Raw genomic sequence first — 114806 nt, 5'->3', positions numbered from 1 at the left:
CATTGATCGTCAACGCATTCGATGTGTTCGGCGGCGCTGCGCGAATGGCATCGGCGCGGGCGGAACTGGTCGTGCGCTTCGGCCTCGCACCGGTCATGCCGGTGCTGCACGCGTACCTTGAAACGCACGCCGACGTGCCCACGATCAAGATCGCGCCTTGCCGTGTGGCGCACGACTATCTGCACGCGGCGCTGGATCCGCGTGACGTGCTGGTCGCACCTTCTCCCGCGATGCTGCATGGGATTGCCACGGCATTGGGCGAAGCCATGCGTGGACAGACGCATGCCAATGCCAGCCCCAACGCCTCCACGCAACCTCCTGCGCCCGTCGCTTTTTCCTGGCGCGATCGCTGGGCAAGCGTCGCCGGCTATGGCGCGCGCGAGCGACGCTCTTGCGTCGCAGCGCTCGCCTGGGGCGAGGTGTCTGCCGTTCATCGCGTGCTGGCGGCGCCGGGCTTCGGCTTCGTCCATCTCGGCAATTCCATGTCGATGCGTCACGCCGATATCGGCTACGACGTACGCGCCGCGCGCCAGGACATCTACGTGAATCGCGGCGTGAGCGGGATCGACGGCACGATGGCGACGTTCCTCGGCGAAGCGCTCGTGCGCCGCGATGCGGGTCTGTTGCTGCTCGGCGATCAGGCGCTGATCCACGATCTTTCATCGTTAGCGAGCGCGCAACGCGTGAGCACGCCGGCCTGCATCTGCGTAGTCGACAACGGCGGCGGTGCGATCTTCGATTTTTTGCCGATTGCACGTGCGCCGGCCTATCGGCGCACGATCCGCAATCCGTACCAGCTCGATGTCGCCGCACTGGCGCAAGCATTCGGGCTGGCGCATCGCCGTGTCGAGGCGCGTGATGCGTTGGACCAGGCGCTCGCCGAGGCGCGCGATCACGCTGGCGTGACGATCGTCGAAGTGGCGGTCGAGCCGTATTCCGGCGCGCTGCAAATGCAACAACTCGCGCAAGCGTTGGGAGCGGCGTGATGGATTGGGATATCGCCGAGAGTCCGTTGCAGCGCTCGCTCGCCGCGTTGAATCGATATGCGGGGGCACCCGCACCAGATGAGGTCTTTCTCGACGACATGCAGCAACGCATCAACGCGGCGCGGCGCATGCCCGTCCGCAGCGATCCCGGCGCCGATCATGACGCGCCGCGCGTGCTGCTGCTCGGCTACAGCGGCGCAGGCAACACCGGCGCGGACCTGCGCACGATCGAAACGATTGCCCAGTTGCGCTGTCTGCTCGCGCCGCGCGAGCCCCGCATCACGCTGTTCGCGCTCGGCGATTGCTTCGATCATCCGCTGCTGGCCGGCACGCCGCGGCTCACGCCTTCGCTGCCTTACCTGCCCGACGCGCTCGACGCCGCCGTGCGCGATGCCGATCTCGTGCTGAACGTAGAAGGCTCGACGTACACGTCGAAGTTTTCCGATTCGCTGGCCGGCGTGCTGATCGGCGGGATTGCGCTCGCGCATGCGCATGGGCGGCCGGCGATTGCGTATGGCGTCGATAGCGGCACGATGAGCGTGGCGCTCACGCGCTTTGTCGAACGCAATACTGAGGCCGGCGAAATCATTTGCCGCAACGAAGCGGCGCGTGCGCAACTCGCGTCGCTCGGCGTGCTCGCGCAAGTGGGTGCCGATACCGCGTGGACATATCGGGCGCTGGCCGATGCACGCAACGAGGCGTCTGCTCCGCGACGCGTCGCGCTATGTCCGAACAATCCGTTCTGGTGGCCGGTGCGCGCCGATGCCGCGCGGGCGCGCGAACTCGACGCCCGCGGCGAGTCATCGCCGATGCGCTATGGGCAGTTGCATTTTCACAGTTGGGACGCGGCGCGCGCCGAGGCCTGTCACGCCTATCTCGATCGCTTCGCGCAGATCGCGGTTGGCTTGAAGGCGCAAGGTTACGCGCCGACGCTGGTGGGGATGGAGCAACTCGACCGCAGCGCGTGTGTCGATCTCGCGGCCCGCGTGCCATTCCCAATCGACATCGTCGCGCGCGGCCCGCATACGCTCGACGAAGTGGCCGCCACCGTTGCGCATGCCGCGTGTGTGGTGACGACGCGCTATCACGCGGCCGTGCTCGCGATCTCGCATGGCGTGCCGGTGTTCGGGCTGTCGATGGACGCGCGCATCGAGCGTCTGCTGAGCGAAGCGGGTTGCGCGTCATGGAGCGCGGCCTGCGATGACGACAACGGTGCCCAAGCCGCGCTCGCGGCCATCGCCTCGCTGCAGGATCAAAGTGTGCGCAACGCCTTGATTGCCGCATACGACGACTACGCGCGCTTGCAACGAGCCCGATTCGATGCGATCGGCGAGCGGGTGCGCGCCGCGCTCGAAGGCTAGGCGCGCTCAACTCAAACCCGCGTCTCCAACAAACTGAGTTCCCGCTGCGCACTGACCTGCTTGACTGCTTGCGCCGTGCCGACATACGAGAGCCCCGACGTGCGCGACGCCGAATTCGACTCGTAACTGTACAGCGCATGATTCGTCCAGCTTGTCGGTGCCTCGAGCAGGCTTGCGATCTCGCCGCGAATCCGCAGCATTTCCTTCTGCTCGTCCTGGGTCGGCGTGCGTCCGCCTTGCTCGAACATCCGCAGCGTGCCGCGATACGCGTTGATTTCGGCGGCGGCTTGCGGCACGATGCGCTGCCGCTCGCCATAGTACTGATTGCCGCGCGTCGCGTTGAGCTTGACCTTGCTCTGATACGTGTCCAATGCCGCCTGGTCGTCGTTCATCGAATGCGCCCATGCAGCATTGCGGCTGTCGATGTATTGCAGGTAATTGCCGACGGAGGTGAACTCGGTGTCGCGATAGGTGCGCTCGGGCACGATGTCGCCGTTCTCTTCGTAGAGCCGCAGCGTCGAGCCGGTGCCGGTCTGCATCAAGGTCGTGCCGATGCCGACCATGGGCGCGCTCGAAAACGACAGCGAGTTGAACGGACCGAAGTTGCCGGTCGGCACGGGCGGCGCGCTCGCCACCAGCGTGGCGCTGCCGTTGAGCGCCGCGCGATGGCTGCTGCTCGATTTGTCGACATTGCGCGCGCCGCTCTGATCGGTCGCGTGGGCCTTGCTTTTGCTGAAGACGCCTTCGACTGTCACAAGCGGCCCGAACTTGACGTTGGCCGGGGTCACATAACGCGCGCCGCCTGTCGCCGCGAGCGCGCCATAGTTCGAACTGCTCTTGTTGTCGACCCAGCCGATCGACACGTCCGGATCGGCAAAGAACCTGTCCGCCATGCCGTTCCACATTTCGTCCTTCGTGCGCGGCAGTTGTCCGCCCGTACCGGAGCTGCCGAGCGTACGCACCACGTCGGTCATCTTGCCGCGCCAGGCCTCGGGGTCGTTGTTGCCGGTCTGAGCGAACGGCGTGCGGATCACCACGCCGCGCGGATTGCTGGTGTCGCGCCCGCCGATCAGGGACCCGTAGCCGCTCGCCATCGCCTTGCCGCCCGCGAGCGACCAGCCGATGAAGCCGCCCACACCGATGTGCGCGGACTTGCGGTTGTCGGTGCCGATGAACATTTCTCCGTGATGCGAGGTGGAACCGACTTCGAGCACCGCGTGACGGCCTTTCAGGTAGCGCACGTCCGGTGCCACCGACGCGCCTGGCGCGCCGACGAGGCCGAGCGCGGTCGCGATGTTCTCGGAGATGTTCGCGTCGAGCCCATAGACGCCGCCGCTCGACATCTGCACGCTCCATGTTTTCGGCACGTTTTCGACCAGATGGCACAGCGAATCGATGTTGCCTTGCGGCGTGGCCGGCGTCGCCACCGGATCCTGGCGGATCGCCTGCATGCGGTCGAGATTTTCGCGGAGCGTGCGGCCAGTCGAGCCGATCGGCGTGTTCATCGTCGCGCCCGCGTCGGTTGCCCAGTTACGCAGCGTCTCGGCGTTCATCTTCGGTAGATCGCGGAACGCCGGGCTGTTGCGCACCGCATCCTTGTCGATGCGCAGCGCGGTCGCCACGTCGCCGGCAATCTGGTTGCGTTGCAGGCGACCGAATTTCGTATCGTCGCGCAGCCAGCCCTTGGTGCCGATGCCCGCCTTCCACTGGCGCAGCGCGGCGGCGCGCACGGCGGCGGTCATCGTCGCGTTGTCCGGCGCTTCGCCGACCCGCCGGTGCGGCGCGCTCACCACCTGCGTATTCAGCACGTCGACCACCGCGTCGATGGATTGCAGCGTGCTGAAGTCCTTGTTCGGATGATCCATCAGACCGCCAGCAGTGCCCATGCCGAGCGCCGAGATGGGGTCCTTGTCGTGGCCGAAGCTTTGCTTGACGCCGCTGCGAAAACGCTGCGCCGTGCGGTTCATCCACGAACCGGTGCGCGCTGACGTCGCGTTGCGTTGCGCGTGCTTGACCAGCGAGTACATGCGGTTCTGCACCTGGCCGACATCGGCTTCGGCGATCCCGTTGCGATGTGCCAGGTACGCCGAACGAAAGCGCGTTTCCGGCTGGGCGCGCGGACTGCCGAGCAACGCGTTGCCGCACAGCATCGCCTTGGCGGTCTGCGCATGCGGCGCCAGTGCCAGGCTGATCGCGGCCTGCTGCTGGCTTTGCGCGACTTGTGTATTGGGATCGCGTTCGGCGGGCGGCAGCATGGCGTTGGCCGCTTCGCTGAGTTCGCGCAGCGAGCCGGGTTTTTCCATGCCGGCCGGCCACGCCGACAACAACGTGCTGGCGGCGCGCAACGTTTGCCAGTCGGCTTCCGCGTGGACCTTGCGGTCGCGGTCGGTGGGCCCGTGGATAGCGCCGCCCATCTGCGGGGCCGTCTCGACGTCGCGCAGCGCGCGGAACGAGGCTCGCGAGCGCGCCATCGCGCAGCGCGTCGCGAACGCATCGCGCTCCTGCTGCGCATTGGGGTGCGGGATCGTGCCTTGCAGCACGCCGAGCACGTCGCTCGCGCGTTGCACGTTGCCGCCCGTCGCTTCGGCGAGCGCGTGACCGAGAAAGCGCGCCTTCGCGAGCGGCGGGTTGCCGCGCTGAGCTTGCGGAATCGCTTCGCGAATGTCGTTCAACAGCGCGTCACGATCGGTTGCGAACTGGGTGCCCGTTTCGGCCGGAAAGCTCGCGCGGAGATGCTCGTCGGCATCGGCCACGTTGCGCAACTCGGCGTGCGCTTGCGGCTCGGCGCGCTCGTTCTCGCCGACCGACGTCTTCACGTTGGCCCTGTGCTGCGAGTTGACGCCAAGCGGCGTGCTTGCGTTGGCCTTCGGCGTGCGAGTCTGCCCGGGGCCAAGCGCGATTTCTGGCGCGGGCCGCGACGCGCGCACGGTGGTCCGCGCGTGGAACGGCGTGTAGGCGCGATTCGCGCCGCCGCCGGTCAGGTCGTTGAGGGGCGAGCCTTGCGGCATCGGCCTATTCTGCGCCTGCCCCTGCGCGCCCTGCGCACCTTGCGCCGGCACCGACGCGCCCGGCAGATGGTGACGCAGGGCGCGCAGCTTGTCGAGCGGGCCGCCAACCACACGCGTGTCGGGCAGCGGCGCGTCGGTCGGCGGCTGATTCGCCTGCGGGCCGGCAGGCTGCTGTTGCTGAACTGGCGGCGCACCGCGTGAGAAAGGGTTGCGAATCCCGAATGGCACGAGCGGTCTCCCATGTGAGGACGGTCGCATCGGCTGATCACCGACGATGACGAATTTTCATCGCCACGTCACATTGCGGTGCTTGAAGTCCGAAGTAAGGGCCGAGGATGCGAACGTAACAGCTGCGAACGCCGTTCGCACGAACGCTTGCCATGCGCGCTGAATGCGTTCACCACGCCAGGGTGGATTCCCATTGCGGGCGTGGTGCCGGCGCTGGCTGTGTGCCCGCCGCAGCCGCTTCGCCGGCGAAGGCGGGCATCACGTCGCGTGCGAACCGGCGCATCGACGCCATCGCCATCTCATGCGGCATCGAGCCGAACCAGAAGCTCGCACTGAAGTAGTCACAACCGAGCCCGCTTCGAATGCGGCGCAACTGGTGAATGCATTCGTCGGCGGTGCCGATCACGAGGAAGTCGTGGCGCAATGCGTCGTCGGACGGTTCGTCGGGGAGCGGCTCTGCCGGCACCCTGCCGTCCACCACGTCGCCCATATCGTGACGCAGGCGCAACGTGGCGCGTCCGTTCCAACGCGCGTGCTCGACGGCTTCGCGGGCCTGCGCTTCGTTTTGCGCGACGAACACGGGGCGCTGCGTGCCGATGCGTGAGGTCGCGAGCGCGCTGGCGAGGTCCGGGTATTGGCGCCGCACATCAGTCAGCTTCGAAATCGGTTCGAGCACGCCGGTGAAGAGATTCGCGCGCCGCCGCACCGCCTGTTCGACCGACGCTTGCCGGCTCGAATTGACGACGAGCCACACCGGCATCGCGCGTTGCAGCGGCTGCGGCACGAGGCCGGTGCGGGGGATGTCGAAGTACTCGCCGTGGTGCGAGAACAGGGGTTCGCGTAGCGCTTGCAACAGCACGTCGATCGCTTCGTCGTCGCGGGCCGAGGTGGCGCCTTTGACGAGCTGGAAGCGCTCGTACTGATAGCGTTGATAGCCGCTGCCGAGGCCGGCTTCGACACGGCCGCCGCTCAGCACGTCGAGCGTGGCGAGTTCCTCCGCGATCACCAACGGATGATGCAGCGGCACCGGCACGATGGCCGAGCCGAGGCGCAAATGGCGGGTGCGCGCGGCGATGTGCGAAAGCAGCATCAGCGGCCGTGACGAGTGCGAGTAGTTCGTGAAGTGATGTTCGGCTAGCCACAAGTGGCTGAAGCCGAGCGTATCGGCGGCCTCGGCCATGGCGATCGCGCGCTGATAAAGCTCGGCTGCGGGCGTGGGTGCCGGGGCCGGCAAGGTCATGAACAAACCGAATTGCATCGTCGACTCCCTGCGAGGCTGGCGTTATTGCGGGGTCCGGTTCGCCGACAGCGCGACCGGGGCGCGGCCTTTGGCGCGGTAGAACATATAGGTCGCGCCGTACGGCACGAGCAGATGCGCGCCTTCGAGCTCGCACGAAGATTGCGGCGGCAAACCGCCCGAAGTGTCGATGCGCTGGATCGAACTGATTTCGGCGAAACGGCCCTCGCCCGGGCGCGGGGCCGCGACGAAACGGGCCGTGTAGCGTACCCAGGTCAGTGCATTCGCGCCGACCTGGCTTTCGGCGGCGACGTTGCCGATCACGTAGCTGCCGTCGTAGGAGAGAAAGTAGCGGCCTGGCGCGACGGTGCCGGCGCTTTGGCCGGCGGCGTCGACGAGGATTGCTTCGGAACCCAAAGTATCCCAGGTGAGTTGCGTACCGTCGCGGGCGACGCCTGGGAGGGTATCCGGTTGCCCGGTGGCTCCGCTGGCGGGCGGGCGGGCCTTGACGCGCCGGCATACGTAGGTTTCGTCGCCGTGGGTGGTCATGACTTCCTGGAGCACCTCGTCCTGGCTGGCGCGCAAGGCCACGGGCAAGGATTCGTCGGCGGTCGGCGGTGGCGTTTTGGGAGTGGTCGCGCAGCCGGCGAGCGTGAGCAGGGCGCCTGCTACGAGGCAGATCGTCGATGGACGCGGTAACGGCGCAGAGCGGGGCGGGAAACCAGTCATTAGCGAAAGGGGCGTGCGGGCGATGCTGCCATCACACCTGATCCGGCGCGCGGCTGTGTTGCTCGACACGAAAGACTGCATTGAAAACCGCACACGGCGAAGCGGGCGAAGGGAAGTGGGCGCACATTCTGGTGCGTCAAGGCGCAAGGCATCGACACATCGGCGTAACGCGCGCCTGTGGTTCGCATGAGCATGCATTCATTCGCGATTCAGCCAGACTAGGGCTCGCATCGGCCGATACTGGTTCGGGCTTGCTGCCGCGCTCAACCTTGCTCGCGGCAGTTTTCCGCACGAAGCGCTTTCAATAACGGCCCGAGCGCCTACCCGAACCCGCGATGGAATTGAATCTTCCGAATCCTTCGAGTCTCCCTTTCGCTTCTTTGTCCGACTCCGTCCCCGAGCGGCAACCCTTCATGCTCCCCGCCGCCGATGACGAGCGCGCCTATGCCTATCTGGCCATGATCCGCCGCTACATAAGCGGCGGCGCCGATACGGACGACCTCGCGCAATCCGCCGTGGCCCCTAGCGTGTTGATCACCGCCGACGATTGCGCCGAACGGCTCGCCGACGCGGACCGCGTGTTCGCCGAATGGCTCGCGCCGCTGCACCGCCCGGCCGCCGACGTCGCCGGCATCGAACCGTCGCGCATGGCAGACGCGCTCAACCACATGCACCACGAGTCGCGCCGTCTGACGATGTGCGACGACGTGCTGCTCGATAACGTCGTCGAGTTGGCGCGCGCGGTCATCGACGAACGCGTGCCCGGCGACTTCATCGAAACCGGCGTATGGCGCGGCGGCGTGACGATTCTGATGCGCGCCGCGCTGACCGCGTTCGGCGGCTCCGGACGCAACGTCTGGGTGGCCGATTCGTTCGAGGGCCTGCCCGCGCCGGACCCGGCCACGGATTTGCGCGATGCAATCTGGCATCACCTGATGCGCGCGGTCGGCCTGCTGCGCAGCGATCTGGCGGCCGTGCGCGACGCCTTCGCGCGCGCCGGTCTGCTCGATCGGCGCGTGCGTTTCCTGCCGGGCTGGTTCGCCGAGACGCTGCCGGGCGCGCCGATCGCGCGCCTCGCGTTGATGCGGCTCGACGGCGACTGGTACGAGTCGACCCGCGTGGCGCTCGACGCCCTGTATCCGCGTCTGTCGCCAGGCGGCTTCGTGATCGTCGACGACTACGGCCTGCCGACCGGCTGCGCGCGCGCCGTCGATGAATACCGCGCCATGCATCGCATCGACGCACCGCTGACGCGTGTCAACGGACAGGCGGTCTACTGGCGCAAGCCATGGTGAGCGTGATGGCGCATGCCGAACTCATCGCACTTCTGGAGGTGCGGCTCGGCGAGCATTACGTGGCGCCGCCGCAAGCGGTGGCCGTCGATCTGATCGTCAGCGATTGCGCGGATGCCAGCCACCGTTTCACGCTCGGTCCGATGATCGTGTCCACACCGATTCCTTCCGACGGCGCGAACTACGCCGTGGCTCGCATTACGTTGAGCCGCGCTGTGTTGAGCGCGATGCTCGACGACCCCACGGGCTTCGATCCGCGCAGTGCGGCGGCGATGGCGCTCGGCGGCGTGCGTGTCGACGGCGCCGAGCGTCTCGCGGCTTACTGGCTGCAATTGCTCAAGCGGCCCTCGGCCGCGGCGCGTATGGCCCTGGCGCGGGCCCGGCGGCGCGCACCCGCCGTGCTGGCGACAGTGCCGGCCATGCAGGCTAGCGGCGGCAATGACGAGCATCTACCCGAGCACCTGCACGCGGCACTCGCGGATACGCTCGATGCCTCGATCCCGCTGGCGTTGCGCGGCATGGTGGACTGGCCCGAAGTCGCCTGGACACTCGACGATTGGCACACGCACGAGGGCACGACGGTGCTGCGTACGGATCCGTCGAGCGGGCTCCCTCAAACCGTTGCGGACTTTATCGATGGTTTCACCACGCAGCGCTTCGCCGACGCAGGCGCCGCCACGTACACGGAAGGTTGCCTGCTGCCGCCCGCATGGGAAGCGCGCTTTTCCTGGCCGACGCTGCCGACGCACCTGTTCGGCGCGGGGCAACTCTGGTTCGGGCGAGCCAGCGGGGTCTCATTGGTCACGCGCTTGCACTGCGATCTGGCGAATTCGTTTCTCGCGCAGATTCACGGCCGCAAGCGCGTACGGCTCTATGCGCCCGCTCAGGAAAACGCCGTCTACGCCCTCGATGCATTCAACACTTACCGGCCCTGCCGCGTCGACGTAGCCGCCCCCGATCTGACGCGTTTTCCACGTTTTGCCGAGGCGAAAGGCGTGGACGTCGTGCTCGATCCGGGTGATCTGCTGGTGATTCCAACCGGCTGGTTTCATTGCGTCTGGGCGCTGGATCATGTGCTGTCGATCAGCCGCTTTGCCGACGACGAAACGGCGGCGACGATGCTGGCCGCCAGAACGCTTTCACCATCGAGTGCATTGAACACATTGAACACAACGAGGACCGGATGATCGACGTAACCCGAAGCGACCCACGTCGCGTGCGCTTTCTGCCCATCGTACGAGGCGTTGCCGTGACCGCGCTGCTTGTGTCGGCCGTGACGCTGAGCCCATTGTCCGCACAGGCGCAGCCTTCGTCGGCGATGACCCAGGTCTGCACGATGGGCGCGAACAACGCGAAGCTGATCGCGCAGGACCGCGATGCGGGCGTCAGCAAGGAAGACGAGTTGCGCAAGGCGCAGCGTGTGGCGGCCGCGATGCCGATCGAACGGCAGCTATACGCGCAGGCGGAATTGACGACCTTTATCGACCGTCTGTACGGCCAGTACGCCAAAATGCCGCCGCAGCAGGCCTATGACAAGTACCTGGCCTACTGCGAAGCGCAGGCCGCGCGCGGCGCCGCACAAGTCCAGTGAGGCGCCGCGCTGCGTGTCGCTGTATGTCGGCTACATGCGGCGATACGCAGCGCCCTCGCGCGAATATGACTTCGCATTTTCAGCCCGCTGTTCGCGCGGGCGGAAACCGGCCTGGTTTGCCCAATTAGCATTAGACGACCCCGGACCGCCGCTGTGTTCCGTTTCACGCCCGCTTGAGCGATGGCGGTCTGTCTTTCCTTGCAGAGGACCCCATGACCGCTATCACCAACGACCCCGTCTCCAGTTTCTCCACGCCCAGCCTCGACTCTTCGTTCTCGTCGGAAGACCAGTCCATCCAGCAACTGGAGCAGCAAATCGATACGATGATCCAGCAGGCGCTGCAACAAAGTTCGTCTTCGATGGGGCAGAACGCGATGGCGCAGAACGCGTCGGGCACGCTCGCGAGCTATATGAATCAGAACGGCATCAAGTCGCTCGATCCGGATCAGCTTTATCAACTGGCGAACAATCCGCCCGCCGGTACGCCGCCGGACGTGTCGGCCGCGGCGTCGTACATGCTGCAGAATCCGGACGTCTATAAGCAGATCGAGACGCACGACGTGTCCGGCGCGGATGGCATTTCCGGCGTGGGTAACTTCCAGTGGGCCGCGCAAGGCGGTCTCGACAGCGAGCCGTCGCCGAGCACTACCGATACGATGAATTCGACCACGACGCAAGGCGCCATGATGGACGCGCAAAGCGCGTCCGGCGCGTTGTCGAGCTATATGAGCCAGAACGGCATCTCGTCGCTCGATCCGGATCAGCTCTACCAGTTGGCGAACAATCCGCCCGCCGGTACGCCGCCGGACGTGTCGGCCGCGGCCTCGTACATGCTGCAGAATCCGGACGTCTATAAGCAGATCGAGACGCACGACGTGTCCGGTGCGGACGGCATTTCCGGCGTGGGCAACTTCCAGTGGGCCGCGCAAGGCGGCCTCGACCAGATGAATTCCGGTAGCGGTTCGTCCAGTTTGCTTAACCTGAACCCGGATTTATCGGTGAACATGCCCGATCTGAACCTTCAGCAGCCGCTGTCCGTGTAGTCGCGGAAGGATCTGGCGAGCCGCTTCACAGCGATTCGTCTGGTCAGAAAGGGGGGCGACCACGATCCGCCCCTAAACCGCACAGGGCATTTTTAACCAAGACGACCTCCCGTAAGACTGAGTATGCTAGACGTAATCAGTCATTTCATGCGAGGAAATCAAGGTGCCGCACTATCTTTGCCATGAGCAGCCGGACCTACTCGAGTTCGAAACGAGCGTGATCGCCTCGCGGCCCGGCGCCGTCGTGCTGGGCCGCTCGGCCTTGCACCCGGGCGGCGGCGGGCAGGTGTCGGACGCGGGAACGCTGACGCATGCGCACGGCACCGTCCGCATTACCGGCATTGCACCGGAAGACGGCATGCTCTGGCATCTGCTCGACGAGCCCCTCGAACTGAGCGGCAACGTACACGTGGCCGTCGACGCGGCCCGGCGCGCCGCCGTCGCCCAGCTTCATACAGGCACGCATATTCTCAACGCGCTCGTGTATCAGCGTTTCGCCGGTGCGCTCGTGACCGGCGCGCAGATCAATGCCGACGGCACCGCCCGCATGGACTTCGATCTGCCGGAGGCGGATAACGACGCGCTTCGCCTGCTGGAGGAGTCCACCAACGAGGTAATCCGCAGCGCTATGGAGGTGCGGACCTACTACGTCAGCGAAGCGGAAGCGAAGTCGACGCAGGGCCTGATCCGCAGCCTCTCGGTGGCGCCACCGCCGACCTCCGACGGCACGGTGCGGATCGTCGAAATCGGCGACCTGGACCGGCAGGCCTGCGGTGGCACGCATCTGACCAATACGGCGCAATCGAGACCGATCCGCATCGTGAAGATCGAGAACAAAGGGCGCCGCAATCGCCGGGTGAGAATAGAGCTGGTTTAAGGGGCATCCCGGAGAGCGACCCATGGACACATCGGATAAAAGCGAGCCGGAAATAGTGTGCTGGCGGGATAGCGCGCTCGACGGCGCCTGTCTCGCGAGCGCGCGTTACGGCGAGCACAAATTCGACCGGCATCTCCACGACGAACTCGTCATTGTCATGACGCAAACCGGCGCGGGCCAATGTCATACGCGCATTGGCAGCGAGGTCGCGGGACCAGGCAGCGTGCTCGTGTTCGGACCGGGCGAATATCACAGCGGCGAGGTGTGGGAAGGCCGCGAATGGATCTACCGCGCCATCTATCTCGACATGGAAGGCCTGGGTGCGTTGGGCGCGGTGTTTTCGCCCGACTCGCGCGCCGATAAACCGCTTCTGATTCCGCCGGGGCTCTATCAGGATCCGCACCTTGCCGGTCTGCTGGTCAAGGCGCATGCGAGTCTCGACGAACACGGCGCGGTCTCGCTGATGGAGCGGCAAGCGAATTGGTGGGCGGCGATGGGAATGCTGGTCGGACGATATGGGCAATCGCAGCAGGAGCTCGGTGAAGGTCGGCGCGAAGCGCGCAAGATGGCGCAAGTGCGCGAGTACGTCGCCGCCAACTACGCGCGCGATATTCCGGTCGACGAACTGGCGGAACTGGTGGGGCTGAGCCGCTATTACCTCACGCGGGCCTTCTGTAAAGAGTTCGGACTGCCGCCACACGCCTACGCGACCCAGGTGCGGCTACTCGCGGCCAAACGCATGCTCGCGGCGGGAAAGAGCGCGGCAGCCGCCGCCGCGGCCGTGGGCTTTTACGATCAAAGCCATCTCAACCGGCTTTTCAAACGCGCCTATGGGATCACGCCAGGGACGTATGCGGCGTTGAAGCCTGGACATTAGGCACGTTTCAACGCAGCGCTGCGCGTGCCTTCAGTTGTTCATCATCCGGTCGCGATGCGGCACGACCCACGAACGGTCGAAACACCCATTGGCGATCGACTTCAACGCCGCCGTTTCTTTCGCATGCTGCCGACGTGCGCCTTCGATCACCGCTTCGACGTCGGCCGGCGAGATCGCGAGCAAACCGTCTTCATCGCCAACAATGATGTCCCCGGGATGAACCACCATCCCGCCTACCGTGACCGGCACATTGATCTCACCCGGCCCGTTCTTGTAGGGGCCGCGATGCGTCACGCCACGCGCGTACACCGGGAAATCGCGCTGACGCAAAGCGCCGACATCGCGGATCGCTCCATCGATCACGAGGCCCTGCACGCCCAGGCTCTCAGCGAAGCTGGCCATGATGTCGCCCATTAGCGCTTGCGTCAGGTCGCCGACGCCGTCGATCACGAGAACATCGCCAGGCCGGCAAAAATCGAACGCGCGATGAATCGCGAGGTTGTCGCCGGGGCGGGTGTGGACCGTGACCGCGGTGCCGGCCATCGGCTTGGGCTGGTGATACGGCCGCAGGCCGACCATGCCGCTCGCGCGCGCCATGTTGTCGCTGAGCAGCGAAACCGCCAGTTCACGCAATGCGTCGAGCGTTGCCGGGCTGGCCTGTGGCGCGGATTCGTGTTCGCGCCAGCCGATGGGATTCATAGTGAGATTCATACCGTTGCCCCCTGTGTGGCGAATTGCTGTTCGAGTTGACGGGACAGCCGCGGGTACACCGCGCGGGCGTTGTCTTCGTAGATACGCTGACGGTCCGCGGCGCTGAGCCATTCGATCGCGTCGATGTAGCGCCGCGTGTCGTCGTAGTAGTGGCCGGTTTCCGGATCGATACCCTGAACCGCGCCGATGGTTTCCGACGCGAACAGGATGTTCTCGACCGGAATCACCTTGGCGAGCAGTTCGGCGCCGGGCTGGTGGTACACGCAGGTATCGAAAAACACGTTCTTCATCAGATACTCGCTGAGCAGCGGCCGCTTCATGTCCTGCGCAAGTCCGCGATAGCGACCCCAGTGATAGGGCACCGCGCCGCCGCCGTGCGGAATGATGAAGCGCAGGGTGGGGAAGTCGGCGAACAGATCGCCCTGCAGCAACTGCATGAACGCGGACGTGTCGCCGTTGATATAGTGCGCGCCAGTCGCATGAAAATTCGGATTGCACGAGGACGACACGTGAATCATCGCCGGCACGTCGAGTTCCACCATCGCCTCATAGAGCGGATACCACGAGCGGTCCGTGAGCGGCAGCCCCGACCAGTGGCCGCCGGACGGATCCGGATTCAGATTGCAGCCGATGAAACCGAGTTCTTCCACGCAACGCCGCAATTCGTCGATGCAATTGCCAGGCGCCACACCCGGCGCCTGGGGCAACTGGCACACGCCGACGAAGTTGCGCGGAAACAGCGACACCACGCGATGGACGAGGTCGTTGGATTCGCTCGACCAGACCGCGTTGGCTTCGGCCGTGGCGAGGTGATGCCCCATGCCGGCGGCGCGCGGCGAAAGAATCGTGAGGTCGGTGCCGCGTTCGCGTTGAATGCGAATCTGGCCGGTCTCGATGCTCTCGCGGATTTCGTCGTCGGTAATGACGGGGCGCGGTGGCGGCGAGCCGCCGTTTTTCAGCGCGGCAATCTGCTGCGCACGCCAAGCCTCGTGTTGTGGCGGCGAAGTGGTGTAGTGACCGTGGCAATCGATGATCATGGCGTAAACAATCCGTTTGGTTTCCTGAGTAATGTGTGTGCTTATCTGTCCGCGTTGTCCATGCGCTACTTCGCCGGTCGGTACTTTCAGGTGCGCGGAGCGGGGTCGCCGCTCGCAAGCGAGGTCGTTTCTTCTTCGGCTGGCGTGACGCGCATCACCAGCGCAATGATCGTCGCCACCACCAGAAACGCTGCGATCGTCAGCAAGGCCAGCTTGAAGTTGCCGGTCGCATTGCGCACCAGCCCGATGCTCCAGGGGCCGACCAGACCGCCGAACTGCGCAATGGTGTTGATCAACGCGATCGTCGCGGCACCCGCGGTGCCGGTTCTGAACGACGACGCGAGGCTCCAGAACAGCGGATTGCCCGCATAGATGAACAAACCGGTCAGGCACAGCAGCGCGTAGGCGATCACGGGGTTCGGCGCATACGCACTGCCGGCAATCGCCAGTGCGCTCATGCCGTACACGAAGGCGAGGTGCTTCTTGCGGTCGCCTGTGCGGTCGGAACTGCGGCTGGTCAGGAAGGTGCCCAACACGCCAAGCAGCGGCGGCGCGGCGGACAGAAAGCCGACCTCGATATTGTTCAGATGACCGAAGCTCTTGACGATCTGCGGCAACCACAGGAACAGGCCATAAATGCCGACCAGCGCGCAGCCGAACAGACAGGCGAGACTCCATACGCGGATGTCGCTCGCCACGCGCAGTAGCGGAAAATGGGTATTGCCGCCAACGCTCTCGCGTTCCGCGGCGAGCGTCGATTCGAGCCAGCGCTTTTCGTCGTCGGAAAGCCAGGTGGCGTCGGCCGGACGTTCGGTCATGACGCGCAGCGTCAGGAGACCGAGCGCCATGGCCGGGAGTCCTTCGAGAATGAACATCCATTGCCATCCCTGCAAACCGAGCACGCCGTTGGCGTAGGTCATCAGCGTCGTGGAGATCGGACCGCCCAGCACCGCAGAAAACGAACCCGCAATGATGTAGCCGCCCACCGCGCGCGCCCGGTAACGCACCGGAAACCATTTGGTCAGATAAACCGCGACGCCTGGCAGAAAGCCTGCTTCCATCACACCCAGCAGAAAGCGCAAAACATAGAAACTCGAATCGTTGAAAACGAAGGCTGTGGCCGCCGCGACCGCGCCCCACGTCAGCAGAATGCGCGCGATCCAACGGCGCGCGCCGACCCGGTGCAGCAACAGATTGCTCGGCACTTCCAGCAGCATGTAGCCGACAAAGAAGATACTGCCCGCGAAACCGAACACGGCCGGACTGAAACCCAGTTGCTTGTTCATGTCCAGCGCGGCGAAACCGATATTGATCCGGTCCAGATAGTTGAAGAACATCATCGCGAAGAGCAGGGGCATTAATCGCCCGTACACTTTTCGCATGGTTGCGGCTTCGTTAAATGAGGTCATGCTGTCTCCTACCTTGCTGCGACGGCTAAAGCCGTGGCGGCGTTCTTATGGTCGGCCTGCCGGATCGAGCGCCGGCAGTGTCCCACTGGCCGCGCAGTTGACGGCCGCGCTTCAGGGGCCACCGCTCATGTCCGCAAGTGCTGATGCGCTCGTGAACGGGCGGTGGCTGAAGCATGGAGTCAATGATAAGAACGCCCGGACGCGGCGTCCAAGACCGCTTCCTTATGCTTGTATAGGCTTTTACTTATAGTGCGGCGTCAGCAAGCGGAGCGGGGAGGCAGGTGAGGAACGCACGCAGGTGAGGTGACGCGTCGTCGGTGCGAAAGGTGGCCGCGAGCGTCGATCGGTACGACGAACCGGGACCGGAGAGGTGGCGGAACACGACGTCGGTGCGCCCATGCCGTGCCACCGATTCGCCGATGAACGTGACGCCAAGGCCCGCCGCCACGAGCGCGATCGCGGTCTGAATTTCATAGGCCTGGTGAGCGACGACCGGGGTCACGCCCGCATCGCGATAGAGCGTTTGCACTGAGCGTTTGAACTGGGCGTTCTGGTGCTTCGGATACAGGATCAACGGCGTATCGGCGAGATCGGCAATCCGCACGGTTTTGTGCGCGGCGAGCGGGTGACCCGGTTCAAGCGCGACCATGACGCGCTCGCGCAGCAGCGGATAGGACGTGCAGCCATCGATCGCGAGCGGCTGCCGCCCGATGCCGACGTGAATACGCATGTCGCGCAACGCGTCGGTTTGCTCCTCGGTGAGCATCTCGAAGAGCTTGAGTTCGACTTGCGGGAATGCGTGGTGAAACGCCTTGAGCGCGGGCGGCAGGATGCTGTACATAGCCGAGCGCGTGAACCCGATGCTGAGCCAGCCGCGCCGGCCGAGGGCGATTTCCTGCGTCGCAAGGCTCGCCTGTTCCAGCGAACCCAGTATCTGACGCGCCTCCGTGCAGAGATAGTGGCCGGCTTCGGTCAGACTCAGCGGGCGTCTTGCCCGATCGACCAACTGCGTGCCGAGCCGCTCTTCAAGCGAGCGGATCTGCTGGCTGAGCGCGGGCTGCGCGATATGCAAACGCTCGGCGGCGCGGCTGAAATTGAGCTCCTCCGCCAGGATCACGAAGCACTGTAAAGCCCTGAGGTTCACATCCGTCTCGTCTCTGCGCCGGCCGGCGGCTGATGGAACATGGTGTAAATCACATCGAGCAGCCATACAATGCCCGCGTCCGCCGAGAATTGCGAGTGCGAATGGACCTGAATCTCGATGGGCGGCAGCGAGAACGGCAACGGCAGAATGCGAAAAGCCTTGTTGCGGTTAAAGCGCTGCGCAATGCTCCTTGGGAAAATCACCGCGAGATCGGTATGTTGAACGATCTCGGGCGCCACCACGAAATGCGGCAGGCGCAACACGATATCCCTGCGCAGATTCAGTTCTTCCAGCCATTGCTCGACCATCCTGTGCCCGGTTGCGTTGGTGCTTGCGTAGACGTAGCGCAAGCCCGCGAGGTCTTCCTTGGTCGGTTTCTGTTTGCGTAGCGGGTGGCCGGCCCGCACCACGCAAACATGTTCGTCGACGAAGAGGGTTTGGCTCACGCAACCCGCATCGAGGCCCGGCACGTAGCCCAGTGCCAGATCGATCTTGCCGCTGCGCATGGCGGTGCTGACCGCGTCGACCGGGACGTTCGCGATCTCGATGTGGATGCCGCGCGCGTCCCGGTCGAGCATGGCGAGAAGCGGCGGCAGAAAATAGAACTCCGACATGTCCGACATGGAAACGTGAAACACACGTTGCGCGGTGGCGGGGTCGAATTTCGCGAGTTGCTGGACCGCCACGTTGATGATCCCGAACGCTTGGGTAAGGGGCGCGTGCAGACGCAAAGCGGCGTCGGTCGGGACCATGCCGGTGGGCGTTCGAACGAAGAGCGGGTCGTCAAACAGAACGCGCAAACGGCGCAGCGCATGGCTGACCGCCGGTTGCGTCAGACCGAGTCGCTCGCCCGCGGCAGTCAGGCTGCGCAGATCGGAGATGGCCAGAAACACGCGCAGCAGATTTAAATCCGTAATGCCGGGGTGCGACTTTGTCATGACGTTCGGATCGCGGCAATGAAAGACGTTTATGTCGGTTTCAGATTACCGTAAATGCTGCGCATAGGGAAATGGGGGCTGGGTCCGATGTACGGCGGAAACGCGGTGAAATCCTGCTTCATGTGCGCGCGGATCGGCGAGCTCAGCGCCGCGGCGAGCGCCTCGGGATCGTCGAAGACGACCTTGTTGCGCTGCATGGCGGTGGCGCGCGGAATAGTCAGGCCGGACCGGAAATCGAGCCGCGTGTAGATTTCCAGCTCGCGAATGCCGGGCAGTTGCGCCATCAGCGGTGGATGATGGGCGAGGTAGTGCGTCAGCCAGGCGTTGAAATCTTCCGCTTCGCCTTCGTAGCTGACGAGGTAGGTGCAGCGTTCGGTACGATGCCTGGCGTCGTTCGGATTCGGCGTGGCGAATGGCCTGACTGCCATTGCTTGCTGTGCGAAGGTGAGGTTGGCTTCGGTAGCGTTGGCTATGCGATTCACGATTGCTTGCATGGCGCCGCCGGGTTGCAGCGCCGTTTCGAGCAAGCCGAGGTCGTCGAAATACCATTGCAGCGCGCAGCAAGGGATCGAAGTTTGGGGCTTCGAAAGAGGATCGCTATCGGGCAATTGCGCGGGCAGATGGACCACGAAACGCGTTAGCCCTTGTACTTCACGCGATGCCGCTTCGAGCAACGACGGGTCGATAGGCGGCCGCGCTGGACTCTCGTCGTCGCAGTGGACGAATAGAAATAAACAGACCTCCACATTTACCTCGCGGTAGGCGCGTGAACGGACGATGTTGCCGCCACCGGCCGCGTCAGGCGATGAAACTGCCGCCCGAAATAGATGAGCCCGTCACCATCGGATCGCAGCGCAATGTGCCGGATCTGCGCGAACATGACGGAGTGCGAACCGACCGTCTTGATGTCGACGATTTCGCCTTCCAGACTCGCAATGGCATCCGCTAGAACGGGCACGGAAGTTTGCCCGTTGGCCCATGCATGGCGTCCGAACCTTTCCTCCATCGAACACGCTGTCATGCCGGCAAAATCGCGCGCGAGATCCTGGTACTCGGCGGCGAGCACGTTGATGCACACGTTGCGGTTGCGATGAAGCACGTCGTGGGCGTAGCTCGCCTGATTGATACAGACGAGCATCGTGGGCGGCGCGTCCGTCACTGAGCACACCGCGCTCGCCGTGATGCCGCAGCGGCCGCCTGGCCCGTCTGTGGTGATGACGTTGACAGCGGCGGGCAGGCACGCCATGGCGTCGCGGAAACGCTTTCTGGTGTCGTCGATCGTCATGTTGTTTGCCTCGTGGTGGTGGAGTGCGGGGTCGTCTGTGGCATCAGGGATAAGGCGTAACCGGTGGCACGCCCGCGAACAGCGCGCCGGATGCGTCATACGTCCCTTCGCCGAGAAACGCGTGCTGCGTCACGACGATCGAATCCCGCACCAGACGCTGGAGCCGGTTCTCCCGATAGATCGCGGCAACGCCTGCCATCTGGTAAGCCTGCATCACAACCTCGGCGCAGACTTGCGCGGCGTGCGTTGCGCTCAGGCGCAGCAGGTTGGCCTGTTCCTGCGTGACGGGGTCGCCGGCGACGATCGTTTGCCACGCGGCCTCGGCGGATTCGTAGAAAAACGCGCGAGCACTGCGCCAGTTGGCTTCCGCTTTCGCAAGACCCGAGCGGTAGTAGCCGCGGTCCGCGAGACGCGGCGCGCCGGTGGTGGTCTTGGTCGAGTCGGACATGCCCGTGAGCAGATCGAGCGCCGCGCGCGCGAGGCCGATGTTGACGACGGCGTGCACCTGCGCCTGGTAGGCGACAGCGGGATAGCGGTAGAGCGGTTCATCGATCAACGGCTGGCCGCCGCGCACAAAAGTCCATTGCGCATCGACGAATTTGTCGTGCAATCGCAAGTCGTGGCTACCAGTGCCCTGCATACCGACCACGTTCCAGTTCTCGACGATCTCGACTTCATGGGCGGGAAATACCGCCGTGAACGGTTTGCCTGCGCCCGCATTGCCCGAATCGGCCGGTGTGCCGCCGATCCCGACGCCGATCCAGTCAGCGCCCTTGCAGCCGCTCGCAAAGCGCCATTGGCCGCTGACCGTGAAGCCGCCGGACACCTTTGTAGCCGGTTGCAGCGGATAGAGTCCGCCCGCGAAGACCTGGTCCGGGCCAGTGGTGTAAATGTGCTGTTGCGTTTCGATCGGCAGCGCGGCGAGATAGGTGTTCGCCGAGCCGAACGCGGCGACCCAGGCGGTCGAGCCGTCTGCGATGGCAATGCGTTCGAGGATGTGCAGGAATTGCGGCGGCGGCAGCGCGTCGCCGCCGAAACGCTGCGGCGTACTGGCGCGGAAAATCCCCGCGCGTTTCATCTTCGCCACCATGTCGCGCGAAACGTGAGACACCTGATCGAATTCGTCGCGGCGGCGCTCGATCTCGGCGATCAGCGCGTCGAGCGTAAGCGGACCTGCGTACTCAGGATAAGAATCGGCGTGACCGATTGCGTGAGGTTCGTAGGCGTATGTCGAAAGACTGCTTCTCTGAAGGCTTTGCATGATGACAACGTATGGAAATGAATGAGGGGTTTGGGCTGACGTGGCGTCGGCTGGACGTCAGGCGTTGTCCTGCTCTTTGCGTTGCGCCTGAAGTCGCAGCGCTTTGGGGAAGGTTTCGGGCGCGAGGCACGTCGCGAGCACGGTGATCAAGCCGAGCACGACGAGGTAAATGGCAACCGGCGCGGCGCTGCGGTAATGGGCGAGCAACGCGGTCGCCACCATTGGTGAGAGCCCGCCGCCGAGTACCGACGAAATTTCGCGGCCGATACCCAGACCCGAGAAACGCAGATGAACCGGCAGCAATTCGCTGATGAAGGCGGGCTGTGCGCCTTCGAGAATGCCGAGCGTAATGCTGTTGGCGAGCACGAACGCCGCGATGACTTTCCACAGCACGCCGGAGCCGAGCAACGTGAAGTACGGATACGCGACCAGCACCATGGCGATCGCGCCGGCGAGATAGACGGGTTTGCGGCCGATCTTGTCGGTTAGGCGTCCAATCAATAGCGAAACGGGGATCATCAACAGCATCGACAAGGTCAGGGCGCCCAGCACCCAACTTGATTTGATGCCGACGAACTGGCTATAGGCGATCGAGAACGCGAAGAAGATGTAGGATGCGGCGCCTTCGCCGAAACGCAGTCCGAACACCGTCAATACTTCGCGCGGGCATTGGCGAAGCACTTCGATAATCGGCATGCGGCTGTCGCGGTGTGTGGCCTTCACTTCGGCGAATTCCGCGCTTTCGTCGACGGAGCGGCGCATCCATAGGCCGAGCACCACCAGCACGGCGCTGCAGAGGAACGGTACGCGCCAGCCCCAGCTATGGAAGTCGGAAGGTGAGAGCGTCTGCACGAGCAGGAAGGCAGCGGTCGAGAGCACGAAGCCGAATGCCGCGCCGCTCGGACTCCATGCGGCCAGCGCACCGCGCTTCGATGCCGGCGCGCTCTCGTGAATCATCAGAATGCTGCCGCTCCATTCCCCGCCCGCCGCCAGGCCCTGCAAGATGCGCAACAGAACCAGCATGACGGGTGCCGCGATGCCGATCTGCTGGTAAGTCGGCAGCAGACCCATGCAAACGGTGGCGGTGCCCATTACCAGCAGCGTCAGCATCATGACGGTCTTGCGACCGTAGCGGTCGCCGATATGGCCGCACAGCACGCCACCGATCGGCCGCGCGATAAAGCCCACCGTGAACCCGCCGAACGCCGCGATCGTGCCCGTCAGCGGATCGCTGCCGACCGGAAAGAACAGCTTGCCGAACACCAGTGCGGCGGCGGTTCCGTAGAGAAAGAAGTCATACCATTCGAGGATCTGGCCGAGCACCGCGGTCGTCACCGCGCGACGAACCTTGCTGGATGGCCGTAGGGCGGATAGGGGAGTGAGAGCGGCGGTCGCGTCAGAGTTCATGGCATGGGGAAAGTCACGAGGTTGAGGGGTCCGCGTCCCGGCCATGCTGATCGGCGAGAGCGGCGCTACGAATCCGGCAGGCATGGCCGAACCATAGGGCCGCGAGAAAACCCGGTCAAATTAGGGACAAAAATGCGCGTCATGAATCGCGTGCATGACGATGGAGGGGGGGGCGGCGTACAGCGGAAATTGAAGTCAGCAGCGGAATGCTGACTTGACGCTCACGCCTCCAATCAGGCGAGGTGTGAGCGTCGGGAGGCAGATCGGGGACAGTGCGGGAGCGTGTTAATCCAGGCCGCCCTGGCAGAGATACTTGATGGACATGTAGTCGTCGAGACCGTATTTCGAGCCCTCGCGGCCGTAGCCCGATTCCTTCACGCCACCGAACGGCGCGGCCTCGCTCGACACGGCGCCTTCGTTGATCCCGATTACACCCGCCTCGAGCTGACCGGCCACGCGATTGATGCGCCGCACGTCCTGCGTGTAGAAGTAGGCGGCGAGGCCGAAGGGCGTGTCGTTAGCGAGGCGGATCACTTCGGCTTCCTCATCAAAGCGGAACAGCGGCGCCACCGGGCCAAAGGTTTCCTCGCAACAGAGCAGCATGCCGTCCCGCACGTCGGTCAGCACGGTCGGTGCATAGTAATTCGGGCCGAATTCGGTCAGGCGCTTGCCACCTGTCAGCACTTTTGCACCGTGTTCTACGGCGTTTTCTACGTGGCGTGCAATTTTATCGATCGCGCGTTCGTTGATCATCGGGCCGATCTGTGCACCCGGATCGGTTGCGGGCGCAACCTTCAGCGCGGCGACGCGCTTCGCGAGCAGATCGGCAAAACGCACGTACACGCCGGCTTGCACATAGACGCGGTTCGGGCACACGCAAGTCTGGCCGCCGTTGCGGAACTTGGAGGCCATCAGACCGGTGACGGCGGCGTCGAGATCGGCGTCGTCGAATACGATGAAGGGCGCGTTGCCGCCCAATTCGAGTGAGAGCTTCTTGAGCGTACCCGCCGATTCGCGGGCGAGATGCTTGCCGACCGGCGTCGAACCGGTGAACGTGATCTTGCGCACGCGCGCGTCCGCGAGCCAGTCGGCGACCGCCGCAATGCCTTGCTCACGCGAAGCCGACAGCATATTCAGCACACCGTCCGGCAGACCGGCTTCCTGGGCGAGCGCTGCCAGCGCGAGTGCGGTGAGCGGTGTGTCTTCCGCGGGTTTGGCCACGACCGTGCACCCGGCGGCGAGCGCGGGCGCGATCTTGCGTGCAATCATCGCCAGCGGGAAATTCCATGGGGTGATCGCTGCGATCACGCCGACCGGTTCCTTCACCGCGCTCATGCGTTTGCCGCGCTGTTGCTGGGGGATCAGATCGCCGTAGATGCGTGTTGCCTCGTCGGCGAACCACGCGACGTATGAGGCGCCGTAGGCGACTTCGCCACGGCTTTCCGCTAGCGGCTTGCCTTGTTCCGTCGACATCAGCTTCGCGAGGTCTTCGATATTGGCGACGATCAGCGCGTGCCAGCGGCGCAGAATCTCAGCGCGTTCGCGCGGCAGCTTGTCGCGCCATGCTGGGAACGCGCGGGCCGCGGCGTCGGTGGCGGCGCGCGCGTCCGAAGCGCCACTGTTCGCGACTTCGACGATCAGTTCGCCGGTGGCCGGATTGGTGACGGGAAAGCGCGCGTGGTCGGCGGCGTCGGTCCACTTGCCGTCGATCAGATTGTGCGGGCGAATCAGTTCATTGCGGGTCAAGGCGAGAGACATCGGGTTGCTCCTTCAGATTTCAAATCAGGCCGATCGATGCTTCGATGCTACTCGCGCGTGACGGTCGATGAAATCGCGAATCGAGGCTTTCACAGCGCGTGGAGCGTTTTTTTCAGGCCCACGCAGCATTTTCTGCTGAATATGAGGTGACGCCAGCCTTGCGGGAACAGAGGGCGGCTGGCGACTGCCATGTTGCGCGACCTCGACCCGTTGTACGCCCAAACCCGCGCCTCAACTCATGCGCCGTGGCCCCGTGGACGCCCGCACAATGAGTTGCGGCGGCGGCGCAAGCTCCATCGAGGGCTGCTGTTCAGGCGCCTGAATCAAACGGATCAGGCTTTCGATCGACAACTCCGCGACAGCCGCCGTTTGAATGGCGACGGTAGTCAGCGCGGGGTGTACCTGGTGCGCCAGTTGAATGTCCGTGATGCCGATGACCGACACGTCGTTCGGCACCGATCGGCCGAGCGTGATCAACGCCTGTGCCGCACCGATCGCCAGCAGATCGTTGGTCGCGAAAATCGCGGTGAGGTGAGGGCGGTTCGCCATCAACTGCATGCAGGCGGCGTAGCCGGCGTCGATCGAGTCGCGGATCTGCAGCACCGCGGCGGCGTCCGCTTCGATCCCTGCCTCGCGCATCACCGCCCGAAATCCATTGGAGCGCGCATCCTGCAAACCGCCGCAACCGTCGCCGATCAGGAGGCCGATCTCGCGGTGGCCGAGTTCCAGCAGATGCCTCGCGGCGAGCGCGCCCGCGTGCGCAAAATCCACGGCGATGCAAGGCAGCGCGGGCGGTGCCTCCGGGTGTTCCCACATCGCCAGCAAGATCGGCGCGCTGTGCGTGGCGGACGCGCACAATTCGTTAAACTTGATGTCCGTGTTCATCACGAGGACACCGTCCGCGAGCGTGCCGGCAATCTGGTTCAGATACGCACGGCCGACCTCCGCGTCATCGTCAGTATTGCAAACCATCAGGAAGTATCCCGCTTTGCGTGCCGCGCGCTCGGCGGCCAACACGAACTCGGGGTAGAACGGGTTCGAGATGTTCGACAGCATCAAGGCCAGGGTCGACGAGCGGCCCTCCGCCAGCGCGCGCGCGTTCAGGTTGGGCCGGTAGCCGAGATCGGCGATGGCCTTCAGTACGCGTTCGGCCGTCTCCGCGCGGACCTTCTCGCGATTGCGCAGGACATTGGAAACGGTGGCGGCGGTAACGTGCGCGCGCTTTGCTACTTCGGAAAGGGTGACCATGTTCTGTTTATCCCATATTCAGGGAGTGCGATTCAAATGTTGCAAGCGACCGGCGACGTTGATAACTTGCTGGAAAACATAGGAGACAACACCACCATGACTTTTTCCATCGAACTCGAATTTAAGCGATTAAATGCCTGCTGCACAAGAGCTGGCCGTTTATTTTTCATAGAAATTTAAGCGATTAAATCCGGGAGGCGGAAGCATGGCTACGATTCGTCTTACGAACGTGCAGAAGTCGTACGGTGACCATCCGCCGGTGATCCGGCGCGCGAATCTCGAGATCGCGCAGCACGAGTTCTGCATGTTTCTGGGGCCCTCGGGTTGCGGCAAGTCGACCCTGCTGAGAATGATCGCCGGTCTCGAAGACCTGAGCGATGGCGAGTTGCACATTGGTGGGCGCCTCGTCAACGATGTGCCCGCTGCCGGGCGCGGCGTCGCGATGGTGTTCCAGAGCTACGCGTTGTTTCCGCACATGACCGTGTTCGACAACATGGCGTTCGCCTTGAAACTCGCGAAACAACCCAGGGACGTGATCGACCGGAAAGTGCGCGAAGCCGCGCGCATCCTGCAACTGGACGCGTTCCTCGATCGCTATCCGAAAGCGCTTTCGGGCGGCCAGCGGCAGCGTGTCGCGATCGGCCGGGCGATCGTGCGCGAACCGGGCGTGTTCCTGTTCGACGAACCGCTGTCGAATCTCGACGCCGCATTACGCGGCCAGACGCGTGTTGAAATCGCTCGCCTGCACCAGCGCTTCGCGAACGCGAGCGTGGTCTATGTGACCCACGATCAGGTCGAGGCGATGACGATGGCCGACAGAATCGTGTTGCTGTACGCAGGCGCGGACGCGGAACGCTTCGGCAGCATCGCGCAGACCGGCGCGCCGCTCGAGTTGTATCACCATCCGAAGTCGTGTTTTGTGGCGGGTTTCATCGGTTCGCCGCGAATGAATTTCATCGATGCGGTGGTCGATTCGATCGAAGCGGGCAGGGTAGCGGTCACGCTAACAAAAAGCGGCGAACGGTTGATCGCGAATGTCGACGGCCGGCGTCTTCAGCGCGGCCAACCCGTCACGCTCAGCGTGCGCCCGGAACACTTGCGTCTGGATGGAGACGAACAGTTCATTCAGTGCGTCACGGTGCTGTCCGAGCGGCTCGGCGAGCACAGCTATATTCACGCGGATCACGAGGCGGGCACGCTCATCGCCAAGGCCGCCGGCGATACGCCGATCGGTTCGGGCGAGCGCGTTTGCATTCACGTCCCGCCTTCCGCGTGTCATCTGTTCGATGCCGAGGGTGTTGCATTGCGACGCAGCTCGTTCTGGCCTGAGAGAGTCGCCGCTTGAGGCGTAAAAAATAATCAGGAAATCTAAGGTTCTGAGGGTTCAAGGGCGCCACCGGATTCACCCAACCCTATTCCGCCACAGAGCGGGTACATCGTCTGGCAGCGATCCGCTGTCAGCCAACAAGGTAGTCAAGGAGACAAAAGATGAATTCTCTTCGCCTTCGCCGTCTGGCTCACGCGTCGATTGCCGCCGCTCTGGTCGCAGGCGCGCTCTGTTGCGCCGCGGCCGACGCGGTCGACGCGGCCACGCTGAGCGTCAATGTATCGGCGCGCGGCAATCAGCGCTCGACCTGGCAGGATGCATTCGACAAGTTCAAGAAAGCCAATCCCGACGTCGATCTCAAGGTGACCTACATCACCGAGGAAGCGTACAAGGTGCAGATGGGCGGCTGGCTCGCCACCGATCCGCCGGATGTCGTGTCGTGGCACGACGGCGAGCGGATGGCGTATTACGCGCAACGCGGCCTGCTCGAAGACCTGTCGTCCGACTGGAGCAAGAACGGCTGGTCGCAGCAATATGCGTCGGTGAAGGAAGCATCGACGTATAAGGGCAAGCAGTATGCCGCGCCGCTCGGTTACGACGCTTATGGCTTCTTCTATCGCAAGGATCTGTTCGAGAAGGCCGGTATCAACGGCGAACCGAAAACGTGGGATGAATTTCTCGACGCCTGCAAGAAGCTCAAGGCAAGCGGTGTTGCACCGATCGCGGTCGCCGCGCGCGATAGCTGGACGCTTGCCGCGTGGTTCGACTATCTCGACCTGCGCATCAACGGCAACGCCTTCCACCAGCAATTGATGGCCGGCGAAATTCCATACACCGATGCGCGCGTTAAAAAGGTCTACACCGCGTGGAAGACGTTGATCGACGATCACTACTTCATCGACAACGTGCTCTCCTACGACCTCGATTCGATTGCGCCGTTTCTCGTGAGCGGCAAGGCATCGATGATGCTGATGGGCACGTTCTTCTCGGCGAGCATTCCGGCATCGGTCAAACCGCAAACTGGCTTCTTCCGCTTCCCGGTAGTCGACGCGAACGTGCCGATGGCCGAGGACGGTCCGGTCAACGTGCTGCTGATTCCGGCGAAAGCGAAAAACAAGGCCGATGCCCGCAGACTGCTTGCCTTCATGGAACAGCCGCAGATCAACGCCGATCTCGCAAAGGGCTGGGGAACGCTGCCGTCGAACAGTCTGGCGGCCGAACCTGACGATCCGATTTCGAAGGTCGGCTTCCAGACTCTGGCCAACACGAAGGGCGGCATCGCGCAGTTTTACGATCGCGACATGCAGAAGGAAATGGCCGACGAAGGCATGAAGGCGATGCAGCAGTTCTACAGCGATCCATCGCAACTCGACGCCGTGCTCGTGCACCTCGAAGCGACGCGCAAGCGCATCTACAAGAAGTAAGTCTCCGGAGCGCCAGACAGGTAACAACCGCTGGCGCTCGCCTTCGATCTCCGACGAGGCCCGATCATGTCTCAATCCGTAGCGCGCCGCTTGCCGGCGGCTCAGCACCGGCACGTCTCGACAACGCGCCGTCATCAGCACCGCGCCGCGCTTTTCTTTCTGTTGCCGGGTTGTGCGTTGTTTTGCCTGTGCGTGATCTACCCGGTCATCAGCAGCATTTCGCTCAGCTTTTATAACTGGGACGGCATGACGCCGAAGACGTTCGCGGGCTTCGACAACTACATCGAACTGTTTCATGCCGACACGTTCTATACGGCGCTCAAGAACAACCTGATCTGGCTCGCGCTGTTCCTGCTGGCGCCGCCGCTCGGGCTGCTGTTCGCGTTATATCTGAACCAGCATATCCGTGGCATGCGGGTCGTGAAGTCGCTGTTTTTCGCGCCATTCGTGCTATCGGGCGTGGTGGTCGGCCTCGTGTTCAGCTGGTTTTACGATCCCGGCTTCGGCTTGCTGAAACTGATCGTCGGTCATGGCATTCCTGTGCTCGGCGATCCGCACACGGTGACCTTCGGCATCATCTTCGCCGCGCTGTGGCCGCAAACGCCGTTCTGCATGGTGCTCTATCTCACCGGGCTGACCGGTATCAATCCGGAAGTGGTCGAGGCGGCGCGCATGGAGGGCGCTAAAGGCGTGCGTCTGCTATGGCACGTGATTCTTCCGCAACTACGGCCTGCTACGTTCATGGCCGTGGTGCTGACCGTGATCGGCGCGCTGCGCAGCTTCGACCTGATCGCGGTGATGAGCGGCGGCGGTCCCTTCGATAGCTCAACCGTGCTTGCCTATTTCATGTACGACCAGGCGATCAAGTACTACCGCGAAGGTTATTCCGCCGCGATTGCCGTCGTGCTGTTCGCCATCATGCTCGTCTACATCGTGTTCCATCTGCGCCGCATGCTGCGCGAAGAACACTGATTTCCAGGAGTTACGTGCCATGTATCCACTTCCCGTCGAACGCTGGAAACCGCTCAATCGCGCGCTGTACAAAGCGTCTTTGCCGCTCGCGCTGCTGGTATGGCTGCTGCCGATGCTGGCCGTGCTGGTCACATCGATCCGCTCTTCGGACGAGTTGTCGCAAGGCGACTACTGGGGCTGGCCCAGGCATTTCGCGTTAATCGAAAACTACGGCACGGCGCTCACGCAAACGCCGATGCTCCATTACTTCGGCAACAGTGTGTTGATCACGGTGCCGTCCGTGATTGGCGCGATCGTGCTGGCGTCGATGGCGGGCTTTGCCTTGGCGACCTACCGGTTCCCGGGCAATACCGCTGTGCTGTTCGCATTTGTCGCGGGCAACTTCGTGCCGATCCAGATTCTGATGATCCCGGTACGCGACATGGCGCTGAAAGTAGGTCTCTTCAATAGCGTGTGGGCGCTGGTGATTTTTCATGTGTCGTTTCAGACCGGGTTTTGCACGCTGTTTCTGCGCAACTTCATCAAGCAGTTGCCGTTCGAGATGATCGAGGCGGCGCGCGTGGAAGGGGCGAGCGAATGGACGATCTACCTGCGCATCGTGTTGCCGCTGATCCGACCCGCGCTTGCCGCGCTCGGCATCCTCGTATTCACGTTTGTCTGGAACGACTACTTCTGGGCGCTGTGTCTCACGCAGGGCGACGAAGCCGCACCGATCACGGTGGGTGTCGCCGCGCTCAAGGGCCAATGGACGACGGCGTGGAATCTCGTCGCCGCAGGCTCGGTGCTCGCCGCCTTGCCCTCCGTGCTGATGTTCTTCCTGATGCAGAAACATTTCGTCGCCGGCCTGACTTTCGGTGCAAGCAAGGGCTGATCGCCCGGATTCCGTCATCTAACAAAGAGACTTTCTCATGCAACTTGGTGTTTGCTACTACCCCGAACAATGGCCGCGCTCGATGTGGGCCGACGACGCAAAACGTATGGTCGAACTCGGCATCACCCATGTGCGGATCGCGGAATTCGCGTGGAGCCGGATGGAGCCGCGCGCCGGCGAGTTCGCCTGGGGCTGGCTCGATGAAGCCGTCGAGACGCTGGCCGCCGCGGGACTGAAGCTGGTTCTGGGCACGCCGACTGCGTCGCCGCCGAAGTGGTTGATCGAGGCGTATCCTGACGTGTTGCCGGTGCGCGCGGACGGCGTGCGTTGGAATTTCGGCTCGCGTCGCCACTACGATATTTCCAGCGAATCCTATCGACGTGAGTGCGTACGCATTGTCACCGCGATGGCGGAGCGCTATGGGCGGCATCCCTCTATTGTTGCGTGGCAGACCGATAACGAGCTCGGCTGCCACGACACTGTGCCGAGCTATTCGAGCGCTGCGCAGGCGCGCTTTCAGGCGTGGCTGCGGCATCGCCATGAAAGCGTCGATGCGTTGAACGAAGCATGGGGCAACGTGTTCTGGAGCATGGAGTATCCCTCGTTCGAGGCAATCGGCCTGCCTAACCTCACACCCACCGATGCCAATCCGATCCATCTGCTCGACTTCCGCCGCTTCATGTCGGACGAGGTGGCGAGCTTTCATCGCGAGCAGATCGATGTGCTGCGCCGGTACGCCCCCGAGGCGGATCTGCTGCATAACTTCATGGGTTTCTTCACGACCTTCGACCACTACCGTTTCGCCGAAGACAACGCGCTCGACGTGGCGGCATGGGACAGCTATCCAATCGCTCGCACCGAATCGATCGCACTGCCTGACGAGCAGAAGGCGCGTTACGCGCGCACCGCGCATCCTGACGTTTCCGCTTTCGATCATGACCGCTATCGCGCGATCGGCGCCGGCCGCTTCTGGGTGATGGAGCAACAGGCAGGTCCGGTGAACTGGGCGTCGTGGAATCCGGTACCCGCGAAGGGCATGGTCCGGCTGTGGGCTTACGAAGCGTTCGCGCATGGCGCGGAACTGGTGTCGTATTTCCGCTGGCGTCAGTGTCCGTATGCGCAGGAACAGATGCATTCCGGGCTCAATCTGCCGAACAACGAACTGTCGCCGGGTGGCCTCGAAGTGCAGCAGGCGGCGCGCGAAATTGCCTCGTCCGCGGCACTGTCGGGACTCGGTGCGCCGGCGCGTGCGACCACCGCGCTCGTGTTCGACTACGAGACGCAATGGATGTTCGAGATTCAGCGTCACGGCAAAACCTTCGACTATCAGACGCTGGCATTCGACTACTACGAGGCGCTGCGTGAACTCGGTCTCGACGTCGATATCGTGTCGAGCAAGGCCGATCTGTCGCAGTACCGGTTGGTCGTGGTGCCGAGCATTGCCGTGATCGATGGCACGCTCGTCGACCAGATCGAGCGGAGTTCCGCGCAATGGGTGTTCGGCCCAAGGAGCGGTTCGAAGACGGCGACCTTTGCCATTCCGTCGAGCTTGCCGCCCGGGGCGTTGCAACACGTGCTGCCGATGCAGGTGCTCGAAGTCGAAACGCTGCGCCCAACGCTTAAGCCGGCGCTTTCGATTGGCGACACGCAAGGTGTCGCGATGCATTGGCGCGAGCATGTTCGGGCCAATGGCGAGACGACCGTCGAGGCGCAATTCGACGACACGTGGCCGGCGATCCTCGCGCACGGAAGGGTTCGCTATGTGGCGGGGTGGCTGTCGCACGCGTTGCATTGCACGGTTTTGCAGCAGGCGGCGAAGCAGGCGGGCATCGAGACGCAATTGCTGGCTGAGGGTCTGCGCATTCGCCGCCGCGGCGATCTGACCTTCGCGTTCAACTTCGGCCCGGAGCAGGTACAGGCGCCCGCACCGGTCAATGCGACGTTTGTGCTGGGGCAGTCACTGTTGAAAGCCGGCGATGTCTGCGCGTGGAGGAATGCGGCGAACTAGCCGTGCGGACAACAGGCACTACTGCGCGGGTGCCTGCGGTTTCTGCTGCTTCGCGCAGTCCGAGGTGAACGCCATGCTGGCCTGATCGGGCGTCATGTGAGGGGCGTTCGGGCTGTAGATCTTTTCGATGATGGCGCCGACCGCCTGCCGGTCGGATTCGCCCTTGTAGTACCTGGCCGCCTGAGCTAGCGCCTGCTCTTTGGTTTTCTGATGAGCACGCCACGAAGCCACCTGGCCGGCGATATCGCCGATCGCAAAACATTGATCGCTGACAGTTTGTGCAACGGCTTCAATGGCCGGCTGCGCGAGGCACACCGCGAGCACTGCCGATACAACTACGCGTTTCATGACTAGAATCCCGGCGTTGAAGGGTTAACGGTGCAGCCGCGGCGGTACTCCATCGCGGCAACCGAACGAATCAAATAGCCGGGTAGTTTAGCGGGAAGCGAGGCCAGACGTTTTCTGCCCGTGCTCGCTAACCCGCTCGTGGCGGATAGCCGGTTCAATGTCCAAACGACTCCGCTTTCGCGCCAGCCTGTGGCGCCACATGCGGCCGTGCCGCCTGCTTGATCAGCAAGGCTACGCACGAGATCAAACCCGCCGCCGCGACCGTCGCGAAGATGCCGCCGAACGTGAAGTGGCGGCGCGTCAGCTCGGCCACGAGGAACGAGCCCGCGATCCCTCCGAAGCGGCCGATCCCCAGCATCCACGCCACGCCCGTGCCGCGGCCTTGAGTCGGGTAAAACGCGGCGGCAAGCGCCGGCAGCGACGATTGCGCGGTATTCATCAGCACGCCCGCCACGAACACGATGAACACCAGCGCGCCGACATTGCCGACGGCCTGGCCGATAAAGTACACGCTCACCGCGGTCAGCGCGTAGCAGGCCGCAATGATACGGTTGGCGTTGAAGCGGTCCATCAGCACGCCGCACAGCACGGCGCCCACGCCTCCGAGCGGGAACAGCGCGGAAATCAGCGTCGCGCGTTGCGGCGTGAGTCCGGCGTCCTTCAGCAGAATCGGCATCCAGTTGATCGACGCGTAGAAGATCACGAGGCCCATGAAGTAAGCAATCCACAGCATGACCGAACCGACGATGTACGAACGCGAGAGCACCACGCTCGCGCCCTTGCCGCCAGTTTGCGGCGCGGTTTCCGTCATGACGAAGCTGCCGGCCTGCGCCGCTTCGCTCGAAATGCGCGCGAGTGCCGCACGGATCCGTTCGACCGGTTTGTTGTTAGCCACCATATAGCGGACCGATTCCGGCATCTTCAGCACCAGCACGACCAGCAGCACCAGCGGCGTAATACCGCCGAGCAGCAGCACGCTGCGCCAGCCGAAGTGCGGAATCATCCACGCAGCGAGAAAACCGCCGAAGGCCGCGCCCAAAGGAAAGCCGCAGAACATCAGATTGATCACGGTCGCACGGCGGCGATCCGGGCAGTATTCGCCCATCATGGTCACGGCGTTCGGCATGGCCGCGCCGAGGCCGACGCCGGTGATGAAGCGCAATATCGTCAGGTGTTCGATGCTGTCCGAGAACGCCGAGGCGAAGCAGGCCACGCTGAACAGCAGCACCGAGCCGAGCAGCATCGAGCGCCGGCCGAGCCGGTCGGATAGCGGCCCCGAACCGAGCGCGCCGCACGCGAGGCCAAACAGCGCCGCGCTGAGCACCGGCGCGAGCGCTGGCCGGGTAATGCCCCATTCGGCGATCAGCGAAGGGGCAATGAAGCCGATCGCGGCCGTGTCAAAACCGTCCAGCAGGACGATGGTGAAACACATGCAAAAAATGAGCCACTGGAACGGCGAGAAGGGATGGTCGTTGATAAACGTTTGAACGTTCACAGCGGTGCTGCGGTTCATGGTGGTCTCCTGACTGCATGCAGAACATGGGAAGGTTCGTCGTAACGAGCCTTCCTTTCTTTTACGATCGTACGCTGGTTAGAAGCGGTGCACGATGCCTACGCCGGCCGCGAACTGGCTGCGCAATGACGACGGCATACTCTGCAAGCCGTCACCGAAAGTCGCCGTGGCTGTGATGAGGCGGCCCGAACCCGCCATGCCGAGCGTGTTGTTGCGGGTGCGCTGAAACACTTGCAGCGCCTATCCGTTTTGTTCGTATATAGAACTACGATTCTTTATGCGAACGATCTAGGATCGTAAGTAGTTTGACAACGAGGGGCAACGCGGGATTACCCGACTATGTTGCGGTTGCCTATCAAGTTGGACGGAGCAAAGGAACGGCGGGGGGCGGTACGAGATGCCGCGACGCGGGGTGCGCCGGGAATACGGCTTGGGGCAGGGCGAGATGTGGGGGCGAGCGCCGGGAAGCGACGCTCGGAGTAGTGCGGAGGGCAACGCTCAAAAGATCACATAAACCTTTCGCATGGTTTCCTCGACTTCCCAAAGTCCTTCTGTATTGGCTTCGAAAAAGAGCGTGTCGCCGCTTTCAAAATGGACGGTTTCTTCGTTGTCGGGCGTGAAGCGGCCGCGCCCCGCGAGGAAATGCATCACCTCGGCCTGCTTGACCGAGCGGCGATACGTGCCCGCCGTGCATTCGAAAATGCCGGTGTCGATGGATTCGCTGCCCTTGATCACGCGCTGCACGCCCGACACCTGAAGCGGCGTTGTGCCGGGCAGCCCCGCAGTGCCCCAGTCCTCCAGATTCTGCAGACTCACGCTTTGCTTGATGCTTTGAACCTTCATGGTCACGTTACCTTTTGAATGTGTGGGAGCCGATTCATCGGCCGGCCGCATTGAAACTCGTGTTTGCGTTCGTGACGGTTTGTTCGATCTTGCCCAGCCGCACGACGGTGACGCCCGGGCGCAACTGCCGCAGCGACGGCATCACGAGCATGCAGTTGTCGTACGGCGTGACCACCGCTTCGCCGTTCGACCAGCCGATCACCGCGCCGGCATCCGGAAAGATCTCCAGGCCGGTGTACGGCGCCGCGAAACGAAAATCCATGCTGGTCGCGACCACCGGTTGCGTCACGCGAACAATGTGTTGAGCGGGCGGCAGCGGCGCCAGCCAGCCGTCCGGCAGATCGGTTTCGTCGATCACGCTGGCGAGCAGCAGAAAGCGCGCGGTCGTGTCGCGCGCCACGGCGACCGCGCTCTGTTCCCAGTGTTGTCCGCATTCAATCAGCAGCGCGTTTTTCGCGCTGTCCGCCGAGCCGAAGCCTTCGTAATCGCGCATGCGGCGGCCCTCGGGATGACCTGCGTCGCAGATCACCGTGGCGGGCGTGCCGAGACACACCGCAAGGTCGATGCCTTTCTGCAGCGGTCCGGCCACGATCAGCGGCTTGCTCTTCTCATGCATCGAATGCAGATCGAGCAGCATGTCCACCGTGTCGATCACCGGGCGTATTTCGCGTGCGCGGGCCAATTCGCTCGACGTGCGCGACGTATCGTCGAGCATTGCGGCGGTCCACACGCGATTGAAGTCCTGATCGACGAAGCGGGCCGCATCGGGCTTCGCAGGATCGAAGCGCCGATAGGCCGCGACGTTCGCAAAGCCGAGCGTGAGGCATCCGCGACGCGGTCTAAAGCCACGGCGCAGCAGTTCGTCGACGACGATCGCCCCGCACACTTCGTTGCCGTGCGTGAGCGCGTTGATCATCACATGCGGTCCCGGCACGCCCGAGTCGAACGTATGAACGTAGGCAATTCCGGACGACGATTGTTCGTGCACCGAAATATCGGGAAATTCGACTTCAATGGGATAGGCTTCCATGCTCATTCGAAAGTGTCCTCGCGAGTAGGTTGGGATCAACAGGCTCAGGCGAGTTTTGCCGCGATCGCCTGACCGACTTCGGTGGTGTTCGCCTTGCCGCCGAGGTCGCCGGTATGCGGGCCTTCGATCAGCGTCGCTTCGATCGCCGCGAGAATCGCGTCATGCGCCTCGCGTTCCTTGCCTTCGTGATTGCCGAGGAAGTCGAGCATCATCGCGGCCGACCAGATCATCGCGATCGGATTGGCGATGTTCTTGCCGGCGATATCCGGCGCCGAACCGTGCACCGGCTCGAACAGCGACGGAAACTTGCGATCCGGATTCAGATTGCCCGACGGCGCGAGGCCGATCGTGCCCGTGCAAGCAGGACCGAGATCGGAGAGGATGTCGCCGAACAGATTGGTGGCGACCACCACGTCGAAGCGGTCCGGATTCAGCACGAAGCGCGCGCAGAGAATGTCGATGTGCTGCTTGTCCCACGTCACATCCGGATACTGCGCCGCGATACCGGCCGCGCATTTGTCCCACCACGGCATGCTGATCGCAATGCCGTTACTCTTCGTGGCCACGGTGATCTTCTTGCGTTCGCGCCGTTGCGCGAGATCGAACGCGAACTTCAGCACGCGCTCGCTACCGTGCCGCGTGAATACGGATTCCTGTAGCACGAACTCGCGCTCGGTGCCTTCGAACATCACGCCGCCTACCGACGAATATTCCCCCTCGGTGTTCTCGCGCACGATCCAGAAATCGATGTCGCCCGCCTTGCGGCCCGCGAGCGGCGAAGGCACACCGGCGAAGAGGCGCGCAGGGCGCAAGTTGATGTACTGATCGAATTCGCGCCGGAATTTCAGCAGCGAGCCCCACAGCGAGATATGGTCGGGCACGGTGTCGGGCCAGCCGACCGCGCCGAACAGAATCGCGTCGGCCGATTGCAGTTGGGCTTTCCAGTCGTCCGGCATCATCTTGCCGTGCTGGGCGTAGTAATCGCAGCTCGCCCATTCAATGTGCTGATATTCCAGTTCGATGCCGAAGCGCTTTTTCACCGTGTCCAGCACGCGAATGGCTTCCGGCATCACTTCGACACCGATGCCGTCGCCGGGTATGACCGCAATCCGATAGGTCTTCGACATGTTCCTGCTCCTCCATTAGGGCGTTCAACGTTTCAACGTTTCGATTGCGGTTATTTTATTCCTGCTGTTTGAGCTTAAAATAGTCGCTTCAGTTAAGCCACTGTGCACGATTCGTGTATAAACGGAAAACCTATGAATGCCGTCCCGTCACCCGATCTCGGCGATTTGCGCGTGTTTTGTGAAGTGGCGCGCAAATCGAGTTTCAGCGCGGCGGCGGAGGCGCTGTCGGTGTCCGCGGCTTACGTCAGCAAACGCATCAATGTGCTCGAGACTACGCTTGGCACGCGGTTATTGCATCGTTCCACACGGCGCGTCGCGATTACGGAGGCCGGCGAGCGCGTCTACACATGGGCCGAAAAGATTCTCGACGACGTCGACCAGCTGGTGGAAGACGTCTCCACCACGCGCCGCATTCCCGGCGGCAAACTGCGTATCTCCAGCAGCTTCGGTTTCGGCCGCCGTTTCCTGGCGCCCGCGCTGGCCCGCTTCTCCGATCGGTATCCGCAATTGAGCGTGAGGCTCGATCTGTTCGACCGTCTCGTGGACGTGGGCGGTGAAGGCTTCGACCTCGATATCCGGATCGGCGACGAGATCGCCCCGCACCTGATCGCGAAGCGGCTCGCGTCGAATCATCGCGTGTTGTGCGCGTCGCCCGGTTATCTCGCGCGGCATGGCACGCCGCGGCAACTTGCCGATCTGTCCGCGCATGCATGTCTCGCGATCAAGGAGCGCGACCATCCGTTCGGTTTGTGGCGCTTGAATGTGCGTGGCGAAACGGTGTCGATCAAGGTCACCGGGCCGCTTTCCACCAATCACGGCGAAGTGGCCGTGCAATGGGCGTTGGCCGGACGCGGGATCGTGCTGCGCTCAATGTGGGACGTGCGGCCGTTGCTCGACAGTGGTCAGTTGCAGCAAATTCTTCCCGAGGTCACGCAACCCGCGAACCTGTGGGCGGTATACCCGGCGCGGCTTGCGCAATCGGCGAAGGTGCGGGTGTGCGTCGACTTTCTGAGCGAGGAATTCGCGCAATGGAGCCCGCCGTCGGAGACGGCGGCGGGTGAGGTGAGCTGAGTTCGAACGTGGCTAGCGTCGGTTGAAGACCTCAGGGCGCGACCCGCCGTATCGATCAGATCTCCAGACGGTAGCCCACCCCGTACACGGAAGCGATCGGCTCGCTGTCCGGCCGTGCGCCTTGCAACTTGCGGCGCAGGTTCTTGATATGGCTGTCGATGGTGCGGTCGGTGACCACGCGATGATCCGCGTAGAGATGACTCAGCAGGTAGTCGCGGGAAAAAATGCGTCCCGGCGATTTCATCAGCAGTGCGAGAAGGCGCAACTCAAGCGGCGTGAGTTTGAGTTCCTTGCCGTCGAGTAAAGCCAGATGAAACTGCTCGTCGACTTCGAGACCCTGTGGCGCTGGTGGCGAACCGTCCGCAGCCGCAGTTGCAGCCGCGGCGGCAGGCGTTGCGCGACGCAGGATCGCCTTCACGCGCGCCACGACTTCGCGCGGGCTGAACGGTTTGCAGACGTAATCGTCGGCACCGATCTCGAGACCCAGCAGACGGTCGATTTCGTCGATGCGCGCGGTCAGAATAATGACGGGCAAGGCCGAAAACTGCCGTAGCTCGCGGCAGATATCCATGCCGCTGCGCCCGGGCAGCATGAGGTCGAGCAGCAGCGCCGGTGGCGTCGAGCGAACGAATGGCATGACCTGATGGCCGTCGTCGAGGATCGTGGTGGCGAAACCCTCGAGCTGCAAATACGCTTCGAGCACGGCGGCGAGCTTGGGTTCATCCTCGACGATCAGGATGTGCGAAGGGCGCCCTTCGGTCATGAAGTCAGTCTCCTTCCGGCGGAAAACAGGCAGTGATCCAGACGCCGCCAAGCGGCGAGGCCTTGGCGTCGATCGTACCGCCATGCGCCGTCACAATCGCATGGCACAGCGAGAGGCCGAGGCCCGCGCCACCGTTCTGACGGCTGCGCGATTCGTCCACCCGATAGAAGCGGTCGAACAGATGGTCGAGCGCGGCCCCGGGCACGCCGGGCAACGAGTCCTGCACGTCAAGTTGCCAACCGTTGCCGCTCTGCGAAAGCGACACATGTACGCGGCCGTCCGGATCGGTATAGCGCAACGAATTTTGCAGCAGGTTTTTCAGAAGTTGTACGAAACGAGCGGGGTCGACCGCGAAAGTTGTCTCGGCAATTTCCGGCGTGCAGGTCAGGTCGAGCTCGATTCGCTTCGCCTTGAACGACTCCCGCATGGCCTCGATCGAAGCCCGCGCCAGTTGCCCGACGTGAGTCGGCGTCTTGCGATAGCTGAGTGCGCCGACATCGCTCAGCGAAAGCTCGTAGAGATCTTCGATGAGCTTGTTGAGCATGTTCACTCCGGTTTGCAGCGAGGTGAGCGAATCGCGGTTGAACACATGCACGCCGTCTTCGATGGCTTCCAGTTCGCCACGGAGTACGGCGAGCGGCGTGCACAGCTCGTGGGAGATATCCGCAATGAAATCGCGCCGGGAGCGTTCAGCCTTTTGCAGCGGATCGGCCAATACGTTGAAGTCGCCCGCCAGCCGGCCAAGCTCGTCGCGTCTTCCGGCCGGCACCCGTGTCGTGTAGTCGCCGCCGGCGAGGCGATGCGTTGCGTTCATCAAGCGCTTGATCGGCGCGAGAACGATACGCGCGAGGATCAGCGCGACTAGCGCCGCGAGCACGACGGCCACGCCCGCGATTTCCCGGGTCGAGCGCTTCTGCTGCGCCTGGAATGCGATGTCCGCAGCGTCCGAAAGAGTGTCGGGCCCGTTCACGGAAAGCCAGCCCACGACCTTGCCGCTGTAGACAACCGGTCGCATCGTGCTGCCGGGCGGCGGAGGCTGACCGGTGTTCGCCACGAGTTCGTGACTGGCGTCGTAGAGCGTGACGGGCGGCCCCTCGGGCGGCGTGTCGCGAACCATGCTGTCACGCGACGGCGAAGCGGGAGAAGACGCCAAAGAGGCAGGTGGAGGCGGCCGGTCATAGCGACTGTCGCTGCTCGCGACACCGCTCGCCGACACACGGTCACGATCCATCGCCATGTCCTGGTTGGGTGGCGGTGCGGGCGGAAGGCGCATGCCCCAGTGCGGTCCTTCCGACGCGCCCGAGAGCGGGCCGAGCAGTTGTTGAACGCTGCCGCTCCCCGGGAAGGTTCGCCAGCCTGGCAACTTGCCTAACTGCGCGGTGGCGAGTTCTTCGCGCAGGGCGTCGTGGGCGGCGCCGTCCAGCAGCGCGAGCCATGCGTCGGGATGCTCCCGCGGGAAATTCCAGTTGCCGTGAGCGGCGTATTCGCTCGTAACCTTCGCCATGACGGCTTTGATGCGCCCGGCGTTGCGTTCCCGAACATAGTGCAGGAAACCGTTTTCGAAGCTCACGCGCAAGGCGTATCCCATAGTTAGGGAAATCGCGAGGCATGCGATTAACACCGCGAGGAACATTTTCCAGGTAATGCCAAAGCGCATCGTCATTCGGTGCTGCAGCCGCACGCGCGAGAGGAGGGTCCAGAAAGGGCGGCTTGGACGAATTCGGATCGTTTCACTTTGCATGGCTGAATTCTGGATGAATGCTGTGTCAATCCACAGTTGCCGGCGAATCTCCACAACTTCTCCATCCTTTCTTCGTTGTATCTGCGCGTTGTCTGGATATGATGGTATGGCACTTTTGCGGTGGCCTGACAAAGAGGCCGTGTCCAGTGGTGAGTTCAGTCAGTGGAGCAATCTCATGCAAGTTTCTTCACCTGTGAGCCGTGCTGAATCGCGCGGTTTCCAGCCCGGCCGAAAAACAGCCGCCGCTGCCGGCGCCCGCCGCGAGGCTCAAAACGGTGTTAGCGCACCACGGGTTTCCGACGTCGTGAAGATACGCGGCTGCCGCGTTTCCGCACCACTCATGCAACCGTGGGGCGAGTGCTGCCGGATCGTCGAGTGGATCAATCGCAACGGCGAGTACTCTTGCATTGCCGTGCGCGGCGCCGCGACCGTGGCCGAGATCAGGGAACGCGTGCGTCTGCATCGTAACGGTCAGCGTCACGCCCTGACGGACGACCCCGCTACGCCTGCGGCCCGCGCGCGTCTGCGGCGCGGCTGAGCGCTGCTCAACATCGTTACCGAAAGCAGGTCGCCCGGTCCAGCAGAAAGAGAGTGTAATTTAGCCAAAAAAACTTCGGTGTCCTATGGCTGTCTGATTCACAAGATCAACTTTGAGTATTTCCGTTATGCGCGTTCTCATACTCGTCATGGCCGCGGCAGCGATCTGTTGCCCAGCGATCCGCCATGGTTTGCGCCTGGAGAGCATCAATGCTTTCTCCCGCAGCGACGGCAACCGCAACGGCAGCGCGCCCGCAGGCGCTGCGGATGATCTGGGTGCGTGCACGTCGCGCGCCCACTATGCCTCGGGATTCAGGCCAATTGTTCCGGCGGACTTCAACTACGGAATCGGCGGCCTGCTGGCAGCGACCGGCGACCTGTATGCCGATTATTTCGGCGATATGGACATTGTTGACGTGATCGACGCCGCGTTGACGTTGCCTATCACGCAGCTGGCAGTGGCGGAAGGCCGGAAATAGCGCATGCGCTCCTGCATGCACGTAAGCCGCTTTACGATCCCGCTCGCGGAATTCTCTCAGTCCCCTCAATCGTGCAACGTCAGCGCACTTTCGCGCGCTTCATGCGAGGGTGACGACTCTGGCGATGGTACGAACATATAGCCTCGTCCGCGCAAGGTTTGAATGAACCTGGGGGCGGATGGATCGGCTTCTATCACGCCGCGCAAGCGGCAGACCGCAACATCCAGACTGGCCTTCTGGCTCTCCGCTCTGCCTAGCTGGCTGTTGACCATCGCGCGCGTCAGGATTCGCATCGGGTTGCTGGCGAATAGCTTGAGTAAGGCAAACTCGCCGGATCGCAGCGGGATTTCACAACCGTCTTTCACCAGGCGTCGCGTCGCGAAGTCTATCTGGTAACTGCCGAACGAAACCTTCTCGCGAATTTCCGGCGCGTCGCAAAGCGAGCGGTTGCAGCGTTGCACGGCGCGCTTGATCCTGGCGGTCAATTCGTGCGGATCGACCGGGTCGACGATATAGTCGTCCGCGCCCAATTCGAAAGCGACGATTTTGTCGACGATCTCATCGGAGGTGCTCTGTACGAAGATGGGCATGTCGTAGCCCGCTAACCGAAGTTGCCGCAGCGCCTCTCGCGCTTCGATCATCGGCGACTCGGCGCGCAAGAGAATCGCTGACGGACACTCCAGTTCCGCCCGGCTGGCAAGCTGAACCGCGCTATACAGTACCGAGAGCGCGATCTGGTTCTTTTGACAGTGAGAGCGCAACTGATCCCGGACTGATTGATCCGGTTCGACTACAAGCAGGCTGATAGTCATAAATCTGCGTTACCTCCCAACCGGAATCGAAGATTGCCGTCTGTGCGATGTTCACGTTCAGCAATTCGCTATTTTTTTGGAGCAACATAGCGGGCTAAGAAAGCGGGCTCCGAAAGCAGAGCGTACGCGGTCGCACTGATGATGAGCGAATGATAGAGACCAATGTCGGAGCAACTATGGCGAAATTGAGGAGACTTTGTGAAGTCGGAGCAGGAGGGAGAATGCGCGGCGCTGTGAACGGACCGGGAGCCGGTTCAGGCGGGGTAAGACGTCAGGAGGAGTTGAAAACGCGGCTGAATGATGCGTGTAATGCCCGCGGTCCTTATGCAAAGACCGCGAGCGGTATTCCCGGTCAGAACGATGTGCCGATCTGAAACTGGAACACCTGGTACTTGTCGGTGGAGTGTCTGACCAGGGGGAAGCCAACAGACAGCTTGAGCGGGCCGATCGGCGAAATCCATTCAAGACCCGCGCCGTAGCTGTACCGCAATCCGTTGGCACCCGTGCTGTTACCTTCGTCGCCCCAGACGTTGCCCGCGTCCACAAAGGTGAAGACGCGCAGCGTCCGGTCCCAGCCGGTGCCCGGCAGCGGGAACGTCATTTCGACATTGGCCACGACCATGCGCGAACCGCCGATCGGGTCGCCCGTCGTCTTGTCGGTCGGGCCGAGCGAACCCGCCTCGTAGCCGCGTACGGAGCCGATGCCGCCCGCGTAGTAGTTCTTGAAGATGGGATACGCCTTTCCGGCAAAACCGTTGCCGTAGCCGCCTTGAAGATTCAGGCCGAGAATATAGCCGCGCGCGAATGAATAGTAATACTGCGCTTGAACGTCCGCCTTGTAGTACTCGGTGCCACCAGCCGGTGTGCCTACTTCTCCATTGCCTTGCAGGAAATAACCGCGGCTCGGGATTAGTGCGCTGTCACGATCGTCCCGGGCCCAGCCTACCGTGACCGGTACGTTGTTCACGACGTCGCCGAATTCAGCTACGTAGTCCTTGTAACTTTGAGGCGTCGACGAATCGATAGTCAGCCGGTTCTGTTCGAGCCCGACGCCGAAGTAAGCGGTGTCGGCTTCGGAGAACGGAATACCGAATTTCAGGTCCGCGCCGACCGTGATGATCCGGAAACTCGTGTCGGTGTAGTTGTAAAGGGGATAGGTGGTGCGATAGTAGACGTCGATGATCCGCTTGATGCCGTCCACCGTGAAATACGGATCGGTTTGCGTCACCGTCAGCGTGCGGTAGGTCTTCGCGGTGTTCATGTTCAAAGCGAGGCTGGTGCCTGAGCCGAACACGTTGTCCTGCGACACACCGGCTGACAATACCACCTTGTCCGTCGACGAATAGCCCGCGCCCAGCGTAATCGCGCCGGTCGGCTTTTCGCTCACCTTCACGTCCACGTCGACCTGATCGGTCGAACCTTCTACCGGCACGGTGGTTACGTCGACATCGGTAAAGTAGCCGAGACGGTTGACGCGGTCTTTCGACAGCGCGAGATGGTTCGAATCGAACCACGAGCTTTCGAGCTGGCGCATTTCGCGGCGCACCACTTCATCGCGTGTGCGTGTGTTGCCGACTACGTTGATATGACGCACGTACACACGGCGGCTCGGGTCCACTTGCAGCGTGATGTCGACCTTGTGGTGTTCCTGATCGATCTGCGGTTGCGCGTTGACGGTGGCGAACGCATAGCCGTATTCGCCGAGTTTGTCGACGATCGTCTTGGTGGTGGCCTGCAGCTTTTCAGCCGAGAAGCGCTCGCCCGGTTTGATCGCGATGAGCCTGGTCAGCTCCGCGTCGCGATCGAGCAGGTTGCCCGCCAGCTTGATCGACGAAATCGTGTACGGTTCGCCCTCATGCAGCGTGACCGTCAGGTACATCTCCTTCTTGTCCGGCGTAAGCGATACCTGGGTCGACTCGAAGCTGAACTCCAGATAGCTGCGATTCAGGTAGTACGAACGAATGTGCTCCAGGTCGCCGGTCAGCTTGTCTTTCGCGTACAGGTCGTTCTTCGTGTACCACGAGAACCAGTTCGGTGTGGACATCTGCATTTCGTCGCGCAGCGTGTCCGTGCTGAATACCGTGTTGCCGATAAAGTTGATCTGCCGGATCTTCGCGCTCGGACCTTCCGCGACCGAGAACAACACCGCTACCCGGTTGCGGTCGATCGGCGTGATCGTGGTGGTGACTTCGGCCGCGTAATATCCGCGCGTCGGGTACTGGCGCTTCAATTCCTGCTGGGCTTTGACGACGAGTGCCTTGTCGTAGTAGCGCCCTTGCGACAGCCCGACCGAACTGAGTGCCTTGGTCAGATTTTCCTTGTCGAACTCATGAATGCCGGCGAAGTCGATCGTGCCCACCGCCGGGCGTTCCTGAACGTGAACGATAACGACATTGCCTTCAGTCGAGATCTTGACGTCATTGAAAAATCCTGTGGCGTACAGCGCGCGAATGGCTTCCGAAGCCTTATCGTCGCTAAACATGCCGCCTTGCTTGATAGGCAGATAAGCGAAGAGGGTACCGGGTTCGATGCGACTGAATCCCTCGATCCGGACGTCTTGCACGACGAACGGCTGTGCCGCTTGAGCCGAGCCGGTTGTCAGCGTGATGCCGGCGAGCGAGAGCGCGCCCGCAATACGGCTCGTTAAAGCTTGAAGATTCATCTTGGGGTTCTGTCCTGATGCAGCGCGCGAAGCGCAAACAAGAACGCTCGACAGCGAGCGATGCATTCGAAACGACGTTCCATGGCTCTGGAAAGCGCGAAGTATAGGATCGTGTTTCCCCGCTATCTGTTACCGAAAACGTTCCTCCCATTAGGGTTGCTAATGGGTGCATCGCGCCGGTTGCTCAGGCGGGTGCGGATTGCGGCGTGGGAGTGGAAATAATGCGTTACAGATCCGAAGGAAGCGTAGGGCGCGCGTAACCTGAAGCCGTAATTGCGCTGGTATCGTCAAATGGTCGGCTTTCGCTACCTGGGTAGCACCATTTGGAGAATTGATCATGATCGAATTTCTTTCACCGGCGATTCTTGCGGCTGTCTTACGCGTCAGTTCATCGCCGATCTTTTCGGCATGTCTGGCAAAGGCGTCGAAGCGAACGCTGCGCGACGTGTCCGGCAGCACGGTGAGTGCGGCGCAGGGCAGGGCCGTGGATCATGCCGCAGGCACGCGGGAGGGCGCGCGCCGTGTCTGATCCGTCGACCTTCATGTTGAATTCGATCACCGATATGCAGTTGACGGCGGATGGTCAGTATCTGCTGATACACGGCAATCAACCCACGGCGGCGCTCCACCGCTCGGTGCTCAATGACCTGCTGGTGGCGCTTCCGAACGCAATCGAGCACGCCGACCGTGTGATTCACAACAATCAGGAGATGGGATTCGCGCTGCACTGCCAGGGCTGGGAGGTCGGCAGGCTGAACGGCATGGAAATGGTGGTGATCCGCTTCCGTTTGTCCGGCAGCGCGGGGTTTTCGTTCTCTTTGCCCGCGGAGCAAATCCCGTATCTGCTGCAGGCGCTCGGTGGCGCAGTGAGCACCGCTGACGCGCCGAATCCACGTTCTAACGACGTCACGCTCCAATAGCATCGCGCGCACTCGCCTCAGTTCATCCTGACGCAGGTCAGGGCTTCTGTTCGCCTCGATGCGTCTGTCTTCCTTTCCGATCCTTATCTGTTTTGATACTACGCGGTGTATTTCGACGCCTACGCTTAAGGCCTCTCGTTTCTTTCATGCTGGGTACGGCCGGATGCGTGCCATTGGCCGGATATGCGCAATTAGTCGGCGCGTCTGCGGTGCCGGAACCGCTCGACGGTGTCTGGAGCTTGCGGCTGGATCCGCAACTGACCGAGCAACCTTTGCGGCCGGGCGACAAGCCCACTACGTCGGCTATTGCCGATTCGATAACCGCAACGACCGGCACTGACATTTCGCTGAAGGGGCACGCGCAACTGCGGCGCGATGCGTCGATCGTCAAGGGCGATGCGCTGCACTACGATATCGATACCGACAAGGCCGACGCTTACGGGCAGGTGCGACTTGTAAACGATGGCAATGTGTTCGACGGTCCGGACGCGCATTTCTACGTCGACGCGAACGAGGGCACTATCAGTGTGCCCAAGTATCGCTTTCACCTGACGGGCGGGTGGGGTAGCGCTCAACGCGCGGATCTGATCGATAACGAGCGCACCATTGTTCATCACGGGACGTATAGCACCTGCCAATGCGAGTCGGACCCTGCGTGGTACCTGAAGGCCTCCGAATTCGACATGGATAGCGGCAACGACGAAGGGATCGCGCACAACGGCGTGCTGTTCTTCCAGGGCGTGCCGCTGCTGGCGAGTCCGTGGCTATCGTTTCCTTTGTCCGGCGCGCGGCGCAGTGGTTTGTTGCCACCCACGTTCTCGATCAGTTCGACCAACGGCATCGACGTCTCGTTGCCGTACTACTTCAACCTCGCACCGAACTACGATCTCACGCTGACGCCTCGCATCATGTCGAAACGAGGCGAGATGTTGACGGCGGATTACCGCTATCTCCAGCCGAATGCTTCGGGGTCGATCTCGGTTGCGTGGCTACCGCACGATGCAATTACCAAAACCGACCGTTACTCGATTGCGCTGAACCAGAACTGGAATCTCGGCTCGGGCTTTGGCGCCTACATCAATTACAACCGGGTGTCGGATTCGACGGTGGTGACCGACCTCGCGTCGGGTGTCGCGTTTCCGACCGGTTCCACCACGCTATATCAGCAGGAAGCGGGTCTGACTTACACATACGGACCGTGGAGTGTGCTGGCGCGCGAACAGCGTTGGCAGGCTTTTACAAGCGACTCGACCTATAACCGCGAACCGCAGGTCAATGTCCATTACGCGCGCTATAACGTGGGCGGCTTCGACTTTGGCGCGGAAGCGGATGCGACGCGCTTCACGATCTCCTCTGCGGATGCGACGCAAGGCAGCCGCTTCGTTTTCAACCCTTACATCAGCTATCCGATCGAGCGCCCCGGCTGGTTCATCACGCCGAAGCTCGCATGGCATTTCGCCGCGTATGACCTGACGTCGATCGGATCGAGCGCGCCTGCCGGGCAGCCGAAGACGTTCGACATCAATGTGCCGACCTTCAGCCTCGATTCGGGCATGCGCTTCGAACGAAACGTGCGGTTCTTCGGGCAATCGTATATCCAGACGCTCGAACCGCGGCTGTTCTATGTGTATACGCCTTACCGGAATCAGTCGTTCGCGCCGTTGTTCGATACGGCGACGGCCGATTTCGGATTGGCGGAACTGTTCATGCCCAACAGCTTTGTCGGCAATGACCGGGTCTCCGATGCCAACCGCCTCACGGCGGCTCTCACGACCCGTTTCATCGATCCCGCGAGCGGCGACGAACGGTCTCGCTTCGTCCTTGCGGAGCAGTACGACTTTCGCACGCCACGCGTGACCCTCAACACAGACGATGCTATTAGCACCGTTGCGCGCACGAGTGTGATTGGCGGCGCGTCGTACAAGCTGGGTGCAGGATTTTCAGCGGAACAGGCCGTGGAGTACAGCCAGGCCAATGGCTACCTCACGAATGCGGAAGCCGGTTTCGGTTGGTCGCCCGCTTCACGACAGGTGTTGAATGTCGCGTATCGCTACACGCGGGCGAACAGCACGCTCGACTATCAACCGGTCAATCAGTTCATCGTTTCCGAGCAATGGCCGCTATTGCACAACGTTGTCAGTGTCGCGAGGGTCAATTACGACATGAGTACCCACCGGCTGATCGCAGGCTTGCTGGGCCTTCAATACGATGCGGATTGCTGGTCGCTCGGCGTCGCGTTCGAGAAATACACCAATGCCACCTCGACCACGTCGCCCAGCACTGGCACGCGGGTGTTGATGCAGCTTCAGCTCAAAGGCTTTTCGCAGGTGGATAACGGTTTGCTCAATCAGTTTCGCGCGAACGTGCCGGGTTATACGCCGGCGACCACGGAAACTGAACCGACATCCCGGTTTAGCGACTATCCGTAAAAGGGGCTGTTGTACTAGTTGTGGTTCTGCGAGAACAGTGTTTCGAGCGGGTAGTGACTCTTCACGAACGGCGACTTGATGATCACGTAGCTGAAGTATTTCTCGATACCGATATCGCGCTCGAGCAGGCCCTCGACAATGCTCTGATAGTGACTCACGCTGCGCGTGACGAACTTCAGCAAATAGTCGTAGCCGCCGCTCGCCAGATGGCACTCGACGATCTCGTCGACGTCTTTGATCGCGTTCACGAACTTGATGAAGTCTTCCCGCCGATGATCGGCGAGCGTGACTTCCGTGAACACGATCTGCACGTCGCCGAGCTTTTCGAGCTGGATCTGCGCACCGTAGCCGATGATGTAGCCGGCCTTTTCCAACCGTTTGACCCGGATCAGGCAAGGACTGGGCGAAAGGCCGACCGCGTCGGCAAGCTCGACGTTGGTTATGCGGCCTTTCTTCTGCAACTGGGAAAGTATGCGCAGATCAATCCGGTCCAGCTTGCTGTCGCTGCTCATCGTAACGTTATCGCTCCGGCGATGGGTGAAAGGGTCTCGAAGGGCCCTCTACTCTAGCACGCAGTGGCATGAATTTTGACCTTCAGCGCGGCCCGGACATCGGCTTGCCCGAGAACGTCGTCGAGGGTTTTTTCGAGGCGCTCGAACATCAGATCGAACTCGCCTTCCGTGTACGAGAGCGCCGGCGCAAAGCCGAGAATATTGTCGCCGAACGCCCGGAAAATCAGGCGATTCTCATACGCGGCGGCGGCGATCCGTTCGGACAGTTTCAGCGCGGGATCGAAACCGGCCTTGCTGTCTTTGTCCGATACCAGTTCGAGTGCGCCGAGCAGGCCGCGATGGCGCGAGTCGCCTACCAGCGGATGCGCGAGCAGCGCGTCGAGGCCGCGGGCGAGCCGCGGGCCACGCGCCACGCCGTTCGCGAGCAGGCCGCCTTCCTGATACAGGCGCAGCACTTCGAGACCGATCGCCGCGCTGACCGGATGGGCCGAATAGGTATGGCCGTGGCCGACGATCGCTTCGGCGTCGCCATCGGCAATGCCTTGATAGATTTCGTCAGACATCAGCACGGCGCCCATCGGCGCATAGCCCGCGGTCAAACCCTTCGCCACCGTCATCAGATCCGGTTCGACGTTTTCACCCTGGCAGGCGAATAACGGACCCGTGCGGCCGAAACCGGTGATGACTTCATCCGCGACGAACAGGATGCCGAGCTTGCGGCAACTTTCGCGCATCGCTTTCAACCAGCCGACCGGCGGCACGATCACACCACCCGAGCCCTGAATCGGTTCGCAGAAGAAGGCCGCCACGTTGTCCGCGCCGAGGTCGGCCACCTTCGCTTCGAGCGCGGCCACTGAGGCGGCGATCAACGCGGCGTCGTCGGCGAAATCGCTTCGATACGCGTACGGCGACGGCAGATGATGCTGGTTCGGCAGCGGCAGATCGAAATGGCGGTGGAACGCGGGCAATGCGGTCAGCCCCGCGCCCACCGTCGACGAGCCGTGGTAGCCGCGTTGCAGCGCGATGATGTGCTTCTTCGACGGCCGGCCGGTTGCGTTGAAATAGTGTGTGATGAAACGGATGGCCGAATCGACGGCGTCGGAGCCACCTAGCGTGAAATACACGTGTTGCAGCGAAGCGGGCGACACCGCCACCAGCTTTTGCGCCAATTCGATCGCCGGGGCCGAGCCGAAATGAAAATAGCCGGTCGCGTAGGGCAGTTTCTTCATCTGTTCGGTGGCGGCGTCGACAATGCTTTGCTGGCCGTAGCCCACATTGACGCACCACAGGCCAGAGAAGGCGTCGAGCAGTTCGTTGCCGGCCGCGTCGCGCAGAAACGCGCCGCTGGCGGACTCGAGCACGGTGACGCCGCGGGCTTCGTGCGCGCGGTAATTGATGACGGGGTGAATCAGATGCTTGCGGTCGGCTTCAATGAGCGAATGAATCGGCATGATGGTTTCTCGTCGCGGGGAAGGGCTGTTGACGGCTCCATACTACTGACCCACGACGATCGCCTGCTCACCTAAACAATTGTCCGAAAAGCGCGCGCGACGCGTTTTGATGCGTGGTCATAGCATTTTCTGCTGCGGACGCTGAAAAGCCGCGCGCGGGGTTGGTGTTTATTCGGGCATTCATTGAGCGCCGCGCTCAATAACCCTGGGTCCGGTCAATCTGACCGAGCATCGGCAGGCCTTCGCGATGGCGGCGCAGATTGTCGAGCACCACGTCAACGGCGCTTTCGGGTCGCGTCGCGCTGGCGATATGAGGCGTGATACGCACACGTGGATGCGTCCACAACGGATGACCGGCGGGCAGCGGCTCGGGATCGGTGACGTCGAGAATGGCGTTGTGCAACTGGCCGCTGTCCAGCGCCGCCAACAGGTCCAACTGATTCAGATGCGCTCCGCGGCCCGTTTGAATCAGCGACGCGCCGCGCGGCAGCTTCGCGAACAACCCGGCATTGAGCAAACCGCGTGTGGCGGGCGTGAGCGGCAGCAGGCAGACCAGAATATCGGTGCGGGCGAGAAATTCGTTGAGCGCGCTTTCGCCCGCATAGCAATCGACGCCCTCGATCTCACGCGGCGACCGGCTCCAGCCCGCACAGGCGAAGCCGAATAAGCGCAGCTTTTCCAGCACGGCCATGCCTAATACGCCAAGCCCGAGCACGCCAATGCGCCTTGCGCTGGCCGGCTTGAGCGGCAGTTCGCGCCAAACCTGCTGCTGTTGCTGAAGACCGTAATCGAACAGATCGCGATGAATCGTCAGCACGGCTTGCGTGACGTACTCCAGCATCCCTTCCACGATGCCCGGTTCGATCATCCGCACCACCGGCACATGCGCCGGCACGCCCGACAGATCGAACTGGTCGATGCCCGCACCGACGGAGAACACGACTTCGAGGTTCGGAAAGAGGCGAGTGGGATCTTCAGGCGGTTGCCAGGCGGCGAGGTAGCGGATGGCGGCCGGGTCGCCCAACTCGGGCCAGATATGGAACGGCAAGTCAGGTGCTTTCTGCGCGAAGAGTGTGGCCCATTGCGCGCCGCGCGCCGGGTCGGCTTTATAAAGGAAGGCCATGGTGGGTCAGAGAATCGCCTGATTGATGATGCCGTATTGCAGATAGGGTGCGGTGTTGTCTGCGTTGTTGCCAGCGGCGTGGCTTGCGCTCGCAAGATCGGCCGGCGTGGCATGCCGAACCATTTTGACGACCGTATCCACCCGCGGCAGCCCCAACTGCTCCAGCCATTCGGTGAGCCCGCTCCCGCCCGGCGTATCGATGCGCACGAACACGCCTTCGTTCAGCGCCAGCCAGTGGCTGATCAATGCCTTGGCGCGGCTCGAATCCTCCGACGCGGGCGCGACCACCGGGCCGATCGCAAAGCCCCGGCCGAAGCGGCGAAACAGGGCGAAGCCGACCAGTTCGCCGTCGCGATCGAGGGCGATGCCGTCGGCGGCGCTCAACAGCGCGGGCAAGACTTCGCCACGGTCGAGGCCGCTTGCCTGCGAGGCCAGTTCGACCAGCCGGGCCGTATCGCTCGACCCGAGCGGGCGCAGCCGCTCGCCTGGCGGCAAGGAAACGAGCGGCGGCCGGAATGCGGCGCCCTGATGCTGGTCGAGCGTGCCGACCGCGCGAAAGCCGAGCTTTTCATACAGGGGCTGACCGGCTGCGGTGGCGTGCAAAAATGTGACCCGGTTGCCGAGTTCTTCCAGCACCAGCTCCATCAGCTTTCTGCCGATGCCGCGCCCTTGCCGCTCCGGGGACACGATCACCATGCCCAGCGAGGCGCGCTCGGCGCCGTATTTCCAGCACAACGCCGTGCCGATCACGCCGCTCGCGTCTTCCGCGACGAAACCCACGCCCAGAAGCGCCACGAATCTCCAGTCGTCCGCGCGGTGCGGCCATTTGAGTTCGACCGTCAGCGCGTGCGCGGCGGCGATGTCCTCATGGGTGAAGCGTCTAGTGGTGATCGAATCGGACACGCCGTACTCCCTGAATGGCTGAAGGCTTACGCCGTCACTGTGTCATCCGGTGCGCGGCGTGACTAGGACGATCTTTTTATCCGGAGCGCCCGAAGGGGTCGCATCGTAAATCGATGCAAAACACCCAGTTTGATCGCTCATTACAGGCGTGTTCTGCTGCGCGGGGATTTTTGTCGGCGACATATGCCATGCCCGCGGCTCTACGATTTTGTCATGGCGGCGACGTTGTACGACGCACCGCCCGGGACTCATAGCAAATCACCGAGCCAGTCACCCAGCTAGCCACACAGGACACTTCTCTCATGGACAGCTTCAACCCGGACGACGTCGCGTTTCGCAGCGGACATTTCATCGGCGGTGAGTATACGGAAGGGGAAGGGCGCGGCGGCGAGCACCGCCTCGAAGTGGCGCGCCCCTCGGACGGCGTGGTCTACGCCTCCCTGCCGCTCGCCGACGCCGAGACGGTGGATCGCGCGGTGGAGAACGCGTGGCAGGCGTTCAGAACGAGCGGCTGGGCGCGCATGGCGCCGCGTGAGCGCGCGAAGATTCTGCGCCGTTTTGCCGATCTGGTCGAAGCCGACGCACCGTATCTAGGCCGTCTGGAAGCGCTCGGCTCGACGCGCCCGATCGCTCAGGCAACCGGCTGGGACGTGCCGTTCACCGCCGAAGGCATTCGCTTCTACGCCGAGTTCGCCGACAAGCTGGGCGGCGACGTGGCCGCCACCGATCACGATCATCTGGGTATGACGATCGCCGAACCGTACGGCGTGATCGGCGCGATCGCGCCGTGGAATTTCCCGCTGGTGATGGCGTCGTGGAAGATCGCGCCCGCTCTCGCGGCGGGCAACGCGGTGGTGCTGAAGCCTTCGGAGATGACGCCGTTCTCGGTCTTGCGGCTCGCCGAACTGGCCGTGCAGGCGGGCGTGCCGGCCGGCATCTTCAACGTGGTGCAGGGCGACGGCCGTGTTACCGGCGACGCGCTGGTGCGCCATCCGAAGATCAGCAAGGTCACCTTCACCGGTTCCACGCGCACGGGCGCCGCGATCATGGCGGCCTGCGCCCAAAGCGGCACCAAGCCGGTCACGCTCGAACTGGGCGGCAAGAGCCCGCAAATTGTGTTCGCCGACGCCCCGCGTCTCGACGACGTGGCGCGCCGGATCGCTGGCTCCATTACCGGCAATGCCGGCCAGGTGTGCGTGGCGGGCTCGCGGCTGCTGGTCGAGCGGAGTCTGGCGGAGCCGCTTGCCGAGCGCATCGGCAAGATTTTCGCCGAGTTGAAGCCCGGCGCGACCTGGGCCGCCGGCACGACGTTGTCGCCGATCATTTCCGAGCCGCAGGCAGCGCGTATCGAAGGGATCGTCGGGCGCACGCTGGAGGCGGGCGCGACGCTGCGCTATGGCGGTGTGCGCGCCGATGGCGGGGCTGCTTGCGGGTCGAATGGCGCGTTCTATACACCGACGCTGCTCACAGATGTCACGTCCCATTCCGAAGCCGTGCGTGAAGAGGTGTTCGGTCCGGTGCTGACGTTGCAGACCTTCGACACTGAAGACGAAGCGCTCGCGCTGGCCCAGCATCCCGAGTACGGGCTGGCTGCCGGCGTGCACACAGGGGACCTTGGCCGGGCGCTGCGCTTTGTGCGCGGCCTTGAAGCGGGGACGGTGTGGGTTAACCGCTACGGCCGCACTTCCGACTTCATGATCCCTACAGGCGGTTACAAGCGCTCGGGCATTGGCAAGGACCTCGGCCGCCAGGCTTACGAGGCCAACCTGCGCTTCAAGAGCGTGCTGATCGACCTGCGGCCTTGAAGCGAAACCCGCAACACCCGCAACACCCGCAACACCCGCAACACCCGCGACACCCGGAACACGAATACTGACGGGCCTTCCAGCCCGCCCACCGCAGACTGTGCTGCGCAACCGCCTCAAAACGCATGGTTTGTGTCATCAGCAGCGCTCGAATCAGGAACATCTATGTTTTTGCGCTGATTAAATCTTTTACAGGGATGAGCTGTACCTGTTTTCGCCAATGAGCTCGCAGCGAGTTCACCACCACGATAGGACTGCACCATGATCGAATTCGAACCGAAATACATCACCTTCGACTGTTACGGCACGCTCACGAAGTTCCGCATGGCCGACATGACCCGCGAAATGTTCGGCAACGTGCTGCAAGGCGACGACCTGGAAAAGCTCGTTGCGTTCTACGCGGGCTATCGTCGCGACGAAGTACTCGGCGCATGGAAGCCGTACCGCGACGTGGTGGTCAACGCATTGCGCCGCGCGTGCAAGCGCATGGGTGTCGCGTTCGATGAACAGGAAGCAGAGAAGATCTACCTGGCCGTGCCGACCTGGGGCCCGCATCCGGATGTGCCGGAAGGTCTCTCGCGCCTCGCCAAAAAGTATAAGCTGGTGATTCTGTCGAACGCCTCGAACAACCAGATCCAGAGCAACGTCGACAAGCTCGGCGCGCCGTTCCATGCGGTCTTCACGGCCGAGCAGGCGCAGTCGTACAAGCCGCGTATGCAAGGCTTCGAATACATGTTCGACCAGCTCAACTGCAATCCGGAAGACGTGCTGCACGTGTCGTCGAGCCTGCGCTACGACCTGATGACCGCACACGATCTGGGCATCAAGCACAAGGCCTTCGTCAAGCGCGGTCACGAACCGTCGACGCCGTACTACCAGTACTACGAAGTCAACGACATTCCGCACCTGGCTGCGGAACTCGGCCTGTAAGCGCCGGTTGCGGCATTCACTGCCTCGCGCATTGCCCCTCTCAAGGACAGACCGGATGAAGCTCGATTCCTATTGGCTCGACACCGCACCGCCGCTCGTTTCGGCGTGTGAAGGTCCGGTGGAAGGTCAGACCGATGTCGTCGTGATCGGCGGCGGCTTCACCGGGCTGTCGGCGGGGCAGGCGTTGGGCAAACGCGGCGCCTCGGTGACGGTGCTCGACGCGGGGCGCATTGGCGGTGGCGCGTCCGGGCGCAATGGCGGGCAGGTCAATACCGGCGTCGCGCAAGACTTCGTCGCGCTGGTCGCGCAACTCGGTGTGGAGCGGGCCACTGCCTGCTACCGCGCGTTTTCGGATGCGGTCGATACGGTCGAGCGCCTGATTCGCGAGGAGAGCATCGACTGCAATTACATCGCGACCGGCAAGCTGAAGCTGGCGTCGAAACCGCATCACTTCGCGCATCTGGAGAAGACGGCGGAATTGATCCGGCGCGAAGTCGATACGGATATCGAACTAATTGGACGGGAGCGAATTCGCGGCGAGGTCCAGTCGGACAGTTTTTACGGCGGACTGCTGCAACGGCATGGCGGCCAGATGCATATGGGCAAGTTCACGGTCGGACTTGCAAGTGCCGCGGTTCGTCGCGGCGCGAAGCTCTATGAAAACGCGGCGGTCACCGCGATCGCGAAAGACGGCAGTGGCTTCAAGGTCACCACTGAGCGTGGCGAAGTGCGCGCGAAGCAGGTGTTGATCGCGACCGGCCCGTCGCGGAATGGCCCGTTCGGTTGGTATCGCCGGCGGCTCGCGCCGATCGGTTCGTTCATCGTGGTGACGGAACCGCTGTCGCCGGACCTGCTGGCGCAGGTGTTTCCGAACCAGCGCGCGTATACCACCACGCGTTTGATGCACAACTACTTCCGCGTGACGCCCGATTCGCGTTTGCTGTTCGGTGGGCGCGCGCGCTTTACGGCGTCCGAGCAGCCCTCGGACGCGAAGAGCGGAAGGATTCTGCAGCAGGGTCTCGCCGAGCTGTTCCCGATGTTGGCCAGCGCACGCATCGACTATTGCTGGGGCGGCCTCGTCGACATGACCGCCGACCGCCTGCCGCATGCCGGACAGCATGACGGCATCTATTTTTCGCTGGGATACAGCGGCCACGGCACGCAGATGTCGACGCACATGGGCCAGGTGATGGCCGACGTGATGGACGGTCACGAAGAGCGCAATCCGTGGCGCGAGTCCGAATGGCCCGCGATTCCGGGGCATACCGGCAAACCCTGGTTCCTGCCGCTGGTGGGGACGTACTACCGCATCAAAGACATTTTCTATTGATTCCTCACTGTTGTATTTGCCATTACAAACCACGCTGCTATCCCTGTCACCCTCGCGGAGAAGTTCGATGAATAAGGAAACCTCACAACATGACGCTCTTCAACTCGGCACCGAGTTGGAGCGATTGACGTCAAAAGGCACGTCGCGACGCGGCGTGCTGCGCGCGATGGCTGCGGCCGGGATGATGTCGGTGACGGGCGCGGGCCTTCAGACCGCGAGCGGCGCGGCATTTGCGCAAGCGAAGCCGAAGCAGGGCGGCAAGATCCGCGTGGCAACGCAGTCCGCTTCCGCCGCCGACACGCTCGATCCGGCCAAGGGCGCGCTCGGCACGGACTATGTGCGCGGCTTCATGTTCTACAACTGCCTGACCGAACTCGATTCGCATCTCGGCGCGAAGATGGCGCTCGCCACCTCGCTGGATACGAAGGATGCAACGGTGTGGGTCGTGAAACTGCGCAACGGTGTGCAGTTCCACGACGGCAAGGCGCTCGCCCCGGCGGACGTCGTGTACTCGATCATGCGCCACAAGGACCCGGCGACGGCATCGAAAGCGAAGACGCTGGCCGATCAGATCAAGGAAGTGAAGGCGACGGGCCCGAACGAAGTGACGATCACGCTGGAAGGGCCGAACGCCGACCTGCCGGTGATTCTCGCTACCTCGCATTTCCAGATCATTAAAGACGGCACCAAGGATTTCAAAACGGCGGTCGGCACCGGCCCGTTCAAGCTCAAGGAATTCTCGCCGGGCGTGCGCACGGTCGGCGTGAAGAACGAGAAGTACTGGAAGCCGGGCATGCCGTATCTCGACGAAGTCGAACTGATCGGTATTGGCGACGAATCGGCACGCGTGAATGCGCTGCTTTCGGGCGACGTGCAACTGATCAACTCGGTGAGCCCGCGTTCGACCGCCCAGATCAAGAGCGCCGGTGGTTTTGCGGTGCTGGAGACGAAGACGGGCGAATACACCGACCTGATCGTTCGCGACGAAGGCGGTATTACCGCCAACGACGATTTTCGGCGAGGCATGATGTACCTGCAGGATCGTGAGCAGATGCGCCGGGCGATCTTCCAGGGTTACGGCGCGATCGGCAACGACCAGCCTATCGATCCGACCAACAAGTACTACCTGGCCGGTTTGCCGCAGCGCACCTTCGATCCGGACAAGGCCAAGTTCCATTTCCAGAAGGCCAAAGTAGGCAGCGCGCCGATCCAGATTTTCGCGTCGCCGGCGGCGGAAGGGTCGGTTGAAATGGCGATGTTCCTGCAGCAGGTGGCGCCGCAAGCCGGTCTGAATCTGCAGGTGTCGCGCGTGCCGTCCGACGGCTACTGGTCGAACCACTGGATGAAGCATCCGCTGGGTTTCGGCAATATCAACGCGCGTCCGAGCGCCGACGTGATCTTCACGCAGTTCTTCAAGTCGGACGCACCGTGGAACGAAGCGAACTGGAAGAGCGCGAAGTTCGACCAGATGCTGGTCGCGGCACGCGGCGAACCGGACGATGCGAAGCGCAAGAAGATTTACGGCGACATGCAGGTGCTGGTGCATGAAACCGGCGGCGTCGGTATTCCGCTGTTCCAGAGCTCGCTCGATGCCTACACGGCGAAGCTCAAGGGTCTCGGCTCGATTCCGCTGGCCGGCCTGATGGGTTTCATGTTCGCGGAAAACGTCTGGCTGGAAGCGTGAGCAACTGACGCGCAGTAACGAAGGGTCGACAGCTTTACATGGGATCGGAGTTAGCGCTTTAGCGCTTACTTCGGTCGACACAGGAGACTTTCGATGAAAGCACACGCGCAACGACTCATCGCCGCGCGCCTTGGCCTCGCGCTGCTGACGCTGCTGCTGGTCTCGGCAGTCGTGTTCGCCATCACCGGGCTGCTGCCTGGCGATGCCGCCCAGCAGGCGCTCGGCCAGGCGGCGACCCCGGAAGCCGTCGCGGCATTGCGGCATCAGTTCGGTCTCGACCAGCCGGCGCTGCAACGCTACTTCGAGTGGCTCGTTCATATTGTCAGCGGCAACTTCGGCACCTCGCTGTCGAACAATCTGCCGGTCAGCGGATTGATCGCTACGCGTCTGCCGAATTCGCTGGTGCTGGCCGGTCTGACGGCACTGGTCTCGGTGCCGGTGGCCTTGCTGATCGGTATTTCCTCGGCAATGTTCCGCGGTTCACTGCTCGACCGCACGCTCAACGTGCTCACGCTCTCGACGGTGGCCGTGCCGGAGTTTCTGATCGCCACGATTGCCGTGCTGATCTTCGCCGTCAAGCTGCGCTGGCTGCCGGCGCTGTCGTATCTCTCGGAAGTGCATTCATTCGGCGCGCTGCTGCGCATCTACGCGATGCCGGTGATGACGCTGTGCTGCGTGATCGTCGCGCAGATGGCGCGCATGACGCGGGCCGCGGTGCTCGATCAGTTGAATTCCTCGTACGTCGAAATGGCGGTGCTCAAGGGCGCCTCGCCCGCACGCGTCGTTCTGTGGCACGTGTTGCCCAACACCATCGGGCCGATTGCCAATGCGGTGGCGTTGAGCCTGTCGTATCTGTTCGGCGGCGTGGTGATTGTCGAATCGATCTTCAACTATCCCGGCCTCGCGAGCCTGATGGTGGATGCCGTCACCAACCGCGACATGCCGCTCGTACAGGGCTGCGTAATGGTGTTCTGTGCGGCGTATCTTGCACTCGTGCTGATCGCCGACCTGTGTCAAATCGTATCCAACCCGAGGCTGCGTCGATGATGAGCCAACCTACCAATCCCCACGTGCCGCACGCGACGACCGAGCTGTACGACGTGAGTCCCGAGCAGCCCCTTCCGGAGCCCGTTTCGTACGAGGCGGCGGCGCTGAAAACGGGCGTGCTCAAGCGTCTTGTGCATCGTTTTTCGGTACTCGGTCTGATCGGCCTCTTGCTGGTGGCGTTCTGGCTGATCGTCGCGTTCATCGGGCCGCTCGTCGCACCGTATAAAGGCGGCACGCTGACGTCGACGGAGATTTTCGGCCGCTATAGCGCGGCGTATCCGCTCGGAACCGACTATCTCGGCCGCGATATGTTGAGCCGGATTCTTTACGGCGCACGCTATACGGTGGGTCTTGCGCTCGCGGCCGCGGTGCTGGCCAGCGTGATCGGCACGTTCTTCGGTTTGCTCGCCGCGGTGTCAGGGCGCTGGGTCGATGAAATCCTCAGCCGTCTGTTCGACGCGCTGATCTCGATCCCGAGCAAGGTGCTCGCGCTGGTGGTGATCGCCGCGTTCGGATCGTCGATCACGATGCTGACGACTGTCGCCGCTTTGGCCTATATCCCCGGCGCATTCCGCATTTCACGCTCGCTCGCGGTGAACCTGACGGGCCTCGAATATGTACAGGTCGCCAAAGCGCGCGGCGAGGGCATCTTGTATATCGCACGGGTCGAAGTGCTGCCGAACATGATTCATCCGATGCTCGCCGATTTCGGTTTGCGCTTCGTGTTCATCGTGCTGTTGCTGAGCGGCTTGAGTTTTCTCGGGCTCGGCGTGCAGCCGCCGAATGCGGATTGGGGATCGCTCGTGCGCGAGAACATCGGCGGTTTGTCCGAGGGGGCGCCCGCTGTTTTGATGCCGGCCGTTGCGATTGCGACGCTGACCATCGGTATGAATCTGTTGATCGACAACCTGCGGCGTCGCGGCCGCAGCCATGGAGGTGCGTGATGGCTGATCGCGCTGAGCGGGACATGATCGAAGTGAAGGGCCTGCGGATCGTCGCCGGGGCGGCGCCGGGGCCGGTGACGGAGATCGTCAAGGGTGTCGATTTTTCGGTGAAGAAGGGCGAGGTGCTGGCGCTGATCGGCGAGTCCGGGTCGGGCAAGACGACCATCGCGCTGTCTCTGCTGGGCTATGCACGCGCGGGTTGTTCGATCAGCAGCGGTTCGATTCGGATCGGCGAACTGGATGTGCTCTCGCTCGATGCCCAGGGCCGTCGCGCATTGCGGGCGCGGACCGTGGCGTATGTCGCGCAGAGTGCGTCGGCGGGCTTCAATCCGGCGCGCACGATCATGGATCAGGTGACCGAGCCTGCGTTGCTGCATCGTCTGATGACGAAAGATGCGGCACGTGTGAAAGCGATCGGCCTGTTCCGCGCGCTGGCGCTGCCCGAGCCGGAGACGATCGGCGATCGCTATCCGCATCAGGTGTCCGGTGGGCAGTTGCAGCGGTTGATGGCCGCGATGGCGTTGATCACCGATCCGGCGGTGGTGGTGTTCGACGAGCCGACCACCGCGCTCGATGTCACCACGCAGATCGAAGTGCTCGCGGCCTTCAAGAAAGTGGTCCGCGAACTCGGCACGACCGCCGTGTACGTGTCGCACGATCTGGCGGTGGTCGCGCAGATGGCGGACCGCATCGTCGTGCTGAATGGCGGCGCGGTGAAGGAGAACGGCGCGGTCGCGCAAGTGCTCGATGCGCCCGTGGATGCCTACACGCAGCAATTGCTCGCCGCCACGCGCCGTCCGGAAATGGATCTGGCGACGCCGCAGCAGCTCGGCAAGCACATTCCGCCGCTGCTCGAAATTCGTGGGCTGGCGGCGGGATACGGACGGATCGACCGCTTCGGCGCGCCCGCCGTGCGCGTGCTGGACGACGTCAGCCTGTCAATCCCACGCGGCAGCACGCTCGGCGTGATCGGCGAATCCGGCTCCGGCAAGACCACGCTTGCGCGGGTGGTGGCGGGCCTCGTCGACCGCGCGCGCGGTGAAGTGCTGTTCGACGGCAAGCCCTTGCCCGCGCAACTGTCGCGCCGTACGCCGGAGCAGTACCGGCAGATCCAGATCGTGTTCCAGAACGCCGATACCGCGCTCAACCCGAGCCATTCGATCGCCGATATTCTGGGCCGCCCGCTCGCGTTCTATCACCATCTGAGTGGGTCGGCGGCGAAAAAACGCATGTTGGAACTGCTCGATCTGGTGAAGCTGCCGGCATCGATCGCCACGCGCACGCCTGCCGGACTCTCCGGCGGCCAGAAGCAGCGCGTGAATCTGGCGCGCGCGCTCGCCGCCAATCCCGCGTTGATCCTGTGCGACGAAGTGACCTCCGCGCTCGATACGGTGGTCGGCGCGGCGATTCTCGATCTGCTGGCCGAATTGCGCCGCGAACTTGGGGTGTCGTACATGTTCATCAGTCACGACATCTCGACCGTGCGCGCGATCTGCGACGAAGTGATCGTGCTGTACGCGGGGCATCGCGTGGAAGCCGGGCAGTGCGACGTGCTCGCCGCGCCGCCGTATCACCCGTACACGGAATTGCTGGTCGACTCGGTGCCCGCTTTGAAACCCGGCTGGCTCGATGCACGCCGCGAGGTCGGTTGTGCCGCGTTGCCGCCGATGGGCGAGAGCGCCGATATCCCCGAGTTGTGTTCGTTCCGTGCGCGCTGTCCGGTGCGTATCGACGGCACGTGCAATATGACGCCGCCGTCGCTGAAGAAGCTGCCTTCGGGCGCGGAGATTCTTTGCCATCATCCGGCCACCGAATTGAATCGCTTGCAGACTGTGGAGACGACCACGGCATGAACGGACGATTTGTGCGCGTAGCGGAAACGGGCCGCAAGACCTTTCCGATTACCGTGGACGGCGTTGTGCGCGAGGCCGCCGAGGGCGACACGCTCATGGTCGCGTTGCTGACCGGCGTGAGTACCCTGCGCGATTCCGAATTCTGCGACGGCCGCCGCGCCGGTTTCTGTTTGATGGGCGCGTGCCAGGACTGCTGGGTCTGGACGGCGCAAGGCGAACGCATGCGGGCATGCAGTACGCCTGCGGCGCCTGGCATGTCGATCGTCACGAAGCTGGCGGAAGCCGGGGAGGGTGTATGGCCCCGCGCGTAGTGATCATCGGCACCGGCCCGGCGGGCGTGCGCGCTGCCAAGGCGCTGGTCGAAGCCGGGCTGAGGCCCACGGTTATCGACGAAGGGCGGCGTGACGGCGGCCAGATTTATCGGCGGCAACCGGAGGGTTTTTCGCGCAGCTACGAGACGCTGTACGGCACTGAGGCCGCGCGCGCCGCTTCGCTGCATCGGAGCTTCGACGCGCTGAAAGGCAAGATCGACTATCTGCCGGAGACGCTGGTCTGGAATATCTCGCCGAACGCCGTGCATCTGGCGAGCGGCACGCGCTACCAGACGCTGACGTTCGATTCGCTGATCGTCTGCAGCGGCGCGACAGACCGGCTGATGCCCGTCAAGGGCTGGCACCAGGCCGGCACCTATAGCCTCGGCGGCGCGCAGGTTGCGCTGAAATCGCAGGGCTGCGCGATCGGCTCGCGCATCGTGATGATGGGCAGCGGTCCGCTGCTGTATCTCGTGGCGGCGCAATACGTGAAGGCGGGCGCGCAGGTGGCTGCCGTGCTCGATACGTCGACGTTCATGCAGCGCGTGGCCGCATTGCCGCGTTTGCTGGCGATTCCCGCCGCGCTCAAAAAGGGGATTGCGTTGACGCGTGTGTTGGCAAAAGCGCGCGTGCCGGTTCATCGTGGCGTGCAGCCTCTGGAAATCAAAGGTTCGCCGCAAGAGGGCGTGAGCGGTGTCGTGGTTGCGTTGCCGGATGGCAAGCACCTGGAACTGACGTGTGATGCCGTCGCGCTCGGCTATCACCTGCGTCCCGAGACGCAGCTTGCGGACCTCGCGGGGTGCCGCTTCCTGTTCGACGACAACTCGCACCAATGGCTTCCTCAAATCGACGACGACGGCCGTAGCAGCGTCAAGGGCGTCTATCTGGCGGGCGATGGCGCAAGAGTGCGTGGCGCGGATGCAGCCGAACGTTCGGGCCGCCTCGCGGCACTGGCGGCGTTGAGCGATCACGGCATGCACGTTGAAGGCGTGGAGCATTTGCGCGCCGAACTCGCGCGGTTCACACGCTTTGCCGCGGGCTTGCGCGAAGCCTTTCCGTGGCCGGCGAAATTCGCTGCTGCGTTGCCGGATGAAACGATCGTCTGCCGCTGTGAGGCGATTACGGCCGGCGAGTTACGCCGTGTCGTGCACGCGACCGGCGCCCAGGAAGTCAATCGCGCGAAGGCCTTTTCGCGCGTCGGCATGGGACGCTGCCAAGGGCGTTACTGCGGCCACGCTGGCGCGGAAATCATCGCGGCAGCGGCTTCGGTGCCGTTGTCTTCGGTGGGACGGCTGCGCGGCCAGGCGCCAGTCAAACCGCTGCCTGTCGCGCTGACCGAGGAGGTGGCCGAATGAGCGCGACGACCACGAACGAAGCCGATGTCATCGTGATCGGCGGCGGCATCATGGGCACGACGACCACCTTTTTTTTGCGTCAGCGTAAGCGTTCGGTGATTCTGCTCGAACGTGGGCTCACGGGGCAACAGGCGAGCGGCGTGAACTTCGGCGGCGTTCGCCGGCAGGGTCGCGCATTGCCGCAACTGGCAATGGCCAACCGCGCGCTGCGCACATGGCAACGCTCGGCGGAACTGCTTGGCGAGGACGTCGAGTTTCTGGCCTCGGGTCACACGCGCGTGTGCTACCACCAGAAGGACGTGGACAATTTCGATCAATATGCGATCGACGCCCGCGCGTACGGACTCGACCTCACCGTGCTGCACGGTGAGGCCCTGTTCGAACGCTATCCGTTTCTCGGTCGCGAGGTGCTGGCGGCCTCGATTTCTCCACTCGACGGTCAAGCCAATCCGCGTCTCGCTGCGCCCGCATTTGGTCGCGCGGCTGCGCGGCTCGGCGCTCAGGTGATCGAGAACACCGAGATCGTGCGGGTCGAAAAAGACGGCGCGCGGTTTCGCGTGGAGAGCGCCAGCGGCGCGGTGTATTGGGCTGCGCAACTCGTGATCTGCGCTGGCGCCTGGGCGAGCCGCCTGACCGAACAGTTCGGCGAACCCGTTCCGCTGGTCGTGAGTGGGCCGCAGATGTCCGTGACCGAGCCGGTGCCGTATGTGTTCAAGTCGTCGATGGGCGTGTTCACGTCGATCAAGGAAGAGAGCATCTATTTCCGCCAGATTCCGCGCGGCAATATCATTGTCGGCGGCGGTCCCGGTGGGCCGGCGGATGCCGTGACGTGCCGCGCGTCGGTCCTGCCTCGCAACACCGTGCGGCAAGTCGCGCAGTTGCGGCGGCTCGTGCCCGCCATGGCGCCGCTGCACGTGATTCGCGTGTGGAGCGGCGTGGAAAGCTATCTGCCCGACAACGAACCGGTGATCGGTCCGAGCAGCAAGGTGGACGGTCTGTACTACGCGTTCGGTTTTTGCGGCTCCGGTTTCCAGATCGGTCCGGGCGTCGGCGAGACGCTGGCCGAACTCGTTGCCACGGGAAGCACGGAGATTCCCCTCAACGTATTTTCCGTCTCCCGGTTTGCGAAGCAAGCCGCGCCTCGCCCGACCATTGCGACGTCATGAAACAGTCCATCAGCCTCAATGCCGCCCGGGCGTTTATCGAAGCCCATTTCGACGAGCCGGTGACGCTCGCGCAACTCGCCGCGCTGTCCGCGCTCAGCGTGTCGCGCTTCGCGACGGTGTTTCGTCAGCAGTACGGTTCATCGCCTTATCGCTATCTGTGCGGGCTGCGGATTCAGCGGGCGCAGACCTTGTTGCTCGAAGGCGTGCCGGGATCGGTGGTGGCCACGGAGGTGGGCTTTTTCGATCAAAGCCACTTCGGCCGGCATTTCAAACGATGCTGCGGGATGACGCCCAGCATGTTCATCGCGCGCGCCGGAGCGAATGCGGCGAAGCATGCTGTGAAGAGTGCTGTGAAGCATGGCGGCGCGACTCAGGCTACTGCGCCGCGTTCAGCTTCCGCCATAACGTCGTCTTGCTGATGCCGAGCGCCTCGCAAACCGCATCGCGATCGCCGCCGCATGCGGCGAGCGCGGCGCGGATTTCGTCGGCTTCCACGTGACGGCTGCGCTCGCGTAGCGTTAGCGCTCCTTTCCTTGAGCGTGCTTGAGGCTGCTCGAAGATTTCAGGCGCGACGGTACGGAGTACCTCAAGAGTAAAGACGGTTTCTGTTGCGCCGTTTGAGCCTGTGTCGGTGTCTGCATCGGCAAGCTCAACCGCAATCCGCTCGATCACGTTCTGCAATTCACGCACGTTGCCCGGCCACGTGTAACGCTTCAACGGCTCACTGAGACCGCTAAGGATGCGTGCCGCGGCATCCGCATCGGGTAGCCGGGCCGCCAGTCTCGGCTCCCGCGACGCGGCCTGCAACAGCAGTTCGACCGCGAGCGGCAGCAGATCGGTGGGCCGTTCGCGCAGCGGCGGCAACGCGATGCTCAGAATGTTGAGCCGGTAGTACAGATCCGCGCGAAAACTGCCTGCCTCGATCCCTTCGGTCAACGCACGATGCGTGGCCGCAACGACCCGGATATCCACGCGCGTCGGCTCCGTCGAGCCGAGCCGCACGACTTCGCGCTCCTGCAGCACGCGCAACAGACGACTCTGCAACGACAGCGGCATCTCGGCGATTTCGTCGAGAAACAGGGTGCCGCGGTGCGCCACTTCGATCAGCCCCGCCTTGCCGCCTTTGCGCGCGCCGGTGAACGCGCCTTCCTCATAACCGAACAACTCGCTCTCAAGCAATGCCTCGGGAAACGCGCCGCAATTGATGGCGACGAAAGCGAAGTCGCGCCGCGCGCTCAACTGATGCATGCTCTGCGCGACCATCTCCTTGCCGGTGCCGCTTTCGCCGAGAATCAGCACGGTGGCGTCCGATCTGGCGTAGCGCTGCACGAGCGTGCGGACCCGTTCGATCGAAGCGGATACGCCGACGATATCGCCGAGCCGGTAACGCGCGCTGAACTGCTGCACGCGCTGCCGCGAGCGTAACGTGCGGTCGAGCCGTTCGACCGCACGCGATTCCTGAAACGTCAGCACGGTGCCTGGTGCGGAGCTGCTGCTCGCCAGCGGCCCGCGATGCACGACATAGCTCGCGCCCCGCACCGTGCAGAAGGCGTCGCCGTCCGAGTCCGGCAAGCTGCCTGCGAGATCGGGCGCGAGGTCGAGCAATGCGCGGCCCACTGCCCGCGCCGCGTCGATGCCCAGCACGTCGGCAAGCCGCTGATTCATCGCTTCGACGCGCCCTTGCGCGTCGAGCGCCACCACGCCGTCGCGCAGATGCTGCAGCAGATTGTCGAGCCGCTGACGGCGAACTGTCTCGCGGCGAGTGGCCTGCGCGACTTCGAGTGCGGTGTCGAACGCGGCGCGTACCGATGCGCGTGAGTACAGAAACACCGCGCCCATGCCGGCGTTCGCCGCGAGATCGGCGATGAGCCCCGGGCCGACCACGGCGCCGATGCCGCGATCGCGCAGATCGAGAACGACACTCTCCGCATCCTGCGCCGATTGATACGACGCAAATGTCACATCGATGTCGTACGCGGCGATGAAGCGCCGCACTTCGTCCGGCGTGTCGCCGTGCGTGACGAGTGCGACCTTCGCGCCGTCGCGCCGCGCTCGCGCGAGCGCGTGCATGACGTCGAAACCAGTCGGGCCGATCAGCACGACCGGTACGCTGACGCGTGTTTTCAGATACGCACCGTTTGAGCCGCCGGCAATCACGACATCCGGACGCCCGGCGCCGACCGTGTCGATCTCATGCACGGCGTCTTCGAAGCCATGCGAGACGATGCGCAGATCGGCGCGTTCGACGTACTCACCGGCAATGTCGAAGAACAGATCGCGCAGGCGGCTGATGCTGACGGCCCAGATGCGTGGGCGCTGCGCGGGGTCGAAGGGAGGCGTGCTCACGGCGGGCGGCTCGGTGTTTGGGGAAAAGGGGAGAAAGGGGGCGGGAAGGACGGGAAGTCCGTCTATTATGCACCCGTCGTTTTCGAATTTGAAACTCGTGATTTCACTTATGAAACCTTCTGGTGGTGTGGCCGGGGAGGGGTTTGTTTGTTAAATCAACTGCTTAGCGATGATGGCCTCACCTGGCCCATTCTTTGCTGTATTAGCCTCCGTTTTCACCGGTCATCGCATTGAAACCCTGTAAGACAAGCTCGGCGCGCTGATTGCCGCACGAACGCAACCCCCGCAGTTGGAGACGAAATTATGAGTGAAGCCGATAACAGCACGCCGAACGCAGGCGCCTTCAAACCGAAGAAATCCGTTGCGCTGTCCGGCGTGACGGCGGGCAACACTGCGCTCTGCACGGTCGGCAAGACCGGCAACGACCTGCACTACCGCGGCTACGACATTCTCGACATCGCCGGTGCATGCGAATTCGAAGAGATCGCGTATCTGCTGGTCCACGAAAAGCTGCCCACGCAAGCCGAACTGACGGCCTACAAGACGAAGCTCAAGGCGCTGCGCGGCCTGCCCGCGAACGTCAAGGCCGCGCTGGAGTGGATTCCGGCCGCTGCTCACCCGATGGATGTGATGCGCACCGGCGTGTCGGTGCTCGGCACCGTGCTGCCGGAGAAGGACGACCACAACCTGGCGGGCGCACGCGACATCGCCGACAAGCTGATGGCCTCGCTCGGCTCGATGCTGCTGTACTGGTACCACTATTCGCACAACGGCAAGCGCATCGAAGTCGAAACCGACGACGATTCGATCGGCGGCCACTTCCTGCATCTGCTGCACGGCGTCGCACCGTCGAAGGCGTGGGTCGACGCGATGCATGTGTCGCTGAACCTGTATGCCGAGCATGAATTCAATGCTTCGACGTTCACTGGCCGCGTGATCGCGGGCACGGGTTCGGACATCTACTCGGCGATCACCGGCGCGATCGGCGCGTTGCGCGGCCCGAAGCACGGCGGCGCGAACGAAGTCGCGTTCGAGATCCAGTCGCGCTATCAGACGCCGGATGAAGCCGAAGCCGACATCCGCCGTCGCGTTGAAAACAAGGAAGTGGTGATCGGTTTCGGTCACCCGGTGTACACGATTTCGGACCCGCGCAACAAGGTCATCAAGGACGTCGCGAAGCAGCTCTCGAAGGAAGCGGGCAATCTGAAGCTGTTCAACATCGCCGAGCGACTTGAAGCAGTGATGGCGGACGCGAAAAAGATGTTCCCGAACCTCGACTGGTTCAGCGCGGTGTCGTATCACATGATGGGCGTGCCGACGGCGATGTTCACGCCGCTGTTCGTGATCGCCCGCACGGCTGGCTGGAGCGCGCACATTATCGAGCAGCGGATCGACAACAAGATCATTCGTCCGAGCGCGAATTACACCGGTCCCGACGACCTGCCGTTCGTGCCGCTCGCCAAGCGCGTTTAAGCGTGTGAGCCGTCTGAGCCGTGTAAACGCAAAGCCGCAAGCGTTTCTCCTCCATTGCGTCTCGTGAGAGCGGCGTGATGAAGTTAGGCCTTGGCTCGCTGGAACCCCGAGCCAAGGCTGTTTTTTTGCGGCGCATCAACGAAATACACGGCAAGCCGTCGTGCCACCGCGAGCTAAACTACACAGACTGTCCGATTGTGCGATTGTCCGATGGACACGCGAGGGTTGCGCCGCTTGAAAGAGGGGCAGCGGATTGTGAAGCACGGCTGCCGCCATTGTCCCCGGATCATTATTGTTTTGTCCCCTACGCTATGAATACTGCCAACCGCAAACGCCTCGCCGGCACCCAGCTGGATTTCTTCGACACGCGTGCCGCGGTCGATGCGATCCAGCCCGGCGCTTATGACACGCTGCCGTACACCTCGCGCGTGCTGGCCGAAAATCTAGTGCGCCGCTGCGATCCGGTGACGCTGACCGCGTCGCTCAAGCAGATCATCGAACGCAAGCGCGAGCTGGATTTTCCGTGGTTTCCGGCGCGCGTGGTGTGCCATGACATTCTTGGCCAGACCGCTTTGGTCGACCTCGCCGGCCTGCGCGACGCAATCGCGGCGCAAGGCGGCGATCCCGCGATGGTGAACCCGGTCGTGCCGACGCAGTTGGTGGTGGATCACTCGCTCGCCGTCGAGTGTGGCGGTTTCGATCCGGATGCGTTCGCGAAGAACCGCGCGATTGAAGATCGCCGCAATGAGGACCGTTTCGACTTCATCAACTGGACCAAGCGCGCGTTCAAGAACGTCGACGTGATTCCGCCGGGCAACGGCATCCTGCATCAGATCAACCTCGAGCGCATGAGTCCGGTGGTGCAGGTCAAAGACGGCGTGGCGTTCCCCGATACGCTGGTTGGCACCGACTCGCATACGCCGATGGTGGATGCGCTTGGTGTGATCGCGATTGGCGTGGGCGGACTCGAAGCCGAGAGCGTGATGCTGGGCCGTGCCTCGTATATGCGGCTGCCGGATATCGTCGGTGTCGAGCTCACGGGCAAACCGGCTGAGGGCATTACCGCGACCGACGTCGTGCTCTCGCTCACCGAATTCCTGCGCAAAGAGAAAGTGGTCGGCGCATACCTCGAGTTCTACGGCGAAGGTACGGCCAACCTGACGCTCGGCGATCGCGCGACCATCGCCAACATGGCGCCCGAATTCGGTGCGACAGCGGCGATGTTCTACATCGACGAGCAGACCATCAAGTACCTCAAGCTCACCGGCCGCGACGATGAACTCGTCAAGCTGGTCGAGACCTATGCGAAAGAAACCGGCCTGTGGGGCGACACGCTGAAGCACGCCGAGTACGAGCGCGTGCTGAAGTTCGATCTGTCTACCGTGGTGCGTACGCTGGCGGGTCCGTCGAACCCGCATCGTCGTTTGCCGGTTTCCGAACTGGCCGCGCGCGGTATCAGCGGCAAGGTGGAGAACGAGCCGGGTCTGATGCCGGACGGCGCGGTGATCATTGCGGCGATCACGAGCTGCACGAACACCAACAACCCGCGCAACATGATCGCCGCCGGTTTGCTGGCGCGTAACGCGAATCGGCACGGGTTGATCCGCAAGCCGTGGGCGAAGACGTCGCTCGCACCGGGCTCGAAGGCGGTCACGCTGTATCTGGAAGCCGCGGGCTTGTTGCCGGAACTGGAGCAACTGGGCTTCGGCGTGGTCGCGTATGCGTGCACGTCGTGCAACGGTATGTCGGGTGCGCTGGATCCGGTGATCCAGAAGGAGATCGTCGATCGCGATCTGTATGCGACGGCTGTGCTGTCCGGTAACCGTAACTTCGACGGCCGCATTCATCCGTATGCGAAGCAGGCCTTCCTCGCGTCGCCGCCGCTGGTGGTGGCCTATGCGATTGCCGGCACGATCCGCTTCGATATTGAGAAGGATGTGCTGGGCATCGACGCTGACGGCAATGACATCAAGCTGAAGGACATCTGGCCGTCGGATGAAGAGATCGACGCGATCGTTGCTTCGAGCGTGAAGCCGGAGCAGTTCCGCAAGGTGTACGAACCGATGTTCGCCGTGTCTGTGGATACCGGTGAGAAGGCTGATCCGCTGTATGACTGGCGTCCGATGAGCACGTACATTCGCCGTCCGCCGTATTGGGAAGGCGCGCTTGCCGGTGAGCGCACGCTTAAGGGCATGCGTCCGCTGGCCGTGCTGGGCGATAACATCACCACCGACCACCTGTCGCCTTCGAATGCGATTCTGGCGGACAGCGCCTCGGGTGAGTACCTTTCCAAAATGGGCTTGCCGGAAGAGGACTTCAATTCGTACGCAACCCACCGTGGCGATCACCTGACCGCGCAGCGCGCCACTTTCGCGAACCCGACGCTGAAGAACGAGATGGTGCTGGAAGATGGCAAGGTGAAGGCGGGTTCGTTGGCGCGCATCGAGCCCGAGGGCAAGGTGACGCGCATGTGGGAAGCGATCGAAACCTACATGGAGCGCAAACAGCCGCTGATCGTGATTGCCGGGGCCGACTACGGTCAGGGTTCGTCGCGCGACTGGGCGGCGAAGGGCGTGCGTCTTGCTGGCGCGGAAGCGATCGTAGCTGAGGGCTTCGAGCGGATTCACCGCACGAATCTGGTGGGCATGGGCGTGTTGCCGCTGGAATTCAAACCGGGTGTGAATCGTCTGACGCTCGCTATCGATGGCACCGAAACCTTCGACGTGATCGGCGAGCGCAAACCGCGCGCTGACCTCACGCTTGTGATTCATCGCAAGAGCGGTGAGCGTGTAGAGGTGCCGGTGACGTGCCGCCTCGACACCGCGGAAGAGGTGTCGATCTACGAAGCCGGCGGCGTGTTGCAACGATTCGCGCAGGACTTTCTCGAATCGACGAAGGCTGCGGCTTAAGGCCTTTATTTAAGCCCTTTGAGCCCTCATCAGGACACTATTTTCATGGCCCACAAACCTCAGATCAAGATTCCGGCGACGTACATGCGCGGCGGTACCAGCAAAGGCGTGTTCTTCCGGCTGCAGGATTTGCCGGAAGCGGCCCAGGTGCCGGGCGCCGCGCGCGATGCATTGCTGATGCGTGTAATCGGCAGCCCGGACCCGTATGGCAAGCAGATTGACGGCATGGGCGGCGCGACTTCCAGCACGAGCAAGACGGTCATCATCGCGAAGAGCAGCAAGCCGGATCACGATGTGGATTATCTGTTCGGGCAGGTTTCCATCGACAAGGCTTTTGTCGATTGGAGCGGCAATTGCGGGAATCTTTCTGCGGCGGTGGGGCCGTTTGCAATAAGCGCGGGTCTCGTCGATGCAAGCCGGATTCCGCATAACGGTGTGGCGGTTGTGCGCATCTGGCAGGCGAATATCGGCAAGACGATCATCGGACACGTGCCTGTTACCGATGGCGCCGTGCAGGAAACGGGTGACTTCGAACTTGATGGCGTGACGTTTCCGGCCGCCGAGGTTCAGCTTGAGTTTATGGACCCGGCTGCCGAAGAAGAGGGTGCCGGCGGCGCGATGTTCCCGACCGGGAATCTGGTCGATGACCTCGAGGTGCCGGGCGTCGGCACGCTCAAGGCGACGATGATCAACGCCGGTATCCCGACCATTTTCGTGGACGCGGAAGCGATTGGTTATAAGGGAACCGAACTACAGGACGCCATCAACAGCGACGATAAAGCGCTGGCGATGTTCGAAACTATTCGCGCGCACGGCGCGGTGCGTATGGGCCTGATAAAAAATATCGATGAGATCGCAACGCGGCAGCATACGCCGAAGATTGCTTTTGTCGCGAGACCTGCCGACTACGTTGCTTCCAGCGGCAAGCGTGTCGCTGCGAGTGACGTCGATCTGCTGGTGCGGGCGATGTCGATGGGTAAGCTGCATCACGCAATGATGGGCACGGCGGCTGTTGCGGTCGGTACGGCGGCGGCGATTTCCGGGACGCTGGTGAATCTTGCCGCCGGCGGCGGCGCGCGGGATGCGGTGCGGTTTGGGCATCCGTCGGGGACGTTGCGGGTGGGCGCCGAGGCGCGCGAAGAAGGCGGGGCGTGGACGGTCACCAAGGCGATCATGAGCCGAAGCGCGCGGGTGTTGATGGAGGGATGGGTGAGGGTGCCGGGGGAGTGAGTTAGCGGTTGCGGGCGCGGCATTGCCGCAAGTAGGTATCTGTACCTCTGATAGACCTGGCCGGACGGTCCGGACCAGGTTTGTCAAACCAGCACGTCACCGCCGTCCACCACGACGGTCTGTCCCGTGGCGTAGCGATCTTTCATTAGTTATCCAGATTTGATGCGATTGAGCACCGGAAACGGGCCACTCGAAATCTCCACATACGTGCAAGACTTCATTGCATCTGCGGCCCTGACATCCTAATGTCTATGGGCGCCGTGATTCAACGCTGTACAAGGCTCATCGCCATGCACGGTGCATAGGAAGCGAACAACACACAAGGAGACATCGATGAGAGATATCCGGATCGCAACCTGGAGTCAAGCCGTGTTGGTCAGCGCCGCGATCATGAGCGCGATCGTGAGCACCATACTCGTCCCTGTTGCCCGGGCCGACGATCACGACGGCGGCCGCCGGGGCCCGAATGGCCTGCCGTGGTTCGTCGTGGCGGACAGCCTCAGGACGACCAGCTATGACGGCGTCAGCGACGATCTGCTGACTGCCGGCCTCGGCAAAACCGGGCTCGCAGGCGCAACGCCCGCTATTGCGAACCCGGCGAGCCCGACGGCAGCCGAGTTGCGGCGGCTCGCGATCTGGGCAAATTATCGTGCGCTCGTCGACATGACGGCGAACGGCGGCTACGGTCGCTTCTGGGGGCCGAATGTCGATCTGTCCGGCAACGACACCCTTGGCGAAGGAAAAATTCCCGGCACCGAATACCTCGCGTATGCCGACGACGGCAGAGGCCGGCAGAACGTCAGCCTCCTCGTTCAGGTGCCGGTGGGCTTCGATCCGGCAAACCCGTGCATCGTCACGGCCACGTCATCAGGCTCGCGCGGGGTCTACGGCGCAATTTCGGCGGCTGGCGAGTGGGGGCTCAAGCGCGGTTGCGCGGTCGCCTATACCGACAAGGGCACCGGCAACGGGGCGCACGAGCTGATGACCGCTCTTGTCACGCTGATCGACGGCCGCCTCGCCGACGCCGCGACGACCGGGCGCAACAGCCTCTTTACCGCCAATGTGCCTGCGGGCACGCTGTCCGCCTACAACCAGGCGTTCCCCAACCGCTATGCGTTCAAACACGCGCATTCCCAGCAGAACCCAGAAGAAGACTGGGGCAGGGACACGCTCGAGGCGGTGCAGTTCGCCTATTGGGCCTTGAACCGGCAGTTTGCACTGCCCGGCGGCTCACCCGAACACGGCGAGCGCTTCAGCCCGGGTAGCATCACGACGATTGCGGCGTCGGTGAGCAACGGTGGTGGCGCGTCGCTCGCGGCCGCCGAGCAGGATTCGAGGGGATGGATCACGGCGGTGGTGGTCGGCGAACCCCAGGTCAACGTCCGTATGCCCGGCAATGCGCAAGTGAACGAAGGCGGCCAGCGCATCGCGGCGGCCGGCAAGCCGCTGGCGGATTACACGACGCTTGCCAACCTGCTCCAGCCGTGCGCCGCACTCGCGGAGGCGGCGGCCGGCGCGCCGTATCTGACGGCGCTGCCCGTCGCGACGACGACGGCGATCCGCCAGGCCCGCTGCACGTCGCTCGCCGCGGCCGGCTACGTGCACGGCAGCGACACGCAAACGCAGGCGAACGACGCGCTCGCGCAACTGCACGAGGCTGGCTATGAAGCCGATTCCGACCTCTTGCAGGCACCGATGTGGGACTCGCAGGCCGTGCCGGCCGTCGCGGTGACGTACGCCAACGCGTACACGAAGTCGAGCGTGATCGACAACCTGTGCGGCTTCAGTTTCGGCACGACAAACCCGGCAACGGGCGCGGCCGGTTTCACACCAGCCGTCTCGCCGATGGGGACGGTGTTCGGGCTGGGCAACGGGGTGCCGCCGACCAACGGCATCAGTCTCGTCTATAACGTCGCGCCGCAAGGGGGCGCCGATCATCGGCTCGCGACACCGGACGCAAGCTTCGCGGGTGCGGTATGCATGCGCGCGTTGTGGACGAACAGAGACCCGCGCATGCGGGCGAGTGTCGAGGCAATCCGCGTGAATGCGAACCTGCATGGAAAGCCCGCGATTATTGTTCAGGGCCGTAGCGACGCGCTCGTGCCGATCAATCATGCTTCACGCGCTTATCTTGCCGCGAACAGCGTGAGGGAAGGCTCGCGCAGCCAGTTGTCGTTCTACGAGGTGACGAACGGACAGCATTTCGACGCGTTCCTCGGTGTGCCGGGCTTCGACACACGCTTCGTGCCGGTCCACTACTACAACATTCAGGCGCTCAACCTGATGTGGAGTCACCTGAAGAACGGCACGCCGCTGCCGCCGTCGCAAGTGATCCGCACGGTGCCGCGCGGCGGCAGCCCGGGCGCTGCGCCGGCGTTGAGCGTGGCGGACCTGCCGGCCATCGTGGCGAATCCTGGTAGCAATGCGATCGGGGTGAGTCACGGGGTGGTGAACGTGCCGCACTGAAGGTGCGCGCCACTCGCCAGGCTTGCCTATCCGGACTACGTAACAATGACGGCATCGTCCCGAACGAAAAGCCGCACGGTGGAACCGGAATTGGGCGTGCTCTCGATGAGCAGCTTCGCGTCGATCAGCCTGGCGCGTTCGGCCATGCCCTGCAGGCCGTACGAGAATCCGGCCCGTGCGGCAACCATATCGAAGCCTCGACCGTTATCGCTGACGGTCAACTCGACACCCGCTTCGGTGTTGGCCAGCGTCACATCGACACGCGATGCGCCGGCATGGCGGGCCACGTTGGTCAGCGACTCCTGCACGATGCGAAATAGCGCTGTCGCGCGGAAATCCGAGAAGCTCGGTTCGGAGCCCGTGACATGAAATTGACAAGGAATGTGCGTATGGCGGGTGAAATCCCCGGCGAGCCATTCCAGCGCGGAGGCGAGGCCGAAATTCAGTGCGACCGGCCGGAGGTGGCTGGCCACATTGCGCACGATCTGGATGGTCTGCTCAACCAGATCGCGCATCTCCTCGGCTTTTTGCATGGCGGCGGAACCGGGCACCAGTTGCATCCTCAGCAACGACACATCCATTTTTAATGCAGTCAGCAACTGGCCGAGTTCGTCGTGAACTTCCATCGCGATGTGCTTCCTTTCCTCCTCGCGAATGGCTTCCAGATGCGCGGACAACTGCTGCAGCTGTTCGCGCGACGCCAGCAGTTCCTGCTCGGTCCGTTTGCGCACCCCGACTTCCAGTTCGAGCCGGTCGCGATGGCGTCGCAGGCTTTCCACCGCATGCTTGCGAGCCGTCATGTCGGTTAGCAGGCCTTCAAGCCCCCTCAGGCTGCCGTCGTCTCCTGCCACGCCGCGTGCATTCAGCTGAACCCAGATCGATGTGCCGTCGAGACGCTTTAGCTGCAACTCGAGTCCCACGATCTCACCCTCTTTGCGCAGAATTTCCTGCAGGGTGGCAATCTGATCGGGCGAGAACGGTTGTTTGTGCGGGGCACTCGCCGCGGCCTCGATAAGGTCAGGCACGTCACGATATCCGAGCAGTTGTGCCATGGCCGGATTGGCCTTATCCAGTTGCCCGTTCTGATCGAGCAGGAAGATCCCTTCGAGGGCGTTCTCAACGATGCTGCGGTATTTCCGTTCACTGGCGCGCAGACACAGCGTCGATTCCTGGAGGCGGTCGGCCATGACATTGACGCGCAAGGCGAGCCGCCCCAACTCATCGCCGGATTCAACGGCACAGCGCGCGCGAAGGTCGCCGCTCGCGATCCGGTCGACCATCTCCTCGAGACGGTTGATCGGGCTGCGCACCATTCGCTTGAGCAACAGGAAAGTCGCGGCGTAGAGCACCGCAACGACGGCCGTGATCATGGCGAGAATCGCCCGGCGGGCGTCGCTGATCGCCCTGCTCTGCCACCGCCCTCGTGAGGACGACGCGAACCTCGCCGATCTTTTCCTTTGGCGCATCGCCGGGTGGGGTGTATTCAATTGCCCTGACGCGCACCACGCTGTCGCCGGGGCTCGGCTGGACCGTGCTCCCCACCGTGGACACCGTGCCGTAGCCCACGGCCGTGACCGTGAATTGGGCCACTTCGGGATTCGGTGCGAGCGCGGCAAGCTGGCCGTTGATCGCGCCTACATCGATGTTCCACAAAGGTTGAGCGAGCGACCGGCTGAACAGATCGGCGATCCGGGTGGCGCGCTCCTCCAGTTCGGTGAGCCGGCGCTGCCGTTCGTGTGCGACCAGCACATACGCCGAGGTGCCGGCCACGATCGCGACGAGGACGACGAGCGCGAGCATCAACTTGGTGTGCAAACTGGGCGAGCGTAGCGTAAGCCGTGGGGACATACGCATCATGAGACCCTGGACGCCGTGTTCAGAAGATATTGGAGATTGAAGTCGTAGGGGCCAGGGCGTGGAGATCGGGTTTTCGAGTACAGGCCAAAGTCGAGTATCGCCCCGCTCCGGAGAACGACGTCAGCGTAACGGGCGGCGTTCTCGCGGTGGATCACGCTCAGAAAGTCGAGCTTTTGGCGCAGACCTCCGTTCGCGGCAAAGTCCTTGCCCTGATTGTGATCGTGCAACAGAACCATCGCCCAGGCGCCGATGAAGTAGTCGCCTGCCATCATGGCCGCCAGACCGCCGTCGGCCACCCTGGCCAGTGCCTCCTGCAACGCGCCCATGCCCCCCACCAGAACGCGCGCATTGCGCGCCTCGACGGCGTCCAGTGCCCCGAGCGCCATCGCGTCGTTGGCGGCCCAGATCACATTGGCATCCGGATACCGGGCGAGCAGCACGCGTGCCTTTTGATCGCTGTCGGCAAAGCTCCAGTCGCTGAAGACCAATTGACGGACGCGCGCATTCGAAGCGTGAAACAGGAAGTCATCAACACCGGCAGCACGTTCGAGCGAGACCGGCGTGCTGGGGTCTCCCGTAATGCCGATCACCTGCGCGCCGTTCTGACCCAGTTGTCGATACAGAAATTGCATCAGGCGGTACCCGGCGCGCTCGGCGTTTGCCGTCAACGTGCCGATCCAGTTCAGGATCAGTTGCCGTTCATTGCCGAGCGCGCGACGCTGTTCGGGCGTCAGGTCGTTGTGGATGAGCAGGACCTTCGCCGGCGAGCGCGCCAGCGTCCGGAGCATCTGCTGCGCGGCCATTTTTTCGTTGACGATGACGACGTAGTCCGGCGCATCGGTGCGTCGCGCAACCTCCTCGGCCTGGCGCTGCATCAGCAGATGGTCACGTTCCGCGTACAGAACCTCCAGTTGCATATCGAAGGTTTGCGCCGCCATCGCCATGAATCGGGAGACCAGTTGCCAACGCTGGCCCGTACCGCGTTGCACCGCCTCGCCTGGGTTGAGGAACACCACGCGCGGCGCGCGCCTCGCGGCAAAGACCCGTCCGGACACGCCGGCCAGGCCCGCATATGCGCAGGTGAGCAACGCTTGCCTACGATTCATAAGACGATTCACTCAATTGCCGCCGGGGCGCGCGGTTGCGCGTCGTGCGAAGATCGCGGTTACGCGACAGACACGGCAACGCACATTCTACGTGCCACGCCGGTGTTGGCAATATTCGCATCTGCATTCGCAATTTGTCGCGCTCCCCGCCGCATCCGACATCAGTAGCGGACTCGCGCCGGCGACCTCTCTTTATCGGCAACTGACAGTCCTTTTCACCGTGTCTTGATAGACTTGTGCCTATGTAAAAAACGGGGGAAATGCGTGAGCCTCGACGAATACTACAGGCGGCTGAGTCTGCCGGGCACTGCGTCGCCGGCAGACGTCAAGCGCGCGTACCGACGGCTAAGAGCAAAGTACCACCCGAATCGCAACAAGGGGCGCGAATCGGCAGTCGAGCCGGTGTTCAAGCGCATTCAGGAAGCGTTTGAGATTCTGACCGGCAAGCGTGAGCCGCCCGTGTTCAGCCCGTCGCTTACCCGACGTTTACACTATCGCATCCTCATTGTCCTACTTTGCTACGGGGTCACAATATGCTCGCGAATGGCATCGTTCACAGCCGATTCGATGTTTCCGGGCTGCCACCGGAAAAGCAATTGCTGGCTTATTGGGAGCAGCTTGGCCAAATTGTCGAGGTTGTGCCGTCACGAGAACAGGTTCGACAGCCCTTTGTCTGCATCAACGACCGCTACGACATCGGCGAATTCCGTATCAGCGACACCTATACCGATCATGTCGTGATCGAACGCACCGCCACCCGCATTTCACGCGATAACGCGCGCGGCATCGGTTTTACCCTCTTCCTCGACGGTGAAGCGCATTTGGCAACGACGCTTGCCGGGAGCCGTGAGTACCGTTTGTGTGGGGGCAGCGTACTGGCCACCCACTTTGAACAACCCATACGCGTGCGGCTGCAGGCGTGCCGGTACATCACGCTCGTTGTGTCCTCCGACCTGCTGCGACACGTGTTCTCCGACCCGGAAGCCATACACGGACGCGTGCTCGATCCGAGCGAGCCTGCCACGCGGCTTATCGTCAGGCAAGCTACGACGCTAGTCGAGAACTTCCGGTACATGCCGCTCGAGGCTGGTCGCCGCAAACTCGCCGGCCTCGTTGAACTGATCGCAGCCGCATTCGGAGAAGCGGCTGGTTTGAGTGGCAGCAAGCGAGCCGTCGGCCGCGCGCTCATGTTCGACTATACGCGGCGATATGTCCGCGAAAACCTGCAGGAAGCCGAGCTATCGCCCGATAGCGTCATTGAATCGTTAGGGCTACCACACAGCACGATTTATCGGCTGTTCGAACATGAGGGTGGGCTTGGTGCGTATATTCGTCATCTTCGCTTGCGCGTCGCCGCAGACGAGCTCGTTCGATGTCCGGGCGTGCCGATCAAGGACGTTGGCTATTCAGTCGGCTTCAAAAGCGCATCCGACTTTACGCGTGCGTTTCGGCGCGCCTACGAGATAACGCCTCAAGAAATGCGCCTGAACGATATACCGATATCTTCATGCTGAACAGCGATAGCCGGCCGTATCGCGCAACGCGTCGCAACGTTTCAGCGTGCGGTTCCACACGAGCATTTCGGTGCCCGCGCGCGTGACGCCCTAACGCCTATCCTTTTGGTGATCGGCGGCCAGAAACATATACATCGCCGGCACCACGAACAACGTAAAGAGCGTACCGATCGACAGCCCCGTGAAAATCACGAGCCCCATCGCATTGCGGCCCGCGGCGCCTGCGCCCGAGGCAATCACGAGCGGCACCACGCCGAGCACCATCGCCGCCGTCGTCATCAGAATCGGGCGCAGCCGCACGCCCGCTGCTTCTTCCAGCGCTTCGCGCTTCGATCGGCCGGCGTGTTGCAGCTCGTTGGCGAACTGGACGATCAGGATGCCGTGCTTGCTGACGAGCCCCATCAGCGTGACGAGCCCGACTTGCGTGTAGATGTTCAGCGTCGTCAAGCCGATGTTGATGAAGATCAGCGCGCCGAAAAGCGCCATCGGCACCGAAACCAAGATCACGATCGGGTCACGGAAACTTTCGAATTGCGCCGCGAGCGCGAGAAACACGATGATCGTCGCGAATATCAGCGTGATGACGAAACCGCCGGACTCCTGAACGAACTGCCGCGATAGCCCCGAGTAATCTGCCGAGTACCCCGCCGGCGCGGCCTCTGCGGTCGCCTTGCGCAGAAAATCGAGCACCTCGCCTTGCGACACGCCCGGCACGATCACGCCTGAGATCGTGGCCGAGTTGAGTTGCTGGAAGTGGTTGATCGATTCCGGCACGACGTTGTGTTCGATATGGGCAATCGTCGAAGCCGGCATGACACTGCCGTCCGGCGTGCGCAGGTAGTAGTCGAGCACCTGGGAAGGATTCAGGCGATCGGTCTGCAATACCTGCGGAATCACCTTGTACGAGCGCCCGGCAATCGAGAAGTAGTTGACATAGCCGCCGCCGAGCGCCGAACCGAGCGCTTGCCCCACGTCGCTCTGCGAGAGCCCGAGCGAGGCGACCTTGTCGCGGTCCACAACCAGCGTGGCCTCCGGCTTGTCGAGCTTGAGATCGCTGTCGACGAAGAAAAACATCCCGCTCGCCCGGGCTTTTTGCAGGACTGCCTGCGATACTTCATTGAGGTTTTCAAAAGGCTCGGTCGTGCTGATGACGAACTGCACCGGCAAGCCCTGCGAGCCCGGCAGCGGCGGAAACTGGAATGCCGCGACGCGCGCCCCGGCAATCTGATTCCATTTCTGCTGCAATTCCTGCTGCAACGCAGTCGCGCCCTTGCTGCGCTGGTCCCATGTCTTGAACAGCACGCCGCCGATCCCCTGATTGAGCGTCGGCGCGCCGGTGAGCTGGAACATCTGCGCGTATTCAGGCAACGCTTTGGAGATGTCGAACACCTGGTCCGCGTACATCTGCATCTGCTGGATGGTCGCGTTCGGCGGCCCCTGGATTTGCGACAGCACGATCCCCTGATCTTCTTGCGGCGCGAGTTCCGATTTCGACGTCATGAAAAGATAGACCGTGCCGCCGAGCAGCAGCGCGCCCATGATGGTGAACACGGGCCAGGTATCGAGCGTGCCGTGCAGCAGACGGCCGTAGCCGCGATGAACGCGTTCGAACTGCCGGTCGACAAAGCGCGTGAAGCGCCCCGACTCCTGCTCCGCGCGAAAGAAGCGCGAGCACATCATCGGCGACAACGTCAGCGCGATCACGCCGGACACCGTCACCGCGCCGGCGAGCGAGAAGGCGAACTCGGTGAAGAGGGCGCCCGTCAGGCCGCCCTGAAAACCGATCGGCACATACACGGCAATCAGCACGACGGTCATCGCCAGAATCGGTCCGCCGAGTTCGCGCGCGGCGATCAGCGCGGCGTCGAAAGGCGCCTTGCCTTCCTCCTTCATGTGACGATCGACGTTTTCGACGACGATGATCGCGTCGTCCACAACGAGCCCGATCGCAAGCACGAGCGCGAGCAGCGTCAGCAGATTGATCGAATAGCCGAGCAACTGCATCACGAAGAACGTGCCGATGAGCGACAACGGCATCGCGATCAGCGGCACGATCACCGCGCGAAAGCTGCCGAGGAACAGAAAAATCACCGCGGTGACGATCAGCAGCGCCTCAATCAGGGTCTTGATGACCTCCGTGATTGCCGTGTTGACGAAATCGGTCGCGTCATAAACGATGTCTCCCGTCATGCCGGTCGGGAACTGCTTCTGCAGCCCGGGAAAGACGGCCTTCACGCGCTTGGCCACGTCGAGGATGTTGGCGTCCGGCGCGACCTTGATACCGATGAACACGGAACGCTTGCCGCTGAACGCGACGTTGAAGTCGTAGCTATCGGCGCCGAGCACGACGTTCGCGACGTCTTCGAGCCGCACGATGGCACCGTTCTTCTGCTTGATGACGAGTTGCTTGAAGTCGTCGACGGTGTGCAGGTCCGTACCCGCGTTCAGATCGACGCTGACCATTTGCCCCTTCGTCGTGCCGAGTGTCGCGAGATAGTTGTTGTTGCCGAGCGCCGTGAAGACGTCGCTCGCCGTCACACCGTGAGCGGCGAGCCGCGTCGAATCGAGCCACGCGCGCAGCGCGAACTGCCGGCCGCCAAGCACTTCAGCCGTCTGCACGCCTTCGATCGAATCGAGCTTGGGCTTGACGACACGCAGCAGGTAGTCCGTGACGTTGTTGCTCGGCAGCACGCTGCTATAAAAGCCCATGTACATGGCGTCGGTGGTTTGCCCGACCTGCACCGTCAACACCGGCTGCTGCGCCTGCGGCGGCAACTGGTTGCGCACCGACTGGATCTGCGTGTTGATCTCGGTCAGCGCGCGGTTCGCGTCGTAGTTCAGGCGCAGCGTGGCGGTAATGGTCGACACGCCGGTGCTGCTCGTGGAGGACAGGTAGTCGATGCCTTGCGCCTGGGCGATCGCCGCTTCGAGCGGTTGCGTGATGAAACCGGCGATGGTATCGGCGTTCGCGCCATAGTAAGCGGTGCTGATCGTCACGACGGCGTTTTCGGTCTGCGGATACTGGCTGACTTTCAGGGCGGCCAGCGAGCGCAGTCCGAGCACGAGGATCAGCAGGCTGACGACCGATGCCAGTACGGGCCGCCGGATAAAGAGATCGGTGAAAGTCATCGCGCGGTCTCTCTATTGTTCCTGAGGCGCCGGGTTCGGACTGTCCGCCGGCTGCACGCTGTTGTTGATGATGAGCGCTGTGCCGTTCTTGAGCTTGAGCTGCCCGCTCGTCACGACCTGGGCGCCGGCTTCGACACCTTTCAGGATCGCGACCTGGTCGCCGCGCGTCGGGCCCGGCGTGACGAACACCTGCTGCGCGATGGGCAGCGTCTTGCCCTGCGCGTTGGGTTGGGTGCCCGGCTTGACAATGAACACGGTCGCGCCGTAGGGGTTGTAGGTGATGGCCGTTTGCGGCAGCGTCAGGTAGCGCTGCCCGGCGCCCGCGTCGATCTTCACGTTCGCGTACATGCCCGGCAGCAGCTTGCGCTCGTGATTGTCCACGCTGGCTTCGATCTGCACGTTACGCGTGGTGCTGTCGACTTTCGGACTGACCGACTGGATCTTGCCCACGAACGTTTGCCCGCTGTACGCGTTGGTGTCGACCACGATGGTCTGGCCGATCGCGAGCTGCCCCAACTGCTGCTGCGGCAGGGTGAAATCGGCGTAGATCGGATCGATCGCTTGCAGCGTGACGATCGCATCGCCCGGATTGATGTACTGCCCCGGATTGATCGTGGTGATGCCGAGGCGCCCCGCAAACGGCGCGCGAATCGTCTTCTTGTCGACGAGCGCGGCCTGTTGCGCGACTTGCGCCTTCTTGCCCTTCAGGTCGGCGGCGTCCGCGTCGAGCTGCGCCTTGGCGATTGCCTTGATGCCGTACTGCGCCTTGTCGCGCGTGTAGACCGTCTGTGCGAGTTCTGCCGCGGCCTGTAGCGACTGGAGCAGCGCCACGTCGCTGTCGGCATTGAGTCTGACAAGGATTTGCCCGGCTTTCGCTTCCTGCCCCGAGTTGAACGCCACTTCGCGCACGAGGCCCGCGACCTCGGTAGTGACATCGACGCCGCGCACGGCGCGCAGGCTGCCAACCGCCGCAAGCTGCGGCTGCCACGACTGATAGCCGGCGACGACCGCCGAGACGGTGGCGGGCGGCGCCGCGTTGCTCGCCATGAACTTGCCGAACATGTAGGTGCGGAACTGGTTGAAGCCGACGAGCGCGGCCAGCAGCAGGCCGACACAGATCAGCATGATCACCATCCGCTTGGCCATCGGTTTTCTCTCGGTCATCGTGATGTCCTTGCAGGGCATTGGGCGAAGCGCCGGACGGTCCTTCCTTTCTGATGGTGCATGTTGCAAAGAGCGGTTGAGCGCGTGTCCCGCCGGGCACCATCAATGCGTTGTTGCGGCGGTGGCCGGCGCAGCGGCATTCCACCAGCCGCCACCGAGCGCCTGGAAGAGGGCCGCGGTGTCGGCGTATCGGGATGCCTGGGCCTGCGCGCGACTCACCACCGTTTGGTGGTACTGGCGTTGGGCGTCGAGTAGCGCCAGGTAGCTCACTCCGCCGATGCGGTACTGCCCGCGCGTCAGATCCAGCGAATCGCCGGCGGAGCGCCAGGCGTCGGTCTGCGCTTTCAGACCGGTCGCGTCGTGATCGAGCGCGCGCAGCGAGTCCGCGACGTTCTGGAACGCCAGCAGCACCGTTTCACGATATTGCGCATCGGCCTGCTCGTACGCCGCCTCGGCCGCGCGCTTCTGCGCACTCAGTTGCCCGCCGTGGAAAACCGGTTGCAGCAGGCCTGCGCCGAGACTCCAGATCGTGCTGCCGGCTCTGAACACCTGGGCCGGCGTGAGGGCCTCGGCGCCGTAGCTGGCGGACAACGTGATCTGCGGATACATCGCCGCGGTCGCCACGCCGACTTGCGCGCTGGCCTGATGCAGCACGGCGTCGGCGGCGAGAATGTCGGGCCGTTGCTGAACAAGTGCCGACGGAAGACTGACCGGCAGCGTCTCGGGCAACGAAAACATGTCGAGCCTGAATTCGGGCAGTGCGATGTCGCTCGGCAGTTTGCCGGCCAGCACGGCGAGCTGGTGACGCGCCTGGTCGAGTTGCTGGTGCAGCGGCGGGAGCGTTGCGCGGGTCTGCGCCACCAGGGTCTGTTGCGCGAGTACCGTCGTGCGGCCCACGCCCCCCAGTTCGAATTGCTTGCCGAGTACGCCCAGTTCATCGTCTTCTTCCGCGGCGATCTGCTCGGTGGCCTCGATCTGGGCACGCAGTGACGCTTCCTTGACGGCCGCGGTCACGATGTTGGCGGACATGGCGAGATAGGCGGCCTGCAACTGGAAGCGCTGGTAATCAACCTGCGCGTGCAACGCTTCGAGCTCGCGCCGCGTACCGCCGAACACGTCGAGTTTGTACGACACGTTCACCGATGCGTTGTAGAGATTGAATTCATCGACTACGCCGGGCTGGCCGAACGCGATGCCGTTCAATTTTTCGCGCGTGGCGCCGAGCTGCGCGTCGACGCCGGGCAGAAGGGTGCCGCCGGCTTGCGCAACGAAGTTCTCGCGCGCTTGCCGCAATGCGGCTTGCGCCGCGGCGATGTTTGGGCTGTTCACGAGGGCCTGGCGGATCAGCGCGTCGAGCGGCTCGCAATGAAAGAGCGCCCACCAGGCGGCGGGAATGTCCTGTCCCGGCACAAAGCGTTGCGGCAAGCCGGCGGCCCCAGGAGAGGAGGCCGTCTGCTCGGGCATCGGCGAGGCGGTATAGGTGTCGGTAGCGGGTGCGGGGGGCGTGCGGTAATCGGGACCGACCATGCAGCCGGCCACTGCGGCGCAACCGCAGAGTGCGACGCACAGGCGCCGCCGCCGGACAAGACACGGGCTAACGTCGATCATCGATCCACCTTAAATCGCCTGCGTTTAGACTAAACGAGGGAGCGGACGCAGATATTCAGGCAACGTGAACTTTCGATGCTTCTTTTCCTGACGCGGGAATTTATACCATGCGGCAAGATATCTACGCGTAGCCTAGCATGGTCGATTGCCGCGCGTGGCGCACGAGATCACGTAGTCAGGGCGCTCAATGGTCGTTCAGGCCGCTCCGCGCATGGCGAGGGATTTCCCTGGGTCCGGCGAATCGGCAATGGAATAGGCCGCTGTGCTCCAGCGTTTACTCATCAGGCAATCACGCTCTGGGCGACAAGCCTCCACGGCCTCTACAGCCGGTACACCCGCGGCGTGAATTTGCGCAAGCACACCGACGTGCTAGGTGACGCCGGTAACAGGGCGTCGAAAACGTCGGGATTTACGCGGCCATCCATCATGAACAACCTGTTTCGTGCCGGGACCTTGCTCGTCTGTCTCGGCTTTGCTGCGCCTGCATTCGCGCAAACTTATGACGAGTCACCCTTGTCGGCGGACAGCGCGAATTGCCGTGCAGCTGTCGGGCAGGCAGAAATTGACGGCACGATGCAGCAGATCGTTGGACGTGCGTGCCTGGATAGCGACGGGACCTGGCAGATTGTGCAAAGTGCGGACGGTAGCGCGCTGTGGTACCCCGTCACGGCCTATCCCTATCCCGACCCGTGGTGGTGGGGGCCGCCGATTTTCATCGGCGCGGGCGTGAGCTTGATCTTTGTCGATCATTTCCATCACTTCCACCACTTCGACCATTTTCATCCGATGGGTCACGATCATTTCGCGCCAATGGGAACGGGCTTTCATCGCGCGCCGTTCCCAGGTGGCCATACGGGTGACTTCGGCGGCATGCACGGATCCGGTGGTGGGATGCGAAGGCGCTAGTTCAGGCTTTCCTAACGGGCGGCAAACGGGGGGATAGTAGGGTGGGAAAGAGTCTTCGGGCAACGACCCATGCGCATCATGTGCTTCGTCGTCCTTGCATCGACTCACATCATGCCGCCAAAGCCTCCGGTGCTGCCCACGCCGGATCCGCCGCTCCCGCCCGTGCTGGTAGCACCCGGCGATGTCGCGATCGGATGCGCGGCCCCCGCCGTGGTCATCAGTGTGATGGCCGCCGCGTCCGGTTCGCCGTTGGCGTCGATTGCGCCGCGCGCGAGGAGCGCTTCGAGATCACTGTCCTCGCCTGGCTGGCCGACAGTGAATGCGGTGGTCAGAAAGTTTTGGGCGAAAAGCGTCACACCGTACGTTTGCTGCAGATTCTGGACAACAGCGGCCTGCGCAGTCAGAACGTCGGTCTGATTCTGCAGCGTCTGCTGGAAGTGCGTGTTCGCCGCGAAGCCGGCGATGAGCCCGTTTTCATTCGTACCGAGTTGCGCCGCCAGATACGACAGCAACAGATCTGTCTCCGGCGTGACGTTGTACGTGCCGCCCGCGAACGCTGTGGAGTGCAGCGTCGTCCCGTCCGAAGTCGCGGCGATCATGCATGGCGTCGCTGCGCCGAAAGTCGCGTGGTAGTTTCCGTTCGCATCCGCTGCGACCGACATCGAGCCCCGCGCGCAGTCGATGCTAACCGTCGCGTTCGCGAGTGCCTTGCCGGTTGCCGCCGTCCCGGCGATCGAAATCATCGACGTGCTGCTTGTGCCACCACCGCCTCCGCCGCCGCAGCCGGCGAACAACGCAGCGGATGCAGTTAGCAGCCCTGCGCTGACAGAACGAATGACGTGCTGTTGTCGAGTGCTCATCGAAGTCTGCCGTTGGTTCGTACCACCTCTAAACGATCCGGCGCGGCGTCTATTCCATCTTTTGTGCAAAACCTGACGCATGTGAATGCGTGGCGAAGTCGTCCAGGCACATGCTTTCGAAAAACTTTCGTCTGCCAATATTTGGTATACCCCTCCCCCCTATATGAAATATACTCCCCCTCGGTATATCGGAGATCATCAATGAGTCACACCATTCGCGAAAAAAAGAAGCTGCTCAACCGCGTCCGGCGCATCAAGGGGCAGGTTGAAGCCATTGAGCGCGCACTCGAGGAAGAGCAGGGGTGCATTGACGTCCTGCAGCAGATAACCAGTTGCCGCGGCGCAATGAACGGCCTGCTGGCGGTGGTGCTCGAGGACCATATCCGCACCCATCTCGTCGATGCGGAATCCCATGAAGAATCGACCGGCAGCGCGACTGACCAGCTTATCGAGGTCGTTCACAGCTATTTCAAGTAGGGCAGGACATGAGCGATTTCAAAAACGCCGCATTCGGCGCGGGACACGACCACATTTTTCTGGGCGCAGCCCATGAGCAGAACGAGCGCAGGACATGGGCGGTCATTGCGCTATGCAGCGCGATGATGCTGATTGAAATTGTCGGCGGCAGCATGTTCGGCTCGCTTGCGCTTGTTGCCGACGGCCTGCACATGTCGACGCATGCCGGGGCCATGCTGATTGCGGCCCTGGCGTACACCTATGCGCGCAGGCACGCCACCGACTCCCGTTTCGTGTTCGGTACCGGCAAACTTGGCGACCTCGCGGGGTTCACGAGTGCCATCGTGCTCGCGATGATTGCAGTGCTGATCGGCTACGAGGCGGTGTCGCGTTTTCTATCGCCGGTACCCGTTCACTTCGGCCAGGCGATTCCTATCGCGGTGGTCGGCCTGCTGGTCAACGTGGCAAGCGTATGGCTGCTGAGCGGCAGCGACCACGGCCATAGCCACGGACATGGACATGGACATGGCCATAGCCATAGCCATCAACACGGACACGAGCACGAAGTCGAGGAACATGCGCACCACGACGACGCGCACGAAGCAGCGACTCGCGACCATAACATCCGGTCTGCCTACGTCCACGTGATGGCGGATGCAGCGGTCTCCGTGCTGGCTATCATCGGTCTCATCCTGGCGCGCGCATTTGACTGGCTCTGGATGGACCCGCTCGCCGGCATCATTGGCGCGCTGGTGATTGCAAACTGGTCCTATGGGCTGATGCGCGACACCGGTGCAATTTTGCTCGATATGAGTTCCGACCGGCGCATGGCGGAGAACGTGCGCAATGCGATCGAAGAACATGGCGACAAGGTTGTCGACCTGCATGTATGGCGAGTGGGCCCGGGTCACATGAGTGCCGTGGTGGCCGTAGCAACGGGTGAATCCCAGCGTGATTCGCGGTTCTATCACACAGTGCTCGAACACTTCAGCGGGCTGTCGCATGTCACCGTTGAAGTGCAATCGTCACACGCGGCGGCCTGAATCACGGCAGTCGAGTCGCGATGTCCAGAACGTGAAGGGCGTCGCTTCGGCGCCAGCAAGGCTGTGCGAGGAAGCTCGACATTGTCTGGCGGAATGTCGAGCTTCCTCGTCAAGCATGACTAATCATCCTGCCGGATGGGCGTGTCCGCTATCGCTCATCGTGCGCGCTTCGTCGTATTCGCGCGAGATGTCCTTATTCGTGTAGTCACCCAGCCGCGAGGCCGCGAACAGGCTGAGCAGCGCACACACCAGCACATAGCCCGCGATCGCATAGCCCGAATGGTAGTAAGCGAAGAGCGCGGTCGCAATCAGCGGGGCAGGACCGCCGGCAATCACCGAGGCCAACTGGTATCCCATGGATGCCCCGCTGTAACGCAGCCGCCCCGTGAAGGATTCGGCGATCAAAGCGGCCTGGGGACCATACATCATCGAATGCGGCACCAGCGAGAGCACAATGGCCGCGAAAATCCACATCGGATTCCTAGTGTCGACCATTGCAAAATAGAGGAAACCGAATACGCCCACGGCGGCGGCGCCGATCATGTACATCCGCCGCCGCCCGATCAGGTCGGACACATGGCCAAAGAGCGGGATGGTGGCGAATTCCAGCACGGAAGCGGCCAGCACCGCCGTCAGCAACAGGTCGCGTGTCACACCTAATGTCGTGACGCCATAGGTAAAGACAAAGGCCGTGAAAATATAGAACGGTGCCTGCTCGGCCATGCGCGCAAACGCCGAGAGCAGGATGTCTTTCGGCTGCCGGCGCAACACCTCGAGCATCGGCGTTTTCTCGATCTTGCGTTCAGCCAGGAGCTTTGCGAAGATCGGCGTCTCGAGAATATTCAGGCGGATGTAGAGGCCAATCGCGACCAGCACGATGCTGAGAAAGAAAGGTACGCGCCAGCCCCACGTGAGGAAACCGCTGCCGGAAATCTGACTCATGGCCAGCACGGCGAGGTTGGCGAGGAACAGCCCCGCCGGCACGCCGAACTGCGGCCAGGAAGCGACGAAGCCGCGATGCGCGTTGGTGCGTGCCCATTCCATCGACATCAGGACCGAGCCGCCCCATTCGCCGCCCACGCCCACGCCCTGGATAAAGCGCAGCACCGTGAGCGCGACGGCGCCCCAGATGCCGATCGTCGCATAGGTTGGAACAAAGGCCACGGCAAACGTGGCGAGTCCCATCAGTAACAGCGTGACGATCAGCGTGGCCTTACGTCCGATGCGATCGCCGTAATGGCCGAAAATGGCCGCGCCAACCGGCCTCGCGATAAAGCCAACGGCGTAGATCAGAAAGGCCTGTAGTGTGCCGACAAGTGGGTCCGACCCGGGAAAATACAGCTTGGCGAAAACCAGGCCGGTGACCGTACTGTAGAGGAAGAAGTCGTACCACTCGATCGTGGTACCAATCGTGCTGGCGATGACGGCGCGGCGCAACTGCCGCCGGGCCTCCTCATCGGAGAGGGGCGTCGCCCCTGATAGCGTGGCAGCCATTTGAGATCTCCCACAAAAAAGGGCGAGATCCTGAATAGACCATTTTCGCGACGAGAGGTTCCGGTGGTGCAGGGTTCACCCGACAATGTGCGTCACGATAGTTAGCATGACGATTGATATGGCGATTGAATCCAAAGACGAATCTCAAGGCGAGTCTCAAGACGAATCTCAGGACGCTCCACAACGGGGCGGTCGGGAACATGTTTTGCTGCTCCAGAACATAGTCATGAAGGACTGAGAATGTCCCGTTCTCACTTCGCAGCAACGACCGGCGTTCCCTCGATCAAAGACCGGATCCGCGCCTGATCGGTCGGTGTCGCCGGGTTGTAGACAACCATTTGAAGATCCGGCCGCCCGTTGACGGCGAAAGATGAGTATTCCATCGAGATCTGCCCCAGTACGGGGTGGTGCAGATGCTTGACCCCGTCGCCGTGGGTTTGCACCTCATTGTCCCGCCACATGGCGGCGAACTCGGGGCTTGAGCGGCACAGTTCGTCGACGAGCGGCGCCACTTCGGCGTCGGCGCCCGCCCGCGCGGCATCGATCCGGAAAGCGCTCACCACGTGGCGCGCCACGTTTGCCCAGTCGAACTGCGCGGCACGGATGTGGGGATCGCAGAAGATCATGCGCAGGATGTTGCGTTTTTCAGGGGGCAGGGAGCCGTAGTCGGTGAGCACGGCCGCGGCGGCGTGGTTCCAGGCAACGATATTCCATGTCGCAGTCCTGACGATTGCCGGACTGTAGGGAAGCGCATCGAGCGGGCGCTGCAGCCGCGGCGTGATCGCGTCGCTGTCGCGATAGCGCACGTCGGGCGGATGGCCGAGGCCGAGCAGGAACACATGTTCGCGCTCGACCTCGGTTAGCATCAGGGCCTTCGCGATGCGGTCCAGCACGTCTGCCGACGGGTTGCCACCGCGCCCCTGCTCCAGCCAGGTGTACCAGGCCGCGCTGATATTGGCGCGCTGCGCCACTTCTTCCCGGCGCAGTCCAGCCGTCCGCCGCCGGCCACCGGAAATGCCGAAGGATGCGGGGTCGAGCTTTGTCCGCCGGTTCTTCAGATAGTTGCCGAGCCGATTGTCGCTCGCGTCGTTGTTCACGTGGGCCATGCGTAACCTGTTAAGACGTATACCCGGATAAAGTCACCGCTTTAGCAGGATGATTTTGCCTCGTATATGGCTCTCAATCAATCGAATTGGGAGGTGCTGGGCGGCGTGCTTGAAGGCGGTGCGCATCCAGGGCCCAACACAAGCCGTGACGTTGAACTGAAGATTTGTAAGCGCCCATTCAGGCGAATCGGTTCGCCTGACGAGGTTGCCAGCGCGGCCGCCTTTCTGGCGAGCGACGATTCGGCCTTCATGGCCGGCGCGAATCTCGTGATCGACGGGAGATGGACCGCGCGGTAAGTCTGGACCGCGTCATTCTTACTCGTGCCGATCGATCGCTGAATGTGGCAGAAGACGGCCCGCGATTGGCGCACCGCGTGTCATTTTGAAGCGCCCGAGCATGTTGCAATTCAGGTTCAGAACGTTTCCCAGGCCGCGTTCGCCGTGCCGGCTGCCGATGGCGCGGGCTTGTGAGTGGTGGTGGTCAGAGCAGCCCTCGGCTTTGCGGGCTCCACACGACGCGTGGCCGGAAGCCGGGGAGTAGGCGGGCGAGGCTTGCTGTGCGGAGTCACCACGCGTGACGCCGCTTGCCCCGTATCGGCGACCCTGAACACGGCAACTGTTTCCTTCAGCCTGGTTGCCTGCTCTTCAAGCGACTGCGCGGCCGCTGCGGCCTCTTCAACGAGCGCTGCGTTCTGTTGCGTCACTTCGTCCATCTGGCCGACGGCTTGATTCACCTGTTCAATGCCACGGCTTTGCTCTTCGGACGCCGCGGCGATCTCGCCGACAATATCGGAAACGTGCTTGATTGCCTGCTTGACCTGTCCCATGGTGGCGCTGACTTCGGTCGCCTGCCTCGCGCCGTCCTGAATCACGTCCACCGAAGAACTGATCAGCTCCTTGATCTCCTTGGCCGCTGCCGCGGAACGCTGAGCGAGGCTGCGGACCTCACTGGCCACCACGGCAAAGCCGCGTCCTTGCTCACCCGCACGAGCGGCTTCAACAGCCGCGTTCAGCGCGAGAATGTTCGTCTGGAAAGCAATGCCTTCAATGACACCGGTGATTTCGGAAATCTTGCTTGAACTGCTGCTGATTTGACCGATGGTCCCGACCATGGCCTGCACCGAGTCGTTACCCGTATCGGCCATGTCCGTCGCGTTGGTGGCGAGGGCGTTCGCCTTGCGGGCATTGTCGGCATTCTGCTTCACTGTTTCGGTCAACTGCGTCATGCTGGCCGCTGTCTGTTCGAGAGAGGCGGCCTGTTCCTCGGTGCGCGCGGAGAGGTCGGTATTGCCGCTTGCAATTTCGCGCGACGCCACGCTGACCGACTCGGTGGACACCTTGATCTCGCGGACCGTATTGCTGAGTTGCTGGTCCATTTTCTTCAGTGCTTCGAGAAGCTGGCCGAACTCGCCACCTGAATCGACGACGAGCTGATTGTCGAGTTTGCCGTCCGCGATATGGTTCGCGACGTTAAGAGCCTTGTTGAGGGGTTGGGAGATTGCTCGAAGCAGGTAGGCAGATGCACCGATGGCAACCACAACGCCCGCGCCGAGAAGAACAATGGCGATCCAGAGAATTGTCCTGAACGTCGATTCGCTATCGTCGACAAACTTCCTGGCCTGCAACAGGTTGAGCGCGGAATCCTCATTCAGCGCATCTCTGAGCGCATTGCCGACTGCGGCTCCCTTATCGACAGATGCTGTCGCTCCGTCGTAGTTGTTGGCGCCGAATGCGGTGACCGCCTCGTCAGTTAGTGTTTTGAACTGGGACAAGGCGTTCTTGATCCTGTCGGCGATCTCACGCTCCTTGTCGCTGGAGATGCCGTTCGGATAGTAATGATTCCACGCTTTGTTGATATGTTCCTGGTCGCTATGGATGACCGCAATCGAGTCGTTCGTTTTTGCCGGGTCATGATAGACCTGAATTCGCCGCAATTGAAGGCGAATATCGAGGGTGGCTTCGCGAAGATCGGACAGGTCGGCGATCGGCAGGGTGTTGCCGGTGTAGCCGTCGGCAATGTTCGAATTGAGTCTGGAAAGCCCGAAGACTCCGAACAGCCCAATCGCAACCATGAGTATTACGCACGTGCTAAATGCGAGAATGATCTTGAATCTGATCGTTTGTATATAGCTACCCATGGTGTCTCCCTGAAATAGTTAGGGGCAAGCTTCCGTCCCGACGAGGTTGACGCCGAGGGCGGATAACCTTGACCGGTACATGGGTATACGGCAATGGCGTTCGATCTATATAGCGGGACTTGGGTAGGGATTTGCTGGTTTTTTTGTGAGGATGTGCTGTAAGGAAAAATGTAAGGATGCCTGAACCATCGTGGCATAAGGACCTGGCTGGCAGATCTGCTTGTTCAGCGAAATTCAGGAAAATATTGTTGCAAGCTTCGAGTGCGGCAATTGAAATGAAGCCGTCATTCATCAGGCATTTTTATGGGCCGGTCGGTGCGGTTCACGTCGTCGCGCCGACGAGCCGCTGGACGCCGGCGGAAGCGGAGGCACGGTTGGCGCCCGCGGTGATCGATTGCGCACGCGGTATCAGCAACTCGATCAGAACGCTCGCCTGAGGGTTGAGGGCGGGCACCGCCCGAGCGGCCGCGCTCAGGGAAACGCCGGAATCGTCGGATCGGTGCCCTCGATGTCCGCTTCCGGATGATGGCTCTTGACCAGTGCTTCGATTTCGTCGACGCGATCTTTCCCGACGTCGACCATCATCAGCAATTCGCCCTTTTCGATCGCGCTTTCAAAGCGCCTCAGGCGCGTGCTCGGAATGCCGACACCGATCATGGTCGCGGTCCACGCGCCAAATCCCGCACTCGCCAGCGTCATCAGCACGACCACGCCGCCCGCGATCGTCAGCCCGGCTGGTGGAAAAGCCATCGCGACAAGGCCCGCGAGCATGCCCGTCACGCCGCCCGCAGCGGTGCCTCGCGCCAGCGCGGGAAGCAGATCGCTGCGCTGCGTCAGCGTTGCCTCAGGCAAGTGCTCGAGGTGCACGTCCGGACGCGCGAGTACGTGGATATGCCGCCACTCGACCCGCTTTAGCAACAGCTCGTCGATGATTGATTTCCCGCTCTTCACATCGGGCAATAGAAAATAAATGCGCCGCATGTCAGGCCTCCTATCGGGAATAATCGCCGGTTGGTTCCGGCGACGAGACGAAGCCTGCCGCCACGATGACGACCGCTTCGCACGTTATTTATCTCAGACATCGAAATACAGATAAAACTCCCACGGATGCGGACGCAATTTGATCGTATCGATCTCGCGTTTGCGCTTGTAATCGATCCAGGTCCGGATCACGTCTTCAGTGAAAACATCGCCCTTGCGCAGAAATGCGTTATCGGCTTCCAGCGCGGCGAGGGCCGCGTCGAGCGAGCCGGGCACCTGCCGAATGTTGGCGGCTTCTTCGGGGGGAAGGTCGTAGATGTTCCGGTCGAGCGGATCGCCCGGATCGGTCCGGTTTTCAATACCGTCGAGTCCGGCCATCAGCATCGCCGCAAAAGCGAGGTACGCGTTGGCCGACGGGTCCGGACAGCGGAACTCGACGCGCCGTGCGTTCGGCGAATCCGAATACATCGGAATGCGTGCCGCGGCGGAACGGTTGCGCTGCGACATGGCCAGATTGACGGGCGCTTCATACCCCGGAACCAGACGCTTGTATGAATTGGTGGTCGGCGCGCAAAACGCCATCAGCGCGGGCGCGTGCTGCAGCAAACCGCCGATGTACCAGCGGCACAGGTCGGAGGTCAGCGCCCAGCCGTTTGCATCGTAGAAAAGATTCTGTCCGTCTTTCCAGAGGCTCTGATGGCAGTGCATGCCGCTCGCGTTGTCGGCAAACAGCGGCTTGGGCATGAAGGTGGCCACTTTCCCATATCGGCGCGCCACGTTCTTGCACACGTACTTGTAGATCATCACGTTGTCGGCCATGCGCGTGAGCGTTGCAAACCGCATGTCGATCTCGTTCTGACCGGCCGTCGCGACCTCATGGTGATGCACTTCAATCTGGACGCCGGCTTGCTGGAGCGTCAACGCGATCTCCGAGCGGATATCCTGCAGCGTGTCGTGCGGCGGCACCGGGAAATAACCTTCCTTGTAGCGCTGTTTGTAGCCGAGATTGCCGCCGCCGTACGCGCCCTCGTCGCAACCTGTGTTCCAGTCGCCTTCGGCCGATTCGACATAGTAGAAACCGCAGTGCTGATCCTGGCCGAAGCGGATGGAGTCGAAGATGAAGAACTCCAGTTCGGGCCCGAAATAGCAGGTTGTTGCAATGCCGCTCTGGCGCAGATAGGCCTCCGCTTTGTGCGCCACATAGCGCGGATCGCGCGAATAGCGCTGCTGCAACACAGGATCGACCACGTCGCAGATGATCGACAGCGTGGGCGTTTCGCAAACCGGATCGACGAAGGCGGTGGCCGGATCGGGCCTGAGCAGCATGTCGGATTCGTGTATTTCCTGGAAGCCGCGGATCGACGAGCCGTCGAAGCCGATCCCGGCCTCGAACAGGCTCGGATGAACTTCGGGAAGCGTGATCGAGAAGTGCTGCCAGAGGCCGGGGAGGTCGGTGAATTTCAGGTCGACGATCTGGATATTGGTGTTCTCCAGCAGATCGATCACATCGCTCGCGCTTCCAGGCCGAGTGACGTCGAAGCGACCCGCGTCGACCGATACCGCGAACGGCGATCCAGAAGCGTGTTGCGTCGTGGACATTGGCGACCTCCCTTACCGGCCCTTTGCCTTTAGTCCAACTTTAGCCTGTCCACATGGCAAAACAAGGCGACCGCGCAAGGCAACCCGCGCAAGGCAACTCCGCGAGACGGCCCCGCGCCTCGCTACCGGTCTGCGGCCAGCCCCTTCAGATAGGCTTCGCCGGCATCTTGCGCCGCGGCGCGCATGGCAAACGTGTCGTCCGAAACCAGTGAACGTTTAACCTTTTGTGCCCCAAAGTCGACCAGCGTAATGACCCAGACATACTCGCCGGCCTGCTCGGCCGTTTGAACGAATGCGCGCACGTCTTCGCTGTCGTTTGCCTTTGTGTTCATTGTGACCTCCTGAGAAAGAGTCGCGGAAAAAAACGGCTCGCGTTCCGGATTGCTACCTGTTTTATGGGAGTTTGCCGATAATCGCGCTGCATTCGTCCTTCGTGAATGCACGGAGCGTTTGCGTACGGACATTGCCCGCGGAGCCCAGCGCGTAGCCGAATGCCGCGAAGCTTTGCTCATCGGGTGCGTCGACGATTGTGACAATGTCATATTTGCCCACCGTCCAGTAGATCTCTTTCATTTCACAGCCAAATGACTTGGCTAACTCTGCCGCTTGACCGGCCCGCTGAGGGCTGTTTTTGATGTTGCGAATACCCTGATCGGTGAATTGTGCAAGAACCACATAAGTCGCCATGACGATTCCCCTTACGATTGGTACAAGAAGGGACTCAGACGCGCAAGCCGGACCGCGAACGCGGTTCTTGAAAGCGTTTTGCGCGCAATCTGAGTGTAGGCAATGGAAGCGCGTGCCACCGGTTGTTTGCCGTTGGTCCGGCGCCGTGGTGCGCCCGGTTATTTGGGAATTCTTGACGCTTGCGCTTTGTGCAAGAATCCAGATTCTCTCAACGAGGACGGAATGCAGTCATGGCTGACCATTACAACAATCACCTGGACGTTCGAAGACTTTCTCCGGCGGAGTGGGCGCAAGCCTTTCCTGTGATCGCTCAATTGCGCTCACTTGATGAAGTCGAATTTCTCAAGCGAGCGAGGCGGCAATCGCATTCCGGCTACGAGCTAGTCGGCGCCTTTCAGGAAGGCAAGCTGATCGGCGTGATGGGAATGAGGCCCGTCCATACGTTGGCGCGTGGGTCGCACTTACACATTGACGACCTTGTGGTCGATGCGGAAACACGGGGCAGCGGTGCGGGACGCGCTTTGATGGAATATGCGGAGACCGATGCGCTCGCTCGCGATATGACTGCGGTGTTTCTCGACGCACGGCCAGATGCCGTTCCCTTCTATGAACGGCAGAATTTCGTGTTGCATCCTGCGCCGTCGATGAAGAAGGTGCTCACGTCGTCATGACGGCGCTCGGCCGCGCGGGCTTGCCCGACGACATCGGCCCGATGATCGCGTCGCTGCTGTCCGAAGATAATCGTTGGGTTAATGCCCAGCGTATTGGAGTCTCGGGCGGCCTGTCGATCTAGCCTTGACCTAGGTATTGGCTACCAGCAGTTCCTCGGCATCGTTCGGCGGGCGCAAACCGTCCGTCCTGCCCACGAAGTAGCGCTGCGTAAGATCGGCCGCCGAGACGTGCCGTGCTTCCTTAAAGCCTGCTTCGTAGGCCTGCGTCAGAATATCCGGCGGAGTGAAGAAGCTGAGGAACGGTGTACCGCTTGCTCGCGCGCCTTTCTCCGCCATTTCAAGCCCAGGACGTACTTCGGGATCGGCCGGTTCCAACGGAAGCAGGAACGTCATGGCGAGTGTCGATCCGGGCGCGAGCGCCGCGACATCACGCAGCGTGGCCGCGTTCGCCTCCCGGGTGAGATACATGCTCACGCCGGTGGAGACCACGATTGCCGGTTTGCTGTCATCGAAGCCGGCGCTCACGAGGCCGTCCCGCCAGGACCCGCCCGCCTCGAAATCGACCGGCACGAAGCGCAGCCAATCCGGCACGCCGAAGCCGAGTTCGATCAGGCGCTGACGCTTCCATTCCTGAGGAATCGGCTGGTCGATCTCAAACACCTTGAGGCCCGATGCGATCTCCGGTCGTCGCTGTGCAAAGGTGTCAAGGCCTGCGCCTAGAATGACGTACTGACTCACCCCGCGGCCGGCCTGTTCCACGACCAGGTCCTCAATGAAGCGAGCACGCGCCACGATGGATGCGCGAAAGGGGCGCGTGAACTGAGGGTCCATGTCCCCGCGGCTGCGCCAGCCTTCGTCCGGGGCCAGCAGCTTAAGGCCGGTTGTGTCTTCCAGCACATGGGGCAGGGCGTCGGCCTCGACATGCAGCGCGCGCCACAAGGCGACACGCGCTGCCGTGCTGTCCGGTGCTGCATCTTGCTTGTCGTTCATGGGTTTCTTTCCTGTTCGTTCCTTCGTCTTCGCCTGAAGCGGACCTGCGCTTACTGGCTCCAATTGCAGAGGCGCCGCGCTTCCTCAGAAGTATTCCCGCGAGGACAATGGTAATCTTGCGCCGCTTCAGTCAACAAGTCCGATCACCACCCCGACATTAAACCGGCCTGCGCGGCATTTTCCGCGCAGGCATCCAACACCGACCGAAAGAGCAATCATGACAAGTTCCATCTACAGCGCATCCGTCCCGGTTTTCAAGCAAATGCTGACCGCCTTGTCCGACGTGCTGAAGAAAGCCGAAGCACACGTCACCGACAAGAACATCGAGCCGAACGCACTGCTGCAGGCGCGCCTGTTCCCGGATATGTTTCCCCTCGTGCGTCAGGTGCAGATCGCTGCCGATTTCGCCAAGGGCGTCAGTTCGCGCCTGGCCGGCGTGGAGGTGCCGTCGTGGCCCGACACCGAAGTCACGTTTGCCGACCTGCAAGCGCTGATCGCCAAGGCGTTGACGCACATCGGCGCGCTCGAGGCCGCTCAATTCGACGGTAGCGAGAACAAGGAAATCGTCCTGCGTCCGGGCACGCCGAAAGAGAAGAAGCTGGTCGGCAGCGCCTATCTGCAAAACTACGGCCTGCCGCAGTTCTTCTTCCACGTGACGACGGCCTACGCGATTTTGCGCCACAACGGCGTGGAAATCGGCAAGCGCGACTATATGGGTTCTTACTGATCGCCGGCGCGGGGGAGGCGAGTGACCGGCCGGCTCACGTCACCCCCCGCGCAAAATTGACAGACTAAGGAAATGAATTTCAGAGCCATCAGCCTTATAGCAATCACCTGCTTTGCGTGTGCCACTGAAGTCGTTAGCCACGCGGCCGACGATCAGCAAAACAGAATCGGTCAGACAGTCACCCGCGCCATACAACCGGTCATGGCGAAAGACGGGATCCCCGGCATGGCAGTTGGGATCGTCGACGGTGACAAACACTACGTATTCAACTATGGACTGGCGTCGACGGAAACGAGAAAACCCGTCACCGGTGACACCTTGTTCGAACTGGGTTCGGTCAGCAAGACCTTGACGGCGACGCTTGCGTCCTATGCGCAGGTGCGTGGCGATCTATCTTTGTCGGATCAGTCGGGCAAGTACCTCCCGTCTCTGCGAAATAGCGAGTTCGGCAAAGTCAGCCTTCTCAATCTGGGCACCCACACGCCCGGAGGGCTCCCCTTGCAGGTGCCGGACACTATCCGCAACAACGATCAGTTGATGCAGTATTTCAGGCAGTGGCAACCGGCCTACGCACCGGGAACCTATCGCACTTACGCCAATCCCGGCATCGGCGCGCTCGGCCTGATAACGGCAAAGAGCATGGGTCAGGATTTCAGCAGGCTGATGGAAAATCATCTGTTTCCTGCGCTTGATATGAAGCGAAGCTACATCAACGTTCCCGCGGGGAAACTGAACGACTACGCTCAGGGCTATACGAAACAAGGTACGCCGATCAGAATGGCACCCGGGGTGCTGTCCGATGAGGCCTACGGCGTCAAAACCACGACTGCCGACATGATCCGCTTCGTAGAAGCCAACATGAATCTGGTCCAGTTGGACCCGAAGCTCCAGCGCGCGATCACGGATACCCACACGGGATACTTTAAAGCCGGGGCGATGACCCAGGATCTGATATGGGAACAGTATCCGTATCCTGTCAATCTGCAGACGCTTCTGGACGGAAATTCACCGGAGATGATCTTCAACGCAACGCCAGTGACTGAAATAACGCCGCCGCAGGCGCCCCGTGAAGATGTCTGGATCAATAAGACCGGTTCGACCAACGGCTTCGGCGCGTACGTCGCGTTCATTCCGCAGAAGCGGCTGGGGATCGTCATCCTCGCCAATAAGAACTTCCCTATCGAGGAGCGGGTAAACGTTGCATACCGGATTCTCACGTCGCTGGCCAACGAAGAACAATGAGTGCGCAAACCGCACTCATCGACCGTAGTCCTTAAGGAGAGCAACCGATGAGCCGCCCTGATTTCATCAAGCATTGGACCGAACTGGAAGAACCGGATGCGCATTCCTATCGCGGCGATACCGAAAAAATGGCGCTAGACACGCCGCTTTCCGCCGCGCTCGGTGTTACGCGTATCGGCATTCATCACGTGAGGCTTCTGCCTGGCCGGCGGACCTCCTATCCGCACGCCGAAAGTACCGAGCAGGAGTTTGTGTACGTGCTCGAAGGCAAGCCCGAAGTCTGGATCGACGGCGTACTTCATCCCATAGCGGAAGGCGATTCCGTCGCGTTTCCGGCAGGCACTGGCATCTGCCACACCTTCATCAACAATACGAAAGGCGAAGTCAGGCTGATGGTGATCGGCGAGCGTCCGCGCGACGACAACCGCATTCGTTACCCGCTCAACGAAGCGCATGAACGGACCCGCGCGGACCGCTGGGTGGACTGGCCCGCGCGACCGCTCGGAGACCATAACGGGATGCCGGACTGAGGCTTACGGCCGGAGCGCAGCCCTGCAAATATCGGCGATTCAGGCTAGGCTAGCCGCTGGGCCATTTTTTGAGTTGCAACGAACTTGCAACGAGCCACCCATGCCCCAGGTTATTCCAGTCAGGAAAGCAATGAAACAACCGCTAAGAATCGATTTTGTCTCCGATATCGCATGCCCGTGGTGTGCAATCGGCCTGTCGTCGCTCGAGCTTGCACTCTCGCGCTTAGGCGACGCGGTCGAGGCTCAAGTCGTCGTGCATCCCTTCGAGTTGAATCCGGAGATGGGGCCGGAAGGCGAGGCCATTGTCGATTATCTCGGCAAAAAATACGGACGCACGCCGGCGCAGATCGCCGAAACGCAAGCCATGATCCGCGAACGCGGCGCAAGCGTCGGCTTTACCTTCGGCGCGCGTACGCATGTCTACAACACCTTCGATGCGCACCGCCTGATGCATTGGGCCGGTATCCAAGGCAAGCAGTTGCCGCTCAAACTGGCCCTGCTGCGCGCCTATCATTCCGAGGGCAAAGACCCGAGCAATCACGAAGTTCTGGTCGAAGCGGCCCAATCCGTTGGGCTCGATGCCGCGCAAGCTAATGAGGTACTGCGAAGCGGCGTCTATGCCGACGAGGTTCGTGCGGAAGAACGGGAATACCAGGCGAAGGGCATTCAATCCGTGCCGGCGATCATCTTCAACGGCCGCTATCTGGTGAGCGGCGGACAGCCCGTGGAAACGTTCGAGCAGGTCATCGGGCAGATTCTGGCCGAAGCGTAGGGTGGATTTCCGGCGCTCGATGTGTCGCCCGGCACGCGCCGTCAGCCGGATTCCGCGTGGGTTGGAGGCCGGCGAACCGGCCTGAAATGAACGTCAAATAGTGGGAAATCGGCGCGTGGCGTTTGCGTACGACGTTCACGTACGATATTAGGGAATGCCTAATTGAGCCGCGACTGTCCAGCGGCGTAAAATCGTGGCACATCGGTTTGGGGGCACCAGGCAATGCGTCTGGCTTCTCGTTGCGATTTGAGCCGCGATTTCCGCCGCGCTGTCAGCCACAACACCCGGCGACGCCCGGCGCCGTGGCACCTACGGCTTTTCCGACCCGCTCCTCGCCATGACGGTAGCGGCGGGCGCGGCATTGCCGCCATTGCCGCTCCATCCACGTCATGACCCCACTCATTTCCGTCAAAAGGCTCAACAAGAGCTTTCCCGGCGTGCGGGCGCTTCACGAAGTCCAGTTCGAGCTCATGGCGGGCGAAGTCCATGCGCTGATGGGCGAGAACGGCGCCGGCAAGTCGACGCTGATGAAAATCCTCGCCGGCGTCTACACCCGGGATACGGGCGAAATCCTCTATGACGGCCAGCCGGTCGAGTTCCTGAGCCCGCGCGAGGCGCAGGCCATGGGTGTCGGCATCATTCATCAGGAACTCCAGTTGATGAATCATCTGACCGTCGCCCAGAATATGTTTATCGGCCGCGAGCCGCGCGGACGCTTCGGCCTGTTCCTCGACGAAGACAAGCTCAACGCACAGGCGCACGACATTCTTGCCCGCATGCATGTCAATCTCGATCCGCGCGCGGTTGTCAGCACCCTCACCGTGGCCAGGCAGCAGATGGTCGAGATCGCCAAGGCTTTGTCTTTCGACTCGCGCGTCCTGATCATGGACGAGCCCACCTCGGCGCTCAACGACGCCGAGATCGCCGAACTCTTTCGCATCATCCGCGAGCTGAAGAACCGGGGCGTGGGCATCATCTATATCTCCCACAAGATGGACGAGTTGACGCAGATTGCCGACTGCGTCACCGTGTTGCGCGACGGCGAATATGTGGCCACCGTCACCGCGAGGGATACCAGCGTCGAAGCGATCATCGGCATGATGGTCGGGCGAACGCTGACCGACGTCACGCCGTCTCACAACACGGCAGGCCAAGGCGAGATCGCGCTCGAAGTCAAGCATCTGAACGCCGGCCCGCTTGTCAGGGGCGTGAGCTTCACGCTGCGCAAAGGCGAAATATTGGGCTTTGCCGGCTTGATGGGGGCCGGTCGCACCGAGGTCGCGCGCGCGGTGTTCGGCGCCGATCCGATCGAATCGGGCGACATTGTCGTGCGCGGCGTGAAGGCAACGATCAGGAAGCCGAGCGATGCGGTGGCGCGCGGCATCGGCTATCTCTCGGAAGATAGGAAGCGCTTCGGCCTTGCGACCGGCATGAACGTCGAATCGAACATCGTGATGTCCAACTTGCGCAAATTCCTGTCGCTCAACTTTTTCTTGCGGCGCGCCGAAATACGCCGGACAGCCTCCCATTTCATCAGTCTGCTTGCCATTCGTACACCTTCCTCGACCCAGGAAGTGCGGCTTCTCTCGGGCGGCAATCAGCAGAAAATTGTCGTGGCGAAATGGCTCGAACGCGACTGCGACGTGCTCTTCTTCGACGAGCCGACGCGCGGCATCGACGTCGGCGCGAAGAGCGAGATCTACAAGCTCCTGCGCTCGCTCGCCGAGCAGGGTAAGGCGATCGTGATGATCTCGTCGGAACTGCCGGAAATATTGCGCATGAGCGACCGCATCGTCGTGATGTGCGAGGGTCGTATTACCGGCGAACTTTCAGCAACCGAGGCGACACAGGAGCGCATCATGCAACTGGCGACGCAGCGCGAAACCTTAAAAGCGGCGTGAGCCTCAAGAGGTCTATTTCATGACACTGCCATCGGATACGTCGGCGCTGGGTAACAAGGAACGATCCTCGGGCCTGAGAGCCCGCGTTTTCAAGCCGGCCGCTCTGCAAAAACTGCTGGCCTTCGGGAGCCTGATCCTCCTGCTGGTCTTTTTCAGCTTCGCGTCTCCCGCGTTCATGCAGATGGACAACATGCTCGGGATTCTGCAGGCGACGGCGGTCAATGGCGTTCTGGCGATCGCCTGCACGTTCGTCATCATCACCGGCGGCATCGATTTGTCCGTCGGCACGTTGATGACATTCACGGCGGTGATTTGCGGCGTATTTCTGACCTATTGGCATTTGCCGATGTGGACCGGCGTGCTTGCCGCGATTGGAACGGGCGCGATCTGCGGGACCATTTCGGGCACGCTCACGGCGAAAATGAAAATACCGCCGTTCATTGCCACCTTGGGCATGATGCTGCTGCTGAAAGGTCTTTCGCTCGTCGTCTCGGCCGACAAGCCGATCTATTTCAGCGACACCGAAAACTTCTACAGAATCTCGCAGGATTCGCTGATCGGCTATGTGCTGCCGAGCCTGCCGGTGCCGAATGCGGTTCTGATTCTGTTTTTCCTGGCGGTCACGAGTTCGATCACGCTTAATCGCACGGCGCTCGGTCGCTACACATTTGCACTCGGCAGCAACGAAGAAGCCGTTCGCCTTTCCGGCGTGAATGTCGACCGGTGGAAGATCGCTATTTATGGTCTCGCTGGCGCAATTTGCGGCGTCGCCGGGTTGCTGATCGCCTCGCGCCTGAATTCGGCTCAGCCGGCGCTCGGGCAAGGCTATGAACTTGAAGCGATCGCCGCCGTGGTGATAGGCGGAACTTCGCTCAGCGGCGGCGCGGGCACGATTCTGGGAACGATCATCGGCGCGTTCATTATGAGCGTGCTGACCAACGGCCTGCGCATCATGTCCGTCGCTCAGGAATGGCAGATCGTGGTGACCGGCCTCATCATCATTCTCGCGGTGTATGCCGATATTTTGCGGCGCAAGAAAAGCTGAGGTTGCGCGAAACAAGATCAAGAAAAGGGAGCGCCAAAGGCTCCCCCGATGGCTGAAGGTCGATGGCCCACTTAGGAGAAGAAACCCCATGTTGAAAGGAAGACTAATCGGTGTCGTGGTCGGCGTTGGCGCGCTCATTGGCGGGGCGAGTGTGACGCACGCGCAAGACACCTACATCCCGCTGATCTCGAAAGGCTTCCAGCACCAGTTCTGGCAGGCGGTCAAATCCGGCGCGGAACAGTCGGCCAAGGAGCATAACGTCAGGATCACCTTCGAGGGTCCGGAAACCGAGGCCATGGTCGACAAGCAGATCGACATGCTCTCGGCCGCGCTTGCCAAGAAGCCCCAGGCGCTGGGCATCGCCGCGCTCGATAGCAAGGCTGCCATTCCGCTGTTGAAGCGGGCACAGGCCGCCAAAATACCCGTTATCGCCTTCGACTCCGGCGTCGACAGCGACATTCCGCTGACCACCTGTGCGACCGACAATCTTGCCGCGGCCGCGCTCGCCGCCGACAAGATGGCGGAGGCGATCGGCAATGCCGGGGAGGTCGGTCTGGTGGTGCACGACCAGACGAGCCGCACCGGCATCGATCGTCGCGACGGCTTCCTGAACGAGATGAAAGCGAAGCACCCGAACATCAAGATCGTCTCGGTTCAGTATGGCGGCGGCGACCACTTGAAGTCGGCGGAAATCGCCAAGACGATGATCCAGGCCAACCCCAACCTCAAGGGCATTTTCGGCGCGAACGAAGGCTCGGCTGAAGGCGCCGCGATCGGCGTCAAGGAGTCGGGCAAGAAACTCGTGCTGATCGGCTACGACTCTGGCAAGGAGCAGAAGGACGACATCAATTCGGGCTTGATGGCTGGCGCGATCACGCAGAACCCGGTCGGCATCGGCAAATGTGTGGTCGACTCCGCGGTGAAGGCGCTGAAGGGCGAGAAGCTGCCCAAGAAGGTCGACACGGGCTTCTACTGGTACGACAAGAGCAATATGACCGATCCCAAGATCGCCGCCGTACTCTACGATTGACCGTCGCCGCCAGGCGCGAAGGCAGAGGAGGGGGCGCGACGCTCCCTCTTCGTTGCCGCTCCGCATCGCGGGGGCGGGGCGGGAAGGTGGCCGCAAAGAGGGCAGGCGAGCACACGCGGCCCTCTTTGCTTATAAGCAGAAGTCGATAGCTGCCGCAGAGGAGGGTGTTCAGATGCCCACGATCACAAAGCTGTCCGTCCGGGACATTCGCTTCCCGACCTCGCGTTCACTCGACGGCTCCGATGCGATGAACGCCGCGCCGGATTACTCGGCGACCTACGTGACGCTCGAAACCGATTCGCCGAAGGGGCTCACGGGTCATGGCCTCACCTTCACCATTGGGCGCGGCAACGAGATATGCGCGACCGCGGTACAGGCGCTTGCTCCGCTCGTCGTCGGTAAAACGCTCGAGGATATCGCCGCGAACATGGGCGCCTTCTGGCGCGCGCTGACGTCGGACAGCCAGCTGCGCTGGATCGGCCCGGACAAGGGCGCCATTCATCTGGCGACGGCGGCTGTCGTGAATGCGGCCTGGGACCTGTGGGCCAAAGCGGAAGGCAAGCCGGTGTGGAAGCTGCTCGTTGACATGAGCCCAGAGGAACTCGTGCGTTGTCTCGACTTCCGCTATGTGACCGATGCGATCACGCCGCAGGAAGCCATCGCCATGCTGCATCGCCATGCAAGGACGCGGGGCGAGCGCGAGAAAGAAATGCTGGCGCACGGCTATCCGGCTTACACGACGTCGGCCGGCTGGCTCGGCTACGGCGACGACAAGATTCGCCGGCTCGCGCGTGAAGGCGTCGCGCAGGGCTGGACGCATTTCAAGCAGAAGGTGGGCGGCAATATTGAAGAGGACATGCGCCGGGCCCGCATCCTGCGCGAAGAAATCGGCGAAAACCTGAAGCTGATGATGGATGCGAACCAGGTGTGGGATGTCGATGAAGCGGTCGCGAACATGCGGCGCCTGGCGGAATTCGATCCGTGGTGGATCGAGGAACCGACGAGTCCCGACGACATTCTCGGCCACGCGGCCATCCGTCAGCGGATTCGTCCCATTGGCGTGGCGACGGGCGAACACTGCCATAACCGCGTGATGTTCAAGCAGTTGCTGCAGGCGCAGGCCATCGACTTCTGTCAGGTCGATAGCTGCCGCCTGGGCGGTCTGAATGAGGTAATCGTCGTGCTGCTGATGGCGGCGAAATTTGGCGTGCCCGTGTGTCCGCATGCGGGCGGCGTCGGATTGTGCGAGTCCGTCCAGCACATTTCGCTGTTTGACTATATTTGCGTGTCGGCGTCGCTCGAAAACCGGGTGCTCGAGTACGTGGATCATTTGCACGAGCATTTTGTCGATCCGGTTGTGATCCGGAACGGCCGTTATATGCCGCCGCAACGTGCGGGTTACAGCATCGAAATGCATGCGGCATCGCTCGATCAGTATGAATTTCCAGAGGGCCCGGCCTGGCGTGGCTGAGGCGGTACGCGTGGAGGCGTTGGCGCTTGGCACCGGTAGCAGCACACGGCGATGATGCTCAATTCCTTCAATACGCAGTGGCCGATGGTATATGTTGAATGGGTGGCGTCCCGGCCTTCGGGCAAGAAGGCAAGCCACCTCCGCGGAAGATCTGGTTTGCAAAACATCAGAAGAATTCGGCGTCGCGTTCAGCACTGACTGCGAGAGCGCTAACCAGGAGCGAGACATGGGCCCGTCAGATTCCACCGTGCCCGACGCAGGCCATTCCGGCGGGCGCGGACATCACCGGCCGGCGATGCCCGCACTGGCGCTTGCAGCGCTGGGCGTTGTGTATGGCGACATCGGCACCAGCCCGCTGTATACGCTGCAGACCGTGTTCGATCCCGCGAATGGTTTGTCGCTCAACGCGCTGAACGTGGTCGGCATCGTGTCGCTGATCGTCTGGTCGCTGATAGTCGTCGTGTCGCTCAAGTACGTCACGTTGATTCTGCGCGCGAACAATCACGGCGAGGGCGGCATCATGGCGCTGCTGGCGCTGGCCGCGTCGTCGGTCGTTACGCGGCCGCGCTTGCGCCGTACGCTGCTGGGCGTCGGCATCATGGGTGCCGCGCTGTTCTACGGCGACAGCGTGATTACGCCGGCAATCTCGGTGCTGAGCGCGGTCGAGGGGCTGGAGGTCGCGGCGCCGTTTCTCAAGACCTGCGTGATTCCGGTGACGCTGGCCGCGCTGGTCACCTTGTTCCTGATGCAAAAGCGCGGCACGTCCGGTATCGGCATCGTGTTCGGACCTGTCATGGTGCTCTGGTTCCTGGTGCTTGCCGTGGTGGGGGCCATCAACGTGATGCGGGTGCCCGCGATTCTGGTTGCGCTCAATCCATTCTCGGGGCTGGCATTTTGCCTCCATCACCGCGGGCTCGCATTCGTTGCGCTGGGTGCAGTTGTTTTGTCGTTGACGGGCGCGGAAGCGCTGTATGCCGACATGGGGCATTTTGGCGCGAAGCCGATCCGGCTGACGTGGTTCGCCCTGGTGTTTCCCGCCCTCGCCTTGAACTATCTGGGGCAGGGCGCGTTGTTGCTCGCCGATCCGGGGGCGCTGCAGAATCCGTTCTACAAGCTGTTTCCGCAATGGTCGCTGTATCCGATGATCGCGCTGTCGACGGTCGCGACCGTCATTGCGTCCCAGGCCGTTATTTCGGGTACGTATTCGATGACCAAGCAGGCGATGCAACTCGGCTTCCTGCCGCGCATGAACGTTGTCTACACGTCGGAAAGGGAAATGGGGCAAATCTACGTGCCAGGAATCAACTGGACGTTACTGGCCGCCGTTGTGGCTGCTGTGATCGGCTTCGGTTCATCGACGGCGCTCGGCTCCGCGTATGGCATCGCCGTCACCGGCACGATGCTGATCACGACGATCCTGACGTTCTTCGTGATTCGCTACGCGTGGCATTACAACTGGCTGCTATGCGTGTTTGCGACGGTATTCTTCTTCGTGATCGATGCGGCGTTCTTCTCCGCTAACTTGCTGAAAATTGTGCAGGGCGGCTGGTTCCCGCTTCTGATCGGGCTGATTATCTACACGATCATGGCCACCTGGGGGCAAGGCTGGGAGATGATGCGTGCTGAAGCGCGCGCGAGGGCCGGGACCATGCCGCTCAAGTCCTATCTGGCGACGCTGCTGGCCCGCTCGCCGATCAGGGTTGGCGGTACGGCAATCTTTCTGTCGCCTGATCCTGATGGCGTGCCGCATTCGTTGATCAACAACCTGATGCACAACCGCGTGCTGCACAAACGTGTCATTTTCCTGACGGTGAACAATGAGGAGATACCGTGGGTTCCAGAGAGCAAGCGCGTGAGCGTTCACGCTCTGGATTCGGACTGCTACCAGATCATGATCACGTATGGCTTCATGGACGAGGTCAATCTGCCGCGCGCACTTGAAATCTGCAAGACGTATGGCCTTAGCTTCGAGCCGGCGGAGACTTCCTATTTCCTCAGCCGCGCGACCTTGGTGCCCACGCGTGATAGCGGTATGGCGATGTGGCGCGAACGTCTGTTCTCGGTCATGTTGCATAACGTCGGTAACGTCGCGGCGTATCTCAAGCTGCCCGCCAATCGAGTGATCGAATTGGGCGCGCGCGTGGAAATCTGACTACGCCCGGCGCGCTTGCTTTCGAAAGGCTGACATGGGGGGATCCGCGCGGCGCTGCGGGAAACTATCTGCGGCGCGACGTTCAGTGCCGCACAGTTTTTCCCGCGAAGAGGATTCACATTCGATCGACGCCGCATCTGCCCTGATCGCCAGAAAAACGAGCCATCCAGGGAAGTAAGCGACCAGGGAGGGGGCGGAGTGAGATCGATCAGGGGGGCGGCATTCTCGATGCGGGCGGGCCTCGGGCCAAGTGCGCCCACCTGGGTGCTGTTGCAGCAGATTGTCGTGCGCGGTCTCGTCGCTGTTAAGTTTCTCGCGCTCGGACGCATTCTGGGGCCGTCGGCGATCGGGAGCGTCAGCATTGCGCTACTCGCGGTGGCGATCGCGGAATCGCTTTCCGATACCGGTCTTCCGCAGGCGGTCGTCCAGGGGAGCGATGCGCCGACGCGTTCGGATCTCACCGCCATCTGGACAACGCTCGCCACACGCGGCGTGCTGGTCGCGCTGCTGCTGATTGCGCTCGCGCCGTTGATGAACAGCCAGTTTCACCTCGGCAATGCACTCGCATTGCTACAGCTTGCGGCGGCGCTGCCGCTGATTCGCGGCGTCGCATCGCCCGCTTACTTCGTGGCCCAGCGTAATCGCGGCTTCCAGCACATTGCGGGGATCGAAATGGTCGCGGCGTTTGTCGATTGCTGCATTGGCCTCGCGTTCGCGTTTGGCGGCGCGGGGGCCTACGCATTGCTAATCGGCATGATCGTTGGCGATACGCTGAAAACCACCCTCACGTGGGCAACGATGACGCCGCGTCCGTCGATTCGACCCAAATGGTCGGGGATCGGACATTACATTGGCTTCAGCCGCTGGATCTGGGCCGGGAGCGTCGTGAATCTGCTGCTCAACCAGTTTGACAAGGTGGTTGTCGGGAAGCTGCTCGGGCCGGCGCAACTTGGCGCGTATCAGATGTCGTCAAAGCTCGCGCAAATGTTGCTGACGGACACGGCATTTGCGATGGGGCAATATCTCTTTCCGACGTTTTCCGCGCAACACCGGCACGACGCGCGCGTGGCGGCGCGGCTGGTCAGGCTGTATCTGGCTGTCGTGGCCGGCGGCCTGGCGATGCTTGTCGTGCTGCTGCGGATCATTGCCGAGCCGCTTTTCGCGTTGATTCTCGGTGCCGCGTGGATGTCGGCGGTCCCGCTCTTCAAGATTTTCGTCATCAACATGGCGATCGGCGCATTGATCGCTGTGCTCGTCGCGTACTTGCGCGCGGTCGGCGATGCGAAGGCGACGACGCAGGCGTCGCTGATACAGATGGTCCTTCTGTTCGCGATCGTGCCGCCTGCTACACACTACTGGGGTGTGACGGGCATCGCGTGGTCGATGACGGCCGGCATGGGTTCGGCTGCGACGTGGATGCTTTATCGGACCTTGAGGCGGCATGACGCGCCTGGTTTTTTGTAGGCCGGGTTTCACACGGCGGCGCGTCAGTTTGTTGTTAGAGATCAGCAGACGAGAGCGTTATCCGTTCGCCCGTGGCTGGCAATGTTTTCTGCTCGACAACCTGCAAAAGCCGGACCTTGCCAAGCTCGAAGGCAAGCATCAATTGTTTCGGACTCTCGTTGGCAGCGCCGAGTTTTTCACAAATCGTTTCAGCAGGGAGAGCAAAGGCGCAGTATCCCCAACCGAATCCGTAGGCCGAAAACCATATTGTCGAGTCGGCGGAAAGGAACGGTGCCGTAAGGCTCGTACGGGGCTGATCCATGACTGTCGCCTTCCTGACCTACAAGGGTGGAGTTCAATTCTCGCACAGCGAACTTACAAAAATCTTCTCTCCTCGGTGACTTGATGACTTGCCGCGAGTCACCGCCGTGGCGGTGCGGTTGACAGTACGCCGCCATATGCGGTCGTTAAACGCTAGCCACCGGAAGCCGTCACTCGCCGTATATCGTCAAGGCTCCGCTTTGAATGGGCTTCGCACGGAATCTCGACAATCGGGCCTGTTTCCACTGGCTAACCCGTACTCGTCAACGCGACGATAAAGTCGAGAAATACCCTTGTCTTGGCCGGCGTGTGATGCCGCGATGGATGGTACGCATAGAGCGGAAAGCGCTCATCCGGCCAGTCCGGGAACAGGTTGACAAGCCGTCCCTCCTGGATCAGATGCTCGGCGCCGAGCAGCAGCATTTGCGCGACGCCGGAGCCGGCCACACATGCGTTGAGGAGCGCGCTCGGATCGTTCACCGTCAGGCGTCCATTCGTTTCGACAACCAGCTTTTTGCGCTTGCGATGAAACTCCCACGGATACGGCTTGCCAGTTTCCGGGTTCCGGAATTCAAGACACTTGTGCACCCCGCGACCCAGGTCTTGAGGCTCCACTGGGCGCCCCCGGCGAGCGATGTAAGAGGGTGCTGCGACAGTGACGACCGCGGTGTCCAGAAGCTTTCGCGCAATCAGACTGGATGAGCGAGGTTCGCCAAATCGCAAGGCCAGATCGAAGCCGTCCATGATGAGGTCGCCGAGCTGATCTCTCGCAATGAACTCGAGTTCAAGTTCAGGATGCGCATCCATGAATTCGTCGAGCTTCGGGCTCAGAACAGTTCGCAAAAAAGCCGGATCAAGATTGATTCGCAGCTTCCCGCGCACGGTCGCGGTGCCCCCTGCCGCGGCTGTGGCCGCTTCCTCCATGCCCCTTAAGTGCGGCATGACCTGCTTATAGAAACGTCGGCCTTCTTCGGTCAGGGAAACGGCGCGGGTCGTCCGGTTGAAGAGCCGTATTTTCAGCCGCTTTTCGAGCCGGGCGATTGCCCGGCTAACCCCGGGCGGCGACATACCCATCAATTCCGAGGCGGCAGCGAACGTCCCCGCATCGACGACGGCAGCAAACACGCCGATACCGCTGGAGAGATTTGCGCTGGACGATCTCATCGGCGCTGCATCCTGGGCGGTTAATGGTCAAAAATCGCACTATGACGCATTAGTAACTATTCGTCACCTCACAAGTGTCATTCGTGTCATTTAGTTTCTCGTCGCGTTTACCCACAATGCATCCCAACAGGACGTTTCAACTTCAACGACTCAAAGGAGCATTGTCATGAATACCCAATCATTGTTCATTCGTAAGCACCTCGCGACGACCGTCGTAGACGGCGAGGCGAGGTGCTTACACTAATGGCGGGCACGGCGAGAAGGGCATCAACGGCAACGTCGCGCTGCCAACGGGACAATGGGCGCACGTTGCGGTCACGCTATCGGGCACGGAAGCCACGCTGTATCTGAACGGCAGCATGATCGGCAGCGCGACCGATGTGATCTTCACGCCGTGGCGCGTCGGTCCGAGTGCACAAAACTGGATCGGACGCTCGCAATATGCGGCCGACTTGTTCTTCAACGGATTGATCGATGAGTTCCGCATCTATCGCGGCGCAATGTCGGCCGATCAGATTACGGCCCTTGTGCAAGGTACGTAGCCTGTGAGCGTCAACTGATTCGCTATATGTATGGGACCGGGCCCAGGAATTCGAAGCTCGGTCCCGTTTTGACCGTAGTAATCGCGCCGTGCCACAGGCGTTCGAAAGTGGTCAATCAAAAACCGTTCTGCAATACGAAACAAACGCTCCGATTGGTTTCCTCTTCCTCCGCAAAGCCGCCATGTCTTTTGGCATGGGATTGATAACCTGGCTTCGCACCTGGTTTGGTGGGTGACCAGACGGCTCTTGTCGTTTGAATAAATTCGGCAGCGGCCAGGATACCGGCGTCGGTATAGGGCGCCGTCCCTTTCCAGTATCGCTGCATCCCGACTAGCGGCTTATCCGCATTCGGGTCGGCCTCGCAGAGCGATGAAATTAGATAAAGCAGCGACTTGTTGTAGACCAGTGGCACTTCCCAATAGGAACCCTCGGTCTTGTTGTCGAGCCCGAAGACCCGGAGCCCACTGACACGCTTGCGCAGTATCGGCAATCCGACATTCATCCGGTCGAATGTGATGGCCGCTGCCAGCATGATCACTTCAACGCGCTGCGTTGAGGATGCCGGAAGCCGCGCATCGAGTGCTTCGATGAAGCGCTGCACGTAGATCGCGCCCGCACTGTGACCAATCAGCGTGACCCGGAGTTGCGGATTTTTGTCCCACGCGTCGCATAAGTGGTTCAGGAACGCGGTGCCACCCGCGTCGGCGTCATTCGAGAACGAGTCGTCGATGAACCGCTTCATTTCCCCCCAGATTGGTGAGCCCAGGCGCTCGGCCAGCCCCGCCGCGATGAAGAGTTCTTCGACAACCGTCGTATACAAGCCGTGATCGTGCCCAGAATTCAGTCGCTGAATGATTCTTGCAAGAGGATTTTGCGGCCCGCCGAGATGCTTGGGGGAAAACAGACGGCGCTTCTCGGGAACCGCCTTCCCGGCAGTTACCAACCATTGCGCAAACTGATCCAGTTCAGTGCTCGAACAGGGGAGCTGTGCTCCTGCACGCTTCGCCCAAGCGTTGTCGTAGAGTTTGGTGGAAGACGCCAACGCCTTGAGGGTCATTGGCGCCGCCTTACCGACTTTGGCCGATGGTCGCTGCCCCTTGAGCGATTGATCAGTGTCGAGCACCGCGCAGATCTTGCGGGCCACTGTATTCACTGCATAGTTGGCGGCATTGATGAAACCCGGATCGTCGCGATAGGGCTCGAGAATCGCTTCCACCGTAGTCAGTAGATCGGCCTTCCAGATGAAGAAGAATGGGTAGGCGCCGCTGTCGGTGTAGCCCTCGATCAACTGGCCGGCAGTGCTTAGACCAGCCGCTTCCGATACCAATCCGCCGTGGAAAAACACACACAGGTGTCCCGATGTGCCGTTTTCTTTGAAATTATCGAACGCCTTGCTGAGGTCGAGGGCCGTGGTCTTATTGAACCTGCCGTATTGCAGATCGATGTCGTGAAGTGGATCGATCGGAAGTGGTGCTGATGCTTTCGGCATGACGTTTCCTCCCTTCACGATCAGTACGGGTTCGCCGTGACTGGCGACGTGAACGGCGCCGCGGCGCGCAAAACCATCCGGTCGACGGCGGCACCTCGCGCAACGAGGTGCACGCCTGTGCGGGTGTCGTCAGTCAGGAATCTCGGGCTCAACTAACTTTGCCAGCTGAACCAGCGACTCCTGCCAGCCGAGGTAGCACATCTCTACAGGAATGACCTCGGGCACACCCTCCTGCACGATGGAGAGTTTCGTTCCGCAAGACACCTGATGTAATGAAACAGTGACGTGCATCTCGCCGGGCAGGTTCGGGTTATCGAATCGGTCCGAGTAGCGGATTTTCTCGAACGGCACCAGTTCGATGTACTCGCCGCCGAACGAGTGGCTATTGCCGGTGCCGAAGTTACGGAAAGACATCTTGTGAGTGCCACCCACGCGGGCATCCATGTGGTGGACCTGACAGGTGAACCCGTAGGGAGGCAGCCACCTCGCTATCGCATCGGGTTCGAGGAAGGCGCGATAGATGCGT

Annotated in this window: 100 protein-coding genes and 4 pseudogenes (2 of these 104 only partly in view); 56 read left to right on the top strand and 48 right to left on the bottom strand. The window is 62.3% G+C overall.

The genetic code is table 11. From position 1 onward, the window contains the following. Both menD and B0G76_RS31890 read left to right on the top strand, forming a co-directional pair. Nucleotides 1-986: the end of a 2-succinyl-5-enolpyruvyl-6-hydroxy-3-cyclohexene-1-carboxylic-acid synthase gene (gene menD, locus B0G76_RS31895; RefSeq protein WP_120296008.1), read on the top strand. It extends 1015 nt beyond the left edge of the window; 986 of the gene's 2001 nt are visible here — the last part of the coding sequence; its start codon lies beyond the left edge, outside the window; its stop codon occupies nt 984-986. Continuing rightward, nucleotides 986-2347 (top strand): polysaccharide pyruvyl transferase family protein, encoded by a 1362-nt coding sequence (locus B0G76_RS31890; protein WP_120296007.1) that lies wholly within the window; start codon nt 986-988, stop codon nt 2345-2347. Before menD ends, B0G76_RS31890 begins: the two co-directional genes overlap by 1 nt. Before the next feature lie 11 nt (nt 2348-2358). On the opposite strand, the gene B0G76_RS31885 is transcribed toward B0G76_RS31890, so the two are convergent. The 3 genes from B0G76_RS31885 to B0G76_RS31875 form a co-directional block, all read right to left on the bottom strand. Further along, nucleotides 2359-5583, bottom strand: coding sequence for a hypothetical protein (locus tag B0G76_RS31885; RefSeq protein WP_120296006.1), 3225 nt, complete (start codon nt 5581-5583; stop codon nt 2359-2361). A 169-nt stretch (nt 5584-5752) separates the two neighbouring features. After that, nucleotides 5753-6841, bottom strand: a complete 1089-nt coding sequence (locus B0G76_RS31880) for an LLM class flavin-dependent oxidoreductase (RefSeq protein ID WP_120296005.1) — start codon at nt 6839-6841, stop codon at nt 5753-5755. Nucleotides 6842-6865: 24 nt separating this feature from the next. Continuing rightward, on the bottom strand, nt 6866-7618 hold the full coding sequence (locus B0G76_RS31875) for a DUF3455 domain-containing protein (RefSeq protein WP_259460785.1): 753 nt from the start codon (nt 7616-7618) through the stop codon (nt 6866-6868). A gap of 266 nt (nt 7619-7884) precedes the next feature. Here B0G76_RS31875 and B0G76_RS31865 point away from each other — a divergent pair, with 266 nt between their 5' ends. From B0G76_RS31865 to B0G76_RS31840, 6 genes are all read left to right on the top strand, one after another. Then, on the top strand, nt 7885-8844 hold the full coding sequence (locus B0G76_RS31865) for a TylF/MycF/NovP-related O-methyltransferase (RefSeq protein WP_220700784.1): 960 nt from the start codon (nt 7885-7887) through the stop codon (nt 8842-8844). Then, the gene (locus B0G76_RS31860) at nt 8838-10028 is read left to right on the top strand and encodes a cupin-like domain-containing protein (RefSeq protein ID WP_120296002.1); all 1191 of its coding nucleotides are present in this window, start codon (nt 8838-8840) and stop codon (nt 10026-10028) included. Before B0G76_RS31865 ends, B0G76_RS31860 begins: the two co-directional genes overlap by 7 nt. After that, on the top strand, nt 10025-10432 hold the full coding sequence (locus B0G76_RS31855) for a hypothetical protein (protein WP_120296001.1): 408 nt from the start codon (nt 10025-10027) through the stop codon (nt 10430-10432). Before B0G76_RS31860 ends, B0G76_RS31855 begins: the two co-directional genes overlap by 4 nt. Before the next feature lie 212 nt (nt 10433-10644). After that, nucleotides 10645-11475, top strand: coding sequence for a hypothetical protein (locus B0G76_RS31850; protein WP_120296000.1), 831 nt, complete (start codon nt 10645-10647; stop codon nt 11473-11475). 163 nt (nt 11476-11638) lie between these two features. Further along, on the top strand, nt 11639-12352 hold the full coding sequence (locus B0G76_RS31845; RefSeq protein WP_120295999.1) for an alanyl-tRNA editing protein: 714 nt from the start codon (nt 11639-11641) through the stop codon (nt 12350-12352). A 22-nt stretch (nt 12353-12374) separates the two neighbouring features. Then, nucleotides 12375-13229: an AraC family transcriptional regulator gene (locus tag B0G76_RS31840; RefSeq protein ID WP_120295998.1), complete on the top strand. Its 855-nt coding sequence runs from the start codon at nt 12375-12377 to the stop codon at nt 13227-13229. A 30-nt stretch (nt 13230-13259) separates the two neighbouring features. On the opposite strand, the gene B0G76_RS31835 is transcribed toward B0G76_RS31840, so the two are convergent. From B0G76_RS31835 to B0G76_RS31785, 11 genes are all read right to left on the bottom strand, one after another. Next, entirely contained in the window at nt 13260-13928 is a 669-nt protein-coding gene (locus tag B0G76_RS31835; protein ID WP_120296945.1) for an RraA family protein, read from the bottom strand. 8 nt (nt 13929-13936) lie between these two features. Beyond that, a complete protein-coding gene (locus B0G76_RS31830; RefSeq protein WP_120295997.1) occupies nt 13937-14977 on the bottom strand; it encodes an amidohydrolase family protein in 1041 nt (346 codons plus the stop codon). 86 nt (nt 14978-15063) lie between these two features. Next, nucleotides 15064-16386 (bottom strand): MFS transporter, encoded by a 1323-nt coding sequence (locus B0G76_RS31825; protein WP_120295996.1) that lies wholly within the window; start codon nt 16384-16386, stop codon nt 15064-15066. A gap of 244 nt (nt 16387-16630) precedes the next feature. Further along, nucleotides 16631-17530 carry a LysR family transcriptional regulator gene (locus tag B0G76_RS31820; RefSeq protein ID WP_120295995.1) on the bottom strand — a complete coding sequence of 300 codons (900 nt, stop codon included), beginning with the start codon at nt 17528-17530 and terminating at the stop codon, nt 16631-16633. Continuing rightward, nucleotides 17527-18468, bottom strand: coding sequence for a LysR family transcriptional regulator (locus B0G76_RS31815; protein ID WP_120295994.1), 942 nt, complete (start codon nt 18466-18468; stop codon nt 17527-17529). Before B0G76_RS31815 ends, B0G76_RS31820 begins: the two co-directional genes overlap by 4 nt. A gap of 29 nt (nt 18469-18497) precedes the next feature. Beyond that, a complete protein-coding gene (locus tag B0G76_RS31810; protein WP_120295993.1) occupies nt 18498-19214 on the bottom strand; it encodes an EthD family reductase in 717 nt (238 codons plus the stop codon). A gap of 2 nt (nt 19215-19216) precedes the next feature. Beyond that, a complete protein-coding gene (hpaC, locus tag B0G76_RS31805; protein WP_120295992.1) occupies nt 19217-19753 on the bottom strand; it encodes a 4-hydroxyphenylacetate 3-monooxygenase, reductase component in 537 nt (178 codons plus the stop codon). 43 nt (nt 19754-19796) lie between these two features. Continuing rightward, nucleotides 19797-21014: an acyl-CoA dehydrogenase family protein gene (locus tag B0G76_RS31800; RefSeq protein WP_120295991.1), complete on the bottom strand. Its 1218-nt coding sequence runs from the start codon at nt 21012-21014 to the stop codon at nt 19797-19799. A 57-nt stretch (nt 21015-21071) separates the two neighbouring features. Next, nucleotides 21072-22421 carry an MFS transporter gene (locus B0G76_RS31795; RefSeq protein WP_120295990.1) on the bottom strand — a complete coding sequence of 450 codons (1350 nt, stop codon included), beginning with the start codon at nt 22419-22421 and terminating at the stop codon, nt 21072-21074. Nucleotides 22422-22706: 285 nt separating this feature from the next. Further along, nucleotides 22707-24179: an NAD-dependent succinate-semialdehyde dehydrogenase gene (locus B0G76_RS31790; protein ID WP_120295989.1), complete on the bottom strand. Its 1473-nt coding sequence runs from the start codon at nt 24177-24179 to the stop codon at nt 22707-22709. A gap of 231 nt (nt 24180-24410) precedes the next feature. Next, nucleotides 24411-25427 (bottom strand): LacI family DNA-binding transcriptional regulator, encoded by a 1017-nt coding sequence (locus tag B0G76_RS31785; RefSeq protein WP_120295988.1) that lies wholly within the window; start codon nt 25425-25427, stop codon nt 24411-24413. A gap of 36 nt (nt 25428-25463) precedes the next feature. Between B0G76_RS31785 and B0G76_RS43085 the strand changes: the two genes are divergently transcribed. The 6 genes from B0G76_RS43085 (at nt 25464) to B0G76_RS31760 (ending at nt 32029) form a co-directional block, all read left to right on the top strand. Next, nucleotides 25464-25607, top strand: coding sequence for a hypothetical protein (locus tag B0G76_RS43085; protein WP_183082185.1), 144 nt, complete (start codon nt 25464-25466; stop codon nt 25605-25607). A gap of 25 nt (nt 25608-25632) precedes the next feature. Continuing rightward, nucleotides 25633-26772 carry an ABC transporter ATP-binding protein gene (locus B0G76_RS31780; RefSeq protein ID WP_120295987.1) on the top strand — a complete coding sequence of 380 codons (1140 nt, stop codon included), beginning with the start codon at nt 25633-25635 and terminating at the stop codon, nt 26770-26772. A 143-nt stretch (nt 26773-26915) separates the two neighbouring features. Next, the gene (locus B0G76_RS31775; RefSeq protein WP_120295986.1) at nt 26916-28178 is read left to right on the top strand and encodes an ABC transporter substrate-binding protein; all 1263 of its coding nucleotides are present in this window, start codon (nt 26916-26918) and stop codon (nt 28176-28178) included. Between the two features lie 66 nt (nt 28179-28244). Further along, nucleotides 28245-29150, top strand: a complete 906-nt coding sequence (locus tag B0G76_RS31770; RefSeq protein WP_120295985.1) for a carbohydrate ABC transporter permease — start codon at nt 28245-28247, stop codon at nt 29148-29150. A gap of 19 nt (nt 29151-29169) precedes the next feature. Further along, nucleotides 29170-30021, top strand: a complete 852-nt coding sequence (locus tag B0G76_RS31765) for a carbohydrate ABC transporter permease (protein WP_120295984.1) — start codon at nt 29170-29172, stop codon at nt 30019-30021. Between the two features lie 37 nt (nt 30022-30058). Beyond that, on the top strand, nt 30059-32029 hold the full coding sequence (locus B0G76_RS31760; RefSeq protein WP_120295983.1) for a beta-galactosidase: 1971 nt from the start codon (nt 30059-30061) through the stop codon (nt 32027-32029). Nucleotides 32030-32047: 18 nt separating this feature from the next. Here B0G76_RS31760 and B0G76_RS31755 read toward each other — a convergent pair whose 3' ends face one another. The 6 genes from B0G76_RS31755 to B0G76_RS31730 form a co-directional block, all read right to left on the bottom strand. Next, nucleotides 32048-32377 carry a hypothetical protein gene (locus tag B0G76_RS31755; protein ID WP_120295982.1) on the bottom strand — a complete coding sequence of 110 codons (330 nt, stop codon included), beginning with the start codon at nt 32375-32377 and terminating at the stop codon, nt 32048-32050. Between the two features lie 154 nt (nt 32378-32531). Next, nucleotides 32532-33890 (bottom strand): MFS transporter, encoded by a 1359-nt coding sequence (locus B0G76_RS31750; protein ID WP_120295981.1) that lies wholly within the window; start codon nt 33888-33890, stop codon nt 32532-32534. A gap of 78 nt (nt 33891-33968) precedes the next feature. Then, a complete protein-coding gene (locus B0G76_RS31745; RefSeq protein ID WP_183082184.1) occupies nt 33969-34121 on the bottom strand; it encodes a hypothetical protein in 153 nt (50 codons plus the stop codon). Nucleotides 34122-34388: 267 nt separating this feature from the next. Then, a complete protein-coding gene (locus tag B0G76_RS31740) occupies nt 34389-34733 on the bottom strand; it encodes a cupin domain-containing protein (RefSeq protein ID WP_120295980.1) in 345 nt (114 codons plus the stop codon). 34 nt (nt 34734-34767) lie between these two features. Continuing rightward, nucleotides 34768-35769, bottom strand: coding sequence for a M14 family metallopeptidase (locus tag B0G76_RS31735; protein WP_120295979.1), 1002 nt, complete (start codon nt 35767-35769; stop codon nt 34768-34770). A 38-nt stretch (nt 35770-35807) separates the two neighbouring features. Beyond that, nucleotides 35808-36890, bottom strand: a complete 1083-nt coding sequence (locus tag B0G76_RS31730) for a tartrate dehydrogenase (RefSeq protein ID WP_120295978.1) — start codon at nt 36888-36890, stop codon at nt 35808-35810. Nucleotides 36891-37022: 132 nt separating this feature from the next. Between B0G76_RS31730 and B0G76_RS31725 the strand changes: the two genes are divergently transcribed. Continuing rightward, on the top strand, nt 37023-37961 hold the full coding sequence (locus tag B0G76_RS31725; RefSeq protein WP_120295977.1) for a LysR substrate-binding domain-containing protein: 939 nt from the start codon (nt 37023-37025) through the stop codon (nt 37959-37961). Nucleotides 37962-38016: 55 nt separating this feature from the next. On the opposite strand, the gene B0G76_RS31720 is transcribed toward B0G76_RS31725, so the two are convergent. Together B0G76_RS31720 and B0G76_RS31715 are read right to left on the bottom strand one after the other, a co-directional pair. Continuing rightward, complete coding sequence (locus tag B0G76_RS31720) at nt 38017-38724, bottom strand: response regulator (RefSeq protein WP_120295976.1); 708 nt, start codon at nt 38722-38724, stop codon at nt 38017-38019. A gap of 4 nt (nt 38725-38728) precedes the next feature. Then, entirely contained in the window at nt 38729-40387 is a 1659-nt protein-coding gene (locus tag B0G76_RS31715; protein WP_120296944.1) for an ATP-binding protein, read from the bottom strand. Between the two features lie 253 nt (nt 40388-40640). Between B0G76_RS31715 and B0G76_RS44640 the strand changes: the two genes are divergently transcribed. Next, the gene (locus B0G76_RS44640; protein ID WP_120296943.1) at nt 40641-41003 is read left to right on the top strand and encodes a DUF2866 domain-containing protein; all 363 of its coding nucleotides are present in this window, start codon (nt 40641-40643) and stop codon (nt 41001-41003) included. A 148-nt stretch (nt 41004-41151) separates the two neighbouring features. Beyond that, entirely contained in the window at nt 41152-41481 is a 330-nt protein-coding gene (locus tag B0G76_RS31705; RefSeq protein WP_147394107.1) for a hypothetical protein, read from the top strand. A 65-nt stretch (nt 41482-41546) separates the two neighbouring features. On the opposite strand, the gene B0G76_RS31700 is transcribed toward B0G76_RS31705, so the two are convergent. Both B0G76_RS31700 and bamA read right to left on the bottom strand, forming a co-directional pair. Beyond that, on the bottom strand, nt 41547-42293 hold the full coding sequence (locus tag B0G76_RS31700; RefSeq protein ID WP_120295974.1) for a response regulator transcription factor: 747 nt from the start codon (nt 42291-42293) through the stop codon (nt 41547-41549). Between the two features lie 352 nt (nt 42294-42645). Then, nucleotides 42646-44955, bottom strand: a complete 2310-nt coding sequence (bamA, locus tag B0G76_RS31695) for an outer membrane protein assembly factor BamA (protein WP_183082183.1) — start codon at nt 44953-44955, stop codon at nt 42646-42648. A gap of 337 nt (nt 44956-45292) precedes the next feature. Here bamA and B0G76_RS31690 point away from each other — a divergent pair, with 337 nt between their 5' ends. The 3 genes from B0G76_RS31690 (at nt 45293) to B0G76_RS31680 (ending at nt 48304) form a co-directional block, all read left to right on the top strand. After that, nucleotides 45293-45484 carry a hypothetical protein gene (locus B0G76_RS31690; protein ID WP_120295973.1) on the top strand — a complete coding sequence of 64 codons (192 nt, stop codon included), beginning with the start codon at nt 45293-45295 and terminating at the stop codon, nt 45482-45484. Continuing rightward, nucleotides 45477-45875 (top strand): hypothetical protein, encoded by a 399-nt coding sequence (locus tag B0G76_RS31685; protein ID WP_120295972.1) that lies wholly within the window; start codon nt 45477-45479, stop codon nt 45873-45875. Before B0G76_RS31690 ends, B0G76_RS31685 begins: the two co-directional genes overlap by 8 nt. Before the next feature lie 146 nt (nt 45876-46021). Continuing rightward, entirely contained in the window at nt 46022-48304 is a 2283-nt protein-coding gene (locus B0G76_RS31680; protein ID WP_120295971.1) for an LPS-assembly protein LptD, read from the top strand. 14 nt (nt 48305-48318) lie between these two features. Here the strand turns inward: B0G76_RS31680 and B0G76_RS31675 are convergent, their stop codons facing one another. The 4 genes from B0G76_RS31675 to B0G76_RS31660 form a co-directional block, all read right to left on the bottom strand. Then, on the bottom strand, nt 48319-48816 hold the full coding sequence (locus B0G76_RS31675) for an Lrp/AsnC family transcriptional regulator (RefSeq protein ID WP_120295970.1): 498 nt from the start codon (nt 48814-48816) through the stop codon (nt 48319-48321). Between the two features lie 53 nt (nt 48817-48869). After that, on the bottom strand, nt 48870-50267 hold the full coding sequence (locus tag B0G76_RS31670; protein ID WP_120295969.1) for an aspartate aminotransferase family protein: 1398 nt from the start codon (nt 50265-50267) through the stop codon (nt 48870-48872). A gap of 196 nt (nt 50268-50463) precedes the next feature. Next, on the bottom strand, nt 50464-51390 hold the full coding sequence (locus tag B0G76_RS31665; protein WP_120295968.1) for a glyoxylate/hydroxypyruvate reductase A: 927 nt from the start codon (nt 51388-51390) through the stop codon (nt 50464-50466). 6 nt (nt 51391-51396) lie between these two features. Beyond that, nucleotides 51397-52293, bottom strand: coding sequence for a GNAT family N-acetyltransferase (locus B0G76_RS31660; RefSeq protein WP_120295967.1), 897 nt, complete (start codon nt 52291-52293; stop codon nt 51397-51399). 302 nt (nt 52294-52595) lie between these two features. Here B0G76_RS31660 and B0G76_RS31655 point away from each other — a divergent pair, with 302 nt between their 5' ends. The 11 genes from B0G76_RS31655 (at nt 52596) to B0G76_RS31605 (ending at nt 65137) form a co-directional block, all read left to right on the top strand. Continuing rightward, nucleotides 52596-54098, top strand: coding sequence for an aldehyde dehydrogenase (locus B0G76_RS31655; RefSeq protein ID WP_120295966.1), 1503 nt, complete (start codon nt 52596-52598; stop codon nt 54096-54098). A gap of 261 nt (nt 54099-54359) precedes the next feature. Then, complete coding sequence (locus B0G76_RS31650; protein WP_120295965.1) at nt 54360-55028, top strand: haloacid dehalogenase type II; 669 nt, start codon at nt 54360-54362, stop codon at nt 55026-55028. A gap of 55 nt (nt 55029-55083) precedes the next feature. Then, complete coding sequence (locus B0G76_RS31645; protein WP_120295964.1) at nt 55084-56358, top strand: FAD-binding oxidoreductase; 1275 nt, start codon at nt 55084-55086, stop codon at nt 56356-56358. A gap of 67 nt (nt 56359-56425) precedes the next feature. Then, entirely contained in the window at nt 56426-58042 is a 1617-nt protein-coding gene (locus B0G76_RS31640) for an ABC transporter substrate-binding protein (protein ID WP_120295963.1), read from the top strand. Between the two features lie 93 nt (nt 58043-58135). Further along, nucleotides 58136-59089, top strand: a complete 954-nt coding sequence (locus B0G76_RS31635) for an ABC transporter permease (protein WP_120295962.1) — start codon at nt 58136-58138, stop codon at nt 59087-59089. Next, nucleotides 59086-60033, top strand: a complete 948-nt coding sequence (locus B0G76_RS31630) for an ABC transporter permease (RefSeq protein ID WP_120295961.1) — start codon at nt 59086-59088, stop codon at nt 60031-60033. Before B0G76_RS31635 ends, B0G76_RS31630 begins: the two co-directional genes overlap by 4 nt. Next, nucleotides 60033-61886, top strand: a complete 1854-nt coding sequence (locus tag B0G76_RS31625) for an ABC transporter ATP-binding protein (RefSeq protein ID WP_120295960.1) — start codon at nt 60033-60035, stop codon at nt 61884-61886. Before B0G76_RS31630 ends, B0G76_RS31625 begins: the two co-directional genes overlap by 1 nt. Continuing rightward, complete coding sequence (locus B0G76_RS31620) at nt 61883-62197, top strand: (2Fe-2S)-binding protein (protein WP_120295959.1); 315 nt, start codon at nt 61883-61885, stop codon at nt 62195-62197. The genes B0G76_RS31625 and B0G76_RS31620 overlap by 4 nt, the downstream gene beginning before the upstream one ends. Next, nucleotides 62182-63552, top strand: a complete 1371-nt coding sequence (locus tag B0G76_RS31615) for an NAD(P)/FAD-dependent oxidoreductase (protein WP_120295958.1) — start codon at nt 62182-62184, stop codon at nt 63550-63552. The genes B0G76_RS31620 and B0G76_RS31615 overlap by 16 nt, the downstream gene beginning before the upstream one ends. Next, nucleotides 63549-64718 carry an FAD-binding oxidoreductase gene (locus tag B0G76_RS31610; protein WP_120295957.1) on the top strand — a complete coding sequence of 390 codons (1170 nt, stop codon included), beginning with the start codon at nt 63549-63551 and terminating at the stop codon, nt 64716-64718. Before B0G76_RS31615 ends, B0G76_RS31610 begins: the two co-directional genes overlap by 4 nt. Beyond that, on the top strand, nt 64715-65137 hold the full coding sequence (locus B0G76_RS31605) for an AraC family transcriptional regulator (RefSeq protein WP_120295956.1): 423 nt from the start codon (nt 64715-64717) through the stop codon (nt 65135-65137). The genes B0G76_RS31610 and B0G76_RS31605 overlap by 4 nt, the downstream gene beginning before the upstream one ends. Here the strand turns inward: B0G76_RS31605 and prpR are convergent. Continuing rightward, nucleotides 65094-67064 carry a propionate catabolism operon regulatory protein PrpR gene (gene prpR / locus B0G76_RS31600; protein ID WP_120295955.1) on the bottom strand — a complete coding sequence of 657 codons (1971 nt, stop codon included), beginning with the start codon at nt 67062-67064 and terminating at the stop codon, nt 65094-65096. The genes B0G76_RS31605 and prpR overlap by 44 nt on opposite strands. 303 nt (nt 67065-67367) lie before the next feature. Between prpR and prpC the strand changes: the two genes are divergently transcribed. The 4 genes from prpC (at nt 67368) to B0G76_RS31580 (ending at nt 75142) form a co-directional block, all read left to right on the top strand. Further along, entirely contained in the window at nt 67368-68537 is a 1170-nt protein-coding gene (prpC, locus tag B0G76_RS31595) for a 2-methylcitrate synthase (protein WP_120295954.1), read from the top strand. Between the two features lie 311 nt (nt 68538-68848). Then, entirely contained in the window at nt 68849-71446 is a 2598-nt protein-coding gene (gene acnD / locus B0G76_RS31590) for a Fe/S-dependent 2-methylisocitrate dehydratase AcnD (protein WP_120295953.1), read from the top strand. A gap of 45 nt (nt 71447-71491) precedes the next feature. Next, nucleotides 71492-72676: a 2-methylaconitate cis-trans isomerase PrpF gene (prpF, locus tag B0G76_RS31585; protein ID WP_120295952.1), complete on the top strand. Its 1185-nt coding sequence runs from the start codon at nt 71492-71494 to the stop codon at nt 72674-72676. Nucleotides 72677-73009: 333 nt separating this feature from the next. Next, on the top strand, nt 73010-75142 hold the full coding sequence (locus tag B0G76_RS31580; RefSeq protein WP_120295951.1) for a D-(-)-3-hydroxybutyrate oligomer hydrolase: 2133 nt from the start codon (nt 73010-73012) through the stop codon (nt 75140-75142). A gap of 35 nt (nt 75143-75177) precedes the next feature. On the opposite strand, the gene B0G76_RS31575 is transcribed toward B0G76_RS31580, so the two are convergent. The 3 genes from B0G76_RS31575 to B0G76_RS31570 are packed head-to-tail and all read right to left on the bottom strand — an operon-like array spanning nt 75178 to nt 78105. After that, a complete protein-coding gene (locus tag B0G76_RS31575; protein ID WP_259460885.1) occupies nt 75178-76455 on the bottom strand; it encodes a PAS domain S-box protein in 1278 nt (425 codons plus the stop codon). Continuing rightward, the gene (locus B0G76_RS44305; protein ID WP_259460784.1) at nt 76373-76942 is read right to left on the bottom strand and encodes a hypothetical protein; all 570 of its coding nucleotides are present in this window, start codon (nt 76940-76942) and stop codon (nt 76373-76375) included. Before B0G76_RS44305 ends, B0G76_RS31575 begins: the two co-directional genes overlap by 83 nt. Nucleotides 76943-76995: 53 nt before the next feature. After that, the gene (locus tag B0G76_RS31570) at nt 76996-78105 is read right to left on the bottom strand and encodes an ABC transporter substrate-binding protein (protein WP_120295950.1); all 1110 of its coding nucleotides are present in this window, start codon (nt 78103-78105) and stop codon (nt 76996-76998) included. A 264-nt stretch (nt 78106-78369) separates the two neighbouring features. On the opposite strand from B0G76_RS31570, the pseudogene B0G76_RS45000 reads away from it, so the two are divergent. Together B0G76_RS45000 and B0G76_RS31560 are read left to right on the top strand one after the other, a co-directional pair. Further along, nucleotides 78370-78537 (top strand): annotated as a pseudogene (locus B0G76_RS45000) (DnaJ domain-containing protein); the annotation flags it as partial. Nucleotides 78538-78638: 101 nt separating this feature from the next. After that, the gene (locus B0G76_RS31560; RefSeq protein WP_120295948.1) at nt 78639-79619 is read left to right on the top strand and encodes a helix-turn-helix domain-containing protein; all 981 of its coding nucleotides are present in this window, start codon (nt 78639-78641) and stop codon (nt 79617-79619) included. A 90-nt stretch (nt 79620-79709) separates the two neighbouring features. On the opposite strand, the gene B0G76_RS31555 is transcribed toward B0G76_RS31560, so the two are convergent. From B0G76_RS31555 to B0G76_RS31545, 3 genes are all read right to left on the bottom strand, one after another. Further along, nucleotides 79710-82748, bottom strand: a complete 3039-nt coding sequence (locus tag B0G76_RS31555) for an efflux RND transporter permease subunit (RefSeq protein ID WP_120295947.1) — start codon at nt 82746-82748, stop codon at nt 79710-79712. Between the two features lie 12 nt (nt 82749-82760). Beyond that, entirely contained in the window at nt 82761-83912 is a 1152-nt protein-coding gene (locus tag B0G76_RS31550) for an efflux RND transporter periplasmic adaptor subunit (RefSeq protein ID WP_120296941.1), read from the bottom strand. Nucleotides 83913-84014: 102 nt separating this feature from the next. Continuing rightward, on the bottom strand, nt 84015-85520 hold the full coding sequence (locus tag B0G76_RS31545) for an efflux transporter outer membrane subunit (RefSeq protein ID WP_120295946.1): 1506 nt from the start codon (nt 85518-85520) through the stop codon (nt 84015-84017). A 426-nt stretch (nt 85521-85946) separates the two neighbouring features. On the opposite strand from B0G76_RS31545, the gene B0G76_RS31540 reads away from it, so the two are divergent. Then, on the top strand, nt 85947-86426 hold the full coding sequence (locus B0G76_RS31540) for a hypothetical protein (RefSeq protein ID WP_120295945.1): 480 nt from the start codon (nt 85947-85949) through the stop codon (nt 86424-86426). Between the two features lie 104 nt (nt 86427-86530). Here B0G76_RS31540 and B0G76_RS31535 read toward each other — a convergent pair whose 3' ends face one another. Continuing rightward, a complete protein-coding gene (locus B0G76_RS31535) occupies nt 86531-87286 on the bottom strand; it encodes a hypothetical protein (protein ID WP_120295944.1) in 756 nt (251 codons plus the stop codon). A gap of 201 nt (nt 87287-87487) precedes the next feature. Between B0G76_RS31535 and B0G76_RS31530 the strand changes: the two genes are divergently transcribed. Both B0G76_RS31530 and dmeF read left to right on the top strand, forming a co-directional pair. Next, the gene (locus tag B0G76_RS31530; protein ID WP_120295943.1) at nt 87488-87763 is read left to right on the top strand and encodes a metal/formaldehyde-sensitive transcriptional repressor; all 276 of its coding nucleotides are present in this window, start codon (nt 87488-87490) and stop codon (nt 87761-87763) included. Nucleotides 87764-87771: 8 nt separating this feature from the next. Continuing rightward, nucleotides 87772-88785 (top strand): CDF family Co(II)/Ni(II) efflux transporter DmeF, encoded by a 1014-nt coding sequence (dmeF, locus tag B0G76_RS31525; protein ID WP_120295942.1) that lies wholly within the window; start codon nt 87772-87774, stop codon nt 88783-88785. Between the two features lie 123 nt (nt 88786-88908). Here dmeF and B0G76_RS31520 read toward each other — a convergent pair whose 3' ends face one another. Continuing rightward, the gene (locus B0G76_RS31520; protein ID WP_120295941.1) at nt 88909-90279 is read right to left on the bottom strand and encodes an MFS transporter; all 1371 of its coding nucleotides are present in this window, start codon (nt 90277-90279) and stop codon (nt 88909-88911) included. Nucleotides 90280-90385: 106 nt separating this feature from the next. Between B0G76_RS31520 and B0G76_RS44300 the strand changes: the two genes are divergently transcribed. After that, entirely contained in the window at nt 90386-90517 is a 132-nt protein-coding gene (locus B0G76_RS44300; RefSeq protein ID WP_259460783.1) for a hypothetical protein, read from the top strand. A 13-nt stretch (nt 90518-90530) separates the two neighbouring features. Here B0G76_RS44300 and B0G76_RS31515 read toward each other — a convergent pair whose 3' ends face one another. Continuing rightward, a complete protein-coding gene (locus B0G76_RS31515; RefSeq protein ID WP_120295940.1) occupies nt 90531-91385 on the bottom strand; it encodes a helix-turn-helix transcriptional regulator in 855 nt (284 codons plus the stop codon). 66 nt (nt 91386-91451) lie between these two features. On the opposite strand from B0G76_RS31515, the gene B0G76_RS44995 reads away from it, so the two are divergent. Next, the gene (locus tag B0G76_RS44995) at nt 91452-91682 is read left to right on the top strand and encodes an SDR family oxidoreductase (RefSeq protein WP_120295939.1); all 231 of its coding nucleotides are present in this window, start codon (nt 91452-91454) and stop codon (nt 91680-91682) included. 116 nt (nt 91683-91798) lie between these two features. On the opposite strand, the gene B0G76_RS31505 is transcribed toward B0G76_RS44995, so the two are convergent. Beyond that, nucleotides 91799-93523 carry a methyl-accepting chemotaxis protein gene (locus tag B0G76_RS31505; protein ID WP_120295938.1) on the bottom strand — a complete coding sequence of 575 codons (1725 nt, stop codon included), beginning with the start codon at nt 93521-93523 and terminating at the stop codon, nt 91799-91801. 308 nt (nt 93524-93831) lie between these two features. On the opposite strand from B0G76_RS31505, the pseudogene B0G76_RS31500 reads away from it, so the two are divergent. Continuing rightward, nucleotides 93832-93960 (top strand): annotated as a pseudogene (locus tag B0G76_RS31500) (IclR family transcriptional regulator); the annotation flags it as partial. A 34-nt stretch (nt 93961-93994) separates the two neighbouring features. Here the strand turns inward: B0G76_RS31500 and B0G76_RS31495 are convergent. From B0G76_RS31495 to B0G76_RS31480, 4 genes are all read right to left on the bottom strand, one after another. Further along, complete coding sequence (locus B0G76_RS31495; protein WP_120295937.1) at nt 93995-94504, bottom strand: DUF1269 domain-containing protein; 510 nt, start codon at nt 94502-94504, stop codon at nt 93995-93997. Nucleotides 94505-94597: 93 nt separating this feature from the next. Then, nucleotides 94598-96103 carry a type I glutamate--ammonia ligase gene (gene glnA, locus B0G76_RS31490; RefSeq protein ID WP_120295936.1) on the bottom strand — a complete coding sequence of 502 codons (1506 nt, stop codon included), beginning with the start codon at nt 96101-96103 and terminating at the stop codon, nt 94598-94600. A gap of 122 nt (nt 96104-96225) precedes the next feature. Further along, nucleotides 96226-96435 (bottom strand): hypothetical protein, encoded by a 210-nt coding sequence (locus B0G76_RS31485; protein ID WP_120295935.1) that lies wholly within the window; start codon nt 96433-96435, stop codon nt 96226-96228. Nucleotides 96436-96496: 61 nt separating this feature from the next. Next, on the bottom strand, nt 96497-96790 hold the full coding sequence (locus tag B0G76_RS31480) for a GYD domain-containing protein (RefSeq protein ID WP_120295934.1): 294 nt from the start codon (nt 96788-96790) through the stop codon (nt 96497-96499). 230 nt (nt 96791-97020) lie between these two features. Here B0G76_RS31480 and B0G76_RS31475 point away from each other — a divergent pair, with 230 nt between their 5' ends. Both B0G76_RS31475 and B0G76_RS31470 read left to right on the top strand, forming a co-directional pair. Beyond that, nucleotides 97021-97461 carry a GNAT family N-acetyltransferase gene (locus tag B0G76_RS31475; protein ID WP_120295933.1) on the top strand — a complete coding sequence of 147 codons (441 nt, stop codon included), beginning with the start codon at nt 97021-97023 and terminating at the stop codon, nt 97459-97461. After that, nucleotides 97458-97583 (top strand): annotated as a pseudogene (locus B0G76_RS31470) (3-oxoacyl-ACP reductase); the annotation flags it as partial. The gene B0G76_RS31475 and the pseudogene B0G76_RS31470, both read left to right, overlap by 4 nt. 7 nt (nt 97584-97590) lie before the next feature. Here B0G76_RS31470 and B0G76_RS31465 read toward each other — a convergent pair. Further along, the gene (locus B0G76_RS31465; RefSeq protein ID WP_120295932.1) at nt 97591-98451 is read right to left on the bottom strand and encodes a class I SAM-dependent methyltransferase; all 861 of its coding nucleotides are present in this window, start codon (nt 98449-98451) and stop codon (nt 97591-97593) included. 217 nt (nt 98452-98668) lie between these two features. On the opposite strand from B0G76_RS31465, the gene B0G76_RS31460 reads away from it, so the two are divergent. From B0G76_RS31460 to B0G76_RS31415, 10 genes are all read left to right on the top strand, one after another. Then, nucleotides 98669-99178, top strand: coding sequence for a DUF1993 family protein (locus tag B0G76_RS31460; protein ID WP_120295931.1), 510 nt, complete (start codon nt 98669-98671; stop codon nt 99176-99178). A gap of 72 nt (nt 99179-99250) precedes the next feature. Further along, entirely contained in the window at nt 99251-100420 is a 1170-nt protein-coding gene (gene ampC, locus B0G76_RS31455; RefSeq protein ID WP_120295930.1) for a class C beta-lactamase, read from the top strand. A 47-nt stretch (nt 100421-100467) separates the two neighbouring features. Beyond that, a complete protein-coding gene (locus tag B0G76_RS31450; RefSeq protein WP_120295929.1) occupies nt 100468-100950 on the top strand; it encodes a cupin domain-containing protein in 483 nt (160 codons plus the stop codon). A gap of 130 nt (nt 100951-101080) precedes the next feature. Next, nucleotides 101081-101722: a DsbA family oxidoreductase gene (locus tag B0G76_RS31445; protein WP_120295928.1), complete on the top strand. Its 642-nt coding sequence runs from the start codon at nt 101081-101083 to the stop codon at nt 101720-101722. Nucleotides 101723-102111: 389 nt separating this feature from the next. Further along, nucleotides 102112-103623 (top strand): sugar ABC transporter ATP-binding protein, encoded by a 1512-nt coding sequence (locus tag B0G76_RS31440; protein ID WP_120295927.1) that lies wholly within the window; start codon nt 102112-102114, stop codon nt 103621-103623. A 19-nt stretch (nt 103624-103642) separates the two neighbouring features. Next, nucleotides 103643-104668 carry an ABC transporter permease gene (locus B0G76_RS31435; RefSeq protein WP_120295926.1) on the top strand — a complete coding sequence of 342 codons (1026 nt, stop codon included), beginning with the start codon at nt 103643-103645 and terminating at the stop codon, nt 104666-104668. Nucleotides 104669-104756: 88 nt separating this feature from the next. Then, nucleotides 104757-105698, top strand: a complete 942-nt coding sequence (locus tag B0G76_RS31430) for an ABC transporter substrate-binding protein (RefSeq protein WP_120295925.1) — start codon at nt 104757-104759, stop codon at nt 105696-105698. A gap of 172 nt (nt 105699-105870) precedes the next feature. Then, a complete protein-coding gene (locus B0G76_RS31425) occupies nt 105871-107169 on the top strand; it encodes an L-fuconate dehydratase (RefSeq protein ID WP_120295924.1) in 1299 nt (432 codons plus the stop codon). 226 nt (nt 107170-107395) lie between these two features. After that, the gene (locus B0G76_RS31420) at nt 107396-109321 is read left to right on the top strand and encodes a potassium transporter Kup (protein ID WP_120295923.1); all 1926 of its coding nucleotides are present in this window, start codon (nt 107396-107398) and stop codon (nt 109319-109321) included. A gap of 198 nt (nt 109322-109519) precedes the next feature. Then, a complete protein-coding gene (locus B0G76_RS31415) occupies nt 109520-110785 on the top strand; it encodes an oligosaccharide flippase family protein (RefSeq protein ID WP_120295922.1) in 1266 nt (421 codons plus the stop codon). Between the two features lie 34 nt (nt 110786-110819). On the opposite strand, the gene B0G76_RS31410 is transcribed toward B0G76_RS31415, so the two are convergent. Both B0G76_RS31410 and B0G76_RS31405 read right to left on the bottom strand, forming a co-directional pair. Next, a complete protein-coding gene (locus tag B0G76_RS31410; protein ID WP_120295921.1) occupies nt 110820-111086 on the bottom strand; it encodes a hypothetical protein in 267 nt (88 codons plus the stop codon). A 248-nt stretch (nt 111087-111334) separates the two neighbouring features. Then, the gene (locus tag B0G76_RS31405) at nt 111335-112249 is read right to left on the bottom strand and encodes a LysR family transcriptional regulator (protein WP_120295920.1); all 915 of its coding nucleotides are present in this window, start codon (nt 112247-112249) and stop codon (nt 111335-111337) included. Between the two features lie 251 nt (nt 112250-112500). Between B0G76_RS31405 and B0G76_RS31400 the strand changes: the two are divergent. Next, a pseudogene (locus B0G76_RS31400) lies at nt 112501-112791 on the top strand (LamG domain-containing protein); the annotation flags it as partial. A gap of 115 nt (nt 112792-112906) precedes the next feature. On the opposite strand, the gene B0G76_RS31395 reads toward B0G76_RS31400, so the two are convergent. Beyond that, complete coding sequence (locus tag B0G76_RS31395; RefSeq protein WP_259460782.1) at nt 112907-114280, bottom strand: hypothetical protein; 1374 nt, start codon at nt 114278-114280, stop codon at nt 112907-112909. Nucleotides 114281-114409: 129 nt separating this feature from the next. Beyond that, nucleotides 114410-114806 carry the 3' portion of an SRPBCC family protein gene (locus B0G76_RS31390; protein ID WP_120296939.1) on the bottom strand. The gene runs 50 nt beyond the window's last position, so the window shows 397 of its 447 coding nt (coding positions 51-447); its start codon lies off the right edge, out of view; its stop codon occupies nt 114410-114412.

The organism is Paraburkholderia sp. BL23I1N1 (genome assembly GCF_003610295.1).
Lineage (GTDB): Bacteria > Pseudomonadota > Gammaproteobacteria > Burkholderiales > Burkholderiaceae > Paraburkholderia.
This window is presented reverse-complemented; position numbering and strand designations above follow the sequence as displayed.

What these genes read in the sequence shown, in the direction of transcription:
- B0G76_RS31795 (WP_120295990.1), bottom strand. Translation starts at nt 22,421, where the DNA reads ATGAACTCTGACGCGACCGCCGCTCTCACTCCCCTATCCGCCCTACGG.
- B0G76_RS43085 (WP_183082185.1), top strand. Translation starts at nt 25,464, where the DNA reads ATGTTGCAAGCGACCGGCGACGTTGATAACTTGCTGGAAAACATAGGA.
- B0G76_RS31770 (WP_120295985.1), top strand. Translation starts at nt 28,245, where the DNA reads ATGTCTCAATCCGTAGCGCGCCGCTTGCCGGCGGCTCAGCACCGGCAC.
- bamA (WP_183082183.1), bottom strand. Translation starts at nt 44,955, where the DNA reads ATGAATCTTCAAGCTTTAACGAGCCGTATTGCGGGCGCGCTCTCGCTC.
- B0G76_RS31850 (WP_120296000.1), top strand. Translation starts at nt 10,645, where the DNA reads ATGACCGCTATCACCAACGACCCCGTCTCCAGTTTCTCCACGCCCAGC.
- B0G76_RS31460 (WP_120295931.1), top strand. Translation starts at nt 98,669, where the DNA reads ATGACAAGTTCCATCTACAGCGCATCCGTCCCGGTTTTCAAGCAAATG.
- B0G76_RS31755 (WP_120295982.1), bottom strand. Translation starts at nt 32,377, where the DNA reads ATGAAACGCGTAGTTGTATCGGCAGTGCTCGCGGTGTGCCTCGCGCAG.
- glnA (WP_120295936.1), bottom strand. Translation starts at nt 96,103, where the DNA reads ATGTCCACGACGCAACACGCTTCTGGATCGCCGTTCGCGGTATCGGTC.
- B0G76_RS31830 (WP_120295997.1), bottom strand. Translation starts at nt 14,977, where the DNA reads ATGATCATCGATTGCCACGGTCACTACACCACTTCGCCGCCACAACAC.
- B0G76_RS31790 (WP_120295989.1), bottom strand. Translation starts at nt 24,179, where the DNA reads ATGTCTCTCGCCTTGACCCGCAATGAACTGATTCGCCCGCACAATCTG.
- B0G76_RS31665 (WP_120295968.1), bottom strand. Translation starts at nt 51,390, where the DNA reads ATGGCCTTCCTTTATAAAGCCGACCCGGCGCGCGGCGCGCAATGGGCC.
- B0G76_RS31465 (WP_120295932.1), bottom strand. Translation starts at nt 98,451, where the DNA reads ATGAACGACAAGCAAGATGCAGCACCGGACAGCACGGCAGCGCGTGTC.
- prpF (WP_120295952.1), top strand. Translation starts at nt 71,492, where the DNA reads ATGGCCCACAAACCTCAGATCAAGATTCCGGCGACGTACATGCGCGGC.
- B0G76_RS31785 (WP_120295988.1), bottom strand. Translation starts at nt 25,427, where the DNA reads ATGGTCACCCTTTCCGAAGTAGCAAAGCGCGCGCACGTTACCGCCGCC.
- hpaC (WP_120295992.1), bottom strand. Translation starts at nt 19,753, where the DNA reads ATGACGATCGACGACACCAGAAAGCGTTTCCGCGACGCCATGGCGTGC.
- B0G76_RS31430 (WP_120295925.1), top strand. Translation starts at nt 104,757, where the DNA reads ATGTTGAAAGGAAGACTAATCGGTGTCGTGGTCGGCGTTGGCGCGCTC.
- B0G76_RS44300 (WP_259460783.1), top strand. Translation starts at nt 90,386, where the DNA reads ATGACGATTGATATGGCGATTGAATCCAAAGACGAATCTCAAGGCGAG.
- B0G76_RS31650 (WP_120295965.1), top strand. Translation starts at nt 54,360, where the DNA reads ATGATCGAATTCGAACCGAAATACATCACCTTCGACTGTTACGGCACG.
- B0G76_RS31670 (WP_120295969.1), bottom strand. Translation starts at nt 50,267, where the DNA reads ATGCCGATTCATTCGCTCATTGAAGCCGACCGCAAGCATCTGATTCAC.
- B0G76_RS31555 (WP_120295947.1), bottom strand. Translation starts at nt 82,748, where the DNA reads ATGACTTTCACCGATCTCTTTATCCGGCGGCCCGTACTGGCATCGGTC.
- B0G76_RS31675 (WP_120295970.1), bottom strand. Translation starts at nt 48,816, where the DNA reads ATGAGCAGCGACAGCAAGCTGGACCGGATTGATCTGCGCATACTTTCC.
- B0G76_RS31545 (WP_120295946.1), bottom strand. Translation starts at nt 85,520, where the DNA reads ATGATCGACGTTAGCCCGTGTCTTGTCCGGCGGCGGCGCCTGTGCGTC.
- B0G76_RS31425 (WP_120295924.1), top strand. Translation starts at nt 105,871, where the DNA reads ATGCCCACGATCACAAAGCTGTCCGTCCGGGACATTCGCTTCCCGACC.
- B0G76_RS31445 (WP_120295928.1), top strand. Translation starts at nt 101,081, where the DNA reads ATGAAACAACCGCTAAGAATCGATTTTGTCTCCGATATCGCATGCCCG.
- B0G76_RS31610 (WP_120295957.1), top strand. Translation starts at nt 63,549, where the DNA reads ATGAGCGCGACGACCACGAACGAAGCCGATGTCATCGTGATCGGCGGC.
- B0G76_RS31800 (WP_120295991.1), bottom strand. Translation starts at nt 21,014, where the DNA reads ATGCAAAGCCTTCAGAGAAGCAGTCTTTCGACATACGCCTACGAACCT.
- B0G76_RS31440 (WP_120295927.1), top strand. Translation starts at nt 102,112, where the DNA reads ATGACCCCACTCATTTCCGTCAAAAGGCTCAACAAGAGCTTTCCCGGC.
- B0G76_RS31740 (WP_120295980.1), bottom strand. Translation starts at nt 34,733, where the DNA reads ATGAAGGTTCAAAGCATCAAGCAAAGCGTGAGTCTGCAGAATCTGGAG.
- B0G76_RS31690 (WP_120295973.1), top strand. Translation starts at nt 45,293, where the DNA reads ATGATCGAATTTCTTTCACCGGCGATTCTTGCGGCTGTCTTACGCGTC.
- B0G76_RS31705 (WP_147394107.1), top strand. Translation starts at nt 41,152, where the DNA reads ATGGCCGCGGCAGCGATCTGTTGCCCAGCGATCCGCCATGGTTTGCGC.
- B0G76_RS31680 (WP_120295971.1), top strand. Translation starts at nt 46,022, where the DNA reads ATGCTGGGTACGGCCGGATGCGTGCCATTGGCCGGATATGCGCAATTA.
- B0G76_RS31560 (WP_120295948.1), top strand. Translation starts at nt 78,639, where the DNA reads ATGCTCGCGAATGGCATCGTTCACAGCCGATTCGATGTTTCCGGGCTG.
- acnD (WP_120295953.1), top strand. Translation starts at nt 68,849, where the DNA reads ATGAATACTGCCAACCGCAAACGCCTCGCCGGCACCCAGCTGGATTTC.
- B0G76_RS31515 (WP_120295940.1), bottom strand. Translation starts at nt 91,385, where the DNA reads ATGGCCCACGTGAACAACGACGCGAGCGACAATCGGCTCGGCAACTAT.
- B0G76_RS31775 (WP_120295986.1), top strand. Translation starts at nt 26,916, where the DNA reads ATGAATTCTCTTCGCCTTCGCCGTCTGGCTCACGCGTCGATTGCCGCC.
- B0G76_RS31605 (WP_120295956.1), top strand. Translation starts at nt 64,715, where the DNA reads ATGAAACAGTCCATCAGCCTCAATGCCGCCCGGGCGTTTATCGAAGCC.
- B0G76_RS31480 (WP_120295934.1), bottom strand. Translation starts at nt 96,790, where the DNA reads ATGGCGACTTATGTGGTTCTTGCACAATTCACCGATCAGGGTATTCGC.
- B0G76_RS31575 (WP_259460885.1), bottom strand. Translation starts at nt 76,455, where the DNA reads ATGGTGCGCAGCCCGATCAACCGTCTCGAGGAGATGGTCGACCGGATC.
- B0G76_RS31645 (WP_120295964.1), top strand. Translation starts at nt 55,084, where the DNA reads ATGAAGCTCGATTCCTATTGGCTCGACACCGCACCGCCGCTCGTTTCG.
- B0G76_RS31720 (WP_120295976.1), bottom strand. Translation starts at nt 38,724, where the DNA reads ATGACCGAAGGGCGCCCTTCGCACATCCTGATCGTCGAGGATGAACCC.
- B0G76_RS31495 (WP_120295937.1), bottom strand. Translation starts at nt 94,504, where the DNA reads ATGCGGCGCATTTATTTTCTATTGCCCGATGTGAAGAGCGGGAAATCA.
- B0G76_RS31550 (WP_120296941.1), bottom strand. Translation starts at nt 83,912, where the DNA reads ATGACCGAGAGAAAACCGATGGCCAAGCGGATGGTGATCATGCTGATC.
- B0G76_RS44995 (WP_120295939.1), top strand. Translation starts at nt 91,452, where the DNA reads ATGGCTCTCAATCAATCGAATTGGGAGGTGCTGGGCGGCGTGCTTGAA.
- B0G76_RS31835 (WP_120296945.1), bottom strand. Translation starts at nt 13,928, where the DNA reads ATGAATCCCATCGGCTGGCGCGAACACGAATCCGCGCCACAGGCCAGC.
- B0G76_RS31865 (WP_220700784.1), top strand. Translation starts at nt 7,885, where the DNA reads ATGGAATTGAATCTTCCGAATCCTTCGAGTCTCCCTTTCGCTTCTTTG.
- B0G76_RS31890 (WP_120296007.1), top strand. Translation starts at nt 986, where the DNA reads ATGGATTGGGATATCGCCGAGAGTCCGTTGCAGCGCTCGCTCGCCGCG.
- B0G76_RS31860 (WP_120296002.1), top strand. Translation starts at nt 8,838, where the DNA reads ATGGTGAGCGTGATGGCGCATGCCGAACTCATCGCACTTCTGGAGGTG.
- B0G76_RS31485 (WP_120295935.1), bottom strand. Translation starts at nt 96,435, where the DNA reads ATGAACACAAAGGCAAACGACAGCGAAGACGTGCGCGCATTCGTTCAA.
- B0G76_RS31760 (WP_120295983.1), top strand. Translation starts at nt 30,059, where the DNA reads ATGCAACTTGGTGTTTGCTACTACCCCGAACAATGGCCGCGCTCGATG.
- B0G76_RS31700 (WP_120295974.1), bottom strand. Translation starts at nt 42,293, where the DNA reads ATGACTATCAGCCTGCTTGTAGTCGAACCGGATCAATCAGTCCGGGAT.
- B0G76_RS31505 (WP_120295938.1), bottom strand. Translation starts at nt 93,523, where the DNA reads ATGGGTAGCTATATACAAACGATCAGATTCAAGATCATTCTCGCATTT.
- B0G76_RS31630 (WP_120295961.1), top strand. Translation starts at nt 59,086, where the DNA reads ATGATGAGCCAACCTACCAATCCCCACGTGCCGCACGCGACGACCGAG.
- B0G76_RS31825 (WP_120295996.1), bottom strand. Translation starts at nt 16,386, where the DNA reads ATGACCTCATTTAACGAAGCCGCAACCATGCGAAAAGTGTACGGGCGA.
- B0G76_RS31535 (WP_120295944.1), bottom strand. Translation starts at nt 87,286, where the DNA reads ATGAGCACTCGACAACAGCACGTCATTCGTTCTGTCAGCGCAGGGCTG.
- B0G76_RS31750 (WP_120295981.1), bottom strand. Translation starts at nt 33,890, where the DNA reads ATGAACCGCAGCACCGCTGTGAACGTTCAAACGTTTATCAACGACCAT.
- B0G76_RS31580 (WP_120295951.1), top strand. Translation starts at nt 73,010, where the DNA reads ATGAGAGATATCCGGATCGCAACCTGGAGTCAAGCCGTGTTGGTCAGC.
- B0G76_RS31540 (WP_120295945.1), top strand. Translation starts at nt 85,947, where the DNA reads ATGAACAACCTGTTTCGTGCCGGGACCTTGCTCGTCTGTCTCGGCTTT.
- B0G76_RS31780 (WP_120295987.1), top strand. Translation starts at nt 25,633, where the DNA reads ATGGCTACGATTCGTCTTACGAACGTGCAGAAGTCGTACGGTGACCAT.
- B0G76_RS44640 (WP_120296943.1), top strand. Translation starts at nt 40,641, where the DNA reads ATGCAAGTTTCTTCACCTGTGAGCCGTGCTGAATCGCGCGGTTTCCAG.
- B0G76_RS31735 (WP_120295979.1), bottom strand. Translation starts at nt 35,769, where the DNA reads ATGAGCATGGAAGCCTATCCCATTGAAGTCGAATTTCCCGATATTTCG.
- B0G76_RS31520 (WP_120295941.1), bottom strand. Translation starts at nt 90,279, where the DNA reads ATGGCTGCCACGCTATCAGGGGCGACGCCCCTCTCCGATGAGGAGGCC.
- B0G76_RS31450 (WP_120295929.1), top strand. Translation starts at nt 100,468, where the DNA reads ATGAGCCGCCCTGATTTCATCAAGCATTGGACCGAACTGGAAGAACCG.
- prpC (WP_120295954.1), top strand. Translation starts at nt 67,368, where the DNA reads ATGAGTGAAGCCGATAACAGCACGCCGAACGCAGGCGCCTTCAAACCG.
- B0G76_RS31395 (WP_259460782.1), bottom strand. Translation starts at nt 114,280, where the DNA reads ATGCCGAAAGCATCAGCACCACTTCCGATCGATCCACTTCACGACATC.
- B0G76_RS31410 (WP_120295921.1), bottom strand. Translation starts at nt 111,086, where the DNA reads ATGGATCAGCCCCGTACGAGCCTTACGGCACCGTTCCTTTCCGCCGAC.
- B0G76_RS31420 (WP_120295923.1), top strand. Translation starts at nt 107,396, where the DNA reads ATGGGCCCGTCAGATTCCACCGTGCCCGACGCAGGCCATTCCGGCGGG.
- B0G76_RS31620 (WP_120295959.1), top strand. Translation starts at nt 61,883, where the DNA reads ATGAACGGACGATTTGTGCGCGTAGCGGAAACGGGCCGCAAGACCTTT.
- B0G76_RS31570 (WP_120295950.1), bottom strand. Translation starts at nt 78,105, where the DNA reads ATGAATCGTAGGCAAGCGTTGCTCACCTGCGCATATGCGGGCCTGGCC.
- B0G76_RS31655 (WP_120295966.1), top strand. Translation starts at nt 52,596, where the DNA reads ATGGACAGCTTCAACCCGGACGACGTCGCGTTTCGCAGCGGACATTTC.
- B0G76_RS31730 (WP_120295978.1), bottom strand. Translation starts at nt 36,890, where the DNA reads ATGTCGAAGACCTATCGGATTGCGGTCATACCCGGCGACGGCATCGGT.
- B0G76_RS31615 (WP_120295958.1), top strand. Translation starts at nt 62,182, where the DNA reads ATGGCCCCGCGCGTAGTGATCATCGGCACCGGCCCGGCGGGCGTGCGC.
- B0G76_RS31715 (WP_120296944.1), bottom strand. Translation starts at nt 40,387, where the DNA reads ATGACGATGCGCTTTGGCATTACCTGGAAAATGTTCCTCGCGGTGTTA.
- B0G76_RS31635 (WP_120295962.1), top strand. Translation starts at nt 58,136, where the DNA reads ATGAAAGCACACGCGCAACGACTCATCGCCGCGCGCCTTGGCCTCGCG.
- dmeF (WP_120295942.1), top strand. Translation starts at nt 87,772, where the DNA reads ATGAGCGATTTCAAAAACGCCGCATTCGGCGCGGGACACGACCACATT.
- B0G76_RS31840 (WP_120295998.1), top strand. Translation starts at nt 12,375, where the DNA reads ATGGACACATCGGATAAAAGCGAGCCGGAAATAGTGTGCTGGCGGGAT.
- B0G76_RS44305 (WP_259460784.1), bottom strand. Translation starts at nt 76,942, where the DNA reads ATGCTCGCGCTCGTCGTCCTCGTCGCGATCGTGGCCGGCACCTCGGCG.
- B0G76_RS31475 (WP_120295933.1), top strand. Translation starts at nt 97,021, where the DNA reads ATGGCTGACCATTACAACAATCACCTGGACGTTCGAAGACTTTCTCCG.
- B0G76_RS31765 (WP_120295984.1), top strand. Translation starts at nt 29,170, where the DNA reads ATGTATCCACTTCCCGTCGAACGCTGGAAACCGCTCAATCGCGCGCTG.
- B0G76_RS31435 (WP_120295926.1), top strand. Translation starts at nt 103,643, where the DNA reads ATGACACTGCCATCGGATACGTCGGCGCTGGGTAACAAGGAACGATCC.
- B0G76_RS31855 (WP_120296001.1), top strand. Translation starts at nt 10,025, where the DNA reads ATGATCGACGTAACCCGAAGCGACCCACGTCGCGTGCGCTTTCTGCCC.
- B0G76_RS31530 (WP_120295943.1), top strand. Translation starts at nt 87,488, where the DNA reads ATGAGTCACACCATTCGCGAAAAAAAGAAGCTGCTCAACCGCGTCCGG.
- B0G76_RS31880 (WP_120296005.1), bottom strand. Translation starts at nt 6,841, where the DNA reads ATGCAATTCGGTTTGTTCATGACCTTGCCGGCCCCGGCACCCACGCCC.
- B0G76_RS31725 (WP_120295977.1), top strand. Translation starts at nt 37,023, where the DNA reads ATGAATGCCGTCCCGTCACCCGATCTCGGCGATTTGCGCGTGTTTTGT.
- B0G76_RS31625 (WP_120295960.1), top strand. Translation starts at nt 60,033, where the DNA reads ATGGCTGATCGCGCTGAGCGGGACATGATCGAAGTGAAGGGCCTGCGG.
- B0G76_RS31815 (WP_120295994.1), bottom strand. Translation starts at nt 18,468, where the DNA reads ATGACAAAGTCGCACCCCGGCATTACGGATTTAAATCTGCTGCGCGTG.
- ampC (WP_120295930.1), top strand. Translation starts at nt 99,251, where the DNA reads ATGAATTTCAGAGCCATCAGCCTTATAGCAATCACCTGCTTTGCGTGT.
- B0G76_RS31405 (WP_120295920.1), bottom strand. Translation starts at nt 112,249, where the DNA reads ATGAGATCGTCCAGCGCAAATCTCTCCAGCGGTATCGGCGTGTTTGCT.
- B0G76_RS31640 (WP_120295963.1), top strand. Translation starts at nt 56,426, where the DNA reads ATGAATAAGGAAACCTCACAACATGACGCTCTTCAACTCGGCACCGAG.